The 110357-nt window shown below is 68.0% G+C and carries 105 protein-coding genes and 1 pseudogene (1 of these 106 running past the window's edge); 52 read left to right on the top strand and 54 right to left on the bottom strand.

Features of this window, described 5'->3' with window-relative positions; translation table 11 throughout:
• Positions 1 to 272 precede the first annotated feature (272 nt).
• The 12 genes from ACYJSS_RS19185 to ACYJSS_RS19240 form a co-directional block, all read right to left on the bottom strand.
• Positions 273 to 1232 carry an AraC family transcriptional regulator gene (locus ACYJSS_RS19185; RefSeq protein WP_111263926.1) on the bottom strand — a complete coding sequence of 320 codons (960 nt, stop codon included), beginning with the start codon at positions 1230 to 1232 and terminating at the stop codon, positions 273 to 275.
• 1177 nt (positions 1233 to 2409) lie between these two features.
• Positions 2410 to 3759: an MFS transporter gene (locus tag ACYJSS_RS19190; protein ID WP_111263927.1), complete on the bottom strand. Its 1350-nt coding sequence runs from the start codon at positions 3757 to 3759 to the stop codon at positions 2410 to 2412.
• 321 nt (positions 3760 to 4080) lie between these two features.
• Positions 4081 to 4923, bottom strand: a complete 843-nt coding sequence (locus ACYJSS_RS19195) for an IclR family transcriptional regulator domain-containing protein (RefSeq protein WP_111263928.1) — start codon at positions 4921 to 4923, stop codon at positions 4081 to 4083.
• A 127-nt stretch (positions 4924 to 5050) separates the two neighbouring features.
• Entirely contained in the window at positions 5051 to 6142 is a 1092-nt protein-coding gene (gene zapE, locus ACYJSS_RS19200; protein WP_031288310.1) for a cell division protein ZapE, read from the bottom strand.
• A complete protein-coding gene (gene pcaG, locus ACYJSS_RS19205; protein ID WP_236206607.1) occupies positions 6132 to 6737 on the bottom strand; it encodes a protocatechuate 3,4-dioxygenase subunit alpha in 606 nt (201 codons plus the stop codon). Before pcaG ends, zapE begins: the two co-directional genes overlap by 11 nt.
• Before the next feature lie 12 nt (positions 6738 to 6749).
• Positions 6750 to 7469, bottom strand: coding sequence for a protocatechuate 3,4-dioxygenase subunit beta (gene pcaH, locus ACYJSS_RS19210; RefSeq protein WP_111263930.1), 720 nt, complete (start codon positions 7467 to 7469; stop codon positions 6750 to 6752).
• A gap of 117 nt (positions 7470 to 7586) precedes the next feature.
• On the bottom strand, positions 7587 to 8516 hold the full coding sequence (pcaQ, locus tag ACYJSS_RS19215; RefSeq protein WP_111263931.1) for a pca operon transcription factor PcaQ: 930 nt from the start codon (positions 8514 to 8516) through the stop codon (positions 7587 to 7589).
• A 1365-nt stretch (positions 8517 to 9881) separates the two neighbouring features.
• Entirely contained in the window at positions 9882 to 11372 is a 1491-nt protein-coding gene (locus tag ACYJSS_RS19220) for an aldehyde dehydrogenase family protein (RefSeq protein WP_236206606.1), read from the bottom strand.
• A 34-nt stretch (positions 11373 to 11406) separates the two neighbouring features.
• Entirely contained in the window at positions 11407 to 11808 is a 402-nt protein-coding gene (locus ACYJSS_RS19225; protein WP_236206605.1) for a c-type cytochrome, read from the bottom strand.
• A gap of 214 nt (positions 11809 to 12022) precedes the next feature.
• Positions 12023 to 14089, bottom strand: a complete 2067-nt coding sequence (locus ACYJSS_RS19230; RefSeq protein ID WP_236206604.1) for an LTA synthase family protein — start codon at positions 14087 to 14089, stop codon at positions 12023 to 12025.
• A 130-nt stretch (positions 14090 to 14219) separates the two neighbouring features.
• Positions 14220 to 14798: a class I SAM-dependent methyltransferase gene (locus ACYJSS_RS19235; RefSeq protein WP_111263935.1), complete on the bottom strand. Its 579-nt coding sequence runs from the start codon at positions 14796 to 14798 to the stop codon at positions 14220 to 14222.
• The gene (locus tag ACYJSS_RS19240; RefSeq protein ID WP_111263936.1) at positions 14798 to 16414 is read right to left on the bottom strand and encodes a phosphoethanolamine transferase; all 1617 of its coding nucleotides are present in this window, start codon (positions 16412 to 16414) and stop codon (positions 14798 to 14800) included. The genes ACYJSS_RS19235 and ACYJSS_RS19240 overlap by 1 nt, the downstream gene beginning before the upstream one ends.
• Before the next feature lie 235 nt (positions 16415 to 16649).
• On the opposite strand from ACYJSS_RS19240, the gene ACYJSS_RS19245 reads away from it, so the two are divergent.
• The 4 genes from ACYJSS_RS19245 to ACYJSS_RS19260 all read left to right on the top strand — a co-directional run bounded on the left by ACYJSS_RS19245 (position 16650) and on the right by ACYJSS_RS19260 (position 21106).
• Positions 16650 to 17156, top strand: a complete 507-nt coding sequence (locus ACYJSS_RS19245) for a sigma-70 family RNA polymerase sigma factor (RefSeq protein ID WP_236206603.1) — start codon at positions 16650 to 16652, stop codon at positions 17154 to 17156.
• Entirely contained in the window at positions 17156 to 18121 is a 966-nt protein-coding gene (locus ACYJSS_RS19250; protein ID WP_111263938.1) for a FecR domain-containing protein, read from the top strand. The genes ACYJSS_RS19245 and ACYJSS_RS19250 overlap by 1 nt, the downstream gene beginning before the upstream one ends.
• A gap of 205 nt (positions 18122 to 18326) precedes the next feature.
• The gene (locus tag ACYJSS_RS19255; RefSeq protein ID WP_111263939.1) at positions 18327 to 20792 is read left to right on the top strand and encodes a TonB-dependent receptor; all 2466 of its coding nucleotides are present in this window, start codon (positions 18327 to 18329) and stop codon (positions 20790 to 20792) included.
• A gap of 80 nt (positions 20793 to 20872) precedes the next feature.
• On the top strand, positions 20873 to 21106 hold the full coding sequence (locus ACYJSS_RS19260; protein WP_111263940.1) for a zinc ribbon domain-containing protein: 234 nt from the start codon (positions 20873 to 20875) through the stop codon (positions 21104 to 21106).
• Positions 21107 to 21599: 493 nt separating this feature from the next.
• Here the strand turns inward: ACYJSS_RS19260 and ACYJSS_RS19265 are convergent, their stop codons facing one another.
• The gene (locus ACYJSS_RS19265) at positions 21600 to 22313 is read right to left on the bottom strand and encodes a lipoate--protein ligase family protein (RefSeq protein WP_111262944.1); all 714 of its coding nucleotides are present in this window, start codon (positions 22311 to 22313) and stop codon (positions 21600 to 21602) included.
• Positions 22314 to 22625: 312 nt separating this feature from the next.
• On the opposite strand from ACYJSS_RS19265, the gene ACYJSS_RS19270 reads away from it, so the two are divergent.
• Entirely contained in the window at positions 22626 to 23810 is a 1185-nt protein-coding gene (locus ACYJSS_RS19270) for an HPP family protein (RefSeq protein ID WP_111262943.1), read from the top strand.
• Positions 23811 to 24018: 208 nt separating this feature from the next.
• Here ACYJSS_RS19270 and ACYJSS_RS19275 read toward each other — a convergent pair whose 3' ends face one another.
• Positions 24019 to 24882, bottom strand: a complete 864-nt coding sequence (locus ACYJSS_RS19275) for a LysR family transcriptional regulator (protein WP_111262942.1) — start codon at positions 24880 to 24882, stop codon at positions 24019 to 24021.
• Positions 24883 to 25192: 310 nt separating this feature from the next.
• Between ACYJSS_RS19275 and ACYJSS_RS19280 the strand changes: the two genes are divergently transcribed.
• Entirely contained in the window at positions 25193 to 25720 is a 528-nt protein-coding gene (locus ACYJSS_RS19280) for a fimbrial protein (protein ID WP_111262941.1), read from the top strand.
• 101 nt (positions 25721 to 25821) lie between these two features.
• On the opposite strand, the gene ACYJSS_RS19285 is transcribed toward ACYJSS_RS19280, so the two are convergent.
• Positions 25822 to 26133: a hypothetical protein gene (locus tag ACYJSS_RS19285; RefSeq protein WP_111262940.1), complete on the bottom strand. Its 312-nt coding sequence runs from the start codon at positions 26131 to 26133 to the stop codon at positions 25822 to 25824.
• 84 nt (positions 26134 to 26217) lie between these two features.
• Between ACYJSS_RS19285 and soxR the strand changes: the two genes are divergently transcribed.
• From soxR to ACYJSS_RS19300, 3 genes are all read left to right on the top strand, one after another.
• The gene (gene soxR, locus ACYJSS_RS19290; protein ID WP_111262939.1) at positions 26218 to 26691 is read left to right on the top strand and encodes a redox-sensitive transcriptional activator SoxR; all 474 of its coding nucleotides are present in this window, start codon (positions 26218 to 26220) and stop codon (positions 26689 to 26691) included.
• A 141-nt stretch (positions 26692 to 26832) separates the two neighbouring features.
• Complete coding sequence (gene aroQ, locus ACYJSS_RS19295) at positions 26833 to 27273, top strand: type II 3-dehydroquinate dehydratase (RefSeq protein ID WP_111262948.1); 441 nt, start codon at positions 26833 to 26835, stop codon at positions 27271 to 27273.
• 4 nt (positions 27274 to 27277) lie between these two features.
• Positions 27278 to 28132, top strand: a complete 855-nt coding sequence (locus ACYJSS_RS19300; RefSeq protein WP_111262938.1) for a shikimate dehydrogenase — start codon at positions 27278 to 27280, stop codon at positions 28130 to 28132.
• Here the strand turns inward: ACYJSS_RS19300 and ACYJSS_RS19305 are convergent, their stop codons facing one another.
• From ACYJSS_RS19305 to ACYJSS_RS19325, 5 genes are all read right to left on the bottom strand, one after another.
• Complete coding sequence (locus ACYJSS_RS19305) at positions 28133 to 28570, bottom strand: YybH family protein (RefSeq protein WP_111262937.1); 438 nt, start codon at positions 28568 to 28570, stop codon at positions 28133 to 28135.
• Between the two features lie 68 nt (positions 28571 to 28638).
• Complete coding sequence (locus tag ACYJSS_RS19310) at positions 28639 to 29871, bottom strand: RNA polymerase sigma factor (protein ID WP_111262936.1); 1233 nt, start codon at positions 29869 to 29871, stop codon at positions 28639 to 28641.
• Entirely contained in the window at positions 29871 to 30620 is a 750-nt protein-coding gene (locus ACYJSS_RS19315) for a DUF899 domain-containing protein (protein ID WP_111262935.1), read from the bottom strand. The genes ACYJSS_RS19310 and ACYJSS_RS19315 overlap by 1 nt, the downstream gene beginning before the upstream one ends.
• Before the next feature lie 17 nt (positions 30621 to 30637).
• Positions 30638 to 30994 carry a YciI family protein gene (locus ACYJSS_RS19320; RefSeq protein ID WP_111262934.1) on the bottom strand — a complete coding sequence of 119 codons (357 nt, stop codon included), beginning with the start codon at positions 30992 to 30994 and terminating at the stop codon, positions 30638 to 30640.
• Positions 30995 to 31183: 189 nt separating this feature from the next.
• Complete coding sequence (locus ACYJSS_RS19325) at positions 31184 to 32194, bottom strand: AraC family transcriptional regulator (RefSeq protein ID WP_111262933.1); 1011 nt, start codon at positions 32192 to 32194, stop codon at positions 31184 to 31186.
• A 331-nt stretch (positions 32195 to 32525) separates the two neighbouring features.
• On the opposite strand from ACYJSS_RS19325, the gene antA reads away from it, so the two are divergent.
• From antA to antC, 3 genes are read left to right on the top strand one after another with little or no spacing between them, the layout of a single operon-like run.
• Complete coding sequence (gene antA, locus ACYJSS_RS19330) at positions 32526 to 33917, top strand: anthranilate 1,2-dioxygenase large subunit (protein WP_111262932.1); 1392 nt, start codon at positions 32526 to 32528, stop codon at positions 33915 to 33917.
• Complete coding sequence (antB, locus tag ACYJSS_RS19335) at positions 33914 to 34405, top strand: anthranilate 1,2-dioxygenase small subunit (protein ID WP_111262931.1); 492 nt, start codon at positions 33914 to 33916, stop codon at positions 34403 to 34405. The genes antA and antB overlap by 4 nt, the downstream gene beginning before the upstream one ends.
• 18 nt (positions 34406 to 34423) lie before the next feature.
• Positions 34424 to 35443 carry an anthranilate 1,2-dioxygenase electron transfer component AntC gene (gene antC / locus ACYJSS_RS19340; RefSeq protein ID WP_111262930.1) on the top strand — a complete coding sequence of 340 codons (1020 nt, stop codon included), beginning with the start codon at positions 34424 to 34426 and terminating at the stop codon, positions 35441 to 35443.
• 150 nt (positions 35444 to 35593) lie between these two features.
• On the opposite strand, the gene ACYJSS_RS19345 is transcribed toward antC, so the two are convergent.
• From ACYJSS_RS19345 to ACYJSS_RS19355, 3 genes are all read right to left on the bottom strand, one after another.
• A complete protein-coding gene (locus ACYJSS_RS19345; protein WP_111262929.1) occupies positions 35594 to 35950 on the bottom strand; it encodes a hypothetical protein in 357 nt (118 codons plus the stop codon).
• Positions 35951 to 36018: 68 nt separating this feature from the next.
• Positions 36019 to 36393: a DUF2388 domain-containing protein gene (locus ACYJSS_RS19350; RefSeq protein WP_236206248.1), complete on the bottom strand. Its 375-nt coding sequence runs from the start codon at positions 36391 to 36393 to the stop codon at positions 36019 to 36021.
• 84 nt (positions 36394 to 36477) lie between these two features.
• The gene (locus ACYJSS_RS19355) at positions 36478 to 37056 is read right to left on the bottom strand and encodes a cupin domain-containing protein (protein ID WP_111262928.1); all 579 of its coding nucleotides are present in this window, start codon (positions 37054 to 37056) and stop codon (positions 36478 to 36480) included.
• A gap of 368 nt (positions 37057 to 37424) precedes the next feature.
• On the opposite strand from ACYJSS_RS19355, the gene ACYJSS_RS19360 reads away from it, so the two are divergent.
• The 7 genes from ACYJSS_RS19360 to ACYJSS_RS19390 all read left to right on the top strand — a co-directional run bounded on the left by ACYJSS_RS19360 (position 37425) and on the right by ACYJSS_RS19390 (position 43499).
• Entirely contained in the window at positions 37425 to 38261 is an 837-nt protein-coding gene (locus ACYJSS_RS19360; RefSeq protein ID WP_111262927.1) for an STAS domain-containing protein, read from the top strand.
• Positions 38262 to 38274: 13 nt separating this feature from the next.
• Positions 38275 to 38700, top strand: a complete 426-nt coding sequence (locus ACYJSS_RS19365) for an STAS domain-containing protein (protein ID WP_111262926.1) — start codon at positions 38275 to 38277, stop codon at positions 38698 to 38700.
• A complete protein-coding gene (locus tag ACYJSS_RS19370) occupies positions 38660 to 39058 on the top strand; it encodes an anti-sigma regulatory factor (RefSeq protein ID WP_111262925.1) in 399 nt (132 codons plus the stop codon). Before ACYJSS_RS19365 ends, ACYJSS_RS19370 begins: the two co-directional genes overlap by 41 nt.
• Positions 39049 to 40038: an ATP-binding protein gene (locus ACYJSS_RS19375; protein WP_236206247.1), complete on the top strand. Its 990-nt coding sequence runs from the start codon at positions 39049 to 39051 to the stop codon at positions 40036 to 40038. The genes ACYJSS_RS19370 and ACYJSS_RS19375 overlap by 10 nt, the downstream gene beginning before the upstream one ends.
• Positions 40028 to 41782 (top strand): ATP-binding protein, encoded by a 1755-nt coding sequence (locus ACYJSS_RS19380; RefSeq protein WP_236206246.1) that lies wholly within the window; start codon positions 40028 to 40030, stop codon positions 41780 to 41782. The genes ACYJSS_RS19375 and ACYJSS_RS19380 overlap by 11 nt, the downstream gene beginning before the upstream one ends.
• Positions 41772 to 42887, top strand: a complete 1116-nt coding sequence (locus ACYJSS_RS19385) for an ATP-binding response regulator (protein ID WP_236206245.1) — start codon at positions 41772 to 41774, stop codon at positions 42885 to 42887. The genes ACYJSS_RS19380 and ACYJSS_RS19385 overlap by 11 nt, the downstream gene beginning before the upstream one ends.
• 156 nt (positions 42888 to 43043) lie before the next feature.
• Complete coding sequence (locus ACYJSS_RS19390) at positions 43044 to 43499, top strand: hypothetical protein (RefSeq protein ID WP_111262922.1); 456 nt, start codon at positions 43044 to 43046, stop codon at positions 43497 to 43499.
• 32 nt (positions 43500 to 43531) lie between these two features.
• Here ACYJSS_RS19390 and ACYJSS_RS19395 read toward each other — a convergent pair whose 3' ends face one another.
• From ACYJSS_RS19395 to ACYJSS_RS19420, 6 genes are all read right to left on the bottom strand, one after another.
• On the bottom strand, positions 43532 to 44659 hold the full coding sequence (locus tag ACYJSS_RS19395; RefSeq protein WP_236206244.1) for an acyl-CoA dehydrogenase family protein: 1128 nt from the start codon (positions 44657 to 44659) through the stop codon (positions 43532 to 43534).
• A gap of 11 nt (positions 44660 to 44670) precedes the next feature.
• The gene (locus ACYJSS_RS19400; RefSeq protein ID WP_111262920.1) at positions 44671 to 45864 is read right to left on the bottom strand and encodes an acetyl-CoA C-acyltransferase; all 1194 of its coding nucleotides are present in this window, start codon (positions 45862 to 45864) and stop codon (positions 44671 to 44673) included.
• Positions 45865 to 45874: 10 nt separating this feature from the next.
• Positions 45875 to 46642: a 3-hydroxyacyl-CoA dehydrogenase gene (locus tag ACYJSS_RS19405; protein WP_111262919.1), complete on the bottom strand. Its 768-nt coding sequence runs from the start codon at positions 46640 to 46642 to the stop codon at positions 45875 to 45877.
• Positions 46643 to 46658: 16 nt separating this feature from the next.
• Positions 46659 to 48299: an AMP-binding protein gene (locus ACYJSS_RS19410; protein WP_111262918.1), complete on the bottom strand. Its 1641-nt coding sequence runs from the start codon at positions 48297 to 48299 to the stop codon at positions 46659 to 46661.
• A 118-nt stretch (positions 48300 to 48417) separates the two neighbouring features.
• Positions 48418 to 49452 (bottom strand): AraC family transcriptional regulator, encoded by a 1035-nt coding sequence (locus ACYJSS_RS19415; RefSeq protein ID WP_236206243.1) that lies wholly within the window; start codon positions 49450 to 49452, stop codon positions 48418 to 48420.
• A gap of 135 nt (positions 49453 to 49587) precedes the next feature.
• On the bottom strand, positions 49588 to 49944 hold the full coding sequence (locus tag ACYJSS_RS19420) for a DUF6894 family protein (RefSeq protein ID WP_111262916.1): 357 nt from the start codon (positions 49942 to 49944) through the stop codon (positions 49588 to 49590).
• Between the two features lie 194 nt (positions 49945 to 50138).
• On the opposite strand from ACYJSS_RS19420, the gene ACYJSS_RS19425 reads away from it, so the two are divergent.
• A complete protein-coding gene (locus ACYJSS_RS19425; RefSeq protein ID WP_111262915.1) occupies positions 50139 to 51944 on the top strand; it encodes a monovalent cation:proton antiporter-2 (CPA2) family protein in 1806 nt (601 codons plus the stop codon).
• Between the two features lie 12 nt (positions 51945 to 51956).
• Here the strand turns inward: ACYJSS_RS19425 and ACYJSS_RS19430 are convergent, their stop codons facing one another.
• Positions 51957 to 52883 (bottom strand): pyridoxal-phosphate dependent enzyme, encoded by a 927-nt coding sequence (locus ACYJSS_RS19430; RefSeq protein WP_111262914.1) that lies wholly within the window; start codon positions 52881 to 52883, stop codon positions 51957 to 51959.
• 150 nt (positions 52884 to 53033) lie between these two features.
• Between ACYJSS_RS19430 and ACYJSS_RS19435 the strand changes: the two genes are divergently transcribed.
• Entirely contained in the window at positions 53034 to 53351 is a 318-nt protein-coding gene (locus tag ACYJSS_RS19435) for a hypothetical protein (RefSeq protein ID WP_111262913.1), read from the top strand.
• Between the two features lie 116 nt (positions 53352 to 53467).
• Positions 53468 to 55654: a putative bifunctional diguanylate cyclase/phosphodiesterase gene (locus ACYJSS_RS19440; RefSeq protein ID WP_111262912.1), complete on the top strand. Its 2187-nt coding sequence runs from the start codon at positions 53468 to 53470 to the stop codon at positions 55652 to 55654.
• A gap of 74 nt (positions 55655 to 55728) precedes the next feature.
• Here the strand turns inward: ACYJSS_RS19440 and ACYJSS_RS19445 are convergent, their stop codons facing one another.
• From ACYJSS_RS19445 to ACYJSS_RS19460, 4 genes are all read right to left on the bottom strand, one after another.
• Positions 55729 to 55932 carry a hypothetical protein gene (locus ACYJSS_RS19445; protein WP_111262911.1) on the bottom strand — a complete coding sequence of 68 codons (204 nt, stop codon included), beginning with the start codon at positions 55930 to 55932 and terminating at the stop codon, positions 55729 to 55731.
• Between the two features lie 880 nt (positions 55933 to 56812).
• Positions 56813 to 58021, bottom strand: coding sequence for an MFS transporter (locus ACYJSS_RS19450; RefSeq protein WP_111262910.1), 1209 nt, complete (start codon positions 58019 to 58021; stop codon positions 56813 to 56815).
• A gap of 114 nt (positions 58022 to 58135) precedes the next feature.
• Entirely contained in the window at positions 58136 to 59029 is an 894-nt protein-coding gene (locus ACYJSS_RS19455; RefSeq protein ID WP_111262909.1) for a LysR family transcriptional regulator, read from the bottom strand.
• Between the two features lie 179 nt (positions 59030 to 59208).
• Entirely contained in the window at positions 59209 to 60075 is an 867-nt protein-coding gene (locus tag ACYJSS_RS19460; protein WP_111262908.1) for a sterol desaturase family protein, read from the bottom strand.
• Between the two features lie 67 nt (positions 60076 to 60142).
• On the opposite strand from ACYJSS_RS19460, the gene ACYJSS_RS19465 reads away from it, so the two are divergent.
• The gene (locus ACYJSS_RS19465; RefSeq protein WP_111262907.1) at positions 60143 to 61105 is read left to right on the top strand and encodes an AraC family transcriptional regulator ligand-binding domain-containing protein; all 963 of its coding nucleotides are present in this window, start codon (positions 60143 to 60145) and stop codon (positions 61103 to 61105) included.
• A gap of 46 nt (positions 61106 to 61151) precedes the next feature.
• Here ACYJSS_RS19465 and ACYJSS_RS19470 read toward each other — a convergent pair whose 3' ends face one another.
• Positions 61152 to 61805: a helix-turn-helix transcriptional regulator gene (locus ACYJSS_RS19470; protein ID WP_111262906.1), complete on the bottom strand. Its 654-nt coding sequence runs from the start codon at positions 61803 to 61805 to the stop codon at positions 61152 to 61154.
• Positions 61806 to 62039: 234 nt separating this feature from the next.
• On the opposite strand from ACYJSS_RS19470, the gene ACYJSS_RS19475 reads away from it, so the two are divergent.
• Together ACYJSS_RS19475 and ACYJSS_RS19480 are read left to right on the top strand one after the other, a co-directional pair.
• A complete protein-coding gene (locus tag ACYJSS_RS19475; protein ID WP_111262905.1) occupies positions 62040 to 62510 on the top strand; it encodes a hypothetical protein in 471 nt (156 codons plus the stop codon).
• A gap of 110 nt (positions 62511 to 62620) precedes the next feature.
• A complete protein-coding gene (locus ACYJSS_RS19480) occupies positions 62621 to 63250 on the top strand; it encodes a LysE family translocator (protein ID WP_111262904.1) in 630 nt (209 codons plus the stop codon).
• Between the two features lie 258 nt (positions 63251 to 63508).
• Here ACYJSS_RS19480 and ACYJSS_RS19485 read toward each other — a convergent pair whose 3' ends face one another.
• Positions 63509 to 64711: an NAD(P)/FAD-dependent oxidoreductase gene (locus ACYJSS_RS19485; protein ID WP_111262903.1), complete on the bottom strand. Its 1203-nt coding sequence runs from the start codon at positions 64709 to 64711 to the stop codon at positions 63509 to 63511.
• A 360-nt stretch (positions 64712 to 65071) separates the two neighbouring features.
• Here ACYJSS_RS19485 and ACYJSS_RS19490 point away from each other — a divergent pair, with 360 nt between their 5' ends.
• Positions 65072 to 65620, top strand: coding sequence for an RrF2 family transcriptional regulator (locus tag ACYJSS_RS19490; RefSeq protein ID WP_111262902.1), 549 nt, complete (start codon positions 65072 to 65074; stop codon positions 65618 to 65620).
• 11 nt (positions 65621 to 65631) lie between these two features.
• Here ACYJSS_RS19490 and ACYJSS_RS19495 read toward each other — a convergent pair.
• The 4 genes and pseudogenes from ACYJSS_RS19495 to ACYJSS_RS19510 form a co-directional block, all read right to left on the bottom strand.
• Positions 65632 to 67995 (bottom strand): annotated as a pseudogene (locus ACYJSS_RS19495) (DNA polymerase II).
• A 71-nt stretch (positions 67996 to 68066) separates the two neighbouring features.
• A complete protein-coding gene (locus ACYJSS_RS19500) occupies positions 68067 to 68378 on the bottom strand; it encodes a DUF2845 domain-containing protein (RefSeq protein ID WP_236206242.1) in 312 nt (103 codons plus the stop codon).
• An 84-nt stretch (positions 68379 to 68462) separates the two neighbouring features.
• The gene (gene mltA, locus ACYJSS_RS19505; RefSeq protein WP_111262900.1) at positions 68463 to 69620 is read right to left on the bottom strand and encodes a murein transglycosylase A; all 1158 of its coding nucleotides are present in this window, start codon (positions 69618 to 69620) and stop codon (positions 68463 to 68465) included.
• Positions 69621 to 69859: 239 nt separating this feature from the next.
• On the bottom strand, positions 69860 to 71392 hold the full coding sequence (locus tag ACYJSS_RS19510) for a nucleobase:cation symporter-2 family protein (protein WP_111262899.1): 1533 nt from the start codon (positions 71390 to 71392) through the stop codon (positions 69860 to 69862).
• Positions 71393 to 71692: 300 nt separating this feature from the next.
• Here ACYJSS_RS19510 and ACYJSS_RS19515 point away from each other — a divergent pair, with 300 nt between their 5' ends.
• Positions 71693 to 71959: a hypothetical protein gene (locus tag ACYJSS_RS19515; protein WP_111262898.1), complete on the top strand. Its 267-nt coding sequence runs from the start codon at positions 71693 to 71695 to the stop codon at positions 71957 to 71959.
• 247 nt (positions 71960 to 72206) lie between these two features.
• The gene (locus tag ACYJSS_RS19520) at positions 72207 to 72437 is read left to right on the top strand and encodes a hypothetical protein (RefSeq protein ID WP_111262897.1); all 231 of its coding nucleotides are present in this window, start codon (positions 72207 to 72209) and stop codon (positions 72435 to 72437) included.
• 10 nt (positions 72438 to 72447) lie between these two features.
• On the opposite strand, the gene ACYJSS_RS19525 is transcribed toward ACYJSS_RS19520, so the two are convergent.
• Positions 72448 to 72870 carry a hypothetical protein gene (locus tag ACYJSS_RS19525; RefSeq protein WP_111262896.1) on the bottom strand — a complete coding sequence of 141 codons (423 nt, stop codon included), beginning with the start codon at positions 72868 to 72870 and terminating at the stop codon, positions 72448 to 72450.
• A gap of 230 nt (positions 72871 to 73100) precedes the next feature.
• Between ACYJSS_RS19525 and ACYJSS_RS19530 the strand changes: the two genes are divergently transcribed.
• The gene (locus tag ACYJSS_RS19530) at positions 73101 to 73373 is read left to right on the top strand and encodes a hypothetical protein (RefSeq protein WP_111262895.1); all 273 of its coding nucleotides are present in this window, start codon (positions 73101 to 73103) and stop codon (positions 73371 to 73373) included.
• 25 nt (positions 73374 to 73398) lie between these two features.
• Here ACYJSS_RS19530 and metC read toward each other — a convergent pair whose 3' ends face one another.
• Positions 73399 to 74580: a cystathionine beta-lyase gene (gene metC, locus ACYJSS_RS19535; RefSeq protein ID WP_111262894.1), complete on the bottom strand. Its 1182-nt coding sequence runs from the start codon at positions 74578 to 74580 to the stop codon at positions 73399 to 73401.
• Between the two features lie 595 nt (positions 74581 to 75175).
• Here metC and ACYJSS_RS19540 point away from each other — a divergent pair.
• Positions 75176 to 75367 carry a hypothetical protein gene (locus ACYJSS_RS19540; protein ID WP_111262893.1) on the top strand — a complete coding sequence of 64 codons (192 nt, stop codon included), beginning with the start codon at positions 75176 to 75178 and terminating at the stop codon, positions 75365 to 75367.
• Positions 75368 to 75391: 24 nt separating this feature from the next.
• Here ACYJSS_RS19540 and ACYJSS_RS19545 read toward each other — a convergent pair whose 3' ends face one another.
• Positions 75392 to 76336 (bottom strand): p-hydroxyphenylacetate 3-hydroxylase reductase component, encoded by a 945-nt coding sequence (locus tag ACYJSS_RS19545; protein ID WP_111262892.1) that lies wholly within the window; start codon positions 76334 to 76336, stop codon positions 75392 to 75394.
• 67 nt (positions 76337 to 76403) lie between these two features.
• Positions 76404 to 77576, bottom strand: a complete 1173-nt coding sequence (locus ACYJSS_RS19550) for a p-hydroxyphenylacetate 3-hydroxylase oxygenase component (protein WP_236206240.1) — start codon at positions 77574 to 77576, stop codon at positions 76404 to 76406.
• Positions 77577 to 77855: 279 nt separating this feature from the next.
• Here ACYJSS_RS19550 and ACYJSS_RS19555 point away from each other — a divergent pair, with 279 nt between their 5' ends.
• Positions 77856 to 79064 carry an MFS transporter gene (locus tag ACYJSS_RS19555; RefSeq protein WP_236206239.1) on the top strand — a complete coding sequence of 403 codons (1209 nt, stop codon included), beginning with the start codon at positions 77856 to 77858 and terminating at the stop codon, positions 79062 to 79064.
• A 9-nt stretch (positions 79065 to 79073) separates the two neighbouring features.
• On the opposite strand, the gene ACYJSS_RS19560 is transcribed toward ACYJSS_RS19555, so the two are convergent.
• From ACYJSS_RS19560 to ACYJSS_RS19575, 4 genes are all read right to left on the bottom strand, one after another.
• Positions 79074 to 80243, bottom strand: coding sequence for a Bcr/CflA family multidrug efflux MFS transporter (locus ACYJSS_RS19560; protein WP_236206238.1), 1170 nt, complete (start codon positions 80241 to 80243; stop codon positions 79074 to 79076).
• 86 nt (positions 80244 to 80329) lie between these two features.
• Positions 80330 to 81652 (bottom strand): TRAP transporter large permease, encoded by a 1323-nt coding sequence (locus ACYJSS_RS19565; protein ID WP_111264623.1) that lies wholly within the window; start codon positions 81650 to 81652, stop codon positions 80330 to 80332.
• The gene (locus ACYJSS_RS19570; RefSeq protein ID WP_236206237.1) at positions 81649 to 82182 is read right to left on the bottom strand and encodes a TRAP transporter small permease; all 534 of its coding nucleotides are present in this window, start codon (positions 82180 to 82182) and stop codon (positions 81649 to 81651) included. The genes ACYJSS_RS19565 and ACYJSS_RS19570 overlap by 4 nt, the downstream gene beginning before the upstream one ends.
• 4 nt (positions 82183 to 82186) lie before the next feature.
• Complete coding sequence (locus ACYJSS_RS19575; RefSeq protein ID WP_236206236.1) at positions 82187 to 83206, bottom strand: TRAP transporter substrate-binding protein; 1020 nt, start codon at positions 83204 to 83206, stop codon at positions 82187 to 82189.
• A 338-nt stretch (positions 83207 to 83544) separates the two neighbouring features.
• On the opposite strand from ACYJSS_RS19575, the gene ACYJSS_RS19580 reads away from it, so the two are divergent.
• Complete coding sequence (locus tag ACYJSS_RS19580) at positions 83545 to 84801, top strand: OprD family porin (protein WP_236206235.1); 1257 nt, start codon at positions 83545 to 83547, stop codon at positions 84799 to 84801.
• Between the two features lie 174 nt (positions 84802 to 84975).
• Here the strand turns inward: ACYJSS_RS19580 and hpaA are convergent, their stop codons facing one another.
• Complete coding sequence (gene hpaA, locus ACYJSS_RS19585; protein WP_111264627.1) at positions 84976 to 85869, bottom strand: 4-hydroxyphenylacetate catabolism regulatory protein HpaA; 894 nt, start codon at positions 85867 to 85869, stop codon at positions 84976 to 84978.
• A 25-nt stretch (positions 85870 to 85894) separates the two neighbouring features.
• The gene (gene hpaR, locus ACYJSS_RS19590; RefSeq protein ID WP_111264628.1) at positions 85895 to 86317 is read right to left on the bottom strand and encodes a homoprotocatechuate degradation operon regulator HpaR; all 423 of its coding nucleotides are present in this window, start codon (positions 86315 to 86317) and stop codon (positions 85895 to 85897) included.
• A gap of 305 nt (positions 86318 to 86622) precedes the next feature.
• On the opposite strand from hpaR (ACYJSS_RS19590), the gene ACYJSS_RS19595 reads away from it, so the two are divergent.
• The 9 genes from ACYJSS_RS19595 to ACYJSS_RS19635 all read left to right on the top strand — a co-directional run bounded on the left by ACYJSS_RS19595 (position 86623) and on the right by ACYJSS_RS19635 (position 95729).
• Entirely contained in the window at positions 86623 to 87282 is a 660-nt protein-coding gene (locus ACYJSS_RS19595; protein WP_111264629.1) for a fumarylacetoacetate hydrolase family protein, read from the top strand.
• A gap of 10 nt (positions 87283 to 87292) precedes the next feature.
• On the top strand, positions 87293 to 88066 hold the full coding sequence (locus tag ACYJSS_RS19600; RefSeq protein ID WP_236206234.1) for a fumarylacetoacetate hydrolase family protein: 774 nt from the start codon (positions 87293 to 87295) through the stop codon (positions 88064 to 88066).
• Between the two features lie 2 nt (positions 88067 to 88068).
• Entirely contained in the window at positions 88069 to 89529 is a 1461-nt protein-coding gene (gene hpaE / locus ACYJSS_RS19605) for a 5-carboxymethyl-2-hydroxymuconate semialdehyde dehydrogenase (protein WP_236206233.1), read from the top strand.
• A gap of 121 nt (positions 89530 to 89650) precedes the next feature.
• Positions 89651 to 90574, top strand: coding sequence for a 3,4-dihydroxyphenylacetate 2,3-dioxygenase (hpaD, locus tag ACYJSS_RS19610; protein ID WP_236206232.1), 924 nt, complete (start codon positions 89651 to 89653; stop codon positions 90572 to 90574).
• A 99-nt stretch (positions 90575 to 90673) separates the two neighbouring features.
• A complete protein-coding gene (locus ACYJSS_RS19615) occupies positions 90674 to 91066 on the top strand; it encodes a 5-carboxymethyl-2-hydroxymuconate Delta-isomerase (protein WP_236206231.1) in 393 nt (130 codons plus the stop codon).
• An 81-nt stretch (positions 91067 to 91147) separates the two neighbouring features.
• Positions 91148 to 92458 carry an MFS transporter gene (locus ACYJSS_RS19620; protein ID WP_236206230.1) on the top strand — a complete coding sequence of 437 codons (1311 nt, stop codon included), beginning with the start codon at positions 91148 to 91150 and terminating at the stop codon, positions 92456 to 92458.
• 13 nt (positions 92459 to 92471) lie between these two features.
• Entirely contained in the window at positions 92472 to 93275 is an 804-nt protein-coding gene (hpaH, locus tag ACYJSS_RS19625; RefSeq protein WP_236206229.1) for a 2-oxo-hept-4-ene-1,7-dioate hydratase, read from the top strand.
• A gap of 107 nt (positions 93276 to 93382) precedes the next feature.
• Positions 93383 to 94186, top strand: a complete 804-nt coding sequence (hpaI, locus tag ACYJSS_RS19630) for a 4-hydroxy-2-oxoheptanedioate aldolase (RefSeq protein WP_236206228.1) — start codon at positions 93383 to 93385, stop codon at positions 94184 to 94186.
• A gap of 88 nt (positions 94187 to 94274) precedes the next feature.
• A complete protein-coding gene (locus ACYJSS_RS19635) occupies positions 94275 to 95729 on the top strand; it encodes an NAD-dependent succinate-semialdehyde dehydrogenase (protein ID WP_236206227.1) in 1455 nt (484 codons plus the stop codon).
• Between the two features lie 303 nt (positions 95730 to 96032).
• Here ACYJSS_RS19635 and hpaR (ACYJSS_RS19640) read toward each other — a convergent pair whose 3' ends face one another.
• Both hpaR (ACYJSS_RS19640) and ACYJSS_RS19645 read right to left on the bottom strand, forming a co-directional pair.
• Positions 96033 to 96455, bottom strand: a complete 423-nt coding sequence (gene hpaR, locus ACYJSS_RS19640) for a homoprotocatechuate degradation operon regulator HpaR (RefSeq protein WP_236206226.1) — start codon at positions 96453 to 96455, stop codon at positions 96033 to 96035.
• A gap of 54 nt (positions 96456 to 96509) precedes the next feature.
• Positions 96510 to 97571, bottom strand: a complete 1062-nt coding sequence (locus tag ACYJSS_RS19645; protein WP_236206225.1) for an extracellular solute-binding protein — start codon at positions 97569 to 97571, stop codon at positions 96510 to 96512.
• A gap of 229 nt (positions 97572 to 97800) precedes the next feature.
• Here ACYJSS_RS19645 and ACYJSS_RS19650 point away from each other — a divergent pair, with 229 nt between their 5' ends.
• The 4 genes from ACYJSS_RS19650 (at position 97801) to ACYJSS_RS19665 (ending at position 101010) form a co-directional block, all read left to right on the top strand.
• Positions 97801 to 98244, top strand: a complete 444-nt coding sequence (locus tag ACYJSS_RS19650; RefSeq protein WP_111264612.1) for a GlcG/HbpS family heme-binding protein — start codon at positions 97801 to 97803, stop codon at positions 98242 to 98244.
• A gap of 120 nt (positions 98245 to 98364) precedes the next feature.
• Entirely contained in the window at positions 98365 to 99663 is a 1299-nt protein-coding gene (locus ACYJSS_RS19655) for an NAD(P)/FAD-dependent oxidoreductase (RefSeq protein WP_111264606.1), read from the top strand.
• Positions 99664 to 99886: 223 nt separating this feature from the next.
• The gene (locus ACYJSS_RS19660; protein WP_236206224.1) at positions 99887 to 100252 is read left to right on the top strand and encodes a cupin domain-containing protein; all 366 of its coding nucleotides are present in this window, start codon (positions 99887 to 99889) and stop codon (positions 100250 to 100252) included.
• Between the two features lie 98 nt (positions 100253 to 100350).
• A complete protein-coding gene (locus tag ACYJSS_RS19665; RefSeq protein ID WP_111264604.1) occupies positions 100351 to 101010 on the top strand; it encodes a helix-turn-helix transcriptional regulator in 660 nt (219 codons plus the stop codon).
• Between the two features lie 8 nt (positions 101011 to 101018).
• Here ACYJSS_RS19665 and ACYJSS_RS19670 read toward each other — a convergent pair whose 3' ends face one another.
• Together ACYJSS_RS19670 and ACYJSS_RS19675 are read right to left on the bottom strand one after the other, a co-directional pair.
• A complete protein-coding gene (locus ACYJSS_RS19670) occupies positions 101019 to 101927 on the bottom strand; it encodes a helix-turn-helix transcriptional regulator (protein ID WP_236206223.1) in 909 nt (302 codons plus the stop codon).
• Positions 101928 to 102723: 796 nt separating this feature from the next.
• Entirely contained in the window at positions 102724 to 103500 is a 777-nt protein-coding gene (locus tag ACYJSS_RS19675) for an SDR family NAD(P)-dependent oxidoreductase (protein ID WP_236205602.1), read from the bottom strand.
• Between the two features lie 467 nt (positions 103501 to 103967).
• Between ACYJSS_RS19675 and ACYJSS_RS19680 the strand changes: the two genes are divergently transcribed.
• The 7 genes from ACYJSS_RS19680 to ACYJSS_RS19710 form a co-directional block, all read left to right on the top strand.
• Complete coding sequence (locus tag ACYJSS_RS19680) at positions 103968 to 104789, top strand: molybdenum cofactor biosynthesis F family protein (protein WP_111264823.1); 822 nt, start codon at positions 103968 to 103970, stop codon at positions 104787 to 104789.
• The gene (locus ACYJSS_RS19685; RefSeq protein WP_236205601.1) at positions 104782 to 105576 is read left to right on the top strand and encodes an SDR family NAD(P)-dependent oxidoreductase; all 795 of its coding nucleotides are present in this window, start codon (positions 104782 to 104784) and stop codon (positions 105574 to 105576) included. Before ACYJSS_RS19680 ends, ACYJSS_RS19685 begins: the two co-directional genes overlap by 8 nt.
• Complete coding sequence (locus tag ACYJSS_RS19690) at positions 105573 to 106346, top strand: SDR family oxidoreductase (protein WP_236205600.1); 774 nt, start codon at positions 105573 to 105575, stop codon at positions 106344 to 106346. Before ACYJSS_RS19685 ends, ACYJSS_RS19690 begins: the two co-directional genes overlap by 4 nt.
• A gap of 186 nt (positions 106347 to 106532) precedes the next feature.
• Positions 106533 to 107516, top strand: coding sequence for a response regulator transcription factor (locus ACYJSS_RS19695; RefSeq protein WP_111264826.1), 984 nt, complete (start codon positions 106533 to 106535; stop codon positions 107514 to 107516).
• Positions 107517 to 107610: 94 nt separating this feature from the next.
• Positions 107611 to 108492 carry a transporter gene (locus tag ACYJSS_RS19700; protein WP_236205599.1) on the top strand — a complete coding sequence of 294 codons (882 nt, stop codon included), beginning with the start codon at positions 107611 to 107613 and terminating at the stop codon, positions 108490 to 108492.
• Positions 108482 to 109681: an MFS transporter gene (locus ACYJSS_RS19705; protein ID WP_236205598.1), complete on the top strand. Its 1200-nt coding sequence runs from the start codon at positions 108482 to 108484 to the stop codon at positions 109679 to 109681. The genes ACYJSS_RS19700 and ACYJSS_RS19705 overlap by 11 nt, the downstream gene beginning before the upstream one ends.
• Positions 109678 to 110357, top strand: partial view of a class II histone deacetylase gene (locus ACYJSS_RS19710; protein WP_236209822.1) — the 5' portion only. 430 nt of this gene lie beyond the right edge of the window; 680 of the gene's 1110 nt are visible here — the first part of the coding sequence; it begins with the start codon at positions 109678 to 109680; its stop codon lies off the right edge, out of view. The genes ACYJSS_RS19705 and ACYJSS_RS19710 overlap by 4 nt, the downstream gene beginning before the upstream one ends.

Below are 110357 nucleotides of genomic sequence, written 5' to 3' on the forward strand. Positions count from 1 at the left end.
TCTTTGGTTTCTTTCTTGTGGTTCGGCATCCCGACGACTGAAGAAAGAGACTCGCCCGGGGGCGAAACCAGAAACATCATCAGAGCTCGGCAATCAGCTGGACTCAAATCCTCTAGCAACACTTAACGCAGACATAGCCAATTCATTCGCCAACCAGGCCGTAGGAATGCCCCAACCCGGAGCCACATGAAGCACCGTCATGGTGGAGGTAAAAAGCGACCTCCACCCTACCCCGCGGATGGATCAGGAGCCCCCAGAGCCGGAGCTCTGGATTACAAACCGCGCCGCCTCAAGGTATCCGACGGCAACTCGCCGAACTGCGCTTTGTAGTTCTCGGCAAAGCGCCCGAGGTGCAGGAAACCGTAATCCAGGGCCAGCTCGGTGACATTGCGCACGCAGCAGTCCGGATCGCTGAGGCAGGCGTGGATGCGCTCGAGCTTCTTCTGGCGGATGTAGTGCCTGGGCGTGGTGCCGGCGTGGCGCTCGAACAGGGCGTAGAGCGAGCGCAGGCTCATCTGCGCCTGGGCGGCCAGCTCCTCGCTGGTGATGTCCTGCCTGAGGTTGCGCTCGATGTGATCGGCGATGCGCTCGAAGGACGCCGCCTGGGAACCGAGCTGCTCGCGGCTGACGTTGGTGCGCATCAGCGTGAGCATCTTGCTGGCGACGATCTGGGTGTAGTGGTCCTGGACACGCAGCAAGGGGTCGCGGCTTTCCGCCTCCTGGCAGACCATGGCCAGCAGGTTGATGAAGCCGTCCAGTTCCAGCAGGCGATAGCGGTTCTGCAGGAAGCGCACGCCGTCGCCCGGGCGCAGCCAGCGCTGCTCGTCGCAGACGGCCTCCATGAGCGCCACCGGCATCTTGAGGATGAACTTCTCGCAATCGTCGGAATAGGTCAGGTCGACCGGATCGTCCGGGTTGATCAGCAGCAGCTCGCCCGGCGCCAGGTAGTGCTCCTGGCGGTGCCCGCGCCACAGGCAGTTGCCGCGCAGCAGCACCTGCAGGTGGTAGATGGTCTCCAGGGCCGGAGAGGTGACCCGCACGCTGCCGCCATAGCTGATACGGCACAGGTCCAGGCTGGCGAACTTGCGGTGATTGAGGCTGGCCTCGGGCCGCCCCACGGTGGGCAGGCGGATATCGTGGGAGCCGACATGCTGGTTGACGTAACCCGACACCGCATAAGGGTCGGCACGCTCAAACACCATGCTGCGCTCGCTCAGCAGGCAATTTTCCATGTCCAACGCACTCTTGTTGTTATTTTACGGAGCCACAGTGACCGGCAAGGTATCCCCGGGCTCGCGAACCAAGCAATTCGTCGGCGGAATATCTGTTCGATTATCGGACACAGCAGTAGTTTAATGAGCCAGGCCAAAGGCTGGCGGGGCCAGCACTAGCCGCTACCATTCGCCCCTACCGGCAAACTCATAGCTGACGAGCGCTCATCCCATCAAGGAGGCACAATACAGGCAAAAGCGCTTGCAGATTCCTAAATCAGAGCCATTGACACCCTCGATGCCATAAACCCAAAAAGGAAACAAGAATGGACCCGAAAAGCTAGAAATTTTAATGAATAATTTTATCAACGAATCAGACACAAGCATCAGTGCTTCCAACAACCTTGAATCGCTATTGGACGACCATTTTCCAGACGATGAATTCGTGCAACAGACCGTTGAAATGCTGTCTTGCTATCGACCCGAAGGAGGAGACTTTCTCTTTAACAAGCAGCAAATACAAAAACGCCTCATCGAGACAAGAACCCATTTAGAGCAAACCCAGAGCACGCATAATTAGATTTAAATAAATCTCATAAAGATACATCCCAGCAATTCAAATTACTCAACCCCTTAGAAATCGACGAAAAACATCCAATGAAGAGAATAGTATTTGATGGCAGCGCAGCCCAAGTGAAATTAGTATTTGATGAATATGGAAGTGGAAATCTATCCGTGGTCTGCCCAAAATGTTTAGAAGAAGCAATAGTCATTACAACCAACGAGGATATAATAAAGCACCAAAGAGCCCCCGGAGTATACTGCCCTCACGATCATTTCATATTGGTCATGAACAGATCTTCACGCTTTCCAAAACCTAGCCAGTAAGCAATTACTAAGAGATTTTTCTCAACGCCCCTACGCACCGAATAGACTAGATGAGCCACCACTACAAGCAGTTCCAATCCCTGACAGAACGCCCCTTATATACACCCCATCATTCAAAGTACGGATAACATGTAGTTGGCCAACATTATTTCTCTCACGACTAATCGCATAGAGGCCGACCAGCTTTTTATCGATAAACTCTGAGGCGATCTCGGGGGAGGCAAGCCTTACATCACTTGCCCCTCAAGTTCCCCTACTTGCTGTCTAGGATCACGACTCCAAGCCAGAATCAAATCTCGCCGGTGCGTACTCACGTCGCATCCGCATGGCTCACCAGCCCCTTGATCACCACCGCCGCCGTGGCGATGGCAGCGGGGACCACCAGCGCGGTCAGCACCTGTTCGAAGTTCCAGCCCAGGCCCAGCAGCGTGGCGCCGATCCAGGCGCCGAGGATGGCGCCGAAGCGGCCGATGCCGAGCATCCAGGACACGCCCGTGGCGCGGCCCTGGGTGGGGTAGAAACGTGCGGCGAGGGACGGCATGGCCGATTGCGCGCCGTTGATGCACATGCCGGCGAGCAGCACCAGGGTCGCCAGCAGGGTGACCTGGCCCAGGCTCTGGCCGACGAAGTAGGCGAAGACGCCCGCCAGCAGGTAGAAGATGCCGATGACCTTGTGCGGGTTGAATCTGTCCATCGCCCAGCCTACGCCGACGGCGCTGAGCACACCGCCGAACTGGAACAGCGCCCCGATGAAGGCGGCCTGCTCCATGCTCGCACCGCTGTCGCGCATCAGGGTCGGCAGCCAGCTGGTGAGCAGGTAGACGATCACCAGGCCCATGAAATAGGTCAGCCACAGCAGCAGGGTGCCGGCGCTGTAGGTGCCGGCGAAGACCACCTTGAGCACGTTGCGGCTCTGCACCGTCTTCTGCTCCGGCACGCTGAAGTCCGTGGCCACGGCCACCTCCGCCGGGGCGATGGGGGCCAGCACCTGGCGCACCCTGTCGGCCCCCCGGTTGCGCACCACCAGGTAGCGGGCGGACTCCGGCAGCCAGAGCAGCAACACCACCGCCAGCAGCAGCGGCAGCACGCCGCCGAGCAGCAGCAGGCTGTGCCAGCCGAAGGCCGGGATCATCTTCGCGGAGACGAAGCCGCCGGACGCCATGCCCAGGTTGAAGCCGCAGAACATGCTGGTCACCAGCAGCGACTTGAGCCGCTCCGGCGTGTACTCGGAAAGCAGCGTGGTGGCGTTGGGCATCGCCGCGCCCAGGCCCAGGCCGGTGAGCAGGCGCAGCACCAGCAACTGGTCGATGTCGCTGCTGAAGGCCGACAGCAGGCTGAACAGGCCGAAGAGGAACACCGCCACCACCAGCACGATCTTGCGGCCGAAGCGGTCGGCCAGCGGGCCGGAACCGAGGGCGCCGAAGACCATGCCGATCAGCGCGGCGCTCATCACCGGGCCGAGGCTGGCGCGGTCGATGCCCCAGTCCTGGGTCAGGGCCGGGGCGATGAAGCCCATGGCGGCGGTGTCGAGGCCGTCGAGGAAGACGATGAGGAAGCACAGCAGCACGATCCGCCATTGGTAGCGGGAAAGCGGCTGGGCGTTGATGAAGGATTGGACGTCGAGGGTACCGGCGGCCGGTAGCGATGCAGGGCGGGTCATGTAGGAAGTTCCTGTGAAGGCGTCTTCGCGCGGCACGGGCCGATGATCTCGGCCTCCGTGGGGTAACGCACGAATGAGACAGGAATGAGCGTGCCCGGCAGGCGAACCCCTGCGGCGTGCGACGACGGAGCGCTTGCGCGCTGCGGATGGCTGCTGGCCATGGCTGACTCTCATTGTTTTTATGGGACCGCAGCGTCTCGTGCGGCCCGGCAAACACTACGGAGAGGCCTGGGGCAGTTCAATTCGATAATCGACTATGCGTGCGCTTATCGAACGCTTTGCAAGAGGTCGGCGGATGCCGGCCCCAAGGGGGAACGGCGCCTATTGGAACAGCCGTGCGCTGAGTTCCTTGCTCGCCTCCAGCAGCACCGGCAGGAAGCGCGTCTCCAGCTCCTGGCGGGTGACGCGACCGGCGTGGGTGCCGACGTTGAGGGCGGCGAGCACCTGGCCGGCGGAGTCCTTCAGCGGCACCGCCACCGAGCGCAGGCCGACTTCCAGCTCCTGGTCGATGATCACCCAGCCCTGGGTGCGGATCTGCGCGATGCTCGCGCGCAGCCCTTGCGCCGTATGCACGGTGCGGCTGGTCTTGATCTGCAGGTCGGCGTGCTCGATGTACTCCTCCAGCGCCGCGTCATCCAGCGCGGCGAGGAGAATGCGGCCCATGGAGGTGCAGTAGGCCGGCAGCCGGCTGCCGACGCTGAGGTCCACCGAGATCAGCCGCTGCGGCGTGGCCGAGCGGGCGATGTAGAGGATCTCGTCGCCCTCCAGGGTGGCCATGGAGCAGGCCTCGTGCAACTGCTCGCTGAGACGGTCGAGGATCGGTTGCGCGGTGACCGCGAGCGGCGTCGAGGACAGGTAGGCGTGGCCGAGGGTGAGCACCTTGGGCAGCAGCGAGTAGGTGCGGCCGTCGGTGGTCACGTAGCCGAGGCTCATCAGCGTGTGCAGGCAGCGGCGCACGGCGGCGCGGGGAATCTCGGTGCGGTGGCTGATCTGGGCGATGGTCAGGTGGCGCTTGCGCTCCTGGAAGGCGTGGATCACTGCCAGGCCACGGGCCAGGGAGGTCATGAAATTGGGGTCGCCGGTGAAGGCTTCGATGCGCTTGGCTGGCGAGGCGATGATGGGCGGCGCCAGGGGCGGCAGGGGGACTCGTTGTTCGTCGCTCATTGTTGTTGTCCTTGGCTATCGCACCGGGCTGATGGGCGATTATCGAAGCGGTGGGCGGTTATCGCAATTGGCGGCTGTTCAGTGGGTGCCCGCGCTCGCGGGGATGACGGTGCTCCCGGCAGATTCTCTAGGGGGCGGTATCCAGCTTCACGCTGCGCAGCTGCTTCATCCGGCTCAGGGTGCGGGCGAAATCCACGGCATTGCCGCCCTCGGCCAGTTGCTCCAGCGCCACGGCGGAGAACAGCCGCAGGTGCAGCCCCCGGTCGTAGGCGATGTCGATGAAATTCAGGAAGCGCTGGCTGACGTCCTGGGGGTGGTCGCCGAGGCGGTCCAGGCCGCTCACCGCCATGTGCGGGAAGTGCTCGATCAGCCACAGGTAGTCACTGGCCGAGCGCGGCGTGGCGAACAGCTCGTGGAAGTCCAGCCAGGCCCGGTCGCCTTCCAGTGCATGCACCCGCAGCGGGTGGTGGTTGACCTCCAGCACCTGGTCCAGCAAGGCGCCCTCCCCCAATCCCAGGGAACGGCGGATCGACGCGCCGCCATCCTCCGGCTCGGGCCAGCAGTAATCGCCCCAGGCTTCCAGCTCGGTGCTGTGCTGGCGGTAGTCCTGGCCGGCGTCGAGGGAGAACACGTCGAAGCGCTTCTCGATCAGCTGGATGGCCGGGCGGAAGCGCTCGCGGTACAGCGGGTTCGGGCACAGCCTGTCGGGGCTGTAGTTGGAGGTGCAGACCAGGCCCACGCCCTCCTCCACCAGCACCTTGAGCAGGCGCCCGAGCAGCATGGCGTCGCCGATGTCGTGCACGTGGAACTCGTCGAAGCACAGCAGCCGCGTCTGCTGGGCGATCTCCCGGGCGACACGGGCCAAGGGATCGGGCTGGCCGCTGAAGGCGAGCATGCGCACCTGCAACTCCTGCAGGAAGGCGTGGAAGTGCACGCGGCGCTTGGCCTGCACCGGCGCGGCGGCGAAGAAGGCGTCCATCACGAAGCTCTTGCCCCGGCCGACGCCGCCCCACAGGTAGACACCCGCCACCGGCCGGCGGAACCAGCCCCGACGCGCGTTCAGGTGTTTGTCCAGCCAGCTGCCGAGGTGCTCGACGGCCGCCTGCTGTGCGCTGTCGGCGCGGTAGCCCCGCGCCTCCAGCACCGCGTTGAAGTGCCGCCGGATGCGCTCGAGGACCGTTTCGGCGGGCTGATCGGACTGCAGCGTTCTAGAAGTCAAAGAAGACCGTTTCCCCTTCCCCCTGGATGCGGATATCAAAGCGGTAGGCGAGCTTGCCGTCCACCTCGCAGCGCTGGGCGACCAGGGTTTCCCGGCGCTGCGGCTGCTCGATCAGGGTGAGCACCGGGCAGCGGGCGTTGGCCTCGGCCTCGTCGTCGAAGTACAGGCGCGTCTGCAGGTGGATGTTGATGCCCCGGGCGAACAGCGAGACGTTGATGTGCGGCGCCATGGGCACCCCGGCGGCGTTGTGCACCACGCCGGGCTTGATGGTCTTCAGCGTCCATTCGCCGGCATCGAAGGTGGTGGCGGTGCGGCCGAAGCCGTTGAAGGGCTTCTCCGGGTCGAAGGCGCTGTCGTAGCGGCCTTCATGGTCGGCCTGCCAGAACTCCAGGAAGGAATCGCACACCAGGTGGCCGTTGCCGTCGTAGACGTGGCCGATGAGCAGGATGTGCTCGCCCGGCGCACCGGGCTTGGCCATCTCGCTCCAGATCTCCTGGTCGCGGACCGGGTTGCCGGCGGCGGCGAGCGCCAGGCCGATGTGCACGTAGGGGCCGGCGGTTTGCGACGGGGTTTCCGGCAGCAATTGGATGGGCATGCGCGCAGCTCCTCAGCGGTTTTCGAAGTGGGTGCGGCGCTGGCCGCGCAGGACGATGTCGAAGCGGTAGGCCAGGCAATCCATGGGGTTGGCCGCGCTCATGTCGAGCCTGGCGATCAGGCTCTGCACCGCCTCGGGGTTGGCGATGGACTTGACGATGGGGCACATGGGGATCAGCGGGTCACCCTCGAAGTACAGCTGGGTGATCAGCCGGGTGGCGATCGACGGGCCGCTGATGGAGAAGTGGATATGCGCCGGGCGCCAGTCGTTGGGGCCGTTGCGCCACGGATAGGGGCCGGGCTTGATGGTGCGGAAGCTGTAGTAGCCCTCGCTGTCGGTCAGCGCGCGGCCGACGCCGCCGAAGTTCGGGTCCAGCGGCGCCAGGTAGCGGTCGTTCTTGTGGCGGTAGCGGCCGCCGGCGTTGGCCTGCCACATCTCCACCAGGGTGTGGGGGATCGGCTTGCCGTATTGGTCGCAGACGCGCCCGGCGACGATGATGCGCTCGCCGATGGGCAGGCCGCCGTGGTCGAAGTTGAGCAGGAGGTCGTTGTCGAAGCGCCCCAGCTTCAGGTGCGAGAAATCCGGACCGCTGGTCTCGGAGACCGATTGCGGGATGCTCACCAGCGCCTGGCGCGGGGAACGGGGAATGGAGGTCTTGTAGTCGGGCGTCAGGGCCTTGGGGTGCCAGTTGCGATCACGAATGACGAAGCGGCTCTGTTGCGCATCGGGCATGTCGATCTCCTCGTTATTGGATTTGTGGAGGCTGCGGGGCAGCAGGCTGTGGCGAAGTGTCACGCCTCGCCGGAGCCCGGAAAACTGAAATAACGCGCCCCATCCATAACCATTTGATTAAGGATACTGCCCCTCCCGATAGGCCTGGCCCAGCTCGCGCAATACCTCGACGCACCAGTGCGCCGCCAGGGGCAGCGGCAGCGCGGCGTTGCTGCAGATGCCCACCGAGCCCCCGGGCTCCCGGATGCCCAGTTGCAGCTCCACCAGCTCGCCCCGGCGCAGGTCCAGCCGCACCGCGTCGGTGGGGGCGATCCAGATCGCCTCGCTGGTCTGCACGTAGCGACGGCTCAGGGCCACGGAGAGGGTCTCCAGGCGCTGGCGCGGCTGGCTGATGCCGCATTGCACGAAGAAGGCGTCGGCGTACTTGCGGATGGTGGTGCCGGCCAGCGGCAGCACCAGGGGGTGGTCCTGCAAGCGCTCGCGCTGCAGTGGCCCCTCCAGCAGCGGGTGGCCGGGACGTACCACCAGGGTCATCGATTCGCTGTACAGGTGTTCGAACAGCAGGCCCTGGATCTGCGGGCTGTCGGTCATGCGCCCCACCACCAGGTCCAGTTCGCCCAGGTGCAGTTGCGACAGCAGGAAGGCGCTGGGGCCGGTCACCACGCTGGCCACCAGGGTCGGGTGGCGCGCGTGCAGGCGGCGCACCACCTCGGGCACCAGCAGGCTCTCCACCGTGGAGAGCACGCCCAGGCGCAGGCTGGCGGATTCGTGCTCGCCACTGCGCAGGCTGTCCACGCCATCGCGCAGCGCCTGCACGCAGGGGCCCGCGTAGCGCATGAAGGCCACGCCCGCCTCGGTGAGGGTCACGCCGCTCTTGCTGCGCGCGAAGAGGCTGGCGCCGAGCAGCTCCTCCAGCTCCTTGAGGGTCTTGGAAATGGCCGGCTGGCTCACCGCCAGCTTGTCCGCCGCCCGCGCCAGGGTGCCCTGGCGCGCCACTTCGAGGAAGCACACCAGGTGGCGGAATTTGATGCGGGTATCGATATTCACGGCAGCTGCCCGATGAGGGAAATGGCCGAAGCCTAGCCTCGAATGCCGATCAGGCCAACAGGTTTGGTTATGACCCGGCGATGGGAGGCCAGGTGCATGGCCCTCGAGTGGATCCCCGCATTCGCGAGGATGACGGTGCGGCACGCACCATCCCCACACACCGTCACCCCCGCGCACGCCGGGGCCCACTGAACAGCCTTCCGCCCGTGGGAGCGAATTCATTCGCGATGCGGAGCCCCAGGCAACGCCGTGCCCGCAGGCTTGAGTGGATCCCCGCATTCGCGAGGATGACGAGGTGGCACATACCATCCCCATACACCGTCACCCCCGCGCACGCGGGGGCCCACTGAACAGACTCCCGCCCCACCCCGTGGGAGCGAATTCATTCGCGATGCGAAGCCCCAGGCAACGCCGTGCCCGCCGGCTTGAGTGGATCCCCGCATTCGCGAGGATGACGAGGTGGCACAAACCATCCCCATACACCGTCACCCCCGCGCACGCGGGGGCCCACTGAACAGCCTCCCGCCCGTGGGAGCGAATTCATTCGCGATGCGGCGCCCCAGGCAACGCCCTGCTCGCCGGCTTGAGTGGATCCCCGCGTTCGCGAGGATGACGAGGTGGCACAAACCATCCCCATACACCGTCACCCCCGCGCACGCGGGGGCCCACTGAACAGCCTCCCGCCCCGTGGGAGCGATTTCATTCGCGATGCGAAGCCCCAGGCAACGCCGTGCCCGCCGGCTTGAGTGGATCCCCGCGTTCGCGAGGATGACGGTGCGGCACGCACCATCCCCACACACCGTCACCCCCGCGTACGCGGGGGCCCACTGAACAGCCTCCCGCCCGTGGGAGCGATTTCATTCGCGATGCGAAGCCCCAGGCAACGCCGTGCCCGCCGGCTTGAGTGGATCCCCGCATTCGCGAGGATGACGAGGTGGCACACACCACCCCACACACCGTCACCCCCGCGCACGCGGGGGCCCACTGAACAGCCTCCCGCCCCGTGGGAGCGATTTCATTCGCGATGCGGCGCAACAGGCAACGCCGTGCCCGCCGGCTTGAGTGGATCCCCGCATTCGCGAGGATGACGAGGTGGCACAAACCATCCCCATACGCCGTCACCCCCGCGTACGCGGGGGCCCACTGAACAGCCTCCCGCCCGTGGGAGCGATTTCATTCGCGATGCGAAGCCCCAGGCAACGCCGTGCCCGCCGGCTTGAGGTGGATCCCCGCGTTCGCGAGGATGACGGTGCGGCACGCACCATCCCCACACACCGTCACCCCCGCGCACGCGGGGGCCCACTGAAAGACACCCATAAAAAAACAGGCCCGAAGGCCTGTGAATTAGGAGGGTGTCGCACTTGCTCAGTGGGCGATGCACACCGATTTCAGCTCGGTGTAGGCCTCGATGACGGTGCGGCCGAACTCGCGGCCCATGCCCGATTGCTTGACGCCGCCGAACGGCATGTTGGGGTCCAGCAGCACGTGGGCGTTGACCCACACGGTGCCGGCCTCGATGCGCGGGACCAGGTTCATCGCCTTGGTCAGGTCGTTGGTCCAGAGGCTGGCGGCCAGGCCGTATTCGCTGTCGTTGGCCATGGCGATGGCGCTCTCCTCGTCGTCGAAGGGGATCACCGACAGCACCGGGCCGAACACTTCCTCGCGGGCGACCGTCATGGAGTGATCGACATCGGCCAGCACCGTGGGGCGCACGTAGAAGCCTTCGCTGTCCACCGGCGTGCCTCCGGTGACGACGCGGGCGCCCTCGCGGCGGGCCAGTTCGATGTGGCGCAGCACGCCCTGCTGCTGCTTGCGCGAGACCAGCGGGTTGATCGCCGCATCGCAGTCCATGCCCGCACCGATGGACAGGCCGGAAACGGCGCCGGCCAGCTTCTCGACGAACTCGTCGTAGCGCGAGCGCTGCACATAGAAGCGCGACGCCGCGGCGCAGACCTGACCCTGGTTGAGCAGGCCGCCGAGCAGCGCCCCACCGATGGCTTTGTCGATGTCCGCGTCGGCGAGGATGATCATCGGGTTCTTGCCGCCCAGCTCCAGGGCGAAGCGGGTCATGTTGCGCACCGCCACCGCGCCGACGCTCTTGCCCACGGCGGTGGAGCCGGTGAAGGACACCTTGTTGATCAGCGGGTGCGAGGCCAGGGCGTTGCCCACGGTGGCACCACCGCCGGTGACCAGGTTGAACACGCCCGGCGGGATGCCCGCCTCCAGCGCCAGCTCGGCCAGGCGCAGCGCGGTCAGCGGCGTCTCGGTGGCCGGCTTGATCACCACCGTGCAGCCACAGGCCAGCGCCGGCATCAGCTTCCAGGTGGTGATCATCAGCGGGAAGTTCCAGGGCACGATGCCGGCCACCACGCCCACCGGCTCGCGGCGGGCGAAGGCGGTGAAGCGCGCGCCTTCGGGCAGCGGGATGGAGACGTCCAGGGTCTGGCCCTCGATCTTGGTCGCCCAGCCGGCCATGTAGCGCATGAACTCCACCGTGGCGCCGACGTCGAGCATCCGCGCCATGTTGATGGACTTGCCCTGGCTCAGGGTTTCCAGTTGCGCCAGCTCCTCGCCGTGCTCCTCCACCAGCGCGGTGAAGCGCAGCAGGATGCGTTCGCGATCGGCCGGACGCAGGCCCGACCAGACGCCGGCCTTGAAGGCGCGGTGGGCCGATTGCACGGCGCGGTCCAGCAGCGCGTCATCGGCTTCCGCCACATCGGCGATCACCTCGCCGGTGGCCGGATTCAGCACCGGGGTGGAAGCGCCTTCGGGCACCACCCACTGGCCGTCGATGAAGCAGCCGTGGCGGCGTTGCAGGAAGGCCGCGACCTGCGGCAGTACGTCAACCTTGCTCATGTTCTTTCCTCGTTCATGGGAGTTCCGGAGCGCCTCAGTGCGGCTGGGCGAGGAAGCAGGCGATGGCCTGGCGATCCGTCGCGTCGGCCAGGCCGGCATAGGGCATGTAGGTGCCGGGCACCTCGGCCTGGGGCTGGGCGATGAAGGCCTGCAGGCCGTCCTGTTCCCAGGCCCGGGCGCGGGCCTTCATCGCTTGCGAGTAGGCGAAGCCAGGCTGGCTGCCGGCGTTGCGGCCGATCACCCCGCCCAGGTTCGGGCCCATGCCCGGGGCCGCGTCCTTGCTCGTGGCATGGCACACCGAGCACTCGGCGGCGAAGGCGCTGGCGCCCCGCCCAACCACGGCCTGGCTGCAATCGGCGAGCGCGGGCAGGACCGGAAGCAGGAACAGCAGCGCGAAGACGGCGAGGAACGAAGGTGTCTTGTTGTTGGGCGGCATGCAGCGGACCTTGATGGGCGAATGTCACCCTGGGGCTCGCCCGTGTAGAGCGCAGCCAGTTGGGCGACGGTCAGCCGATTCTTACCGCTTGGAGCCAGGCAGGTTTTTCCCTGCATGCCAGATGTGTTGGCGACTCTGCCAGGGCCACGCCCCGAAGAAGCGCGGCACCGTGGTGGGGAGGAACGCGCCCCGGAATGGCTCCGGGGCGGCGGGGTCAGGGCTTGGCGTCGACGACGCCGGTGGTGTTGCCCAGCAGGCTCTTGGTGGCCACCTGGATGAACGCTTCGAGGCGACGGCTCATGGCCTGCACCGCTTGCGGGTCCTCGACGCGGGTCGCGCCCTGCTCGCTGTTGAGGCGGTAGTCGTAGAGCAGCGGATCGGCGCCGCGCGGCTGCACCAGGATGCGCCCGTCGGCCACCATGGCCACGGTCTGGTCGCTGCCCGAGGGCTTGATCACGCCGAAGCCCTTGTCTTCCGGCGCCAGGCTCAGCAGGTCGCGGCCCCAGCACTGGTGGCGGGTCTCGCCGCCGAGGCGGCCCATGATGGTGGGCACCACATCGACCTGCGTGCCGACGACGTCGGTGCGCGCGCCGAACTTCTCCTGGATGCCGGGGGCGATCAGCAGCAACGGCACGTTGAAGCGGTACAGGTCGATATCGGTGAGCTGCTCGGGCGTGCCGAAGCCATGGTCGCCGACGATCACGAACAGCGTGTCCTTGTAGTACGGCGACTGCTTGGCCTTCTCGAAGAACTGCCCCAGGGCCCAGTCGGAATAGCGCATGGCGGTGAGGTGCTGGTCCAGCGAGCCGAAGCCCGTGACCGGCTCCACCGGCAGCTGCGCCGGCAGGGCGTAGGGCGTGTGGTTGGAGAGGGTCTGCAGCAGCGCATAGAAGGGCTTGCTGCCGTAGTTGTCCCTAAGCTCCTGGGCGGCGCGGTCGAACATGTCCTGGTCGGAGACGCCCCAGGTCGGGTCGGAGACCACCGGGTTGACGAAGTCATTGCGCCCCACGAAGTTGCGCATGCCCTGGTTGCCGAAGAAGCCCAGCTGGTTGTCCCAGCCGAAATCGCCGTTGTAGACGTACAGGTCGTCGTACTGGCGGGCGCTGAGCAGTTGCGGCAGGCCGGAGAACTTGTGGGTGCCCTCCTGCTGCTCCATCAGGTACTCGAAGCCCGGCAGGTTGGGGAAGCACGCCATGGTGGCGAACATGCCCTGGTGGGTGTGGGTGCCATTGGAGAAGAAGCGGGTGAACAGCAGCCCCTCCTTGCTCAGGCGATCGAAGTTGGGGGTGATGTCGCCCTTGCCGCCGAGCGCGCCGACGTAGTGCCCGGCCAGGCTCTCCATGAGGATCACCACCACGTTGCGCACCGGCAGGCTGCCATTGGCATCGGGCGTGAGCAGGCGGCGCACGGCGGCGCTGCCCTCGTCCACCAGCTGGTCGTGCGGGGTCAGCAGCATCTCGCGGACCACGTCCTGGGCCTCGCCTTCGGGCAGGCTGGCCTTCCACTGGTTGTCACGGGTCTCGGAGAAGCGCGCCTGGGCGGCGTTCATCAGCATCAGCGTGCCGTTGAGGCCGAGCTGGTTGGCGAAGGCGGAGTCGGTGGTATTGGCATCCCCCCAGCGCAGCGGCGGGCCCTGGCGCAGGGTGCCCCGGGCGGCGACCACGGCGAGTACAAGGACCAGGGCGAAGACCCCGGCGCGCAGGTACCAGGGTGCGAGGGCGGCGCGGCGGCTTCCGCCCGCAACGGGCTCGCTGCGTGGGCGGCTGCGGCGATCGATCCACTGGAACAGCTTGAACAGCAGCCAGGTGGCGACGGCCCAGGCCAGCAGGTAGCGCACCACCGGGAAGCCGTACCAGAGCATGCTCAGCACGGTCTTCGGGTCCTGGCTCATGTACTGGAACACCAGGCTGTTCAGGCGTTGGTGGAATTCGCGGTAGAAGTCCAGCTCCAGCAGGCCGAAGAACAGGGTGATGCTGGCGAAACCGGTGAGCCACACGCGGTGCAGGCGGCGCGCGGCCATGGCGCCGGCGAAGGGGATGGACAACAGCAGCGGCGCCAGGGCGTAGATGGTCAGGCGCAGGTCGAAACGCAGGCCGTTGAAGAAGGCCTCGACGAAGGTGGCGGCCGGCGTGGCGCCGATCAGCTCACGGTTGTAGACCAGCAATGCGCCGCGCAACAGGGTGTACATCGCCAGGAAAACCAGGCCGCAGGACAGGGTGAAGGCCAGGTGGCTGCCCAGGGTCGGGCGGTAGGCACCTGAAGGGCTGCGGGTTCTGCTCATGTCTCGGAGTCCATCCAGTGGGAAGAGGAAATGCGAACGGCCGGGCGTCCGAAGCGGGATGCCGGAGAGGCGCGATGATAGTGCTTAGGTAAGCCAAATGGGAAAGGTTCAGCGGTAACAGTTTTTTCCATCAGCCGTCCTTGCGCAGGACGTAGGTGCGGACCATCGCCCAGCCGGGCAGGAAGTCCTGATGCGAGAGCACCTGCAGGCCGAGCTGGCGGAATTCGTCCTCCAGCACGTCGCGGCGCAGGGGCGGCACGGTGTCGCCCTCCTCGCCCCTATGCCGCCGCCAGTGCCAGGCCTCCAGGTTGCCGTCCACCGGCAGCGAGAGGATCAGCGTGTCGCGGGTCACCCGGCGCAGCTCGCGCAGGGCCAGCAGCCGCTGCTCGGGGCTCAGGCGGCTCAGCGACTGCAGGCAGAGGATGCTGTCCACCGCGTTTTCCGGCAGCTGGATGGCCAGCACCGAAGCCTGGAAGCCACGCACCCTCTCCACCAGCGGACCGCTGCGGGTGGCGAGCGCGCGATCGAGCACTTCCCGCGAGGGGTCGGCCGCGAGGATGAAGCGGTTCGGGTGCTCGGCCAGCAGCGCCCAGGAACGCCCCAGGCCGCACGGCAGGTCGAGCACCAGGTTGGGCTCGCCGGCGGCCTTGAGGGCGCGTCGGGCGATCTGCCGCTGGCGCCAGCGCCCGAACCAGGGGGAGAGAGGCATCAGGACGCCGACCTCCGGCAGGGGGCGAAGAGGTCGAGGCCGCGCTGGTATTCGCCGGTCTCGATCTGCAGCAGGCCGAGCATGGAGTGGAACAGGTTGTCCTGGCTCACCGGCTCGTCGCGGCGGGTCGCCAGGCAGGCGTTGTCCAGGCCGAAGTCCTTCTGGTAGCCCTCGGAGAACCAAGTCAGCAGGCCGACGTGCTTCTGCTCGTCCGGCGCCATCGCATAGGGCGTGCCGTGCAGATAGAGGTTGTATTCGCCAAGGGATTCGCCGTGGTCGGAGAGGTAGATCATCGCCGTGTCGACGCGGTCCTGATTCTTGCGCAGCAGGTCGATCAGGCTGGACAGCACGTAGTCGGTGTAGACCAGGGTGTTGTCGTAGGCGTTGACGATGCTCTCCCGCGAGCAATCGCTCAGGGTGGCGCTGCGGCACACCGGGGTGAAGCGTTCGAAGGCCGCGGGGTAGCGCTTGTAGTAGGCCGGGCCATGGCTGCCCATCTGGTGCAGCACCAGCACGCTGTCGTCCTTGAGGGTGTCGATGTAGCCCTGCAGGCCCTGCAGGAGGATGGCGTCCTGGCATTCGCCGTCGGCGCAGAGGACCGGGTCCCTGGCGTTGCTCAGATCTTCGAAGGCCACGCGGTCACAGGTGCCCTTGCAGCCGGACTGGTTGTCGCGCCAGCGCACGGCGAGGCCGGCGTGCTTGAGCACATCCAGCAGGCCTTCCTGGGATGCGGCGCGGTCATGGCTGTAACCGCTACGAGTGAGGTTGGAGAACATGCAGGGCACCGACACGGCGGTCTCGGTGCCGCAGGAGCGCATCTGGGTGAAGGCGGTCAGGCCCGCCTGGCGGGCCAGCAGCGGGGTGGTGTCGCGGCCGTAGCCGAGTAGGCCGAGGTTGGCGGCACGGGCGCTCTCCCCCAGCACCAGCACCGTCAGCGATTTGCGTGCGTGACCCTGCCAGGCCGCGGCGCGATGGGCATCGGTGCCGATGGCGCGCATCGGCTCGGCCGGCCGGGCGAACTGGCCACGCAGGTAGCTGAACGAGGCGCCCAGGTAGTTGCTCGGCACCACCATCAGGCGCAGCTCGTGGTGGTTGCGGAACAGGGAGGCCAGCGCCTGGTAGTTGCTCAGGGCGATCGCGCCAAGGGCCACCAGGCACGCCGCCATTACCAGCAGCTTGCTCAGCAGCTCGCGCAGCAGCGGCCGGTGGCCGATCTGCAGGCGCCACAGCAGCCAGGCGGGCAGCACGCCGAATGCCAGCAGGAAGCCGGCGAACCTCAGGGTCAGCAGGTCGCCCACTTCGCTGACGTTGGTCTCGGCGACGTTGCGCAGCATCTCGACGTCCACCACCACGCCGTACTGGGTCATGAAGTAGAGCACCCCGGCACTGCCCAGCAGCACGAGCGTCAGCAAGGGTTTGAACACCCAGCGGAAGGAGAACAGCGTCAACACCAGGTTGAAGATCAGCACCACCAGCAGGCCGAAGACCACGCGCAGCCAGGGGTCGGGAACGATCTGAGTGACGTGCCGCCACAGCGGCAGGTTGTAGAACAGCAGCAGCGCGACGCTGACCAGCAGGGTCAGGGCTTCGGGACGCAACCGGAGGTTTTTCAGCATGGACGACGCTCGACGGCCCTGCAGGAGTTGCAGGAGACGGCTCGCAGCCTAGGTAGCGGTCGGTCAAGAATTCGTGAAAAAAACCTCGTGGAAACGTCGACGGCAAACGCATCGGTCCTCCGGGGGCGACCGCCGGCCCGCCACGGCGATTGCCAGCTTTCCGGGCGCGAATATAGAATGAGATCAATTCTTATCTACATCCAGGCGCGGGCCGCCCGGACGGACGCAGTAGCCCATGCCGGCAGCCGAACAGACCCTCCACCGTCAGATCCACACTCTCTATAGCGACCATCACGGCTGGCTCCACGCCTGGCTCAGCCGGCGTCTGGGCAACGCCTGGGATGCCGCCGACCTGGCCCATGACACCTTCCTGCGCCTGCTCGGCCGCCAGGCGGGCCGGGACTTCGGCAGCGAACCGCGCGCCCTGCTCACCCACATCGCCAAGGGCCTGGTGATCGACCGCTGGCGGCGGCAGGACATCGAGCAGGCCTACCTGGAAAGCATCGCCCACCTGCCCGAGCCCGAGGTGCCCTCCCCGGAGACCCGGTTGCTGATCCTGGAAAGCCTGTGCCGCATCGAGGCGCTGCTGGCCGGTATGCCCGGGAAGACCCGCCAGGCCTTCCTCCTGTCCCAGCTCGAAGGCCTGGGCTATGCCGAGATCGCCACGCGCCTGGGCGTGTCGCTGGCCAGCGTCAAGCGCTACATGCGCGATGCCTTCCTCGCCTGCCTGAGCGTGGCCTGATGAACCGCATCGACCCGCAGATCCTCGGCGAGGCCGCCGACTGGCTGGTGCAGCTGCATTCCGGCAGCGCCACCGAGGACGACCACCGCGCCATCCAGCAATGGCGCAACCGCAGCCCGCAACATGCCCAGGCCTGGACCCGCGCCGAAAGCATCCTCGGCGACTTCCGCAACCTGCCCGGCAACCTGGCGCTGCAGACCCTGGACCGCGCCGCGCGCAAAGGGCTCGGTCGCCGCCAGGCCATCGCCCGCCTGGGCATGCTGCTGCTCGCCGCGCCGGTCGCCTGGACGGCCTGGCGCCAGCTGCCCTGGCAGGACTGGAGCGCCGACCTGCGCACCGCCACCGGCGAACAGAAAGACCTGCACCTGCCCGATGGCAGCCGCCTGCTGCTCAACACCGCCAGCGCCCTGGACGTGGCCTTCACCGCGACGAGCCGGCGCCTGCGCCTGTTCAGCGGCGAAGTGCTGATCACCACCGCCAGGGACCCGTCCCCCACGCCACGGCCGTTCCTGGTGGAAACGCCCCAGGGCGTCGCCCAGGCGCTGGGCACCCGCTTCGCCCTGCGCCTCGATGGCGCGCGCTGCCGCGTGGCGGTGATGGAAGGCGCGGTACGGATCAGCAACGCCGGGCGTGGCGACTCGCAGGTGATCGAGGCCGGCCGGCAGTCCGCCTTCGAGCGCGACCTCCTGCTGCCCAGCGCGCCCCTCGACCCGGCGGCCAGCGCCTGGGAAACCGGCATGCTGCTGGCCCAGGACATGCGCCTGGCCGAGCTGGTGGGCGAACTGGGGCGCTACCGCCCCGGCGTGCTGCGCTGCCACCCGGGTATCGCCGACCTGCGTGTCTCCGGCGCCTTCCCGCTGCGCGACACCGATGCCAGCCTGCGCCTGCTGCAGGACACCCTGCCCGTCACCCTCACCCGCCTGACCCGCTACTGGGTGACCCTGGAGCCGACGACACCCGCCTGACCGCGCGTCCAGTCAGGCGCCAACCCCCACGGACGCAACGCCCTGCAGGAGGACCGCAGGCCGCTTCACCTCACGGATCGAACCCCCAGGTAGCCGGGGCCCCACGGCCTCTCGGAATTATTTTCAGGCTCCCCTGACACCTTTTTCGATCTCGTCCGGTGTGTTGGATGAACCCCTTTCATCCAAGCGTCGACAGGAAAGCAGCATGACTTCGTGGTCGCCCCAGCAGCGTCGCTCCGCCACCCCACCGGCTCCGCCCCGTCTTCCGTTGCACGCGCTGAGCCTGGCCATCGGCCTCGCTCTTTGCGCGGCACCGTTCGCCCAGCCGGCCCAGGCCGAGGCACTCGCGCAGCAGACCGCCACGCACCAGTACGCCATCGGCCCCGGGCCGCTGGGCCATGTGCTCGCCCAGTTCGCCGCCCAGGCCGGCGTGCCGCTGTCGTTCCAGCAGGGCCTGCTCGATGGCCAGCGAAGCCCCGGCCTGCAAGGCAGCTACGGCGTACAGGACGGCTTCGCGGCGCTGCTCGCCGGCAGCGGCTACCAGCTCGCCAGCAGCGGCAGCGGCTACACCCTGGTGCCGGTGACCAATGACGGAGGCCTGGAGCTGGGCGCGACCACCATCAGCGACAGCGCGCTGCGCGGCGACGGCCTGCCGGAAAGCTACGCCGGCGGCCAGGTGGCACGGGGCGCGCGCATCGGCATGCTGGGCAACCAGGACATGCAGGACGTGCCCTTCAGCTTTTCCAGCTACACCCGCGAGCTGATCGAGAACCGCCAGGCGCAGAACATCGGCGACGTGCTGCGCAGCGACCCGACGGTGCGCCAGTCCTACGGCTTCGGCAACTTCTCCCAGGTGTTCGTGATCCGCGGCTTCGCCCTGTTCAGCGACGACATCTCCTTCAACGGCCTGTACGGCGTGCTGCCCCGGCAGATCATCGCCACCGAGTCGGTGGAGCGCGTCGAGGTGTTCAAAGGCCCCAGCGCCTTCCTCAACGGCGTGTCCCCGGGTGGCAGCGGCATCGGCGGCAATATCAACGTGGTGCCCAAGCGCGCCGAGGACGCGCCCACCCGCAGCCTGACCCTGGATTACGCCAGTGACGACCGCGTCGGCGGCCACGTCGACTTCGGCCAGCGCTTCGGCGAGGACAACCGCTTCGGCGTGCGGGTCAACATGGCCAAGCGTGATGGCGAGACCGCGGTGGACGACGAGCACCAGCACTTCAGCCTGTTCAGCGTCGGCCTCGACTACCGGGGCGACCGCCTGCGCCTGTCCGGCGACTTCGGCTACCAGAAGCAGCGCATCAACGACGGCCGCTCGGTGGTCTACCTGGTCCCCGGCGCCAGCCTGTACAAGACCCCCAAGGTGCCAGATGCCAACCACAGCTACTCCCAGCCCTGGGCCTGGTCGCAGCTGGAAGACACCTACGGCATGCTCAACGCCGAGTACGACCTCAACGACAGCTGGAGCAGCTACCTGACGGTCGGCAGCAAGTACACCCGCGAGAACGGCGTCTACTCCTCCCTCTATGTCAGCGACCCGAGCGGCACCGCCCGTGTCGGCCGCCTATACGCTCCGCGTGATGAGGAAAGCAACAGCGTCAGCAGCGGGCTGCGCGGGCACTTCTATACCGGCGCGGTGAGCCACCAGGTGAACCTCGGGCTGTCCGGCAACTGGCGGGAATACCGCAGCGCCAACCAGTCCACCAGCCTCACCAATCGCCTGCCGGGCAACCTCTACGACCCCTTCCCCAGCCCCGAACCGACGGCAACGCCCAACGGCGACCTGCACCACCCGCGCAAGACGGGTTCCAGCAAAGCGCGCAGCGTGGCGGTCTCCGACACCCTGGGCTTCTTCGATGATCGTGCCCTGCTGACCCTGGGCATTCGTCGCCAGTCCATCGCCACCGATGGCTGGTCCACCGCAGGCGTCCGCACGTCCAACTACGACGACTCGATCACCACCCCCGTCTACGGCCTGGTGGTCAAGGCCACCGACTCGATCTCTCTCTACGCCAACCGTATCGAGGGCCTGGCCCCGGGTCCGATTGCGCCGGCGGCGTCCCTGAATCCCGCCGGCCAGATGTTCGCGCCCTACCGCACCAAGCAGATCGAAGCCGGCATCAAGCTCGACCAGGGCTCCTTCGGCGCACAGTTCAGCATCTATCGAATCGAACAGCCCCAGGGGCTCATCGGCGGCGACGGTTACTACCGGGTGGACGCCCAGCAACGTAACCGGGGCATCGAGTTCAGCGTCTTCGGCGAGCCGCTCACGGGCCTGCGCCTGCTGGCTGGCGGCACGCTGATGGACACCGAACTATCGGGAACCACCAACGGCGCCAACGACGGCAACCGCGCCGTGGGCGTGCCGGAGTTCCAGTACAACCTCAGCGCCGATTGGGATGTGCCCGGTGTGAATGGGCTGGCAGTCAACGCCCTGCTGCAACGCACCGGCGGCCAGTACTACGACACGGGCAATGCCCTGAGCATCCCCGCCTGGACCCGTGTCGACCTGGGCGCGCGCTACACCTTCAGGCTGGACGAGCACGACATCACCCTGCGCGCCGGGCTGGAGAACCTGGCCAACGAGGACTACTGGGAATCCGCCTACGGCGGCTACCTGACCCAGGGCGCGCCGCGCACCCTCAAGGTCTCGGCCACCCTCGACTTCTAGGTGGATGCGACAGGCTGCTGAACCGGGCCACCCACACCTTGTCAGTAGGTCTGCACGATCACTGACAAGGCGTTCCCGACGTGGCCCTCATCGACTGCCCCGAATGCAAACACTCCATCTCCGACCAGGCCCCGAGCTGCCCGCAATGCGGCTACCCGATCAAGGGTGGTGCCAATCCGCGCCTGCTCTCGGAGAGGAGCATCGGCCAGGTGGCCGGCGTGGCGGGCGTCTGGCTCGCCGCGCCCTGGGTGGCCCGTACCCTGGTCGCCGTGGTGCTCATCATCGCCGGCACCCTCGCCTACATCTATCGCTGAACGCCCGATGCCCACCGTAAACGCGACTTTATTGGCGGTGTGTTGCTAGAGGACTTGAGCCCAGCTGATTGCCGAGCTTTGCTGGCGCTTCTGGTTTCGCCCCCCCCCCCCCCGGGCGAGTCCCTTTTCCAATCGTTGAAAAGGAACCAAAAAACTTGCCCCTCCATACGGGTCTGGCTTCGCCAGACTCCCCTCGCTCCATCATCGTTCCAGGGGCACGCCGCGAAGGGCCGTCCCTGGCCCATCGCGGCTCTCGCGACATCCATGTCGCTCACCCCCCTACACGACGATTCACTCGGCCTCCTGGGAAGGGGCGTTTGGCGGCTGCTCCAACGTTCTTCGCTCGACTCCTCACATTGATGTGCGCACCAACTCGCGCGCACGTAGCAGCGGCTCTCGTAGGATGGCGTAGAGCGAAGCGAAACCCATGCGGTGGGTGCACAAGGACGTCCATCAATGTCATTCGCCCACTCTCCCCCGGCTGAAGCCCGGGCTACAGGTCGGTATCGATTCCAGCGGCATCCAGCATCCGCCGGTAGTACCCGGCAAGCTGCCTGCTGGCATCCCAGGCATCGGCGCGGCATTCCTCCAGGGCGATGTGGCTGCCAGCGCGGCAGCGGGTGCCCAGGCCGCACTCGCGATAGAAGGTGTTGACCACCTCCACCATGGCTTCGCGCTGGTTGCCCATGAGGATGGCGCCGTGGGCCAGCACCACGTGGCGACCATCGCTTTGCCGCCGACGCCAGCGCTGGGCGGTGCCCACCAGCTTGCGGCCCTGCAGGTTGACGTTGAAGCGGCCATCGCAGAAGGCGCCCTCCACCTCGCCCAGCCCCGGCTCCAGGCCCAGTTCGGCCAGCCAGTCGCACAGGGGCTGGCACAACCGCAGGTAGGCGGTCTCGATGCGCGTCAGCTCGTTCTCCTCGCGCGGCACCGCATAGGCGAGGGCGACGTTGAGCACCGCCGATGATTGCGGCACCGGCTCGCCCCCGGTGTCGCGCAGGGCGATGGGCCAGCCCTGCTCGAGGCAGGCATGCTGCGCCGTATCGAAAGCCGGCAGGCGGCTCATGCGCCGGGGCATGACCAGCGCCGCGTGCAGCGGTCGCCACAGCAGCAGGCCGCTGTCGTGCTGCCCGTCGTGGATCTTGTCCAGCAGCAGCCGCTCCGCGTCCAACCCTGCGCCCACCGTATGTCGCTGCATAGTCGCCATCGCCTCGAATGCCTGGAGGGAGCCGATGCTACGCCGGCCCCGGGCCCTTGCCCAGGCGAAAGCAGGCGCCTTTGATGCAAATAAATTGCATCGAACGAGCAATATTATTCATTGGCGGCATGCTTGGTGCCGCCCGTAGCATGCGCACCATCTCGCCGCCCGGCTCCGCCCCGTGCGGCAACGATCGCACCACCCTGCTCCTGTTCCATGCCCAGGGATGGCGACCTTCCCGCGCACGCAGTGGGACTCCTCCAGGGCCCCCAAGGGCCCTTTTTTATCGCTCCGAACGGCTCAGGCAACGAAGAGATCACCATGCACGACACCCCGGATGCCCTCTGGCAGCGCTGGCGCAAACGCCTGGCCCCCGCACCGCGCACCGCACAACCCGGTGAGTGGCTGCGCGCGGCGCTGGGCGCCTGCATGGGCCTGGCCCTGTGCTGCATGGCCTGTGGCCATGTCTTCGGCAGCGAGGTCGCACTGCGCCTCGCCGGCCCGCTCGGTGCCAGCTCGCTGCTGGTGTTCGCCGTCGCCTCCAGCCCCCTGGCACAACCCTGGTCGGTGGTGATGGGCAATCTGGTGGCGGCCCTGGTGGGCACGGCCGCCGGACTGTGGATCGACCACTCCGTGCTGGCCGCGACCCTGGGCCTGGCGCTTACCGTATTGACCATGTACGCCCTGCGTTGCCTGCACCCACCGGGCACCGCACTGGCCGTTGCGGTGGCCCTGGGCGGCCCGGCGTTCGAAGCCCAGGGTTTCGCCGTGGTCTGGCCGGTGCTGCTGGGGTCGTGCCTGCTGGTGGCCATGGCCCTGGCGTACAACCGCCTGACCCGCAGTGCCCTGAGCACCGCGACGAGCCAGGCCCGTGTCGGCCAGCACCTGACCGCCGACCCATTGCCCAGCGAGCGCGGCGTGTTTTCCGATGAAGACCTGGACCAGGCGCTGGAGGAGTTCGGCGAGTTCGTCGACATCACCCGCGACGACCTGGAGCGCCTGCTACGCCAGACCGAACGCAACGCATTGCGACGCAGCGTGGGCCAGGTGACGGCCGAGCAGATCATGTCCCGCGACCTGCTCACCGCGACCCCGCAAACCACCCGCGAACAGGCCTGGAAGCTGTTCGAGAAGCACCACATCAAGGCCCTGCCGGTGCTCGACGAGCAGAACCAACTGGTGGGCATCGTCACCCCCGGCGACCTGTTCCGCCACGCCCAGGACGAAACGCCCGGCTCGCTGTTCGGCCGCCTGCGCCACCGGCCCGCCCCGCGCCTGGGCGAGCTCATGACCCGCTCGGTGCGCTGCGTGAGGCGCGGGACCGATATCGGCGTGCTGGTGTCGTTGCTCTCCGACCAGGGCCTGCACTGCCTGCCGGTGCTGGGTGATGACGAGAAGCTGGTGGGCCTGGTGAGCCAGAGCGACCTGATCGGCGGGCTCTACCGCTACTGGCTCAAGGACCTCACTGCCCAGGCTCCGGCCCCCACGCTGAAGGTGGCGAGCTGAGGCTCACGCGGCGCAATCCATGGGATGGGCTTAAGCCCACCGTCCCGTCTGCTCTCGCCGCTTCAGCTTCCTTCGCCCGGTTCTGAGTCGATGTGCGCGGGGTGTGCCTGATGCACGGGGTTCGCTTCGCTCCAACCATCTACGAATTGAAGGTCACCAGCTGACGCCACGTAGCTCGGGCTTCAGCCCGGGAAGGTCCATGCCGGCCTCAGAGCGTGGCTTCCCAGCGCTGCGACCAGTCGATGTCCTCGCTCACCACCTCGCGCAGCACGGCGATGGCCTGCTGCAGCAGCGGCGTGTCCTTGTCGCGTGAATAGACCAGATAGGTCGGGTAGGTGAATTCCGGGGCGCGCTCCACGCGTTCCAGCTGGCCGCCGTCCAGATAGCTCTGCACCACGCGGGTACGGAAATACCCCGAACCGCCGTGGTGGAGGATGAACTGCAGTGCCAGCGGGCCCAGGTTCACCGTCACTGCGGCGCGGGCCTTGTCCGGCAGCGCGGCGTCGTGCTGCTGGCGGAAGGTCGGGCCCCAGTCCACCTGCACGTAGGGCTCGGGGTTGCTGGTGGAGCGGATCAGGATCAACTTCTCCTCCAGCAATTGCTCCACCTGCATGCCCGGCCAGTACTCGGGCTGGTAGACCAGCGCGGCATCCAGCAGGCCCAGCTCCAGCTGCTTCTGCAATTGCTGTCCGGGCGCGACCTCGACGCGTACCGCGTGGGAGGGAATACGTTCGCGCAGGCGGCTCATCCAGCCCAGCAGCAAGGGGTTGCTCAGGCTCTGTTCACCGCCGATGGCGAGCAGGTCGCGGTAGCCCTTGGGCAGCGGCAGGTCGCGCCGTGCGGCCTCCCAGGTCTGCACCAGTTGCGTGGCATGACCGACGAACACCTCGCCTTCGGCCGTCAGCCGCGCTCCGGCACGGTTGCGCACGAAGAGCTTGCAGCCCAGCTGGTTCTCCAGGTTCTGCACCCGCGCGGTGATCGCCGTCTGGGTCACGTGCAGGCGTTCGGCGGCGGCGACGAAGCTGCCGCTGCGGACGATTTCGAGGAAGGTGCGCGCCAGGTCGATGTCCAAGGTACTGACTCGTTGAGAAAGTTTGAGATTTTAGCAAGGGCCAGCCAACGATTCTCAGGTCGGAACCTGCTGAATAGCCACGAAGGCAAACTCCTCGGAACAAGCTTGCTGACGGGGCGACTATTCCTACAACCCACATGGATTGCGGACTCCATTCGACCTGGAAAGCCCTCGTTATCATTGCGCTCGCTCTGCTGAATGCGATCCAGCTCTCATTATCGAGACTGCAGCGCGATTCGGTTCTGGTTCCGACTCTCGAGGTCAACCTTTAATCCGGCGCGTGGAGCCAGGCGCCATCAAGGAGAGATAAATGAAGAAGTTCCTCACCACCAGCGCGGCCCTGGTCGGTTTTGGCCTGAGCAATCTGGCGCTCGCATTCGACGGCACCATCACCATCAAGGGCGAGGTTTCCAGCAGGACCTGTGATATCTCCACCCCTTCCCTCAACCAGACCGTGCAACTGCCGATCGTCTCCCAGAGCTCCCTCTTGGCAGGCCAGAATGCCGGCCTCACCCCGTTCGTGATCGCACTCTCCAACTGCACCCAGGGTTCCAAGGTGAAGGCGCACTTCGAGATAGGCCCGAACGTCGACCCCGCCACCGGTACCCTGAAGAACGAGCTCAGCGGCGCTGACGCCTCCAACGTCGCGGTGCAGCTGTTCAACAAGGAACAGGAGCCCATCAACCTCGCCACCGGCCAGAACAACCTCGAAGAGCTCAGCGGCGCAGGCGGCAACGCCTTCATTGGCCTTTTCGCGGCATACCACGCGCCGCGCGGCGCAGATGCCCTGCCTGGCCAGGTCAGCACCAGCATCACCTACACCATGAGCTACGAGTAAGCCCCTCGGCTCGCCCGGGACTCCCGGGCGAGTCACTCAGGCGACACCCCGCCACGACCTTTCACGCCACTCCACCTTCCCCACACCTTGCGACCGAGCTCTTACGCTCCTTCCTGCGCTTCGAAGCGCACCGCCTTGGCGCCATAGCGCCAGATCGCCTCGCCCAGCAGACGTGCGCTGCAGGAGTCACCCTCCAATGCGGCCTGCGCCGCATCGGCTGAGACCCACCGGCTGCGCTGGATCAACCAGCGGCCATCGGCGCTGGTTTCCAGGCTGGTGGAAAGCAGCCCCACCTGGGACTTGAGACAGGCCGCCAGGCGCACGCCCAGGTTCTCCACCAGAGCTGGCAGGCAGGCCGGGTCGGCCGAGAAATGAATGGATGAAACGACGCCCTGCAATTGCTCGTTGGTCATGCCGAGACTCCTTCTACCGTTGTGCAATGCTGGCGGCGAGGGTAAAACCTCAACTTAACTTGAGGTCAATAGCGGAGGACGAGCATGCCAAAGGTGACGGCGAGCAACATCGGCAAGGCGCTGACAGTGGGCCAAGTGGCCGAGCGCAGCGGCGTGGCGGTGTCCACCCTGCACTTCTACGAAACCAAGGGGCTGATCACCAGCACCCGCAACGCCGGCAACCAGCGCCGCTACCCGCGCGAGGTGCTGCGCCGGGTGGCGGTGATCAAGGTAGCCCAGCGCCTGGGTATCCCGCTGGCCTCCATCCACGCCGCACTGATGACGCTGCCGGAAGGCCGCACGCCCACTGCCGCCGACTGGCATGCGCTGTCGGCGCGCTGGCAGGCCGAGCTGGACGAACGCATTCGCCGCCTCACCCAGTTGCGCGACCAGCTCGACGGCTGCATCGGTTGCGGCTGCCTGACCATGGAGGTCTGCCCCCTGCGCAACCCGGGTGACGAGCTCTCGGATCTCGGCAGCGGCCCGTTGCTGCTGGAGACCGATGACGCATCCGAGTGACCGATTATCGAACGGAATAACCGTTACCCGATTGCCCGCCCGATAGCCTCCGATTGATTAAAGTAACCAGTTAGTACATTTTTCCATTCCAGCCCCGCCCGCGTTCCCGGCTGGGCTCATGACAATGGAGAAATGCCCCTGATGTCCCCCACCCTGCTGGTCCTCAACGGCCCCAACCTGAACCTGCTCGGCACCCGCGAGCCCGCGACCTACGGTCACGAAACCCTCGCCGACATCGATCGGCTATGCCGCGAGACCGGTGCCGCGCTGGGCCTGGAAATCGAGTGCCGCCAGACCAACCACGAAGGCCAGCTGATCGACTGGATCCACCAGGCACGTGGCCGTTGCGCCGGTATCCTGATCAACCCCGGCGCCTGGACCCACACCTCCGTGGCCATCCGCGACGCCCTGGTCGCCAGCGAGCTGCCGGTGATCGAAGTGCACCTCTCCAACGTCCACAAGCGCGAAGCATTCCGCCAGCACTCTTTCGTCTCCGCCATCGCCGTCGGGGTGATCTGCGGCCTGGGCAGCGACGGCTACCGGGCCGGCGTGCAGCATTTCGGCAAGCTGTTGAAGGGTTGACGCCATGACCGCACACGCAAGCGTACTCGCCGGCCTGATCGGCTCCGGCATCCAGGCCTCGCGCACCCCCGCCCTGCACGAGCATGAAGGCGACGCCCAGGGCCTGCGCTACCTCTATCGGCTGATCGACCTCGACCCGCTCCGGCTCGACGTCAGCGCCCTGCCCCAGTTGCTGGAGGCCGCCGAGCGCACCGGCTTCACTGGGCTCAACATCACCTTTCCCTGCAAGCAGGCGGTCATCCCGCTGCTCGACGAGCTTTCCCCCGAGGCCGAGGGCATCGGGGCGGTGAACACCGTGGTGCTGCGCGACGGCCGTCGTGTCGGCCACAACACCGACTGCCTGGGTTTTGCCGAAGGCTTCCGCCGTGGGCTGGGCGATGTCGAACGCCGCCAGGTGGTGCAGATGGGGGCCGGGGGGGCCGGCGCTGCAGTGGCCCATGCCCTGCTCGCCGAGGGCGTCGGCCAGTTGCAGGTATTCGACGTCGACGCCGAGCGCGCCCAGGCCCTGGCGAGCAGCCTGGAGCGACGCTTCGGCGCCGGCCGCGCCCGCGCCGGTGACGACCTGCCCGGCGCGCTCGCGGATGCGGACGGCCTGGTCAACACCACGCCCATGGGCATGGCCAAGCTGCCGGGCACGCCGGTGCCCGCCGCACTGCTGCGCCCTGCGCTGTGGGTCGCCGAAATCGTCTACTTCCCGCTGGAGACCCAGCTGCTCAGGGACGCCCGGGCCCTCGGCTGTCGCACATTGGATGGCGGCACCATGGCGGTGTTCCAGGCTGTCAAGGCCTTCGAACTGTTCAGTGGCGCCAAGGCCGATGCCCAGCGCATGCTCGACCACTTCCGCAGCCTGGGTGCCTGATCAGGGTTCCAGGTCGAACAGCGCCTGGCCGCTTTCCATGTCGAAGGGCGCGGAAAAGTGGTCATGGACGATGCGCCACTGCCCGCCGATGCGCTGGTAGCCGCAGGTGACGCGCATCCAGCTGCGCTGTTCGACCCCGTCGGCGTTGGTGCCGCCACACAGGCAGAGGAAATGGGCGAAGCCGACATCACCGCCGGCGCGTATCGTCACGTGCTGCGGATCGAAGATCGAAGCGCCCTGGCACATCTCCATGCAATAGGCCCAATGCGCGCCATAGGCCTCACGGCCGACGAACTGCAGCCGCAGGATGGCGTCATAGGCCACCACCTCCTGGGCGTAGAAGCCGAGAATGCGCGCGACGTCCTTGCTGCGTACCGCCTCGGCCCAGTCGCCCAGCAGGGCATGCAGTTGCTCGACGGCCTGTTCGTTGCTGCTCATGGTGCTTCTCCTGTGCTCGTAGCCCGGGCCTCAGCCCCGGTTCCCGTGCCTGCCACGGGTGATTCCCGTCACGGCGCCAACTCCGCCAGGCGCCGTTCGATGAAGCGCCGCTCGGTGTCCTGGCGGGTCAGTCCCAGCGCCACCTGGTAGGCGGCCCGTGCCTCGGCGCGGCGCCCCAGGCGACGGTAGAGATCGGCGCGGGCCGAGTGCGCCAGCTGGTAATCACGCAGCTCCCCGCGTTCGAGAATGGCCTCGATCAGCGCCAGCCCGGCTTCCGGCCCCTGGTGCATGGCCACCGCCACCGCGCGGTTGAGTTCGATCACCGGTGAGCCGATGCCGCGCTGCAGCACGCCGTAGAGCGCGACGATCTGCGCCCAGTCGGTGGCCTCGGGCGTGGCGGCGCTGGCGTGCACGGCGGAAATGGCCGCCTGCAAGGTGTACATGCCGATACGCCGCGAGGCCAGGGCGCGCTCCACCAGGGCGCAACCCTCGTCGATCTGCTGGCGGTTCCACAGCGCACGGTCCTGGTCCTCCAGCAACACCAGCTCGCCATCGGCGCCGGTGCGGGCCTGGCGCCGCGAATCGTGCAGCAGCATCAGCGCCAGCAGCCCCATGACCTCCGAATCCGGCAGCAGCTCCAGCAGCAGGCGCCCCAGGCGGATGGCCTCGGCCGACAGGTCGGCGCGGGTCAGCGAATCCCCGGAGGTGGCCGAGTAACCCTCGTTGAACACCAGGTAGATGACTCGCAGCACGTTATCCAGCCGCTCCGGCAGCTCGGCCATGGCCGGCACCTGGTAGGGAATCCGCGCGTCGCGGATCTTCGCCTTGGCGCGGACGATGCGCTGGGCGATGGTCGAGGGCGTGGCGAGAAAGGCCCGGGCGATCTCCTCGGTCTTCAGGTCGCAGACCTCGCGCAGGGTCAGCGGCACCTGGGCGTCCGCCGGCAGCGCCGGGTGGCAGCAGGTGAAGATCAGGCGCAGGCGGTCGTCTTCCACGTCCTCGATCTCCCCGGGCTCGTCGCGCTCCAGCTCGATGATCAACTGCGCCTGGCGTGCATCGAAACGGGCACGCCGACGCAGCGCGTCGATGGCCTTGAAACGCCCGGCAGACACCAGCCAGGCGCGCGGGTTGGCCGGCACGCCGTCGACCGGCCACTGCTCCACGGCGGCGATGAAGGCGTCGTGCAACGCCTCCTCGGCCAGCTCGAAATCACCCAGCAGGCGGATCAACGTCGCCAGCACCCGGCGTGACTCCTCGCGGTAGACCGCCTCCACCCGCTGGCGGGCCTGCAACGCCGCCATCAGTCGCCCCCGGCCTTGGCTGAGCAGCAGTCATGCCGTGGCCCGGCGCCTTCATAGCGGTCATGGTGGCGCACCCAGTCCATGATCTCGTCCTCGTCACGGCCCTTAGGCAGCAAGTCGAGCACGTTGTAGGTGCCCACCAGCATGTCCAGCCCGCGCGCATAGGTGGAATAGGTGTGGAACACCTCCCCCGACGGCAGGCGGAAGAACACGCTGAGGCCGGGCATTTCCTCCCCGGGGTCGCGGCTGGTGTCGTAGTTGTAGCGCGCGGTGCCGGCGGCGATCGCCTCGGGCGTGGCGGCGACGCCGAAGTCGGCGTTGAAATCACAGCCGTGGGAAGACACCCACTTGAACTGCCAGCCCATGCGCCGCTTGAAGCCCTGGAACTCCTGCCAGGGCGCGCGGGAAACGGCCACCAGGCTGACGTCGTGATGGGCCAGGTGCAGGTTGGCGCCGTCGAAATGATCGGCGAGGAAGGAACAGCCATCGCACCCCTCCTTCCACCCCGGGCCGAACATGAAGTGGTAGACCACCAGGGTGCTGCGGCCGGCGAACAGTTGATCGAGCGTCTCCTGTCCCGTGGGGCCTTCGAAGCGGTAGGCGTCGCTCACCCGCTCCCAGGGCAGCTCGCGGCGCGCGGCGCTGAGCTCGTCACGCAGGCGGGTGAAGGCCTTCTCCTTGCGCAGCAGTTCCTTGCGGGCCACCAGCCACTGCTCGTGGTCGACGACGGGATGCGATTCGATCTTCATCGGGGGTTCCTCCTGGTTCAGAGCCTGGGCAGTTCCTTGATCGGGCGGATCTCGATGCAGCCCAGGCGGGCCGGCGGGATCTTCGCGGCGATCTGGATGGCCTCGTTGAGGTCCTTGGCATCGATCAGGTAGAAGCCGCCCAGTTGCTCGCGGGTCTCGGCGAAGGGGCCGTCGGTGATCGACAGCTTGTCGCCCTGCAGGCGCAACGTGGTGGCGGTCTGAGTGGACTGCAGCGCCTCGGCGGCGATGTACTGGCCGCTGCGTTGCAGGCGCTGCTCGTAGTCCATGCAGTGGCCGACGATGGATTCGAACTGCTCGGCGGGCATGGAATCGAGCACGGCCTCGTCGAAATAGATCAGGCACAGGTACTTCATCGTTCGCTCCTTGTTGATGGGCTTGCATCCCTAGTCGAACGGGGGACGACCGGATCGACAGGCCGGAAGAAAAAAGTCGTCCAAGCATAGACAGGGATGATCCACCCACCCTCGCCCGCGCCTTCGAACGATTGGTGCTAAGCCGCACACGCCCTATAACGCCCCGCCTGCGCGGGCCGGCCGGGCAGGCTATGCGAAGGGTTCGCGACGACGCGACTCGGCCCGCTGCAGCGTGGCGCTCGGCGTCTCGCCGAACAGCTTGCGGTACTCCACCGAGAACCGCCCGAGGTGGCCGAAGCCCCACCCCATGGCGATCACCGAGATGTTGCGGGCGGAGCGGTCTTCCAGGATCTCCTGGCGCACCGCGCCGAGGCGGTGCTTCTTCAGGTAGGCCATGGGCGATGCGCCGTAGTACTTGCGAAAGGCTTCGAACAGCTTGAAACGCGACACACCGGCGGCGCTTTCCACATCCTCCAGGCGCAACGCCTCGCGGGCGTGGCTGTGGATGTAATCGCGTGCTCGCACCAGGTAGTGCGGGACCTTGAGCCCCAGCACCTGGCGCAGCTCCTCGGAGTAGTTGCTCGGCTGGGCCAGGATCAGCCCCTTGAGCAACGCGCTCTCCAGGTCACGGCTGAACAGCGGCTGGCCGTAGAGCCCGCCATGCTCCATCTCGTCGAGGATATGCCGGGCCATGCGCCACCAGGAGGCGGCGGCACCCTCCACCGCATCCATCAGCGGCTCGAAACGCAACGGCTCCTCCACCGGCCGTTGCAGCATGCCCTCCAGCACTTCGCGCATCGCGGCACGGGTGATCACCACCTGCAGCTTGCGGCAGTCGCCGGTGATGCTCAGCTCCTGGCTGCGATTGGGCGCGACGATCACCGCCTGGTCGCGGTCCGAGCGCAGCAGCGCCCCGTCGCAGCGCAACTCCTGCTCACCGCACAGGGGCAGGCTCAGGCTGTAGCTGTTGAAGCCCTCGACATCGGCCACGGCCACCGTCACGTCGGTGCCGTATTCGATGATGCCGAGGGTGGTGGACATCGACCGCAGCACGTTGCCGCTGTGGTGGAAGCGGATCCGGTTGGGGCGGCTGGCATCGAGCTGGTGCGGCCCGCAGATGCCCGCCATCCAGGAGCGGGCACCAGCCAGGTCGAAACGATCGGCACGGAGATCACGGAAATGCGATTCGGGCGGGTTCATCACGGGCACTCTCAAGGCTGTTGTTCCGCGCGCTCTGCCGGCGCGTCGTCGTCCGGGGACGCAAGCACCATGCCACGCATGCCCGGCAAAGCCCACCCGCTCGCTATCCGGACAGCATTCGCCAACTTTGCGGACAGCCACCGGCACGCGCAGCTGCCCGCCACGCCCCGCGCGATCCGGAGGCCGCCCCACGCTGGGTAGCGACTACCCAACGGGTGTTACGCCACCCGGAATAAACGGATCGCCTTCCTCGACAAAGCGGATAGACCGGCCGGCGCGGCGCTCCGTTAAATGAGCCGACCGATTCGCCCGATGTGACAGGTACAGGTGCATGAACAACGACAAGAGCGTCACGCAGTGGAAAGACTTCATCAGCGGCTGCCTGGACTTCCGTCCGGCCGAGGGCGTGTTCCGCATCGCCCGGGAGATGTTCACCGAGCCGCAGCTCTTCGACCTGGAGATGGAACTGATCTTCGAGAAGAACTGGATCTACGCCTGCCACGAGAGCGAGATCGCCAACCCCAACGACTTCATCACCCTGCGCGCCGGCCGCCAGCCGATGATCGTCACCCGTGACGCCAGCGGCCAGTTGCATGCGCTGATCAACGCCTGCCAGCACCGGGGCGCCACCCTCACCCGCGTCGGCCGGGGCAACCAGTCCACCTTCACCTGCCCCTTCCATGCCTGGTGCTACAAGAACGACGGCCGCCTTGTGAAGGTGAAGGCGCCGGGCGAATACCCCGAGGATTTCGACAAGGCCACGCGCGGCCTGAAGAAGGCGCGCATCGCCAGCTACAAGGGTTTCGTCTTCATCAGCCTGGATGTCGGGGCCAGCGATTCCCTGGAGGACTTCCTCGGCGACGCCCGGGTGTTCCTCGACATGATGGTCGCGCAGTCCCCCACCGGGGAGCTGGAGGTGCTGCCGGGCCGTTCCACCTACAGCTACGACGGCAACTGGAAGCTGCAGAACGAGAACGGCCTGGACGGCTATCACGTCAGCACCGTGCACTACAACTACGTGGCCACGGTGCAGCACCGCCAGCAGGTCAACGCCGACCGCGGTGATACCGGCGGCACCCTCGACTACAGCAAGCTGGGCGCTGGCGACGCCGCCACCGACGATGGCTGGTTCTCCTTCGAGAACGGCCACAGCGTGCTGTTCAGCGACATGCCCAACCCGACGGTGCGCCCCGGCTACGCCACGGTGATGCCGCGCCTGGTGGCGGAGTACGGCCAGGCCCGCGCGGAGTGGATGATGCACCGCCTGCGCAACCTGAACCTCTACCCCAGCCTGTTCTTCATGGACCAGATCAGCTCGCAGCTGCGCATCGTGCGCCCGGTAGCCTGGAACCGCACCGAGGTCATCAGCCAGTGCATCGGCGTGAAGGGCGAGTCCGACGCCGACCGCGAAAGCCGCATCCGCCAGTTCGAGGACTTCTTCAACGTCTCGGGCATGGGCACGCCGGACGACCTGGTGGAATTCCGCGAGGCCCAGCGCGGCTTCGAGGCCCGCCTGGAGCGCTGGAGCGACATCTCCCGGGGCCATGATCGCTGGGTCCGCGGCGCCACACCGCACAGCGAGACCCTCGGCATCGCCCCGGTGCTCACCGGCACCGAATTCACCCATGAAGGCCTCTACGTCAACCAGCACGGCAACTGGCAGCGCTTCCTGCTCCAGGGGCTGGAGCGCAAGGCCCTGGCACTCAAGGAGGTGCAGGCATGAGCCCGCAGCTGCAGTACCGCATCGAGCAGTTCCTCTATCGCAAGTGCGAGCTGTGCGACGCCCAGGACTGGGACGCCTACCTCGACCTGTTCAGCGAGGACAGCGAATTCCACCTGCCGCAATGGGACAGCGAGCACAGCTACACCACCGATCCCCGCCGGGGCATGTCGCTGATCTACTACGCCAGCCGCGCGGGGCTGGAAGACCGGGTGTTCCGCATCCGCACCGGCAAGGCGGCCTCCACCATCCCCATGCCGCGCACCCTGCACGGCATCGGCAACCTGCGCATCGCCGAACGCGAGGACGGGCAGCTGGAAGTCAGGGCCAACTGGCACACGCTGTTCCACCGCCTGGGCCGGAGCGAGCAGTTCTTCGGCCACGCCACCTACCACCTGCGGGCCGAGGGCGACAGCTGGAAGATCACCCGCAAGCACGTGGTGCTGCTCAACGACACCATCAATTCGGTGCTGGATTTCTATCACCTCTGAGCCAACGGAAGCCGCAGCATGAACCACAAGGTCGCCATCAGCTTCGCCGACGGCAAAACCCATTTCTTCCCCATCAAGGGCGGCGAACTGCTCCTCGACGCCGCCCTGCGCAACGGCATCAACATCCCGCTGGACTGCCGCGAAGGCGTCTGCGGCACCTGCATGGGCCGCTGCGAATCCGGCCAATACAGCCTCGACTACGTCGACGAGGAAGCGCTCTCGCCCAGCGACCTGCAACAGCGCAAGGTGCTCGCCTGCCAGACCCGCGTGCGCTCCGACGCCGCCTTCTACTTCGATTTCGACTCCACGCTGTGCAGCGCCAGCGGCACCCGCGCGGTGCAGGCCTGGGTCAGCGAGGTGGAGTTGCTTTCCGCCAGCACCGCCCTGCTCCACCTGGAGGCTGGCGGCGACAGCCCGCTGGATTTCCTTCCCGGCCAGTACGCCCGGCTGCAGGTACCGGGCACCGAGGCGCATCGCGCCTATTCGTTCGCCAACCGGCCGAATGCGCAGAACCGCCTGCTGTTCCTCATCCGCCTGCTGCCCGGCGGTGTGATGAGCGACTACCTGAGGGAGCGCTGCCAGGCCGGGGATGAAATCCGCCTCGAGGCGCCGCTGGGCGCCTTCTACCTGCGCCAGGTCGAACGGCCCCTGGTGCTGGTGGCCGGCGGCACCGGGCTCTCCGCCTTCCTCGGCATGCTCGACGAGCTCGCCGAACGCGGCTGCGACCAGCCGGTGCGGCTCTATCACGGTGTGCGCCAGCCGGCCGACCTCTGCGAGCTGGCACGCATCAGGGGCTACGCCGAACGCATCCCGGGCTTCACCTTCATCCCGGTGGTCAGCGACGCCGCGCCGGGCTGGGACGGCAAGCGCGGCTACGTGAGCGAGCACCTGGACCCTGAACACCTGCGCGCGGCCCCGTTCGACATGTACCTGTGCGGCCCGCCGCCCATGATCGAGTCGATGAAGGCCTGGCTCCAGGAAAACGCCCTCGATGGCAACCCGCTGTACCTGGAGAAATTCACCGAAAGCGGCACCTGATTGATCCCGCCATCGGCGGCAGAGCCATCGAGTGGCCCCTCCTTCGCTGGGGGTGACGGTGCAAACGCGAACCTCCACCCCACCCCGTCATCCCCGCACGCGCGCGGGCCCACTAAAAATGAAGCCCCGCATCAGCGGGGCTTCCTTGCTCTACCAGCGGCGCGGGCCACCCCCGTGCCAGTGGCGCGGCGGGCCGTAATAGGGGCCGGGACCGTAGTAGACGGGCTGGGCGACCACCGGCGGGTAGTACACGGGCTGCGCCGGGTAGTAGTACACCGGCGGCGGAGGGGGCGGCGGTGCGTAGACCACCGGGGGTGGCGCCACGTACACGGGCGCGGGTTGTACATACACCGGGGCCGGGCGGGACGCGACGATGGCACCGCCGACGACGGCCCCGACCACCGCCCCGATCACTGCGGGGCCGGCATCATGCCCGTGGGCCGAAGCCTGGCCGGCCAGGGCGGCGGCTCCCAGCAGCAGGGCAACCTGGGGCAAACGACGAAACATGACTCCTCCTGCGCCCGGCTAGGGAATGGACCGGGACGCAAGATCAGACAACGGCGCGAAATCACGGATCACCGCCGCTGGGTAAAGGTTGTGTAAGGACGACGAATGGCAGGCTCAGGGCCCGCCGCAAGCGCCTGCGCCCACGCCATGTCGCCCGTGGCCGAGCCCTCGCGCAGCGACCCGAGCGCCTGCTCCAGGTGCGCCCCCCGGATCGCCCCGGCGGAGGCGACGAAGGCCAGGGCGTCCTCGCGGGCACGCCCCAGCTGCAACTGCTTCTCGTCGCTGCTGAGGTCGGTGGAGGCGATGACGCTGATCATCGGCGAGACCATCGTCATGGAGAACGCGGCCTCGAAGGCATTGGGCGGCTCCTTGCCGGTGGACGGCGGCTCGGCCGCGCAGACGGTCGAGACCAGCAACGCCGGCAGCAGGGTCCTGGGCGACATGGGCTTCCCTCCTCGGCCCCTCTGGCGGGGCGATGGCCGAGCCTGCACCGGCGGCCGCTGTCGCGTAAAGAGCCCGCGCGCCGCTCAGGCCGAGCGCCAGGCACGGGTCAGCGCGCCGTCGCGTCCGGTCAGCGGATCGGCCACCGGCGTCGGCACCTGGGCGATGCGCCGTACCGATGCCAGGTAGCGATCGGTGCCCGCTCGCTGGATGTCATAGGCCTCCTGCCCACGCGGATAGGCCCCCACCACCAGGAAGTCCTCGCTGGCCTCCAGGCAGCAGTGCCCGGTGCCTGCCGGCAACACCAGCACGTCACCGGCGCGCACCCTGACCTCCCGGCCGTTTTCGCCACCGAGCATCAGCCGCGCGCTGCCGGCGGCGACACCCAAGGCTTCATGGGCACTGGCGTGGTAGTGGTGGTAGTCGAACACCCCGTCGCGCCACAGAGGTGCCCAGCGATGGGCGGCGAAGCGCTTCTCGAAGGCTTCGGCACGGTCCACTTGCCCCGGCAGGGCGGCACGATAGAGCAGGACGGGGAAGCGGCTGTTGGGCGTGCGTCCATCGCCCTCGAAGAACAGCAGCTCGGGCTCGGCGTGTCCCACCCGGGCGGCGACGTAGGCGCGCCGTGCAGGCTCGGTGGCGAAGCGGGTCAGGCTGGCTGGCATCTCTCGGTCCTCCGACTCGGTGTATCTGAGCGTTGGAAAAACCGTCGGCGCCGGTGGTTCCCTCGAACCGACCGGGCGGTCACGCCCGAGGGGGGCGTCACGGCACGCGCGCGAGGGTGGCCCGCACCGGTGAGCCGTCCGCAATCGTGGGCTGCAGCACGCTTCATCCATCTTCTTGTCGCACCAAATGGCGCCGCTGCGTTCCTATTGCCGGAGCGGGTTTCCGCTGGCCGCGACGGATGCCCGAAACGCCAGTAGACTCCGCCGCTTCGTGCTCCGTTTACCCGTGCGCCTTGCTAGTGTTGGGCACTTTTTCGTGGTCGAAAACCGAACCGCTCGTCAACGAGCCATCCGACAGGGAGATACCAATGTCCACCGCCGTTCTAGCCGATCTGCTCAAGCAAAACGAAAAGACCATCCTCGACGACTGGATGGCTGCCCAACGCGCCGCCGGTATCCGCAGCGACCTGATCGACGACCGCACCGTGCAGGAGAACTCCCGTGAGCTGCTCCGCGCCCTGCTAGCGGGCATCACCGAAGGCGGCGAGGACTTCACGGCGCCGGCCTGGAAGAACGCCCGCACCCTGCTCGAGCGCCTGTCCGTGGCGCAGAGCCGCCAGGGCTTCACCCCGATCGAGACGGCCACCTTCGTGCTGTCCCTCAAGGAGCCGCTGTTCCAGCTGATCCAGCGTGGCAACGACAACGCCATCGAGCTGGTCTGGTCGGCCAGCCGCCTGATCGACAAACTCGGCCTCTACAGCATGCAGGCCTACGTGGCCGGCCGCGAGACGGTGATCCGCGAGCAGCAGGAAAGCATGCTGGAGCTGTCCACCCCGGTGGTGCAGCTGTGGAAGGGCGTGCTGGCCATCCCGCTGATCGGCTCGCTGGACAGCAACCGCACCCAGATCGTGATGGAGGCGCTGCTGCAGAAGATCGTCGAGACCGAGTCCGACATCGCCATCATCGACATCACCGGCGTCCCCACCGTGGACACCATGGTCGCCCAGCACCTGCTCAAGACCATCACCGCCGCCAAGCTGATGGGCGCCAAGTGCATCATCAGCGGCATCCGCCCGCAGATCGCCGCCACCATCGTGCACCTGGGCGTGGAGCTGGGCGACGTGCTGACCAAGGCATCCCTGGCCGACGCCTTCCAGCTCGCGCTCAAGGAGCTGAACGTCCGCCTGGTCAGCGGCGCACGCTGAGGAGATCGCACAGATGGTGGACAGAATCCCGATCCTGAAGATGGGCAAGTACCTGCTGCTGACCATCCAGGTGGACATGCACGACCAGCTCGCCCTGGACCTCCAGGAAGACCTCACCGAGCAGATCGTGCGGCACAAGGCCAAGGGCGTGCTGATCGACATCTCCTCCCTGGAGATCGTCGACTCCTTCATCGGCCGCATGCTTTCCCACATCGCCAACGTCTCCCGCATCCTCGACGCCAAGGTCATAGTCGTCGGCATGCAGCCTGCCGTGGCCATTACCCTGGTGGAACTGGGGCTCTCGCTGGAGGGCATCGCGACCGCCCTCAACGTCGAGAAAGGCATGCGCTGGCTGGAAAGCACAGTCGCCGACGATGACCTGACCCTGGAGCACGAGCGTGACGAAGACAGAGACGCTTCCGCTGAAGCAGGAGACTGACATCGTCGTCATTCGCCAGCGCGTGCGCAAAGCGGCCGAGGAAGCCAGGCTCGGCCTGGTCTCGCAGACCAAGGTGGTGACGGCGGCCAGCGAGATCGCCCGTAACGCCCTGATCTACGGCGGCGGCGGTGAATGCGTGATCGAGAGCTGCCTGCGCGATGGCCGCGCGGCGGTGCGCCTGTGCATCAGCGACCAGGGGCCCGGCATCGCCGACCTGGAACGCGCCATGGTGGACGGCTACACCTCGGGCGGCGGTCTCGGTCTGGGCCTCAGCGGCGCACGCCGCCTGGTCGACCAGTTCGCGATCGACAGCCAGCCAGGCCAGGGCACCCGGGTGGAGCTGTGGAAATGGAAGTGAACGTCGAACACTGCCACCTGGTGCTGCCCGTCACCGACCTGGCCCATGTGGACGCGGCCAGGCGCAGCATCATCCGCCATGCCAGCCAGCGCAGCGCGGACGAGAACCTGCTCGGCCGCCTCACGGTGGTGGTGCAGGAGATGGGCCGCAACCTGGTGATCCATGGCGGAGGCGGCGAGCTGCTGCTCAGTTGCGACGACCAGCGCCTGGACGTCATCGCGGTGGACCGTGGGCCGGGCATGGGCAACGTCGCCCAGTGCCTGAGCGACCACTACTCCACCACCGGCACCATGGGCGCCGGGCTCGGCGCCATCCAGCGCATGTCCGACGGCTTCGACCTGTTCTCCCAGCCCGGGCAGGGCAGCGTGGTACAGGCGCGCTTCCACCTCGCCCCGCCCCCGCCCGGCAACGGTATGGTGGCGGGCGCCGTGTGCACGCCCTACCCCGGCGAGCAGATCGGCGGGGACGCCTGGGCGATCCGCGGCAACCGCGTGCTGGTCTGCGACGGCCTCGGCCATGGCCACGCCGCCAACGTGGCCAGCCAGAAGGCCCGCCAGGTCTTCCTCGAACACAACCTGCAACTGCCCCTGCAGACGCTGATGGAGCAGCTGCACCGCGCCCTGATGTCGACGCGCGGCGGCGCGGCGGCCATCGCCGAAGTACAGCCGGAACAGCGCCAGGTGCAGTTCTGCGGCATCGGCAACGTCGCCGGCACCCTGCTGACCGACAAGGGCCGCAGCATGGTGTCGAGCAATGGAACGGTCGGATACCGCATCGGTCGTATCCATACATTCAGTTATCCCTGGGACGACAGTTCAATCATGATCCTGGCCTCGGACGGCATCAGCACGAAGATCGACTACAACGCCTATCCAGGACTGCGCGCACGCCACCCTGGCGTGATCGCCGCGCTCATCCACCGTGACCACCGGCGGCTCAACGACGATGCAACCGTGGTGGTGGTCAAGCGTGAGCACTAAGCGCCGCATCACCAGCATCAGCATCCTCGAGGAAGTCGACGTGGTCAGCTGCCGCCAGGGCGCCAAGCAGATCGCCGCCTGGCTCGGCCTCTCGGCCCTGGAGCAGATCCGCCTGGCCACCTCGGTCTCGGAGCTCGCCCGCAACGTCTACCAGTACGCCGGCAGCGGCGTCTTCCACTTCGACCTGCGCTGCGACGCGCGCGGCCTGGTCACCGGCATCTGCTTCGATGCCGTTGACCAGGGCAACGGCATCGCCGAGATCGCGCAGATCCTCGATGGCAGCTACATCTCGCCCACCGGCATGGGTGTCGGCCTGCGCGGCGCACAGCGGCTGATGGACGAGTTCGATATCGACACCGGCTCCCAGGGCACGCGCATCAGCGCCTGCAAGGCGGTCTATCCGCCGCGCCCGCTGCCCAGCGAACAGTCGATCCAGCAGATCCGCCGCCAGCTGCAGAGCGAAGGGGCGGCCGACCCCTACGTGGAACTGCAGGTGCGTGGCTCCGAACTGCTGCTCACCAGCGCCGAGCTGCAGAGCAAGCAGAAGGAACTCGAAGCCACCAACCAGGAACTGGAGAACACCAACAAGGGCGTGGTGGCGCTCTACTCGGAGCTGGAGAAGGCGTCCTCCGAACTGAAGGACGCCAGCGAGGCGCGCAGCCGCTTCTTCTCCAACATGACCCACGAGTTCCGCACCCCGATCAACATCATCGAGAACATCTCCAAGCTGCTGCTCAGCGGCGTCGACGGGGCGCTCAACACCGAGCAGAACAAGCAGGTGCGCTTCATCGCCGATGCGGCGTCCGATCTCTCCGGGCTGGTCAACGAACTGCTCGACCTCGCGGAGGCCGAGTCCGGGCGCATGGAAGTGCTTGCCGAACGCTTCGAGCTCAGCGGGTTCCTCGAGCAGTTGCGCCAGTTCACCGGGGCCCTGGCCATGCGCTACCCGCAGCTGGGCTGGACGATCCACGAACCGGCCTTCGACCTGCCCCTGGAGACGGACCGCAACCGCCTGTTCCAGATCATGCGCAACCTGATCACCAACGCCTTCAAGTACACCCGCGAAGGCAGCGTCAGCGTGCGCTGCTTCCAGCCGGACGAGCACACCCTGGAGTTCGTCGTCGAGGACACCGGCGTCGGCATCTCCGTGGAGAACCAGGCGCGCATCTTCGAGGAGTTCGCCCGCATCCGCGCGCCCGGCTTGCAGGTCCACGGCAACGGCCTGGGCCTGCCGCTGGCGTTGCGCCTGGCCAACCTGCTCAAGGGCGATATCAGCCTCAGCAGCGAACCCGGGCGCGGCAGCCGCTTCCATGTCCAGGTGGCGCGCGAGTACAACCAGCGGCAACCGGCGCTGATCAGCCTCGCCGGCACCACCATCCTGGTGATCGACGACAGCGCGGCCGACCGCTACCTGATCAACCACCTGCTGCAACCCTTCGAGCCGGTGATCATCGAGGCGGACTGCGCCAGCGCCAGCATCGACAAGCTGCACGCGGTGCGCCCGGACATCATCATCCTCGACCTCGACCTGCCCGACATCTCCGGCGAGGACCTGCTGGAAAGCATGGACTGGAGCATGCATGCCCGGGTGCTGGTCAACACCGCCAAGCAGATGGCCGACGGCGAACGCGCGCGCCTCGGCAGCCGGTGCCAGGCGATCCTCGACAAGTCCCAACCCAACCATGCCGAAACCCTGCTGCATCACGTGCAGCGCCTGGCGGGGAGATACCACGATGCGAAATAGACGGATCCTGATCATCGACGACATGGATGCCAACCGTTACGTCTTGCGCAAGATCCTCGCCAGCGAACCCGGCTACGAAGTGCTGGAGGCCGCCAATGGCAGCGACGGCCTGACGAGCCTGGAAAGCGGCGTGGACCTGGTGATACTCGACATCAACCTGCCGGACATGAGCGGCTTCGAGCTGATCCAGAAGGCCGAGCAGCGGCTCGGCCACGACAAGCTGCCGGCGATCATCAACATCTCCGCCACCTTCATGAGCGGCAAGGACAAGGCGATGGGGCTGAACACCGGTGCCCGCGCCTACCTCACCCACCCGATCAACCCCGACGAGATGCTGGCGACCATCTCCAGCCTGATGAGATCGGACAGCAAGCTCGAAGACGTCGAGAAGCAGCGCGAGGTGGCCCAGGCGCAAAGCGAGAACCTGCGTGCCGAGAAGATCATGCTCGAACGCTTCATGCGCTCCTTCAGCCATGACCTGCGTTCGCCCCTGGCCGCCGCCGTCATGGTCGCGGGGCTGATGCAGAAGAACCCGGCACGACGCACCGAGGAGATGATCACCCTGCTGGAGGAAAACCTGCGACGCATCGACAAGATGGTCGCCAACATCCTCGACATCTCCCACGTCAGCATGGGCGGCGGCATCCGCCTGATCGGCGAGCAGATGCCCCTGGCCCCCTTGCTGGAGGAAGCCGTGGCCAACCTGCGCCTGCAGGTGGAGAACCCGCTCGACCTCCAGGCAGAGGGCGCGGACCAGATGGTGTCCTGGGACAAGCTGGCCTTCCTGCGCATCTTCGACAACCTGGTGCTCAATGCCGCCAAACACGGCGAGGCGGGCACCACCATCGAGGTGTCACAGCGCATGGAGAACGACAGGGTCATGTTCTGCGTCAGCAACCGCGGCGCCTTCCCCGAGGAGGTGCTGGTCAACCTCGCCACGCCCTACTTCATCTCCACCCGGAGCGACACCAAGAGCTGGGGCCTGGGCCTGCCCATCGTCAAGGCGCTCTGCGAAAGCTACGGCGGCAGCGTGGCGTTCACCAACCAGGAGGGACGCGCCGAAGTCCACCTGAGTCTGCCGGCCGCCCTGGTGGCCACGCCCTGACGCGCACGGGCCCGTGCAAGGTGGGCCTGCCAGCTTTCACACAGGTGATGGGGACCGCTCCTACTTCCCATCATTCTTGAGCCCTTACAAAACCGCTCGCTAGAGTCCAGACGGCATGCCCCGCCGGGGCAGCACAACCGCCGCGAGGACCTTGCCATGCCTGATGCCCGCCATTTCCCCCGACCGCACTTCGACGTGCTCATGCGCGATGCCCGCGCGCCAGAGCTGCCCGACAGCCACCTTCGGCGCCTGGACCAGGCGCGCCCCCAGGAGATCCCACCCATGGAAGATTCGCTGAAGTTCCCCACGCTCGAGGACTTCCCCGAGGAGATCCTCGACATCCGCCCCGACTCACCGGCGCAGGCCTGCCAAGCCCTGGGCGACTACCGCCTGGTACAGGCCACCCACCTGGTCCAGCGCATCCGCGAAACGCTCGACGAGCATGACCCCGACACCAGCGGCGAACGGGCGCAGTACCAGGAACAACTGCTGTCCGGCCTCGAAGCGCTGCTGCTGGATGCCTACCTGATGTTCAGCCGCGCCCGGCAGGGCGACGAGCCGCCGCGCAAGACGCCACTCGGCAGCGCCGAGACCCGCGCCACCTACCGCTGACCTCCGGGAGGCCGCACGGCCTCCCCCCTTCCCTACAGGCTCCGCGCGATGACCAGGCGCTGCACGTCGCTGGTGCCTTCGTAGATCTGGCACACGCGCACGTCGCGGTAGATGCGCTCCACCGGGAAGTCCTTCAGGTAGCCATAGCCGCCCAGCGTCTGGATCGCCGCCGAGCAGACCTTCTCCGCCATTTCCGAGGCGAACAGCTTGGCCATCGAGGCCTCGGTCAGGCAGGGCAGCCCCGCCTCCCGCAGGGCAGCGGCGTGATGCACCATCTGCCGCGCCACGGCGATCTGCGTCGCCATGTCCGCCAGGCGGAAGGCCACCGCCTGGTGCTCGATGATCGGCTTGCCGAAGGTCCTGCGCTCATGGCTGTAGTCCCGCGCCGCCTCGAAGGCCGCACGGGCCATGCCCACCGATTGCGCGGCAATGCCGATGCGCCCGCCTTCCAGGTTGGCCAGGGCGATGCGGTAGCCCTCGCCCTCCGCGCCCAGGCGCAGCCCGACGGGGATGCGCACCCCGTCGAGCTGGATCTGGCAGGTGTCGGAGGCGTGCTGGCCGAGCTTCTCCTCCACCCGCAGCACCTGGTAGCCCGGGGTGTCGGTGGGCACGATGAACGCGCTGATGCCCTTCTTGCCGGCGGCCGGGTCGGTCACCGCGAAGACGATCACCATCCCCGCGTGGCTGCCCGAGGTGATGAACTGCTTGGCACCGTCCAGCACGTAGTGGTCGCCCTCGCGGCGCGCGCGGGTGCGCAGGTCGCTGGCGTCCGAGCCGGCCTGCGGCTCGGTGAGGGCGAAGGCGCCGATCATCGAGCCTTCCGCCAGCGGCCGCAGGAAGCGGCGCTTCTGCTCCTCGTCGCCGAACTTGAGGATCGGCATGCAGCCCACCGAATTGTGCACGCTCATGATCGTGGAACAGGCACCATCGCCGGCGGCGATCTCCTCCAGGGCCATGGCGTAGGCGAGGTGCCCGGTGGCTGCGCCGCCCCACGCCTCCGGCACCAGCATGCCGAGAAAGCCCAGCTGGGCCATCTCGCGCAATGCCTCGGCCGGGAAGCGGTGCTCGCGGTCCCAGTCGGCGGCGAAGGGTTTCAGCCGCTCCTGGGCGAACTGGCGGGCGACATCGCGTATCTGCAGGTCTTGTTCGGACGGGATCATCGTTCTCTCCTTCAGTCCATGCGCTCGATGGCCACGGCCGTGGCTTCGCCGCCGCCGATGCACACCGAGGCGATGCCGCGCTTCAGGCCGTACTGGCCGAGGGCGCCGAGCAGGGTCACCAGCACCCGCGCACCGGACGCGCCGATGGGATGGCCGAGCGCGCAGGCGCCACCGTGCACATTGAGCCGTTCGTGGGCGATGCCCAGGTCGCGCATGGCCACCATCGGCACCACGGCGAAGGCTTCGTTGATCTCGAACAGATCCACCTGTTCCAGGTTCCAGCCGGTGCGAGCCAGCAGGCGCTGGATCGAGCCCACCGGCGCGGTGGTGAACAGCCCGGGCGCCTGGGCGAAGGAGGCGTGCCCGGCGATGCGCGCCAGGGGCGTCAGGCCGCGTTTCTCCGCCTCCGACAGGCGCATCAGCAGCAGTGCCGCGGCGCCATCGGAAATGGAGCTGGAGTTGGCGGCGGTGACGCTGCCGCCCTCGCGGAATGCCGGCTTCAAGGTGGGAATCTTGTCCAGCCGCGCCTTCGGCGGCTGCTCGTCGCCGACGACCTCGCGCACCTCGCGGCCCGAGCGGGCCTGCACCGCCACCGTCTCGACGCTAAAACGGCCTTCGGCCAGGGCCTTCTGCGCACGGGTCAGGGATTCGATGGCGAAGGCGTCCTGCTGCTCGCGGGTGAAGCCGTAGGCCTGGGCGCAATCCTCGGCGAAGGTGCCCATCAGGCGGCCCTTGTCGTAGGCATCCTCCAGGCCGTCGAGGAACATGTGGTCGAGCACCTTGCCATGGCCCATGCGGTAGCCGGTGCGTGCGCGCTCCAGCAGGTAGGGCGCGTTGGACATGCTCTCCATGCCGCCCGCGACCACCACAGCGGCACTGCCGGCCGCCAGCAGGTCGTGGCCGAGCATCGCCGCCTTCATGCCCGAGCCGCACATCTTGTTCACCGTCGAGCACACCACGCCCTGGGGCAGCCCGGCGCCGAGCGCCGCCTGGCGCGCCGGTGCCTGGCCCTGGCCGGCCTGCAGCACGCAGCCCATCAGCACCTCGTCCACGGCCTCGGCGGCCACGCCGGCACGCGCCAGGGTGGCGGCGATGGCGGCGGCGCCCAGTTCGGCGGCGGTCATCTCGCGCAGGTCGCCGAGGAAGCCGCCCATGGGGGTACGAGCGGCACCGACGATGACGATGGGGTCGATCTTCGCGTTCATGACGTTCTCCTCATTTCGCGGCCATGCGCAGCGCGCCATCCAGGCGGATGACCTCGCCGTTGAGCATGGTGTTGCCGATGATGTGGGCCACCAGCGCGGCGTATTCGCCCGGGCGCCCGAGGCGCGGCGGGAACGGTACGTCGGCGGCCAGGGAATCGCGCACCTCCTGGGGCATGCCGGCCATCATCGGCGTCTCGAAGATGCCGGGGGCGATGCACATCACGCGGATGCCCGAGCGCGCCAGGTCCCGCGCTAGCGGCAGGGTCATGGCGGCGACGCCGCCCTTGGAGGCGGCATAGGCGGCCTGGCCCATCTGCCCGTCGAAGGCCGCCACCGAGGCGGTATTGATCAGCACGCCGCGCTCGCCCTGCTCGTCCGGCTCGTTGCCGGCCATGGCCTCGGCCACCAGGCGCAGCATGTTGAAGCTGCCGATCAGGTTGACTTCCACCACCCGGCGGAAGCTGTCCAGGCCATGCACGCCCTTGCGCCCCAGCACCTTCTCGGCGGGGGCGATGCCGGCGCAGTTGATGAGCCCGTGCACCGCGCCGAAGGCCTCGACGGCAGCAGCGACGGCAGCACGGGCCTCGTCCTCGCGGGTGATGTCGGCGCGCAGGAAGCGGGCGTTGTCGCCCAGCTCGGCCGCGCGGGCGGCGCCGGCCTCGGCATTGATGTCCACCAGCACCACCCGGGCGCCTTGCGCCAGCAGGGCCTGGGCGGTGGCGAGGCCAAGGCCGGAGCCGCCGCCGGTGATCAGGAAGGTTCTGTTTTCTATGTGCACGTCGGTCGCTCCTGGGTCATGGGTGGGCGGCACGCGCCTGGGCGCTGGCGATCTCCTGGTTGCGCAGGAGAAAACGCTGGATCTTGCCGCTGGGTGTCTTGGGCAGTTCCGCGACGAATTCGATCTCGCGCGGGTAGGCATGGGCGGACAGCCGCTTGCGCACGTGTTGTTGCAGCGCATCGGCCAGGGAAGCGTCCCCGGCGTGGCCGGGCTTGAGCACCACGAAGGCCTTGACCAGCTCGGTGCGCTCCGGGCACGGCTTGCCGATCACCGCGGCCTCGACCACCGCCGGGTGCTCGATCAGCGCGCTTTCCACGTCGAAGGGGCCGACCCGGTAGCCGGAGGTGGTGATCACATCGTCCGAGCGGCCGACGAAGGCGATGCTGCCATCGGCGCTCAGCTCCACGGTGTCGCCACTCAGGTAGTAGTCGCCGACGAAGGCCCTGGTAGTACCGCCCAGGTAACCGGGGAACCAGAACAGCGGCGAGCGGGCGCGGTCGATGGCGAGGATGCCCGGCTGCCCCGCCGGCAGTTCGCGCTGGGCGTCGTCCAGCACCACCACGCGGTGCCCGGGCACGGCGAAGCCGGCGGCGCCGATGCGCACCGGGTGCGCCAGCTCGTGGTGATTGCACAGCACCATGCCCAGCTCGGTCTGGCCGTAATGGTCGTGGATGGGGGCGCCCAGGCCCTCGGCGAACCAGCGGATCACCTCCGGGGTCAGGGGCTCGCCGGCACTGCTCACCGCGCGCAGCCGGCCCTTGAGCTCCGGCTCCACCTCCTCCTTCGCCGCCAGCAGCAGGCGGAAGGCGGTGGGCGAGCCGGCCAGGTTGGTGATGCCCAGCTCGCGGATGATCCGGCAGGTGCTCTCGACGCTGAAGCCGCCCTCGAAGAAGGTGGTGGCGTGGCCCATGGCCAACGGCCCGGTCACGGCGTAGTAGAGGCCATAGGCCCAGCCGGGGTCGGCCAGGTTCCAGAAACGGTCGTCCTCGCGCAGGCCCACCGCGTCGCGCATGTAGCCGACGAAGGCGAGGATGGCCCGCAGCGGCACCTGCAGGGCCTTGGGCAGCCCGGTGGTGCCGGAGGTGCACATCAGCAGGAAGGGGTCTTCGGCGCGGCGCATGACCGGCTCGAAGTCAGTGTCCTGGCGTTCGAGGGCCTTCCAGAAGGCGCAACCGCCCTCCTCCACGGCACCGACGGTGAGGATCGCCGGCACCTGCGCCACTTCGTCCAGCTTGGCGCGGTTGGCGGTGTCCACCACCACCAGGCGCGACTGGCCGCATTGCAGGCGGTGCTCGATGGCCTTGGGCCCGAAGGCGGTGAACAGCGGCTGGTAGACGGCGCCGACGCGCCAGGTGCCGAGGATGGTGACCAGCAGCTCCGGGGTACGCGGCAGCAGGCCGGAGACGCAATCCCCCGGGCCGATGCCCCGTTCGCGCAGGTGGTGGGCGAAGCGGGCGCTGGCTTCCTTCAGGCGGGCGAAGGTCCAGTCCTCGCGACGGCCGTCACGGCCTTCCCAGACCAGTGCCACGCGCCCCGGTTCGGCGTGGCGGTCACAGCATTCGATACAGGCGTTGAGGGCCTCCGGCGTGCCCGCCAGGGTGGCGGCGAACGCCTCGGCCAGGTCGAACCGGCGTGCAGCCTCGTGGTAGTCGCGCATGGACGGTGACTCCGCTTCGTTCTTGTAGTGGGCGGAATCTTCGGACCGGCCTTGCCCGCCGGCAATGTCGAATGGCGCCAACCTGGGCGAGCGATTTTGACAACGGCCACTGGCCAGCTCAGGTCGGCGGCGGGCCCGGGTGCATCAGCTCGCGGTACTGCCCCGGCGTGGTGCCGGTCCATTTGCGGAAGGCCTTGTAGAAGGCGCTGGCGTCGGCGAAGCCCAGCTCGAAGGCCAGTTCGGCGAAGTTGCCCTCGCCGCTGTCCAGCCTGGCGATGGCCAGGTCACGGCGGACCTGGTCCTTGAGCGCCTGGTAGGACTGGTCCTCCAGCGCCAGCTTGCGGCGCAGGGTCGAAGGCGCCATGTAGAAGTGGCTGGACAGCGCCTCCAGGTCCGGCCAGCGCTCGGGGCGCAGGCTGCGCAGGTAGGCGCGGATGCGCGCCGCCAGGCTCTGCGGGTCGCGGTAGCGCACCAGGATGTTGGCCGGCGCGCCACCGAGGAAGCGCTTGAGCTCGCGCTCGCTGCGGCGCACAGGCAGCTCCAGGCAATCGGCATTGAACAGCAGGCGCGTGCGCGGCCGGGCGAAGCGCAGGTTGTCGCTGAACATCACCCGGTAGTCCTCGATGTACTCGGGCGCCGGGCAACGCAGGTCGATGGCGAGGATGGCAATGCGCCGCCCGGCCAGCCAGCAGGCCAGGCCGTGGACGATCATCCACAGGGTGAAGTAGGCGAAGGCGCGCTGGGCCTCGCCCGGCCCCTCCTCCAGCACGATCTCCGCCATCCCGCCCTGGCGCACCAGGCGCGGCGAGAGGCCGTCGAACACCAGGCCGAGGAAGCCGAGAATGCCTTCCAGCGCATCCCCCAGGCAGGCCTCCTTCAAGGCCGCGCGGGCCATGAAGGCGAAGCTGCCGGACTTCATGCGCCTCGGGTTCATGCCGAAGAATTCATCGTCCATGCATTCGGCCAGGCGCAGCCAGAGACGCGCGTACTGCTGCGTGGAGACCCGCCCATAAGGCCGCTCCAGCGCCTCGGCGGCGATCCCGGCGTGCAGCAGCAGCGGCTGCGCGTCGAGGCCACGGGCACGCAGCTCCTGCAAAGCCTCGCGGACCAGCTGGACGGAAATGGTGCCTTTCTCGACGACGGTGCCTGTCATGGTTGCCTGGCGCGTGCAGTGGGGGGCCGATTGTAGAGCGATCACGCCGGGACGCGCAGCCCGGATGTAGCACAGCTGCAGCCCGGGAGCACTGCCCCCACCCGAGCCCCCGCATCCGTGCAAACGCGGTTCCCGCTACAGGTGCTCCAGCACATTCAGCACCCGCCCCGCCGGGTCGCGCACGAAGAAGCGTCGCACGCCCCAGGGCTCGTCGGTCAGCGGGTGGACGATCTCAGCCGCCAACGCCAGGGCACGTCGATGAGCCTCTGCCACGTCGTCCACCTCGACGGACAGGTCCGGCACCGGCGTACCCGAGCCGCCTTCGCTGGCCAGGCTCAATTGCGGGCGCATGCGCACCGCCTCCGGGGACGCCAGGGTGAGGATCCAGCCATGGTCCATCACCAGGTCGAGGCCCAGCAGGCGGCGATAGAAGTCCGCCAGCGCGGCGGGATCGGGGGTGGCGAAGTTGGCCACCAGGCGTAGCACGTTCATGGCAGTGGGCTCCTTGTCCGGGACCGCAGCAGGATAGCCGCCCGCCGGGCGGGGGCCAGGATTTTCGCGCCCCGCGCAGGCACCGCGCCAACCGGACACAGGGCCGCTCCGTGACAGCGGCGGCCCGCACCCCCTATCCTTGCGCCCTCTGCCGCTCCGTCGGATCTTTCGCAAGTCAGCCCAAGGAAACTCCCATGCCCCATGAAGGCAGCTCGTTGCAGGTCGCCGTGGTCTTCCTGCTCGCCGCCGTCCTTGCCGTGCCTCTGGCCAAGCGCCTGCAACTGGGTGCCGTGCTCGGCTACCTGCTGGCCGGCGTGCTGATCGGCCCCTCCGTCCTGCGCCTGGTCAGCGACCCGCAGAGCGTCAGCCACCTGTCCGAGCTGGGCGTGGTGCTGCTGCTGTTCATCATCGGCCTGGAGCTCTCGCCCCGGCGCCTCTGGGTCATGCGCCGCTCGGTGTTCGGCGTCGGCCTGGCCCAGGTGCTGCTCACCGGCGCGCTGATCGCCGGCATCGCCTACCTGGCCGTCGCCAGCACCTGGCAGAGCGCCGTGGTGCTCGGCCTGGGCCTGGCGCTGTCCTCCACCGCCTTCGGCCTGCAGATCCTCGCCGAACGCAAGGAGCTGACCAGCCCCCACGGCCGCCTGGCCTTCGCCATCCTGCTGTTCCAGGACATCGCGGCCATCCCGCTGATCGCCCTGATCCCGCTGCTCAGCGGTGCCACTGCCGCCCGCGACGACGACGGCCAGCTGGCCCACCTCGCCGAAGTGGTCGGCAGCATCGGCCTGGTGGTCATCGGTGGCCGCTTCCTGCTGCGCCCGGTGTTCCGCGTGGTGGCGCGCACCGGCTTGCAGGAGGTGTCCACCGCCACTGCGCTGCTGGTGGTGATCGGCACCGCCTGGCTGATGGAGCTGGCCGGCGTATCCATGGCCCTCGGTGCCTTCCTCGCCGGCCTGCTGCTGGCGGACTCGGAATACCGCCACGAGCTGGAAGCCCAGATCGAGCCGTTCAAGGGCCTGCTGCTGGGGCTGTTCTTCATCAGCGTGGGCATGAGTGCCGACCTCAGCCTGCTGCTGGGCCAGCCGCTGCTGGTGCTGGGCCTCACGGCGCTGCTGATCGCCCTCAAGTTCCCGGTGCTCTACCTGCTCGGCCGCAGCGCCGGCGGGCTCACCCGGCATAGCGCGCTGCGCCTGGGTGTGGTCCTGGCCGCCGGGGGTGAATTCGCCTTCGTGGTGTTCAAGATGGCCCGCGACCAGGGCCTGTTCGAGGCCCGCCTGCACGGTTTCCTGGTGCTGGCCATCACCCTGTCCATGGCGCTGACGCCGCTGCTGATCCTGGCCATCAACCGCCTGGCCAGGGCCCGGCCAGCGCCGGTGAACGTACCGCCGGAGTACGAGCGGATCGACAGCGACTCGCCTCGGGTGGTGATCGCCGGCACCGGCCGCATGGGCCAGATCGTCGCCCGTGTGCTGCGCGCCCAGCGCGTGCCGTTCCTGGCCCTGGACACCTCGGTGGAGACCATCGAGCTGTCCCGCAGCCTGGGCCGCATGCCGATCTTCTATGGCGATCCGCTGCGCCCGGAGATCCTCCGCGCGGCCAAGGTCGACAAGGCCGAGTTCTTCATCATCGCCACCGACGACCCGGTGACCAACCTGAAGACCACCGAGCTGGTGCGCCGCCTCTATCCGCACCTCAAGGTCATCTCCCGCGCCCGTGACCGCCAGCACGTGCACCAGTTGCTCGACCTCGGCGCCCAGCCGGTGCGCGAAACCTTCCACTCCAGCCTGGAGATGAGCCGCCAGGTGCTGCTCGGCATGGGCCTGGACGAGGAACAGGCCAACGCGCGCATCCGCCGCTTCCAGCGCCACGACGAGGAGGTGCTGGCCGCCCAGCACAAGGTGCATGGCGATGCCGCCGCCATGATGCAGACCGCCCGCGAGGCACGCGCCGAGCTGGAAACCCTGTTCGACACCGACCGCATCGAGGACCAGGGCGTCAAGTGAGCGCCCGGCCGCTCAGTCTTCCGGCTGGGCGGCCTTCCAGGCGCTGATCTGCTCCAGGCTGGCGGTCACCCCGCCGCACACCACCACCATCACCCGCTCGAAGCCCCGCAACGCCTCGTCCCCCGCATAGGCCAGGGCCAGCGCCGCGCCACAGGCCGGCTCGACGAGAAGGCGCTGGTCCTCGAGGAAGCGCTCGCAGGCCTGCAGCGCTGCGCGGTCGCTGACCACCCGGGCCCGCACCGGGTGGCTGCGCCCCAGTTCGAAGGCACGCTCGCACACCTGCCTGGCGCCGAGGGAAGTGGCCACGCTGTCGATGCGCTCCAGCTCGATACGCCGGCCGGCCTCCAGCGCCCCGGCGAAGGACGCCGCGCCCGCGGTTTCGGCGGTGATCACCGGCACCGTGCCCCAGCCGTTGCGCTGCAAGCCTTCCACCACGCCGCTGAACAGCCCGCCGCCGCCCACCGAGAGCAGCACCGCGTCGGGGCGCCAGCCGCTGGCGGCCACCTCGTCCACCAGGGTCGCGTGGCCTTGCCACAGCAGCGGGTCATCGAAGGGGTGGATGAAGGCGTCCGCCTCGCCCAGCATCGATTGCGCCAGGGCATTGGCCTCGTGCCAGGCCTTGCCGTGGACGATCACCTCGGCGCCCTCCTGGCGGATCAGCGCCCTGGCCCGTCCGGTGGTGGTTTCCGGCACCACCACCGTCACCGGGATCGACAGGCAACGGCCGGCGAACGCCACGGCGATGCCCGCGTTGCCGCCGGAGGACGAGATGAAGCGCCGCGTGCCCCGACGCGCATGGAACTCGCAGGCGGCGCCGATGCCACGCAGCTTGAACGAGCCCGCCGGCTGCAGGGCCTCCAGCTTCAGCCACACCTCGGTGCCGGCGGCCAGGCTCAGGGGGCGGGAATGGATCAGCGGGGTCTGGATATGCAGGGGCATGGGAGGCTCGCGCGGCGTGTGTGGGGGCGACAGCCTCGCCCGCCGGCGACCGGGGCGTCTTGTACGTTCTTGCAGCGCGCCGGCACGTCAAATTCCTTGAGCAACCCATCCGCGTAACGGTCTACCTTCCTGACCCCCTAAGGAAGCGCCATGCAGAAGACGCCCGATCACACCCACCTCGCCGGCCTGAAGATGGCCAGAGCCCTCATCGACACGGCTGCGCCGCAAGACCTCGCCCAGCGGCTCGACGAGGCCATCGCCCGGGCCCGCGAGGCCGGTCCGGGCGAAGGCGACGGCATCTTCGAACTGGAGCGCATCGCACGGCAACTGGAAGCCGGCGGTGCCATCGACCCGCCGCCGATGTTCTCCGGCCGCCTGGACGCACCGCTGCGCCAGGGCACTTCCCTCGCGCTGATGCTGATCCATCGGCGCCTGGCCAAGCTGCGCGAACCCCCGCCCGGGGCCTGAAGCCGGCGGCGCTCGCAGCCGTCCGTCCGCTCGCGGCCACCCGGGGCTGGCGCAAGGCACCGCCCATCTATCCTTAGGGCGTTGCGACAGGGAGTGATCATCGACAGGAGGTTGCCATGCGCTGTCCCTCGCAGTTGCCGAACGAAGCCGAACGCCTGCGTGCCCTCGCCGACTACGGCCTCGACGACGAACGCGTGGTCTCCAGCCTCGACCCGGTGGTGCGTATCGCCGCACGGATGTTCGACATGCCGCTGGCCGCGGTGAACATGATCGGCAGCGACCACGTGTTCTTCGCCGCCAGCACCGGTGTCGGCAAGGTCGACATGCGCCGCGACGTGTCCTTCTGCGCCCACGCCATCACCCAGGACCAGGTGATGGTGGTGCCCGACGCCAGCCACGACGAGCGCTTCCACGACAACCCGCTGGTGGTCGGCCCCACCCACCTGCGTTTCTACGCCGGGGTGCCGCTGCTCTCCGCCGAGGGCCTGCCGCTGGGCGCGCTGTGCGTCATCGACGACCAGCCCCACCCGGACTTCTCGGACGACGACCGCGAGCGTCTGCGAGAGCTCGCGCGCATGGCCACCGACCGCCTGGAGCTGCACCGCATCGAGGTGAGTGCCGGTCGCAAGCGCCCGGCCTTCGACACCTACGCGGGGCAATCGCAGACCCCGGTGCTCTGGTTCGACCACCGCGGCCACGTCCTCGCCTGGAACCCCGCCGCCGCCAGCCTGCTGGGCTACGCCGTCGAGGAAGGCGTCGGGTTGCCGGTGGAAGCCCTGCTGGCGGTGGCCGAGCGCCCGCCCTTCCTGGCGCTGATCCGCCGCGCCGTGACCGCCGGCTACCTGGCCGACCCGAACACGCCGACCACGCTCAAGGGCCTGCACAAGGACGGCAGCGAATTCGACCTGGGCATGTCGTTGTCCTCCTGGAGCGAGAAAGGCTATCCGCGCTTCGAGGCGGTGCTCACCGACGACAGCCAGCGCCAGCAGGAAGAGGCCGAGCTGCGGCGCCTGGCCACCTTCGACGCCCTCACCGGGCTGGCCAATCGCGGCTGCTTCTACCGCCGCGCGGAACAGGCGCTGCTGGCGGCACGACCGGTGACGGTACTGATGATCGACCTGGACGGCTTCAAGGACGTGAACGACACCCTGGGCCACCTGATCGGCGATGGCATCCTGCGGGAGGTCGCGCTCCGCCTGGCCGCCCTGGCGGGCCCCGACGACCTGGTGGCGCGCATCGGCGGCGACGAGTTCGCCCTGCTGCTCACCGGCATCACCGAGCCCGAGACCGCGCTGCGGGCGGCCCAGGAGGCCATCGGCACCATCGCCCGCCCGATCCAGGTGGACGGCCACGAAGTGCGCGTGGCCGCCAGTTGCGGCCTGGCCCTGGCACCGCTGCACGCCCTGGAAGCCCTGGAGCTGGTGGGCGACGCCGACCTCGCGCTGTTCAAGGCCAAGGGCAACGGCCGCAGCCAGGTCGCCGCCTTCACCCCCGAACTGCGCCTGGAGGCGGTGAGCCGCCACCTGCACGCCATGGAGCTGCACAGGGCGGTGGAGAACGGCGAGTTCGTGCTGTTCTACCAGCCCCAGGTGCGGCTCGGCGATGGCTCCCTGCGGGGTGCCGAGGCACTGATCCGCTGGCAGCACCCCGAGCGCGGGCTGCTGGCGCCCGAGGACTTTCTCCCGGCCCTGGAGCGCGGCACCCTGGCCGCCCGGGTGGGCAACTGGGTCCTGGACGAGGCCTGCGCGCAGCTGGCCTTCTGGCGCAACAACGGCGCCGAGGACATGCGCATGGGGGTGAACCTGTTCAGCGCCCAGTTCCGCGTCGGCGACCTGGTGACCGAGGTGCTGGAGACCCTGGCCCGCTATGGCCTGCCACCCGAGGCGCTGGAGCTGGAGGTCACCGAGAACATCGTGCTGGACAACGACGACATCGTGCTGGAGACCCTGCAGCGCCTGCGTGCCCATGGCGTGGGCATCGCCTTCGACGACTTCGGCACGGGCTACGCCTCGCTGATCCTGCTCAAGACCTACCCGCTGAGCCGGATCAAGATCGATCGTTCCTTCGTCCAGGGCATGCTGGAGTCCCGCCGCGACGCCTCGGTGGTCCGCGCCATCCTCGACATGGCCCGCAGCTTCGATCTGGAAACCATCGCCGAGGGCATCGAAACCGATGCCCAGCGGGCCCGGCTCAAGCTGGAACGCTGCGGCGAGGGCCAGGGCTTCCTGTTCTCCCGCCCCATCTCCGCCCAGGCCTTCACCGAGGCGTACCACATCCGCCCGGCGGTGCGCACCGCCAGCTGAAGCCGGCAGCGAACCGCGGAAACGACAAAGGGCGCCTCAGGGCGCCCTTTCACATCGGTGCGAACCGGCCGGGGTCAGTGCCACCAGCGCGGCAGGCCCTTGCGTTGCTCTTCGCTGCTGTTGCCACGGTCGACCTGGGCTTGGGCGGCGGAGGCACGGTCGCTGGCGGCATCCTTGAAGGCGCGCTCGATCGCGCCGTGGTGGTCGGCGGCGCTGACGCTGAAAGCGCTGCTGGCAACGACGGCGGCAAGCAGGGTGGCGGTGAAGTAGCGGCTCATGATGGGTTCTCCTGGGGGATGGGTGAGTGATTCGACGGGGCCAGTTTCGCGTCGCCGCCGCGCCCCGGGAAACGCAATCGGTCACTAGTGGATATCAGCGAAATCGATTGCACCCACTCCCGGCCCGGTGCCGGCGGCGGGCCTTTCGCGGCTGAAGCCGCTCCTGCAAGGGCGCTATCCGCAACCACGTAGCCGACCGGTGCGTAGGGTGGATGGCGCTTTTCTCATCCACCAGGCGGCGCTACCGGGGGCACCGAGCCATGGCAGCCCTGCGGCCTGCCGGGCGAATGAATCGGCTCTGTCTGCGTTAGCTGTTGTGGTTTAAGGCGAGCTCTCAAGCACAGTGCGTTCCGGGCGCCCAGGGGTTTCTGCCACCTCCACCGCATGGGTTTCGCTTCGCTCTACGCCATCCTACGAAAGCCGCCGCTAGCTGCTCGCTGGGTTGGTGCGCATATCGATGTGAGGATCCGAGTGGGGAAAGTCGGGGCAGCCGCCAACGCCCCTTCCCAGGAGGCCGAGCGAATCGTCGTTTCAGGGGTTGAGCGACATGGATGTCGCGAGAGCCGCGATGGGCCAGGGATGGCCCTTCGCGGCGGGCCCCTGGACGCCGCTTGCGGTGAACGCACTTCAGTGCGGCCCGAAGGGCGAGCGTAGCGAGTAACGACGATGGAGCGAGGGAGGTCTGGCTTTAGCCAGACCAGTATGGAGGGGCGAGTTTTCTGGTTCCTTTTCACCGGGCTGGCGTTCCAGCGATTGGAAAAGGGGCTCGCCCGGGTGGGCGAAACGAAAAGCCTCAACAAAGCTCGGCAATCAGCTGGGCTCAAGTCCTCTAACAACACTTAACGCAGACAGAGCCAATAGAATTCGCCCCTACACCCCGTTACCCCACCTGGGCTTCACCCCGTGCGCCCTGGCGGGCATGCAGGCCGAAGGCGACCAGGGCCAGCAGCGGCAGCGCGGCGCCCACCAGGGCGACGGCCTGCCAGCCAGCCTGCTCGAACAGCAGGCTGGCGATGGAGGAGCCGACGGCGCCGCCGATGAAGATGCTGGTCATGTACAGCGCGTTGAGGCGGCCACGGCTGGCGGCATCCAGGGCGTAGACCTCGCGCTGGCCGAGGACCATGTTCATCTGCACCGCGAAGTCCAGCAGCACGCCGGTCAGTGCCAGCCCCACCACGCCCCACGGCAGGCCGAACAGCGCGGGCAGGAAGCTGAGGATGGCCAGCAGCATGGCGAGACGCGACATGCTGCGGGTATGGCCCGCATCCGCCAGGCGCCCGGCGATGGGCGCGGCGATGGCCCCGATGGCGCCGACCAGGGCGAACAGCGCGATCTGCGACTGGGACAGCCCGTGGTTGCGTGACAGCTCCAGCGGCACCGCGGTCCAGAACAGGCTGAAGGTGCCGAACATCAGCGCCTGGTACAGCGAACGCTGGCGCAGCACCGGCTCGCGACGGAACAGGTGCCAGAGCGAGGCCAGCAGTTGCCCGTAGCTGGCGCGGTGATCGGGTTGCCGGCTGGGCAGCGCCACGGCCACCACCCCGGCGATCACCAGCATCAGCCCGGCGGCGCCGAAGAATACCGCACGCCAGCCGAAGTGGTCGGCCACGACGCTCGACAGCGGCCGTGCCAGGAGGATGCCCAGCAGCAGCCCGCCCATGATCCCGCCGACCACTCGGCCCCGGGACTCCTCCGGCGCCAGGTGCGCGGCCAGGGGGATCAGCATCTGCACCGAGACCGAGCTGAAGCCGATCAGCGCCGACACCAGCAGCAGCGGGCCGGGGGCATGGGTCAGCGCCATGCCCACGAGGCTGGCGAAGGTGACGCCGATGGTGGCGATCATCAGCCGGCGGTTCTCCAAAAGGTCCGCCAGGGGCACCAGGAAGAACAGGCCGAGGGCGTAGCCGACCTGGGTCAGGGAGACGATCAGGCTGGCGCCGTGGGTGGAGATGCCGACATCGGGCGCGATCAGCTCGATGATCGGCTGGGCGTAGTAGATGTTCGCGACGATGGCGCCGCAGCAGATGGCGAAGAGCAGCACCAGGCCACGGCTGATCGCCTGGGGCGCGGAATGGCTGGAAGGGGTCATCGGAGGGTCCTCGGGGTGGAACGGTTCGTGGCGCCTATCCTGGGCAACAGCACCGCCCGGGGGAATCCGTTCGCTGCGCAAAGCGGCTTTGCCTTTTGCGCAATGCCAGGTGCCTCAGAGCAGGCCGCCGACGAACGCAATGAAGGCCGCGACCCGCCGCGAGGCACGGTGGCTCGGCAGGTAGAGCGCGGTGATCAGCGAGCGGGTGTCGTCCGCGTTGATCCGCTGCCCCGGGAACAGCGACAGCAGGCGGCCCGCGGCGATGTCGTCGTCCACCAGCCAGTCCGGCAGCAGTGCCACCGCCGACCCGGCCAGCGCCACCTCGCGCAGCACCTCGATGTTGTTGCTGCGCAGCCGCCCACGCACCGGCACGCGGACTTCGCCCTCGGGCCCCTGGAAGGTCCAGACCTGACGCGCGGCGCCGTAGTTGAAGCGCAGGCAGTCGTGCTCGGCCAGTTCCAGCGGCTGCGCCGGGGTGCCCCGCTCTGCGAGGTAGGCGGGGCTTGCCACCACATGGCGACGGAACTCGCCGAGGGTCCTGGCCACCACGCCGTCCATGGGCGCGGCCGCCCCGAGGCGGATCGACAGGTCGACCCGTTCGCCAAGCAGATCGACGATTTCGTCGGTGAGGGTGATGTCCAGCTCCAGGCGCGGGTGACGCGCCAGGAGCCCGCCGATGTGCGGCGAGATCATGCGCCGGCCGAAGGCGGTGGGCACAGAGACCCGCAGCGGCCCGCTGGGCTCCTCGCCGCCGTCCATCACCGAGGCGTCGGCCTCGGCCAGGTATTCCAGCACCTGGCGCGCGCTCTGGTAGTAGGCGGCGCCGGCCTCGGTGACCGTCACCTGGCGGGTCGAGCGATTCAGCAGCACCGTGCCCAGCTCCTGCTCCAGTGCATCGACCATGCGTGTCACCGAGGAGGTGGCCAGCCCGAGGCCTCGCGCGGCCGCCGAGAAGCCCTTGGCGTCCACGGCGGCGACGAACATCTTCAGGGCCAGCAGCTTGTCCATGTGGGCTCCGGGGCATTGGCAGAACCGGCAGGGGGCCGGGCTCGGGATCGGCGGATGATACGCGGGGCAGGCCCGCGAAGCATCCGCTCGCATGCGCCTGGCACCCCGCCGACATCTACCTGGTGAGCTGAAGCTCCGGCGGGAGCTCGCGCTGTCCTGGGCGACGCCCCGCAGGGCAGTCAACCGGCGACCTTGTCCGCGTCCTCGACGGTTTCCCGCACTTGCGGCACCGGCGCCCGTTCGCGCACCAGCGGCCAGAACAGCTCGTGCTGCCAGCTGACAGGTCGCAGGTGCTCGATGCCATAGCGCTCCGGACGGCGACGGGTGATCTTCGCGGTGCCGAACAGCACGTCCCAGAAGAACAGCAGGTTGCCGTAGTTGCCCTTGTAGTGGGTCACGCCGTCTTCGGCGCTCAGGCCGTGATGGGCCGAATGGGTGGACGGCGTGGAAACGGTGCGTTCCAGCAGCCACATCAGCGGGCGCAACGTGCGGATGCGGTACAGCCGGTCGTCCCAGGGCACGCTGCTATGGGCCCCGAAGATCACGCACATCTTGAGGATCAGGTAGAGGTAGTAGACCTGCGCCAGCCCCATGTGGATCAGCATGCCGCTCAACCACAGGCCCGGCATCAGCAGGTAGTAGAAGCTGTTGTTGCGGTAGACGATGCGGATGCTCATGTAGGGCGCCGAATGATGCGCACGGTGCAGCGCGTAGAGCAGCGGTACGCGGTGTGCCAGGCGGTGCCACGCGTACTGGGTGAGATCGTCGAACACCAGGAACAGCGCGAACCCGGCGAGCCAGGGCAGGCCGGCGAGGCTGCCCTTCGCCTCCGGCGCGACCTGGTCCAGCAGCCAGGCGCTGGCGGTCATCACCAGGGGGAAGGTGAAGCCCAGCAGCAGGCTGGAGCCGATGATCTCGATCAAGGCGTCACGGCGCCGGCCCTGGGGTTGGCGGAAGCAGGCACAGGCCACCTCCAGCAGGATGAATCCGAGGAAGATGGCAGCGACGATCAGCGTGGGGTTGTTGGCGAGCGTTGTTGTATTCATGGCAATCTCGTTCCGGCCCGACAGGGGCATTGCACCGCCATCAGAAACCAGGACACGACCGCGCCCTATGCGAGAAGAGGACAGAAATACCCGAATCGGGGCCAAGTCGCCGGTCCGCCGCTTCCATCGCGGAGCCATGGGCCAGGTGCTGGAGCGCTACCTCGATGCGAGGACCCCTGGTGCCCGACGTGACTATCAGCTCGCGGAGCTGGAACAGCTATGGGCGGCGGCGGCCCGCCATGATCCGGCCATCGGCCTGCACCTGTTCGCCCAGTTCACGCCCCGTGACCTGCATGTGCTCACCCAGCTGTGCCTGTACTGCGTGGATGTCGCCCAGGCCGTGTCCTGCTGGGCGCGCTACGCGCCCCTGGCCTCGGACATGGAGAGCCTGGCGCTGGTGGAGGACAGCGAGGGCCTGGCGGTGGAGCTGCGCATCGACGCGCCCGAGCGCCTGGCCCGCCATGTGATCGAACATTACGACGTGATGGCCCTGACCCAGCTGCGCCGGGGCACCGGCATCGAAGTGCGGCCGGCCCGTGCCTGCTTCAGCTTCCCGCGGCCCGCCTACCATGCCCAGTACCGCACCTGGTTCGGCGACGACATCCGCTTCGGCTGCGAGCACAACCGCCTGTATCTCGACCCGCCCACCCTGGCCTTGCCCATGCTCGGGCACAACCCGGGCATGTTCGACCTGCTCACCAGCGAACTGGACCGCCGGCTGGCCCGCCAGCGCCAGTTCAGCGGCTGGGCCGCCAAGGTCGCCGATGGCGTGCGCCACTGCCTGGCGCGGGGCCAGACGCCGAGCCTGGAGAACCAGGCCGAGGCCCTGCACCAGAGCCCGCGCACCCTGCGCCGGCGCCTGGAGGAACAAGGGCTGACCTTCCGCCAATTGCTCGATCTGGTGCGTGCCGAGCTGGAGCAGCACCTGGAGTTGCAGGGCCTGGGCCGTGGGGAAATCGCCGAACGGCTCGGCTATGCCGACCTGGCCGCCTACCAGTACGCGCGCAAACGCTGGCGCACCGTGGACTGAGCCCGCAAGGCGGGGCCCGGTGCGCACATGCCGATCCGGGTGGTGATCAGCGCGGGCTGATGCGGTACACGCAGCGCGATGCATTGGCCAGCAGGTGCTGCTCGCGGACCACCCGGGCCTCGTCGCCGATGATTTCCTGGAACAGCTGCAGCTCGGAGCGGCAGAAGCCCTGGCAGGCCTGTGCCGCCACGCAGATCGGGCAGTGGTCCTCGATCAGCAGCCAGTCGTCGCCATCGCGCTCGACCCGCGCCATGTAGCCCTCGGCCGAGCGCACCTCGGCCAGTCGTTCCAGGCGTTGCGGCAGGTCGCGGTCGCCACAGGCCTGGCGATAGACCGCACGCGATTCGGCCTCGCGCTGGCAGATCAGCCGGTCGAGCCCCTCCTCGCCGAACAGCTGGCGCACCGAAGCGATCAGCTGCACCGTGAGCTGCGCATGGGTATCGGGGAAACGGGCATAGCCGGCGTCGGTGAGCACCCAGGCCTGCCGTGGCCGCCCCGCACCGGAAACCGGCTCCTGGCGCCCGGCCAGCAGCCCGGCCGCCACCAGCTTCTGCACCTGCTGGCGCGCTGCCTCGGGCGTCATTTCCAGCACCTGGGCCAGGGTGGCGGTGGACAGCGGGCCGCGGGTCTTCACCAGCAGCAGGATTCGGTCGGCCGTCGAGGCGGTGGAACCGGCGGCGGGGTCGTGGGCAGGGGTCAAGGCGAGGTCCGGATATCCAAGCGAATGGTTGCATATTAGAGAGGTGACCGGGGCGCGTCGAGCGGCCATGCAGGGTGCACGCTGGGTAGCTTCTTCCCACGGCGCCGCTGCTGCCTTTTCCACGCCATCCTTTGGCTGGCTGGGGCGGGCGAGCCATGGCGTCTAGCCTGCCCCTACCGCCCCGCGCCAAGGACAGCCACCGGGCGACCGCACTCCGAAGCAAGGAACGACACGATGAATCCCTACGGAACCGCCCTGAAGATACTGGCCCTGCTCGGCCTGGGCATCTGGTCCCTGGCCTCCTCCGCCTTCACCCCCTGGGGGCTCTTCACCGCCACCGGGCCGCTGACCGTCAAGTACAACCCGGCGCTGCCCGCCGCGACCTGCACCCTCACGGTCCATGGCCTGGCCAACGGCGGTGTGGCGCAGCTGAACGCCGCCACCATCGGCGGCGCCAACCCGATCTGCTCGACCGTCGCCGTGCAGGGCCTGCCCTGGGGCTGGCAGCCGACCAGCGCAACGGCCGTGAACTTCTCCGGCATGAGCATCAGGATCGGCACCATCACCTGTGGCACCGGTGCCACGGTGCTGGCCACGAGCTGGAGCAACGCCGGCAACAGCCTCTCGGCATCCAGCCAGCCCTTGGGCGGCTGTACGCTGCAGAGCCTGACGCTGACCACCTCGCCGGCGCTCACCCTCCCCTGAGGCCGTGTGTTCCACGAAAAAACAGTGCAGCTGTAGCGGGTGACGAGGGCGACGGCCGGGTAGTGTTCCGCTACCGACCGCGCCCTGCGGCATCGCCCTGGACCGCTGCCATGCCCGACCTCGACACCTTCGTGCTCTTCACCTGCGCCGTCGCGCTGCTGCTGGTTTCGCCAGGGCCGAACATGGCGTTCGTCATCAGCCACGGGGTTTCACATGGGTGGCGTGGTGGTGTCGCCGCGGCGCTGGGGATCAGCCTGGCGGATGCGATCCTGACCCTGCTCACCGCCGCCGGCATCACCGGCCTGGTGGCGGCCTGGCCGCCCTCCTTCGACATCATCCGCTTCGCCGGTGCGCTCTACCTCGCCTGGATGGCCTGGAAGATCCTGTGCAGCAGCGCTGCTGCCGGTGGCTCCGCCGTGGAGTGGGTGGCACTGCGGACGGTGCTGGTACGCGCCACCCTCAACAGCCTGCTCAACCCCAAGGCGCTGCTGTTCTTCATCGTCTTCCTGCCGCAGTTCGTGGTGCCGGAGCGCGGCCCGATCAGCGCCCAGCTCCTGCTGCTGGGCGCCCTGCTCACCCTGCTGGCCTTCCTCTTCCACGTGGGCCTCGGGCTGTTCGGCGGCTCCCTGGGTCGGCGCCTCGGCGGGCGCGGGCGCTTCGCCAACCTGCAGAAGTGGGGTCTGGCCAGCCTGTTCGGCGCCCTCGCCCTGCGCCTGGTGGTGATGCAGCGGCCGGCCTGATGCGGGGCGCATCGCCAGTAGAGCCCGCTCCTCGGGCAGTGCCTGGGGGTGGCCCTGCCGTGGGCGCGGATTCATCCGCGAAGCGTCGCCTGTTTGCACGGTGCGGGCATGCAACCGCATGGGGTTCGCTTCGCTCTACCCATCCTGCGGGTGTGCATACGGATGGGTCGGGCGGTGTTTCGTGAGCCTCGCGCAACCCACCCATGCAAAAAACCCCGCCGGTCCTGCGACCGGCGGGGCCTGGGGTGACGTCCCGGTTTACGCGACGACCGGGATCAGCGGGTCCGCAGCGGCCAGCGCTTCGACACGGTCGGCCGCCGGCGGGTAGATCCACACGCTGTTGATCTGGGTCTTGAGCTGCTTGCCTTCCTCGCGCTCCAGCTTGACCTGGCGATCCCAGCCTTCGGTGTACACGGCGCCCCAGGCACCGAGGTCCAGGCAGGTGACGTACTTGGGCTGGCTGTAGGGAATGGGCTCGACGCCGAGCAGGTCGGCAGCGACGTTGTTGCCGGCCGAGCGCCCCAGGGCAATGGCGTGCTGGCAGGACATCAGGGCGAAGTGGCCCAGGTCATCGCAGGCGGCGTAGGCAACGTCGCCCGTGGCGTAGACCGCGTCCTGGCCGATCACCTTGAGGCTGCGGTCCACGTGCAGGCGCCCCTGCGCATCGCGCTCGGCGGGGATCTGTTCGGTCAGCGAGCTGGCGCGCACGCCCACGGTCCAGACCACGGTGTCGGCGTCGATGCGGCGGCCATCGGCGAGGGTCACGCCGCCGGCATCCACCGAGGCGACGCTGGCATCCAGGCACCATTGGATGCCCAGCGCTTCCGAGGCTTCGATGATCTGCGCACGCGGCCCATCGCCCAGGGCAGCGCCGATCCGGCTGCCACGGTCGACCACGATGACCTGCACCTCGGCGTCGTCGCCCAGGGCCTCGCGCAGGCGGGCCGGCATTTCGGTGGCGGTCTCGATGCCGGTGAAGCCGCCGCCGGCGACCACCACGGTGTTCCGGGCCCGGGTGGCCGGACGCGAGCCGAGCGCGCGGATGTGTTCTTCCAGACGCATGGCTTCTTCGATCTGGTCGACATCGAAGGCGTGCTCGACACCGGCCATCTTCGGCCGGACCACGCTGCTGCCGGTGGCCAGGACCAGGCGGTCGTAGGCCAGCTCGGAGGCCTCCCCCTGCTCGTCGCGGTAGGCCACGCGCTTGCCTGCCACATCGATGCGCTCCACCAGCCCCTTGACGAAGCGCACGCCGACGGCTGCGAACAGCTCGCCCAGGGGCGCCTTCATGCGGTGCACGCCGGCTTCGTAGAAGCGCGGGCGGACACGCAGCTCGGCCTGGGGCGCGAGGACGGCGACCTCGACATCGGTGCGGCCATGGATGTCCAGCAGGCGGGTGGCGCTGAGTGCGCTCCACAGGCCACCGAAGCCTGCACCGACGATCAGGATGCGCTGTTTCATGCTCGTTTCTCCAACAGGTAAGGGTCGTGTTCGGTTCGAATGGGGTCGGGCTCTCGACGGCGCCAGTTGCATGCCGGGGTACGGCTGCGCTAGATGGCGACATCGACCGTCGATATCTACGACTATATTGATCGTTGTTTTTTTCGGCAAGCATTTTTTCTTTGCCCTCACCGGCCCGCGCTCGCCATGCTGCTGTCTGCACCGCTCAAGGACGCGCCCCGATCCCACCCTCGCCGCCTTGTGCCACGGGCGTGGCCGGCGACGGACGGCATTCCCATTCATCGCCGGACAGGGCGCCTCCCTTGAGGCAAATGAATGCAGCTCGCACTATATATGCGACTATAAAAGTCGGAGTTATGAATGTCTCTCTACAGCGCAGGGGTCGAGTACGGCATCCACTGCCTGCTCTTTCTCGTGGACGAGCGCGGCGACAGCCGTGAAGCCAGCGTGCGTGACATGGCCGAGCTCCAGGGCGTGCCCCAGGAGTACCTGGCCAAGGTCTTCACCAAGCTGGCCAAGGCCGGGCTGGTGGCGGCCACCGAAGGCGTGCGCGGCGGCTTCCGCCTGGCCCGCCCTTCGGACGAGATCACGGTGCTGGACATCGTCCGTGCCATCGATGGCAACAAGTCGATCTTCGAATGCCGCGACATCCGTGGGCGTTGCGCGCTGTTCGAGGGATCGCCGCCGGACTGGGCGCTGGAAGGCACCTGTTCGGTCCACGCGGTGATGCTGACGGCGCAGAAGCGCATGGAAGAAGCGCTGGCCCAGCAGACCATCCTCGACATCGCCCGCCGCGTGGGCCGCAAGGTGCCTGCCGAGTTCGGCGCACGGGTCGCCGAGTGGATGGAGGAACGCCAGCAGAACCGCACGGGCGGTGATTCGATCCCCCTGGTCAATCTCCCCGACTGACCGGGCGAGGCTCAGAACAGGTCGAGCTGGCCGTCGATCAGGCGGCTGAAGTCGCCCTGGACGAAGGGCAGGATGGCGTCCGCCACCGGCTGCAGCTGGCGCGTGACGTAATGGTCGTAGTCGATGGCGGCACGACGGTTCTCCAGCGGCTCGGGCCCGGCCACGGTGATCAGGTAGCTGATCCAGCCGCCGTTCTGGTACTGCCGGGGTCGACCCTGGCTGTCGTTGTACTCATCGGCCAGGCGCGCAGCGCGCACATGGGGCGGGACGTTGCGCTCGTAGTCGTCCAGGCGACGGCGCAGGCGCTTGCGGTAGACCAGCAGCTCGTCCAGCTCGCCGGCCAGGGTGCGGCGCACGTACTCGCGCACGTAGTCCTGGTAGGGCTCGCGGTTGAAGATGCGCAGGTACAGCTCCTGCTGGAAGCGCTGGGCCAGCGGCGACCAGTCCGTGCGCACCGTCTCCAGCCCCTTGAAGACCATTTCCTCGCTGCCGTCCGCGCGCATCACCAGCCCGGCGTAGCGCTTCTTGCTGCCCTCCTCCGCGCCCCTCACCGTGGGCATCAGGAAGCGCCTGTAGTGGGTCTCGTACTACAGCTCCAGCGCGCTCTCCAGGCCGTACTCGGCCAGCAGGTGCTCGCGCCACCACAGGTTGACCCGCTGCACCAGCGCACGCCCGATGGCCGCGGCCTCCTCTTCGCCATGGGCAGCGCCCAGCCAGACGAAGGTGGAGTCGGTATCGCCATAGATCACCTGGTGCCCCTGCGCCTCGATCAGCGCGCGGGTGCGGCGCATGATCTCGTGGCCGCGCAGGGTGATGGACGAGGCCAGGCGCGGATCGAAGAAGCGGCAGCCGCTGGAGCCGAGCACCCCGTAGAAGGCGTTCATGATGATCTTCAGCGCCTGGGACAGCGGCTGGTTGCGCTCGCGCTTGGCCGTCTCCCGCCCCTGCCAGACCCGCTCGACGATCGACGGCAGGCAATGCCGCGTGCGCGAGAAGCGTGCCTCGCGGAACCCCGGCACCGAGTGCGCGTCATCGGGCTGGCGCAGGCCCTCCACCAGCCCCACCGGATCGATGAGGAAGGTGCGGATGATCGAGGGGTACAGGCTCTTGTAGTCCAGGACCAGCACCGACTCGTACAGCCCGGGGCGCGAATCCATGACGAAGCCGCCCGGGCTGGCCTCGGGCATGCGCTCGCCCTGGTTGGGCGCGACGAAGCCCTGGCGGTGCATCAGCGGCATGTACAGATGGCAGAAGGCGGCGACCGAGCCACCGCTGCGATCGGCAGGCAGGCCGGTGACCGTGGCGCGTTCGAGAAGGAAGGTGAGCAGTTCGGTCTTCTCGAAGATGCGCGTCACCAGCTCGCAGTCCTTGAGGTTGTAGCGCGCCAGGGCGGGCTTGTCCTCGGCGAACATGCGGTTGATCTCGTCCATGCGCTGGTAGGGGGTGTCGATGGCCTTGCCTTCGCCGAGCAGGGTCTGGGCGACGTTCTCCAGACTGAACGAGGGGAAGCTCCAGGTGGCCGAGCGCAGCGCCTCGATGCCGTCGATGATCAGCCGCCCCGGCGCCTCGGCGAAGTAGTGGTTGTTGCGGCTGCCGTGCTCGCGCCAGCCCATGGCCTCGCCGCCGCGCCCCAGGCGCAGCGGCACCTTGAGGCGCCTGGCGTGCTCGTTGAGCACGCGCAGGTCGAACTGCACCAGGTTCCAGCCGATGATGGCGTCCGGGTCGTGCTCCACCAGCCACTGGTTGAGGCGTTCGAGCAGTTGCGCGCGGTCGTCGCAGTACTCCAGGGCGAAGTCCACCTCGCCGGCATCGCCGTTGGCCGGGCCGAGCATGTAGACCTGGCGCTGGCCGCAGCCTTCCAGGGCGATGGAATAGAGCTCGCCGTGGAGGGTGGTCTCGATGTCCAGGGACACCAGGCGCAGACGCGGGCGGTAGCCGGGGGCGGGCTTCATCTGCCCGTCCACCAGCGCGCCCTCGGCATCGGGCGTGCCGCCGAACAGCACCGGCGCGGTGATGAAGCGCTCCATCAGGTAGCGCTCCGGCGGGCGGATATCGGCTTCGAATACGTCGACGCCGGCCTGGCGCAGGGCCTTGTCCAGGCCGATCAGCTGGCGGTGCTGCTGGCAGTACAGGCCGAGCACCGGGCGATGGCGGAAGTCGCAGAGCCCCAGCGGCCGCAGCTCGACGCCGCGTTCGTCACGCAGCAGTGCTTCGGCACGTTCGCGCTGCTGGGCGGGGATGAAGGCGACGGACGTCTGCGGCGCCAGGCGCAGGTAGCGGGGGCCATCGTCGGTGGCCAGCCAGAACGCCACTTCCGTGCCCGCGGGCGTATCGCGCCAGTGCCGGGTCAGGACGAAGCCCTGCTGTAGTTCCACCTTGCGACCTCGAAGAAAGATTCAGGGGCGCGATTCTACGTGGCGCGGCCGGCTCGCGCCTGCCCGATCGCCTAGTCGCGCGAACTCCTGACTTCCTTCAGCTTGCCTTCGATGAAGTGCAACTCGCGGGTCATGCCGTTGCGCGGGCCGTAGGTCCAGATGTCCACGGTCACCGCGTTGAGCTTGGGCACCCCGTTGTTGCGCAGGGCCGGCAGCGTGCGCACGCGCTTGTCCGGCTCACCGCACTTGCGCAGCACGTCCTCCAGGCTGTCCTCCTGCAGCACCAGGCCCTTGCTGCAACGCAGGGTCAGGGCCTGGGCCGGGGCGATCCACGCGGCTGCAAGCACCAGGGCCAGCAGGGCATGGGGAATGATGCGGTTCACGGAGTTCCTCCTTCGCGGTCAGCGCTTGGTCGCCTGCTACCTATAGACCAAAGGGAGGCGCCGGAGTGCTTCGCATGCAAGGGCTCAGGGCGTCTCCGGCAGCGGCATGCCCTTGGGCCAGAGCATCCAGATACGCCCTTCCTGCTTCATGTTGCCGGCCAGTTCGCCGGCCTCCTTTCCGGTGCCCCAGAACAGGTCCGCTCGCACTTCGCCGACGATGGCGCCACCGGTGTCCTGGGCGGCGACCGGGCGCACCACGGGGGCGCCGTCCGGGCGGGTGGTGGAAAGCCAGAGCAGGCTGCCGAGCGGAATCACCTTGCGGTCGATGGCCACGCTGTAGCCGGCGGTGAGCGGCACGTTGAGGGAGCCGCGCGGGCCTTCGTTGCTGTCCGGGCGGGCACTGAAGAACACGTAGCTGGGGTTGCTGGCCAGCAGCTCGTCGACCCGGCCGGGGTTGGCGACGGCCCAGTCGCGGATGCGGCCCATGCTCACCTCCTCCTTCTGCAGCAGCCCCTGTTCCACCAGCCAGCGACCGACGGGACGATAGGGGTGGCCGTTCTGGTCGGCGTAACCGATACGCAACTGGCGGCCGTCGTCGAGCTGGATGCGCCCGGAACCCTGGATCTGCAGGAACTGCAGGTCCATCGGGTCATTGAGCCAGGCCAGCACCGGCGCCTTCACGCCCTGGCCACGGATGGTGGCGGCATCGTCGTAGGGCTTGAGCACGCGGCCTTCGAGGCGGCCTCGCAGGCGCTTGCCCTTGAGTTCGGGGTAGATCTCGTCCAGGGCGACGACGATGAGGTCGTCCGGCACGCCGTAGACCGGCACCTGGCCCTGCTCGGTGCGCTGCAGGTGGCCGGGGTAGACGGGCTCGTAGTAGCCGGTGATCAGGCCGTGCTCGCCCTTCTCCGCCGAGCGCAGGCTGTAGGGCTGGAGGTTGGCGCCGATGAACGCGCGGACGGCGCCAGCCTCCATCGGCACCGGCGCGGCGGCGGCGCACGTGGCGGACCAGACCGGGTCCTTGGCCAGCCGCGTGCAGGCCGAACGCCAGGCGGCGAAGCCATTGAGCAGTTCCTCATCGGCCGTGGCCGGCACCTGGCTCCAGTCGACGGCGAGGTAGGTGGTGGCCTTGGCCGGCGGCGTCGGCTTCTCGGGTTCGCCCTGGTCGCAGCCGGCCAGCAGCGCAGCGAGGGGAAGGAGGCAGCAGAGGGTTCGGCGCCAGTGGCGCAAAGCTTGGGTCACGCGGGCAATCCTGGGCGGTTGGGACGAAGCGCGTAGCTTGGTGAAGGTGCCGGCCCAGGTCAAACGCAATGGCCCGGGCAGCGGTTACAAGGCGTTATCAGAGATTGCAGGAAGGCCCCCGGGGTTCCCTGCGCCCTTCTTCCGTCGCCCATTCGCAGGGCCACACGCAGGGGCGTGGCCAGTGGGCCCCGAACGAAAGACCCGGCCACTGGGGCCGGGTCTTTCGTTCGGGAGGCGCGTCAGTGCACCGCGTCGGCCTGGCTGCGCGTCGGCCTTGGCGCGTGGCTTCCATGATCGTCGTCATCGGCCAGCGGGACTTCGTTGCCGGCGGCGTCGTACAGCTTGCCGTTCTGGAAGTAGTCACCGTCGTTCAGCGCGGCGATGTCGGTGTAGCGCAGGCTGCGTTCGTGGCCGGCGGAAATCACCGAAGGCTGGTCGGGGTTGCCGGCGGTGAAGCGGTTGAACACCAGGTTCAGCAGGATGGCCATGATCGCCGCCGAGCTGATGCCGGAGTGGAAGATGGTCTCGAACCAGGCCGGGAAGTGCTCGTAGAAGCTCGGCGCGGCGATCGGGATCATGCCGAAGCCGAGGGAGGTGGAGACGATGATCAGGTTCATGTTGTTGCGGTAGTCGACCTTGGCCAGGGTGCGGATGCCACTGGCGGCAACGGTGCCGAAGAGCACGATGCCGGCACCACCGAGCACCGAGGTCGGCACGGCGGCGACCACCCGGCCCATGACCGGCAGCAGGCCCAGGGTGACCAGGATCAGGCCGCCGGTGGCGACCACGTAGCGGCTCTTCACCCCGGTGACGGCGACCAGGCCGACGTTCTGGGCGAAGGCGCTCTGGGTGAAGGAGCCGAACAGGGGCGCCAGGACGCTGGACAGCATGTCGGCGCGCAGGCCGTTGCCGAGGCGCTTGGAGTCCACCTTGGTGCCGATGATCTCGCCGACGGCGAGGATGTCGGCCGAGGTTTCCACCAGGGTCACCAGGATCACGATGCACATCGACAGGATCGCGGCGAAATGGAAGGTCGGCATGCCGAAGTGCAGCAGCGACGGCAGGGCGAAGATCGGCCCCTCGCCGACCTTGGAGAAGTCGGTCAGGCCCAGCGCCATGGCGATCAGGGTGCCGATCACCATCGCCAGCAGGATCGACAGGCGCGAGATGGTGGAGCTGCCGATCTTGCTCAGCAGCAGCACGATGGCCAGGGTCATGCCGGCCAGGCCGATGTTGGTCATGCTGCCGAACTCGGGCGACTGGCTGTTGCCGCCCATGGCCCAGCGCGCGGCGACAGGCATGAGCGTCAGGCCGATGGTGGTGATCACCACCCCCGTGACCAGCGGCGGGAAGAACTTGGTGACGCGGGAGAAGACGGGCGTGATCAGCAGGCCGATCAGCGATGCGGCCATCACCGCCCCGAGGACGGACTGGATGCCGCCCTCGCCGTTGTTGCTGCCGAGGATGGCGATCATGGTGGCGACGCCGGCGAAGGAAACGCCCTGGACGAGGGGCAGCTGGCAACCGAAGAACGGCAGGCCGAGGGTCTGGAGCAGGGTCGCGAGGCCGCCGGCGAACAGCGAGGCGGCGATCAGCAGGCCGATTTCGGAGGGGCTGAGCCCTGCCGCCTGGCCGAGGATCAGGGGGACGGCAACGATACCGCCGTACATGGTGAGAACGTGCTGCAATCCATAAGCGAGGTTGGCGCCGATGCCAAGGTTCTCGTCTTCCGGACGTGGTGCGACGGACGTAGCTTGGGAGAGCTTGTTCATGAGGAGGTGCACTCACTTCTTGTCGTTGTTGTGGGCGCAATGTAAACAAAAGTGTCCCCATATGGCTAGCGCGTTGTATACAAAAAATGCGCATATGAAAAAGACAATTCCTGACCGATTGGTCATAACCCCGTATCCGCGCGGGCTGCGGCCTGCACGGGGAAATTGGCCGAGCGGGCGAATACCCTTTTCAACGACGTGACCCGGCTCACGCTGACGGCATTTACAGCTGCGGGATTTGGCCTACGCTGAGCCGTGACCCGATGGTCAGCTTGCATCCACTTCAAGGAGGAATCGGATATGACGCTGGGTATGGCCGATATCGGCAAGCTCTTCACCCTCTACATGCCCGCCTACATGTGCGAGGCGACCCGCCTCGACAGCGGCACCCTCTCCCTGCAGTTCACCGGCCGCGCCGACCTGGACGTCATCACCCTCCACGGCATGACCCTGGCCGAACTCTCCTCCCCGCTGGCCATCAGGCAACTGAGCAAGGTGCTCAACGAGGAGTTCGCCATCGCCATCGCCAACCGGCGCAGCTTCCGCCCCCGCACCTGCGGTGCCTGAACCGCAGCAGGCCGGAACCGACGACCACCCTCGGCAGCCCTCATGCGTGCCGCCCTGCACGGAGCCGGAACCTGGAGGGCCACTCGCCGCTCCAACCCCTTGGTCGCAGGCGAGCCTGCCTGCATCCCCGCGTGCGGGCACGACCCGAGGCGACGAAAAATACCGGTTCGGACTGGCGCAGCCCTCGGTTCTCGCGGCACTATCGCTGCGTGAGTGAAAGCCGGGTTCGCCAACAAGGAAGGCTGCAATGCATTACTTCGACATCCAGTACAAGCTCAGGGGCGTGCCGAGGAGTCTGCGCGTACGTCATACCGAGAAGGAAATGGGGCTGGAGCTGGCCCTGGCGCACATCATCGCCGAGCACCGTGGGCAGCTCGAGGTCGACCGCAACCTGGGCGGCTCGTCCTTCGAGAACAAGGTGCTCGCCTCCCAGGAGATCGGCGTGTCAGGGGTCACCACGCACCTGGTCGAGAACTGACCCGAGGCCCTCAGGCCGCAATCAGCGGCCAGCGATCCTGGATGAACTCGCAGCCCGGTGGCGGCTGCCCGATCACCACATAGACCCGGCGCTCCCGCTCCGCTTCCAGCAACACCCCCTGCAGGCACTGGCTGGCCACGAGGTCGAACCAGTGCGGCTGCTGTGCCCTGTCCCTTTCCATATAGCGCTGCACGGCGATCTTCACCGCCTGGGGCCGATACCGCTCCCAGGCCTCCAGCGTCATGCAGTTCTCCCGCGCCCAGCCGCTGGCGGGCAAGGCGCCGGGCTGCCGTGGCCGGCGCCCCCAGGGAATCCATTGGATGGAACCGTCGGGCTGCACCACGGGCAGCTCCGCCCCGGGGCTCTGGAAATAGATCCGCCTGGCCCTGCCGTTCCCGGTGAAGCGACCCGCCACCTCGACGCCTCCGCACATGACAACCCCCTGAAGGTGGATACCGACAGGTGATTGACCGCAAAAAGGCCCATCCGCTGCATGCCGCCACGCGCCCTTCGTCGCCGTGTCGCGAGGATGCTCAAGCCCGGGGGTTGCAGCAGATGGCTAGCATTGCCTGACTCGCTGGTTCTGCTAGTTTTGCGCTCTTGATATCAAGGGGTCATCGGCGTGCCGGTGCAGGACGGAATGGGGCGGGGCCGCAGGCGCTTATGGAATGGTTGATCAGCTACAGCTTCAAGGGCGAAGCCCGCCACATGAAGATGAACACGCGGGACATACCCAACATCAAGGCCATCGGCTTTTCCATCTACACGCTCGAATTCCCCGGCAAGGCCCGTCCCTCGCGCTCCAGCGAAGCCATCCAGGACTGGCTGACCGACTGCGGGATCGAGGTCACCGACGTGCGCCTGCTACGCCGCTCCGCTGGCCCCGGCCCGGAAGCCCCCTATAGCCAGTTGCTGCCAGGGCGCAACGGCACCTGAGCCGCCCACCCCGTCCTGATCCAGGTCAGCCAGCCGTGCGCAGACGCTCGAAGCCGCGCGCCAGGTCGTCCTTCAGGTCGTCCATGTCCTCCAGGCCGACCTGCAGCCGCAAGGCGAAACCTTCCGCCTGCCAGTGCGTCGCGGTGCGGTAGGTGCGGCAATCGAAGGGGATCACCAGGCTCTCGTAGCCCCCCCAGGAGAAGCCCATGCTGAAGATCGACAGGTTGTCGAGCATCGCCGCCAGCCCGTCGCGGCTGTAGCCGGGCGCCAGCACGATGGAGAACAGCCCGGACGAGCCCTTGAAATCGCGCTTCCAGTGGGCGTGCCCCGGGCAGCTCTCGAAGGCCGGGTGCAGCACGCGGGAGACCTCGGGGCGCTCGCTCAGCCAGCGGGCCAGCTCCAGGCCACGGCGTTCCGCTTCCTTGAGCCGCAGGAACAGCGTGCGCATGCCACGCAGCGCCTGCACGCAGTCCTCAGCACCGGGCAGCATCGACATGGAGTCGTAGGTGGCGCGCAACGCCGGCCAGCAGGCCTGGTTGGCCGTCACCAGGCCGAGCAGGATGTCGGAATGGCCACCCAGGTACTTGGTGCCGGCCTCCACGGTCAGGTCGATGCCGTGGTCGTGGCCACGGAAGAAGATCGGCGTGGCCCAGGTGTTGTCGAGGATGGTCTTCACCCCGTGACGGCGGGCGATCGCGACCATCGCCGGGATGTCCTGCACCTCGAAGGTCTGGGAACCCGGCGCCTCGAGGAACAGGGTGCTGGTGTTCGGCCCGATCAGGCGTTCGATATCGGCGCCGATCATCGGGTCGTAGTAGGTGGTGGTCACGCCGTAGCGGGCCAGCATCTGGTTGCAGAAATTGCGCGTGGGCCGGTAGACGCTGTCGGGCACCAGGATGTGATCGCCCGCCTTGGTGGTGCTGAACAGCGCCAGGGCCACGGCCCCCAGGCCCGAGGACGACAGCACGGTGCCCTCGGCGCCGGTCAGCTGGGTCCAGGCATCCTCCAGGTGGGCGATGGTCGGCGACCCGGCCGTGCCGTAGGAGAAGCGGCTGCGCCGGGCCTCGATGTCGTCCAGCGTCTTGTAGATGATGGTCGAGCCCTTGTAGAGCGGCGCGTTGACGAAGCCGAACTGCTCCGCCGGGTCGCGGCCGAGCATGGTGAGCTGGGTGCTGATGTCGAATTTCGAAATATCGTCTTTGTTCATTGCGAAGCGGGCCAGGGTCGTCGAAGCCGCCGATGCTACCTGAAGCCTGCCCGTGGTTCACGAAGGCGTCCCATCACCGACGGGCTTTACCCTCAGGACCGATACCACGTTAGAGCGTGGCTTTGCTTTTGCTCCCCTGGCGGAGGGCGCAATCAGACCTCGGAGCATGCAGCCGCCGCTCACTTCGCGCGTAGGGTGTGCTGCGCGCACCTGGAACTCGCCGGAAGCACCGTGCGGCGGTGCGCACGGCACACCCTACGATCCTGTCGGGTCCTCCGCTTTAATCCTCACAGGCAGAGCCGATGACTCATGACCACGTCCTGAGGACATGGCTTCCCACGCTCGAATGAAAACGTCACACGCGTGACATGAAATCGTCATCCAATCCCACGATCATGGCCTTGCATCCAACGGCAGATGGATGCATGCAGAATGCTTCTGATTGGCAGGCCCATATGGGCAGTACCGACCTCTTGCAGGTCGGTTTTTTTTGCGCCGGAGAATCTGTTGCAGGCCCTTGCCAGGCTGGCTCGCTGCAACTTCACGGCAACATTCCTCCGCTAGGCTGCGCACAGTTTTCCCCGAGGCCCTACCCGTGACACGCGCCACACGAGACTTTCGCAAGAACCTGGAAAGAGTCGCCATCCACAACGAGGACGCCGCCGTCGCCGTGATGCGCGCCGCCGACCGAATCGGCGACGAGTCCCTGCGCCAGCAACTGTTCAACGTCATCCAGCGCATGAACCAGGACGCCCTGGACCTGCGCGCCATGCGCGACGCCGTCTGACGCGCGCCTGGCCGCCCCGCCTGCTCAGCCCTCGCCGAGGCAGGCGATGGCCCGCAGCACGTCCCTGAAAGCCTCGATCTGCTGCTCGCTGAAGCGCGAGAACACCCGGTCCTGCTGCTGCTCGGCGATCTCCCAGAGGGTTTCCGCCTGGTCCATGCCCACCGGGGTCAGGCTGCAGCCGCTGGCATCGCCGCAGAGCATGCCCTTGCGGGTCAGCGTATCCACCGCCGCCTCGATCTCCCGCGTCGGCATCGCCACCAGTTGCTGCAGCGCGGCCATGTCCAGGCTGGCATCCTTTTCCAGCACCATCAGCATGCGTGCCTCGCTGGTGCGCAGGCCGGTGGCGAGCTGCCGCGGCTGGTAGTCCTCCTGGTAGCTGCGCACCGCCTGGGTCATCAGGTAGTAGAGGTTGTGGCTGAGGCGCCCCTGGAAGGCGGTACGGGTGGCCGCCTCGTTCTTCTTCAGCAGACGCGGATGGGGCAGCACCGCCGAATAGGCACCCTGGTGATAGAGCAGCGGCGCGCGACCGAAATCGTCGAAGGCGACGACCTTGCCGATCAGGATCCAGTGATCACCGCCGTCCAGCTCCTGGTACTTCTCGCACTCAAAGCGCGCGGCACACTCCTCCAGCAGCGGAGCACCCCCGGCGCCCTCCTCCACCCGCAGCCCGGCGAAGCGGTCCTCGCTGGGGCGGGCGAACTGGTTGGAGATGTCGATCTGGTCGGCGGCCAGCACGTTCACCGCGAAGTGCCCGGCACGGGAAAACACCTCGTGGCTGGTGGCGCGCTTGTCGATGCTCCAGAGCACCAGCGGCGGGTCCAGCGACACCGAGTTGAAGCTGTTGGCGGTCATGCCCACGCGGCGCCCGTCGGCGGCAGCGGTCATGACGGTCACTCCGGTGGCGAAATTGCCCAGGGCACGGCGGAAGGCACGCGGGTCGAAGCCCGCTTCATTGTTCTGTTGGGTCATGGCGAATCCTCGCAACCGGGCTCGCGCCCGGCTGGCAGGTGGACGATCGGGGTGGAGGCGGAGCTGGTCAGACCATGCTCGGGTCGGGTTCGAGGCCCATCAGTTCGCGTCCGAGGATCTGCGCGCAGACGTCGTAGTCGGTGTAGGCGTGGGCGCCGGTCATGTGCGCGTCGCGGAACAGGCGCTGCATCTCGTTGGACTCGAACCAGGCGGTGCCGCCGGCGGCCTCGAACAGGCGATCCACCGCCTGGATGCACATCTTCACCGCATAGGCCTGGTTGGTGCGCCAGAAGGCCAGGGTCTGGCGGTCCGGGTACTGATGGCGCTCACCGTGCTCGGCGTGCTCCTGCCAGGTCTTCTCCAGGAAGGCGCGGGCAGCGGCGACCTGGTGGGTGGACTCGGCCAGGCGCATCAGCGCCGGGGTCGCGGTACCGACGCTGACGCCGGTGTAGGCGCGCACGCGGTTCTTCGTCTTCTCGGCGAAGGCCACCAGCATGCGCTCGGCGACGCCCAGGCTGATGGCCGCGAAGCCGCTGGCGAAGTACGGGCGATAGGGGGCGTAGAAGATCTTGCTGTCCGGGTACAGGTCGAAGCCAGCAGAGCGGCCTTCCATCATGTCCTTGGCCGCTTCGATACGGTGGTCGGGGATGAACACGTCCTTGAGGATCAGCGTCTTGGTGCCACTGCTGCGCATGCCGGCGACGAACCAGTCGTCACGGATCTCGTAGTCGGCGCGGGGCACCACGCCGAAGCAGTAGACCGGCGGCTCGCCCTCGCCCACCGGCCGGCGGAAGCCGACGATGGCCCACTCGGCATGGTCGCAACCGCTGCTCCAGCCCAGCTCGCCGTTGAGGATGATGCCGCCCTCGACGTTCTCGGCCTTGCCGAACGGCGCGATGCTGCTGCTCGCGGTGGCGTCCGGGTTCTCGCCCCAGATCTCGTCCTGCAGGCGCTTGGAGAACATCGCCAGCTGGTGGCTGTGGGTGCACAGCAGGCTGAAGGCCCAGGCAGTGCCCCCGCAGGCGCCGGCCAGGGCGACCACGCAGTCGGCGAATTCCGGCAGGGAGATCTCCAGGCCGCCATAGGCCTTGGGCTGGAGGGCACGGTGCATGCCGATGCCCTTGAGCAGGGCGATGTTCTCGGCGGGCACCATGCGCTCCTGCTCCGCGCGGGCGGCGTTGGCAGCGATGGCGGGCAGGATGGCACGGAGGTCGGCGAGCAGAGGATTTGGCTTTTTCATGCGGGATACCCAGTCTATTTATTGTTAGTCGCCACCGTTCGGGAGAAGCCCTGGCGCCCCTTGGCGAAAGGGCCCATGGCGGTGGCCTGGGGGTCATTATGAAGAGCTGGGGCCGGGCGAAAAATGCACGTTCCGGATACTCGATTGCACTTTCCATGGCGAATCACCGGTATCCGGCAAAAGCACCGCCGACGAACACTTAATGTATTAACGATCCATCTTTTGCTTTAGCATTCACCGGCGAGAACCCAGCCCCCAAGCCCAGCCCGAACGCCCTCGATGATCCAGCTGCCCAACGCCCTGCGTGCCCTGCGCCATCGCAACTTCCGCCTCTACTTCACCGGCCATTGCATTTCCACCCTCGGCACCTGGATCCAGCAGGTGGCGCTGGCCTGGCTGGTCTATCGCCTCACCGGCTCCGCCGCGCTGCTCGGCGTCACCACCTGCGCCGCCCTGCTGCCGCAATTGCTGGTCGGCCCCTTCGCCGGCGCCTGGATCGACCGCCACGACAAGCGCCGCCTGCTGATCGTCGTCGAAGGCCTGCTCGGCCTGCAGGCCCTGGGCCTGGCGGCGCTCACCGCGAGCGGGACGATCGGCCCGACCCTGCTGGTGGCCATGGCCGCCCTGCTCGGCGTGCTCAACGCGGTGGACACGCCGCTGCGCCAGTCGCTGCTCAGCCAGTTCGTCGACGACCGAGCGGACCTGCCCAACGCCCTGGCACTGAACGCCATGCTCTTCACCCTCTCGCGCTTCATCGGCCCGCCGCTGGCCGGGCTGCTGCTCGGCTTCGTCAGCGAGGCGGTGTGCTTCGCCCTCAACGCGGTGTCCTACCTGGCCTTGATGACCGGGCTGCTGTGGGTGCGCATGGCGCCGACGCCAAGGGCGGCGGGCTCGTTCCGCAACGTCTTCGGCGAGGGGCTGGACTACGCGCGGGGTGACCCGAAGATCCGCCTGATGATCCTCAGCGTGCTGGCCCTGAACCTCACCGCATCGAGCTACGTGGTGCTGCTGCCGGTGTTCGCCAAGGACATCTTCGGCGGCGATGCCACCACCCTCGGCTGGCTCTGGGGCGCGGCCGGGGCCGGCTCGCTGCTGTCGAGCATCGTGCTCGCCAGCCATGTCGGCGGCAGCGCCCTGTCGCGGCTGATCCTGCTCTCCTCCACCGCCTGCGGCCTGGCCATGCTGGTCTTCGCCTGGAGCAGCCACCTGCCGCTGTCGCTGGCGGCCATGGCGGTGCTCGGCTTCGGCATCTCCTGCAGCAACGTCGGCACCAACATCATCCTGCAGAGCAGCGCCCCGGAAGCCTTGCGCGGCCGCATCGTGGCGCTCTACACCTCCACCCGCTTCGGCTTCGACGCCCTGGGCGGCCTCGCGGCCGGCCTGCTCGCCTCGCACCTCGGCGCCCCGCCGGTGCTGGCCCTGGGGGGCACGCTGCTGCTCGGCTACTGCCTGTGGCTGGCACGCCACCCGAGCAGGAGCCCGACCTAGCCGGCGGGCTCAGCGACGGGCGAACGTGGCCGCCACCAGGCAACCGGCTCCGCAGCCGCCCATCACCAGCGCCATCGGCAGCGGCGTACCGTCGTAGAAGCTGCCCACCAGCGCGCTGGCCGCCGTGCCCAGGCCGAACTGGGTCGCCACCGCCAGTCCCGCCGCCGCGCCAGCCCGCTGGGGGAACTCGGCGAGCAGCGAGGCCAGGCAGTTGGCGCCGAGCATCCCGGTGACGCTGACGTAGAGCACCACGCAAACGACGATCGCCGGCAGCCCGCCCAGGCCGAGCGTGACCAGCAACGCCAGCGCGCTCCCCGCCGTCGCCGCCACCAGCGCACCGAGGAACAGCAACCGGCGCGGCCCCAGCCGCCCCACCAGGCGCGCATTGGCGGCGGTGGCGACGATGATCCCGGCGATGTTCAGGCCGAACAGCCAGCCATACCCCTGGGGCGAGACGCCGAAGTGGCCGATGTAGACGAAGGGCGAGGCCGTGATGAAGGCGAACATCCCGGCGAAGCACGACCCCATGCAGAGGATGTAGCCCAGCGCCCGTGGCCGCAGCGCCAGGTGCCCATAGGCGATGAAGGCCGCCGCGAGGGAATGGCTGCGCGCCTGGGGCGGGTGGGTCTCGGGAATCTTCAGCGCCACCGCCGCCAGGCACAGCCCGGCGAAGGCCATCAACAGCAGGAACAGCGAACGCCAGCCGGCGAGCAGCATCAGATAGCCGCCCAGCAGCGGCGCCACCAGGGTGGCGAACATGGTCACCAGGTGCATCAGCGACAGCACCCGCGCCGCATCGCCCACCGGGAACAGGTCACGCACGATGGCCCGCGCCAGCACCGATGCCGCCGCACCACCCAGGGCCTGCAGCAGGCGCCAGGCCAGCAGGTGCTCGACCTCGACCGCCAGCGCGCACCCCAGGCTGGCCGCCAGGTAGAGCGCGATGCCGCCCAGCAGCAGGCGCCGCCGGCCGAAGCGGTCCGACAGCGGCCCGTAGGCCAGCATCCCGAGGCACAGCCCGGCGAGGAACACGCCGATGGTCAACTGCACCCGCGCCTCCGGCGCCCCCAGGTCACGGGCGATCAGCGGCAGGCTGGGCAGGTACATGTCGATGGACAGCGGCCCGAAGGCCACCAGGGCGGCGAGCAGCAGGATCAGGCGCTTGGGGTGGGCGGTCATGGGCAGGTTCCAGGGCGTTCGAGGGAGCGTGGGGATGGCGGACGAAAAAAGGCCGCCCGCAGGCGGCCAGGTGCAGCGAGGGACGATCAGAGGCTCAGCAGCCACAGGCTCAGGCCCGGGAAGGCCACCAGCAGCGCGATGCGGGCGAGGTCCGAGCAGAGGAACGGCACGATGCCCCTGGCGGTCTCGCCGTAGGGCACGTCGCCGGCGGCGCGCTGGACGATGAACAGGTTCATGCCCAGGGGCGGATGGATCAGGCCGATCTCCACCACCATCAGCGCGAGGATGCCGAACCAGATGGACTTGTCGGACTCGCTCAGGCCGAAGAAATCCAGGCCCATGATCATCGGGTAGAAGATCGGGATGGTCAGCAGGATCATCGCCAGCGAATCCATCACGCAGCCCAGCGCCAGGTAAAGGCCGAGGATGACCAGCAGCACCAGCATCGGTGCCAGGCCGCTGCCGATCACCCAGGCCGCCAGCTCGCCCGGCATCTGGGTCAGCGCCAGGCCGGAGTTGAGCAGGTCCGCGCCCAGCAGCACGAGGAAGATCATCGCCGAGGTTTCCGCCGTGCCCAGGAGGCTGGCGCGCATGCCCTTCCAGCGCATGCCGCCCTGGGTGAAGGCGAGGATGCCGCAGGCCGCCGCGCCGATGGAGGCCGCCTCGGTGGGGTTGGCCCAGCCGCCGTAGATGCCGACGATCACCACCAGGAACACGCCGATCACCGGCAGCACGCTGACCAGCGCGCGGCCGCGCTCGGCCAGTGATGCCCTGGGCGAGACGGTGGCCTGGGACTCGTCCCGTGCCACCATGATCCGCAGCACCAGCACGTAGCCGATGATGGCGATCACCCCCGGTACCACGGCGGCGACGAAGAGCTTGGCGATGGACTCCTGGGTCAGCACCGCATAGATGATCAGCGGCACCGACGGCGGTATGAGGATGCCCAGGGTGCCGCCGGCCGCCACGGTGGCGGTGGCCAGGCGCCCGGAATAGTTGTGCCGGCGCAGCTCGGGCAGCGCCACGTGGCTCATGGTCGCCGCGGTGGCCAGGGAGGAGCCGCAGATGGCGCCGAAGCCCGCGCAGGCGCCGATGGCGGACATGCCCATGCCGCCCTTCCAGTGGCCGATGAAGGCCGAGGCGCAGCGGAAGATCGAGCGCGACAGGCCACCGTGGGTGGCGAACTGGCCCATCATCACGAACAGCGGGATCACCGCCAGGTCGTAGTTGGACAGGCGCGAATAGGCCAGGTCGTTGAGGGTGAACAGCAGGCTCGACAGGTCGCCGTCGTTGACCGCCCAGAAGCAGGCCGCGCCGCCCACCAGCATGGTCAGGCCGATGTGCACGCGCAGCAGCAACAGGGTCATGGTGATCGCCAGCGCGATCAGCCCCAGGGCCAGGCCGCTCATGCCTCACCTCCCGCGCCGCCCAGCACCCGCGCCACCCGGGCCAGGGCGCAGAGCCCCAGGAGCACCAGGCTCGGCACGATCAGCGCCAGGGGAATCCACAACGGGATCGACAGCAGCGTGGTGACGTCGCCGAACTCGCGGTTGTCGAGCATCTGCAGGCTGGTGCGCCAGGCCAGCAGCCAGGCCACCGCGCAGCACAGCAGATGGGCGAACGCGTCCAGCGCCCGGCGCACCCCGGCGGGCAGCCAGTGGGTCAGCGCGTCCACGCGGATGTGCGTGCCGCGCAGCTCGCACAACGGCAGGAAGGCGGCGATGGCCACCGCAGCCCCCACCTCCACCAGTTCCATGTCGCCACGGATCGGCGCGGAGAACAGCTTGCGGCCGACGATGGACACCACCGACATGCCCACCAGGGCCAGGATGATGCCGCCACCAGCCAGGGCGAAACCATGGGTGAGGCGCAGCAGGGCCCGGCGTACCAGGCCCTCTTGATCGCACGCGTCGAGATCGAAATGCAGCGATTCCTTCATGGCCTCAGTGCCCCGAGCCGGCCAGCGTGCGCACGGCTTCCACCAGCGCCTTGCCGTCCAGGCCCTTGGCATCCGCCTCGTCGATCCAGCCCTGCACCGCGCCATCGGATGCCTTGCGCATCTCGCCGTAGGCGGCGTCGTCCAGCACCACCAGGCCGTCGGCCGGCGTCGCGTCGTGGGCCTTGGCGGTGGCCGCGTCCCAGGCGGTGGCGAAACGCTCGGACAGCACCTTGCCGCTGTTGCGCTCGATGATCGCCTGCAGGTCGGCCGGCAGGCTGTCGAAGCGGCGCTGGTTCATCAGCAGGGTCAGCACCGTGTAGCCGAAGGCCGGCTGCCCGGCCGGCACATCGCTGTGGTAGCGGGTCACCTCGTCCAGCTTGGTCGCCGGCACCACCTCCCACGCGGCCAGTGCGCCGTCGACCACGCCCTTGGAGATCGCCTCGGTCATCTGCGCCGGCGGCATGCTCACCGGGGTCGCGCCCAGGCTTTCCACGGTCTTCGCCGCCGTGCGGCTGGAGGCACGCAGCTTGAGGCCGGCGAGATCGGCCAGGGTGCGCACCGGCTTGCCGCGGGTGTGCAGGCTCATGCCGCCGTCACCGTGCACCACCAGCACCTTGTAGCCCTTGAAGTCGTCGCGGGCGTAGCGCTCGTAGAAGTCCCAGATGATCGCGTTGCCGGCCTGGCCGCCCATGGGCAGGACGAAGGGCAGCTCCAGCGCCTCGACCCGGGGGAACTTGCCGGCGGAATAGGCCGGGGCCGTCCAGACGATATCCGCCACACCGTTGCGTGCCATGTCCGCCAGCTTGGCCGGCGTGCCACCCAATTGCATCGAGGGGTAGAGCTGGCACTTCAGGCGTTCGCCCGACTCCTGGCGCAGTTGCTCGCACCAGGGCTCGATGATGTTGGCCTGGGCGTTGGAGGTGGAGGGCAGGAAGTGGGCGACCTTGAGGGTGATGGTTTCGGCATGGGCCGAGGCGGCACCGAACAGCACCGCGCAGAGGGCGGGAATTGCGAGGGATTTCATGGCGATAGCTCCGTCTTGTTGTTGTAGCCATGCGTGTGGGCGCTGGCGGCATGGGAAGCGAATACTGTTAATACATTAATTTTTATCGCCTGCCTGTCAACAGAAAGAAGCGGACCTGGCGGGTATACGAAAAGCTAAAGTGATTTATCAAGAATATTTATTCTCTATTTTTCAGTTACTTAAAAATCATTAGTGATGTTGTTTATCAGGTTACGTCTCTGCACGGACCAGTCATGGATATTGTTAATATTTTAATTAATGACTAGATTGCCCGGGCCATCGCAGCGGCCAGCCCGTGGCGAAGGCCCTCCGACACACCTTTCCTAGAGACAAGAACAATGACCAGGAAAATACGCTCCGCCCCCGTACTCACCTGCTTGCTGGCGAGCCTCGCCGGCAGCGCCCACGCGGACCTCGTCAAGGACAGCAAGGCCAGCATCGAGGCCCGCAACATGTACATGAACCGCGACTTCCGCCAGGGCGGCGCGCCCCAGGCCAAGGCCGAGGAATGGGCCCAGGGCTTCACTGCGCGCTTCGAGTCCGGCTTCACCGAAGGCACCATCGGTGTGGGCCTCGACGCCATCGGCCAGGTGGCGATCAAGCTCGACTCCAGCCGCGACCGTCGCGGCACCGGCCTGCTGGCCTATGGCGCCCAGAGCCTGGAGCCCGAGGACAACTACAGCGAACTGGGCCTGACCGCCAAGCTGCGCGCCTCCAAGAGCGTGCTGCGCATCGGCACCCTGCAGCCGCAGTTGCCGGTGGCGGCCTACAACGACGTGCGCCTGCTCTCCTCCACCTACGCCGGCGGCCTGCTCACCTCGCAGGAGCTCGACGGCCTGACGCTCAACCTGGGGCGGCTGGAGAAGATCAACCTGCGGGATTCGTCGAGCAACGACGAGATGAACTACGGCGGCGTGGAAAGTGCGCACCTGGACCTGCTCGGCGGCAGCTACGCGCTCAGCCCGGCACTGACGCTGAGCTACTACCACGCACAGATGCAGGACATCTATCGCCAGCACTACCTCGGCCTGGTGCACAACGCCACCCTCGGCGAGGGCATCACCCTCAAGACCGACCTGCGCTACTTCGACACCGGCGAGGACGGCGAGCACCGCTACCGCAGCACCGCGCGGGTGGACGGCGGACGCATCGACAACCGCTTCTTCAACGGCATGGTCACCCTCGGCATGGGCGCCCACAAGGTCGGCGTCGGTTACCAGAACCTCTCCGGCGACGGTGACTTCGCCTACCCGGGGCTGGACCCCTACTCGGTGAACCTGGTGACCTTCAACGTCTTCACCAAGGCCGAGACCGATGCCTGGCAGGCGCGCTACGACTTCGACTTCGTCGCCCTCGGCGTGCCCGGCCTGAGCTTCATGACCCGTTACGTCAGCGGCAGGAACGTGCAGACCGCCACCGTGCAGGACGGCCGCGAATGGGAGCGCGACACCGACCTCGTCTACACCTTCCAGGATGGCTCGCTCAAGGGCCTGAACATCCGCCTGCGCAACGCCACCTTCCGCTCCGGCGACGGCCTGCGCACCGATGTCGACGAAAACCGCCTGATCATCGGCTACACCCTGCCGCTGTTCTGATTGCCCCACGGGGGATTGCGGCACAGCGCCGGCGTAGGGTGGACCGCGCTTCATCGGTCCACCTTTCGTGTTAGGGGCCGTGCCGTAGGTTGGCGCCGAGCACAGCGAGGCCCAACGCACGATGTTCGGCCTGGCAACGTTGGGCTTCGGCCCGGGAACGGAGCCGGCACGAACCTACCCGCCGTTGCGCGCCCGGTACTCGCCGGGCGTGATGCCGGCATGGCGGGAGAAGAAGCGGCTGAAGTAGGCCGGGTCCTTGAAGCCCAGCTGGTAGCAGATCTCGTTCACCGAGCGGCCGGTGAACAGCAACAGCCGGCGCGCCTCCTGCATCAGGCGCTCATGCACCAGGCGCTTGGACGGCAGGCCCGCGACCCGACGGCAGATGTCGTTGAGGCGCGCCTCGGTCACGCCGATCTGCCGCGCGTACTCGGCCAGTGCCCAGTGCTGGGGGTAGTGCTCCTCGATCAGCGCGTTGAAACGGTGGAAGAACTGCAAGTCGTCACGCCGCGCCGGCTGCGCCTTGAGCGAGCGGGTGGAGAGGCGCAGCAGGCTGATGAAGATCAGCCGGGTCAGCGCCTCCAGGCTTTCCGCGCGGCCGGAGTGCTGGCTGCGGAACTCGTCGCCGAGGTAGTCGAACAGTTGGTCGAGGCGCCGCACCTCGGCGGCAAAGCCCTCGTCCAGTTCGTCGAAGGCCACGCAGACGGCACCGATCTGCGGCCCGGCGGCCAGGCCACGCCCGGCCTCCAGCAGCGGCCACACCAGTTGCTGGCGCACCGTCAGTACATGGCCGTCGGCGTCCGCCTCGGTGACGAAGGAATGGGGGATGGTCGGCGGGGTGAGGAAGAACAGCGGCCCCTGGCGGTGATATTGCAGCTCGTCGAGGTAGACGCGCACCGAGCCGCTCTTCACGTAGTGCACCTGGAAGAAGCGGTCGTGACGGTGCACCGGCATGTTGCGGCCGAAGAAGTCGGCCAGCCGGCCCAGTTGCTCGTAGTGCACGTCGGCATCGGCGTAGCGCTGGTCGTAGACCTGGCCGATGTCGATGTTGGGGATCGGGGAAGACGCCATGGTCCGCAGCCTCACCCGATCGCTATCAAGGCTTGATCTGCTTGAGTTCGTTGAGCAGGCCCAGCAGCTGCTGCAGCTTCTCCTCGCCGAACTGCTCCTGGATGCGCTGGTAGTTGCTCTCCATGCCATCGCTCATGGACACGAAGCACTGCTGCCCCTGCTCGGTCAGCCCGACATAGACGCGGCGCTGGTCCTGGGGTGACTTCCAGCGGCGGACGATGCCGTCGCGCTCCATGCGTACCAGCACGCCGGTCATGCTCGGCTTGAGGATGCAGGCCTGGTGCGCCAGTTGGTGGCTCTCCATCTCGCCGTTCTGCCGCAGGATGCGGATCACCCGCCATTGCTGCTCGGTCAGCCCGTGCTGATTGAGCAGCGGGCGGAAGAACCCCATCGCCGCCTCGCGTGCCTGCAGGAGGGTCAGGGTCAGGGAAGGTCTGGGCGTTGCCATGTGTGCTCCGGATTAACGCGATGGCGGATTTAAGCAACAACCGGCGACGCGAAGCAAACCCCATGCGCCCTCCCGACCGCCTTGTCACGGAAGGTCAAGCGCCTGGCAGGAATGGACAATCCGCCGGCCGCGCCGGGGTTTCTAATGGCTCAACGATCGAATCGTCCTTTGGTAGGGCTTGATCATCGTTAATATATTAATTATAAAGTTAGCATGTTAACGAAATGACTTCGGGTGCCGCTTCCCACCGTCAGCGCGCACCTTCTTTTATCCGGGGATGACCCCACTGCTTCAGGAGTGAACCCATGCGTCGCGCAACCAGCGAAGTCGCTACCGGCACCCTGTTCGGCGTCGCGCTGAACTACCAGGGCCTGCTCGAAAGCCGACTGGCCGAGTTCGACCAACCGCCTTACCAGAAGCCGCCGGTCAAGCCGGTGCTGTTCATCAAGACCTCCAACACCCGCAATGGCGACGGCCAGCCGGTGCCCTACCCGCGTGACGTCGAGCGCCTGCAGCCGGGCCCGGCCCTGGGCGTGGTGATCGGCCGCAACGCCAGCCGCGTCAGCGCCGAGAACGCCATGGCGCATGTCGCCGGCTACCTGGTGGTGAACGAGTTCAGCCTGCCGGAGGACAGCTACTACCGCCCGGCGGTCAAGGCCAAGTGCCGTGACGGCTTCTGCCCCCTGGCCAGCGAAGTGGTGCCGGCCAGCGAGATCGCCGATCCGCATGCCCTGCCCCTGCGCCTCTTCGTCAACGGCGAACTGCGCCAGGAAAACACCACCGCCAACCTGGTGCGCAGCATTCCCCAACTGATCGCCGAGATCAGCGAGTTCATGACCCTGCACGAAGGCGACGTGCTGATCACCGGCACCCCCGAGGGCCGCGTCGACGTGCGCCCCGGCGATGAAGTGGTGGTGGAGATCGAAGGCCTGGGCCGGCTCACCAGCACCCTGGTCGCGGAATAAGGAGACGCAGATGAAACACGCACGCATCCGATACCAGGGCGACATCCACGCCGTGACCGTCGAAGACGGCAACGCCGTCCGCCTCGCCGATGGCCGCCTGCTGGCCGAAGACCAGGTCGAATGGCTGCCCCCGGCCACCGGCAGCATGTTCGCCCTCGGCCTGAACTACGCCGATCACGCCGCCGAACTGGCCTTCAAGGCGCCCACCGAGCCGCTGGCCTTCATCAAGTCCCCCGGCACCTACACCGGCCACAACCAAGTCACCTGGCGCCCGGACAACGTCGCCTACATGCACTACGAGTGCGAGCTGGTGGCGGTGATCGGCAAGCCCGCGCGCAACGTCAAGCGCGAGGACGCCCTGCAGTACCTGGCCGGCTACACCGTCTGCAACGACTACGCCATCCGCGACTTTCTCGAGAACTACTACCGCCCCAACCTGCGGGTGAAGAACCGCGACTGCACCACCCCGGTCGGCCCCTGGATCGTCGACGCCGCCGACGTGCCGGCCCCGTCGAAGCTCAGGCTGCGCACCTGGATCAACGGCGAGTTGAAGCAGGAAGGCACCACCGCCGACATGATCTTCGACATCCCCTACCTGATCGAATACTTCTCCAGCTTCATGACCCTGCAGCCGGGCGACATGATCGCCACCGGCACGCCGGAGGGCCTGGCCAACGTGGTGCCGGGCGATGAAGTGGTGGTGGAAGTGGAAGGCGTCGGCCGCCTGGTCAACCGCATCGTCAGCGAAGCCGAGTTCTTCGCGTCCCGTAACAACGAGGTCTGAACATGATCAAGCACTGGATCGATGGCCGCGAGGTCGAAAGCAAAGACGTCTTCACCAACTACAACCCCGCCACTGGCGAGGCCATCGGTGAGGTCGCCAGCGGCGGCGCCGAGGAGATCGCCGCGGCCGTCGCCGCCGCCAAGGAGGCCTTCCCCAAGTGGGCCAACACCCCGGCATCGGCCCGCGCCAAGCTGATGCGCAAGCTGGGTGAACTGATCGACCAGAACGTGCCCAAGCTGGCCGAGCTGGAGACCCTGGACACCGGCCTGCCGATCCACCAGACCAGGAACGTGCTGATCCCCCGCGCCTCGCACAACTTCGAGTTCTTCGCCGAGGTCTGCACCCGCATGGACGGCCACAGCTACCCGGTGGACGACCAGATGCTCAACTACACCCTCTACCAGCCGGTGGGCGTGTGTGGCCTGGTCTCCCCGTGGAACGTGCCGTTCATGACCGCCACCTGGAAGACCGCGCCCTGCCTGGCCCTGGGCAACACCGCCGTGCTGAAGATGAGCGAACTGTCGCCGCTGACCGCCAACGAACTGGGTCGCCTGGCGCTGGAAGCCGGCATCCCCAAGGGCGTGCTCAACGTGGTGCAGGGCTACGGCGCCACCGCCGGCGACGCCCTGGTCCGCCACCCGGACGTGCGCGCCATCTCCTTCACCGGCGGCACCGCCACAGGCCGCAAGATCATGCAGACCGCCGGCCTGAAGAAGTACTCCATGGAACTGGGCGGCAAGAGCCCGGTGTTGATCTTCGATGACGCCGACCTCGATCGCGCCCTCGACGCCGCGCTGTTCACCATCTTCTCGCTCAACGGCGAGCGCTGCACCGCCGGCAGCCGCATCTTCATCCAGGAAACCGTCTACGACCGCTTCGTCGCCGAGTTCGCCGCCCGCGCCAAACGCCTGATCGTCGGCGACCCGCAGGACCCGAAGACCCAGGTCGGCTCGATGATCACCCAGGCCCACTACGACAAGGTCACCGGCTACATCCGCATCGGCATGGAAGAAGGCGCCACCCTGCTGGCCGGCGGCCTCGATCGCCCGGCGGGCCTGCCGGCGCACCTGGCCAAGGGGCAGTTCATCCAGCCCACGGTGTTCGCCGACGTCGACAACCGCATGCGCATCGCCCAGGAAGAGATCTTCGGTCCGGTGGTCTGCCTGATCCGCTTCAAGGACGAGGCCGAAGCGCTGCAACTGGCCAACGACACCGAATACGGCCTGGCCTCCTACGTCTGGACCCAGGACATCGGCAAGGCCCACCGCCTGGCCCGTGGCATCGAGGCCGGCATGGTCTTCATCAACAGCCAGAACGTGCGTGACCTGCGCCAGCCGTTCGGCGGCGTGAAGGGCTCCGGCACCGGCCGCGAAGGCGGCCAGTACAGCTTCGAAGTGTTCGCGGAGATCAAGAACGTGTGCATTTCCATGGGCAGCCACCACATCCCGCGCTGGGGCCTGTGAGGCACCGCGCCCCTTCTCGCCTTCGAGGAAGGGGCGCAGGATAACGATTACCGAGCGTGCACCGACAATCACAATGAACCCTGAAGGCCCGGCGGCGGGCCTTCCACTCGGAGTAACGACCATGGGCAAACTCGCTCTGGCTGCCAAGATCACCCACGTACCCTCCATGTACATCAGCGAGCTCGAAGGCCCGCGCAAGGGCTTCCGCAAGGCGGCCATCGACGGCCATATCGAGATCGGCCGGCGCTGCCGCGAGCTGGGCGTGGACACCCTGGTGGTGTTCGACACCCACTGGCTGGTCAACGCCAACTACCACATCAACTGCGGCAAGCACTTCCAGGGGCTGTACACCAGCAACGAGCTGCCGCACTTCATCGCCAACATGGAGTACGAATTCCCCGGCAACCCCGAGCTGGGCCACCTGCTGGCGGCGGAATGCAACCGCTACGGCGTGGAGACCATGGCCCACGACGCCACCACCCTGGCGCCCGAGTACGGCACCCTGGTGCCCATGCGCTACATGAACACCGACCAGCACTTCAAGGTGATCTCGGTCTCCGCGCTGTGCACCTCCCACTACCTCAACGACAGCGCCCGCCTCGGCTGGGCCATGCGCAAGGCGGTGGAAGAGCACTACGACGGCACCGTGGCCTTCCTCGCCAGCGGGTCGCTGTCCCACCGTTTCGCCCAGAACGGCCAGGCCCCGGAGTTCGCCACCAAGATCTGGAGCCCCTTCCTCGAAACCCTCGACCAGCGCGTGATCCAGATGTGGGAAGGCGCCGAGTGGGAGGAGTTCTGCGGCATGCTCCCCGAGTACGCGGCCAAGGGCCACGGCGAAGGCTTCATGCACGACACCGCGATGCTGCTCGGCGCCCTCGGCTGGTCGAAGTACGACGGCCACGCTGAAGTCATCACCCCCTACTTCGCCGCCTCCGGCACCGGCCAGCTCAACGCCGTGTTCCCGGTCACCCCGCAGGACGGCTCGACCATCCCGCAACCGCAAGCCTCCAACCCGGCCGGCGTCGCTTCCGCCAGCCGCCTGTAGCACCCGTGGCGGCAGGCCCAGACCCGCCGCCACACACCCTGAACGCCACGCCAGCCGGTGGCGGATGCGCAGCCGTCATCCGCACCAGAGGAGGTCTGCATGCCCCACTTCATCGCCGAATACACCCACAACATCGAAGCCGAGGCCGACCTGCCCGGCCTGTTCGAGAAGGTCCACGCCAGCCTGGGCGCTTCCGGGGTCTTCCCCCTCGGCGGCATCCGCAGCCGTGCCGTGCGCCTGGACACCTGGCGCATGGCCGACGGCCAGCACGACTACGCCTTCGTCCACATGACCCTGAAGGTGGGCGCCGGCCGCGACCTGGCCACCCGCCGCCAGGTGGCCGATGCGCTGTTCGAGGTGATCAGCGGCCACTTCGCCGCACTCCAGGCCCGGCGCCTGCTGGCCCTCTCCTTCGAGATGACCGAGCTGGACGCCGAGCTCAACTACAAGCTCAACAACGTCCACGCCTTCCTCAAGGGCCAGGCCGGCTGACCCCCGGCCCACCGCCGGCGCGGGGTGGCAACGCCCCGCGCCGCGCACCCCGACGCGACTCCCAACAAGAAGTACAAGACCATGAGCACCGCCCACACTGCCTGCCCCAACGGCGCTGACCACGCCACCCGCGACACCACCCACCGCACCGTCACCTGGCGGCTCATGCCGCTGCTGCTGGTGTGCTACCTGTTCGCCCACCTGGACCGCATCAACATCGGCTTCGCCAAGATGCAGATGAGCGCCGACCTGCAGTTCAGCGACACCGTCTACGGCTTCGGCGCCGGCCTGTTCTTCATCGCCTACGCCCTGTTCGGCGTGCCCAGCAACCTCGCCCTCGACCGCGTCGGCCCGCGCCGCTGGATCGCCACCCTGATGGTGGTCTGGGGCGTGCTCTCCACCAGCATGTTCCTGGTGCAGGGCGCCACCGGCTTCTACGTCCTGCGCTTTTTGCTGGGGGTCGCCGAGGCCGGTTTCTTCCCCGGCATCCTCGTCTACCTCAACCGCTGGTACCCGGCCCGCCGCCGCGCGCAGATCACCGCCCTGTTCGCCATCGCCGTGCCCATGGCCGGGGTGATCGGCGGGCCGCTGTCCGGCGCCATCCTCGAAGGCTTCCACGACGCCCTCGGCCTGCGCGGCTGGCAGTGGATGTTCCTCCTCGAAGGCGCCCCCGTGGTGCTGCTCGGCCTGCTGGTCTGGGCTCGCCTGCCGGAGCGCTTCGATGACGTCGCCTGGCTCGACGACGCCCAGAAGCGCCAGCTGCGCGAAGACATGGCCCAGGAGGAACAGCGCAAGCCGATCACCTCCTTCGCCGGCATCCTGCGCGACCGCCACGTCTGGCTGCTGGTGGCCATCTACTTCGCCGTGATGCTCGCGGTGAACACCCTGGCCTTCTGGATGCCCACCCTGATCCACGGCGCCGGCGTCGCCCGCGACAGCCAGGTCGGCCTGCTCAGCGCCGTGCCCTACCTCGCCGGGGTGTTCTTCATGCTCGCCTGCGGCCGCTCCTCGGACCGCCACTGCGAACGCCGCTGGCACCTCTGCGTGCCGCTGCTGATGTGCGCCGTGGGCATCGCCAGCAGCGGCCTCGCGCCCACCAGCGCGATCCCCGTGCTGGCCGGCCTGATCATCGCCGGCATGGGCGCCAGCGCCGCCCTGCCGATGTTCTGGCAACTGCCGCCGGCCTTCCTCTCCGACAAGGCCCAGGCCGCGGGCATCGGCCTCATCAGCTCGTTCGGCAGCATCGCCTCGTTCCTCGCGCCCTACCTCATCGGCTGGATGCGCGACACCACCCAAAGCGCCAGCCTCGCGCTGTTCGTCCTGGCCTTCTTCATCGCCCTCGGCGCCGGACTGGTGCTGCGCACCCCGGCCGCCCTGGTCAATCCACGCTAAGAGAGACCCCACCATGCTCGACGCCACCCTGATCCAGCAGGCCGCCGCCCGACTCGACGCCGCCGAACGCTCGCGGCAGCAGATCCGCCAGTTCTCCCTGGACCACCCCGGCATCACCATCGAAGACGCCTACGCCATCCAGCGCGCCTGGGTGGCGCAGAAGATCAGCGACGGGCGCAAGCTGGTGGGCCACAAGATCGGCCTCACCTCCCGCGCCATGCAGGTGTCCTCCAACATCACCGAGCCGGACTACGGCGCGCTGCTGGATGACATGTTCTTCGACGAAGGCAGCGACATCCCCTTCGAGCGCTTCATCGTCCCCCGCGTGGAAGTGGAGCTGGCCTTCGTCCTCGGCAAGCCGCTGCGCGGGCCGAACGTCACCCTGTTCGACGTGCTCGACGCCACCGAGTGGGTCATCCCCGCCCTGGAGATCATCGACGCCCGCATCCAGCAGGTGGACCCGCAGACCCAGGTCACCCGCAAGGTCTTCGACACCATCTCCGACAACGCCGCCAACGCCGGCGTGGTGATGGGCGGACGCGCCGTGCGCCCCACCGAGATCGACCTGCGCCGCGTGCCCGCCGTGCTCTACCGCAACGGCGTGATCGAGGAATCCGGCGTCTCCGCCGCCGTGCTCAACCACCCGGCCAAGGGCGTCGCCTGGCTGGCCAACAAGCTGGCGCCCTACGACGTCACCCTGGAAGCCGGGCAGATCATCCTCGGCGGCTCCTTCACCCGCCCGGTGGCCGCCCGCCCCGGCGACACCTTCCATGTCGACTACGACCAGCTGGGCTCGATTGCCTGTCGGTTTGTTTGAATTTGAGCTGGAAGCCTAGAGCTTGAAGCTGGAAGAAAAGGCGGTTCGTGCGCGCTTCCAGCTTCCGGCTTCCAGCTTCCAGCTTCCAGCTTCCCAAGGAGCGTCCCATGCCCACCCTCATCAACACCTTCAAACACCGCCTCCTGGCCGGCGACGCACAGATCGGCCTGTGGCTCGGCCTGGCTGATCCTTATTGCGCGGAGCTGGCCGCCAATGCCGGCTTCGACTGGCTGCTGATCGACGGCGAGCACGCGCCCAACGACCTGCGCAGCCTGCTCGGCCAGTTGCAGGCGGTGGCGCCCTACCCGTCGCAGCCGATCATCCGCCCGCCCATCGGCGACCCGGTGCTGATCAAGCAGCTGCTGGACATCGGCGCGCAGACCCTGCTGGTGCCCATGGTGGATTCCGCCGCCCAGGCCGCCGAGCTGGTGCGCGCCATGCGCTACCCGCCGTCCGGCATCCGTGGCGTCGGCAGCGCCCTGGCCCGCGCCTCGCGCTGGAATAGCGTGCCCGGCTACCTGGACCAGGCCGACGAGCAGATGTGCCTGCTGGTACAGATCGAAAACCTCGACGGCCTCGCCGCGCTCGATGCCATCGCTGCCACCGAGGGCGTCGACGGCGTGTTCATCGGCCCGGCCGACCTTTCCGCCGCCATGGGCCATCGCGGCAATCCCGGGCATCCCGAGGTGCAGGCCGCCATCGAGGACGCCATCGCCCGCATCCGCCGTGCCGGCAAGGCCGCCGGCATCCTCAGCGCCGACGAGACCCTGGCCCGCCGCTACCTGGAACTGGGCTGCGCCTTCGTCGCCGTCGGCGTCGACACCAGCCTGCTGATGAAGTCCCTGCAGGCCCTCGCCGGCCGCTTCAAGGGCACGCCCGCCCCGCAATCCAGCGCCGGCAGCGTCTACTGAGCCGAACACCCTCAACCTCTTACAGCCCGACCCGGCCCTGCTCGCAGGCCCGGGAACGGGCATGGACCGTCCGAAACAAGGCAGACTGATGAAACTCAACGACCTCAACCTGCTGCGCGAACAGGCCTACGTGAACGGCCAATGGATCGAAGCCGACGACGAAGGCCGCTTCGCCGTGACCAACCCCGCCAACGGCGAACTGATCGCCGAAGTCGCCTCCCTCGGCCGCGCCGAAACCGCCCGCGCCATCGACGCCGCCCAGGCCGCTCTGCCCGCCTGGCGCGCCCGCACCGCCAAGGAGCGCAGCACCATCCTGCGTCGCTGGTACGAGCTGATCATGGCCAACCAGGAAGACCTGGCCCGCCTGCTCAGCTGGGAACAGGGCAAGCCCCTGGCCGAGAGCCGGGGCGAGATCGCCTACGGCGCCAGCTTCATCGAGTGGTTCGCCGAAGAGGCCAAGCGCGTCTACGGCGACGTCATCCCCCACGACAAGCCCGGCCGCCGCCTGGTGGTGATCAAGCAGGCCATAGGCGTGGTCGCCGCCATCACTCCCTGGAACTTCCCCAACGCCATGATCACCCGCAAGGTCGGCCCGGCCCTGGCCGCCGGCTGCACCGTGGTGCTCAAGCCCGCCTCGGAGACGCCGCTGTCCGCCCTCGCCCTGGCCGCGCTCGGCGAGCGCGCCGGGATCCCCGCCGGGGTGCTGAACATCGTCCCCGGCACCCGCTCGCGGGAAATCGGCGCCGAACTGACCGGCAACCCGCTGGTGCAGAAGCTCTCCTTCACCGGCTCCACCGGCATCGGCAAGCTGCTGATGGCCCAGTGCGCCGAGACCATCAAGAAGGTCAGCCTGGAACTGGGCGGCAACGCGCCCTTCATCGTCTTCGACGACGCCGACCTCGACGCCGCCGTGCAGGGCGCCCTCGGCTCCAAGTTCCGCAACACCGGGCAGACCTGCGTGTGCACCAACCGCCTGCTGGTGCAGAACGGCGTCTACGACGAATTCGCCCGGCGCCTGGTGGCGGCGGTCAACGCCCTCAAGGTGGCCCCGGCCGACGACGACGGCGCCCAGCAGGGCCCGTTGATCAACGCCAAGGCCGTGGCCAAGGTGGAGGAACACATCGCCGACGCCGTCGCCAAGGGCGCCCGCGTCCTGGCCGGCGGCAAGCCCCATGCCCTGGGCGGCAACTTCTTCGAGCCCACCGTGCTCGGCGAGGTGACCCCGGAGATGCTGGTGGCCCGCGACGAGACCTTCGGCCCGCTGGCACCGATCTTCCGCTTCGACACCGAAGAGCAGGCCATCGCCATGGCCAACGACACCGAATTCGGCCTCGCCTCCTACCTCTACACCCGCGACCTCGGCCGCGCCTGGCGGGTCAGCGAAGCACTCGAATACGGCATGGTCGGCGTCAACGAAGGCCTCATCTCCACCGAAGTCGCCCCCTTCGGCGGCATCAAGCAATCCGGCCTCGGCCGCGAAGGCTCGAAGTACGGCATCGACGATTACATCGAACAGAAATACCTGTGCCTCGGCATCGCCTGAAGCCCATTGGTGGGCTGAAGCCCACCCTACGGGAATGCCCCACCCCACCGGGCAGCACCCAGTGGGAGCGAATTCATTCGCGATGCTTTTCGCGGTTGAAACCGCTCCCACAATCCCCCCCCAACGCCACGCAACTCTGTAGGGGCGAATTCATTCGCCAAGCGGCGCGCAGCGCCGCCGTAGGTTGGCGCCAAGCGCAGCGCGGCCCAACGGTGCAAGGCCCGCCCTCGCTGCGCAACCCTGTGGGAGCGAATTCATTCGCGATGCTCTTCGCGGTTGAAACCGCTCCCACCGCTCATTGCCTCAGGGCTTGATGCCCTTCAGCTCCTGCAGCAGGTCCAGCAGCTCGTGCAGCTTCTGCTCGCCCAGCTGCTGCTGGATGGACTGGTAGCCGCGCTCCATCTCCTGGCTCATGGACTGGAAGCAGGCTTCGCCCTGTTCGGTGAGGGCGAGGAGGATACGGCGCTGGTCCTCGGCGACCTTGCGCCGGCGGACCATGCCGTCGCGCTCCAGGCGGGCGAGCACGCCGCTCATGCTGGGCTTGAGGATGCAGGCCAGGCGCGCCAGCTTGTGGCTTTCCATCTCGCCCTGCTGGCGGAGAATGCGGATCACCCGCCACTGCTGCTCGGTGAGGTCGTGGCGGTTGAGCTGGGGGCGGAAGAAGCGCATGGCCGCTTCGCGGGCCTGCAACAGGGTGAGGGTCAGGGAGGCACGGGTATCGGGCATGGGTCGGCAACGCTTGAAAATTAGTTCACAGTTTAACGAATCGAGTGCTACGCGTCATGGCGCGCGGCTCGCCTTGACCTTCGCCCAGAAGGCATCCAGCGCCGCCTTCTGCTCCACGGAAAGCCGCTCCAGCACATAGAGGCGCCGACGCTCGTCGCTCTTGAGCACCTGCATCGGCCGCTCCCTGGCCAGTTCCGCCAGCTCCGGGCTGTCGGCCGCCAGGGGCGAGTAGAACTGGCTGGCGCGGGCATCGGCCAGGGCGTTGCGCGGCTCCAGCAGGTAGTCGATGAAGCGGTAGGCGAGGTCCGGGCGCTCGGCGTTGGACGGGATCGCCAGGCTGTCGATGAAGACCATCGCGCCCTCGTCGGGAATGCGGTAGCTGAGCGCCGGGTTGCGCGCGGAGGCGGTCAGCGCGTGGCCGATCCAGGCCATGGCCACGCACAGGCGGCCCTCGGCGAGGGCGTCGATATAGGCGTCGTTGTCCAGGTGGCGCACGGTGCGGGCGATGCCCAGCAGCGGCTGCAGGTTGCGCTCGATCTGCCGCGCGCCGTACAGCGACAGGCTGCGGCCCCGGTAGTTGAACCACAGCGAGGCGGTTTCCTCCGGGGCATCCAGCAGGCCCACGCCGCAGGCGGCCAGGCGCGAGGCCTGGCGCTCGTCGAACAGCAGGCCCCAGCTGTTGGGCAAGGGCGCGCCATAGGCGGCCTCGGCGAGGCCCGGGTTGACCACCAACCCCACCGAGCCCCAGAGGTAGGGCACCGCATAGCGGTTGGCCGAATCGATGCCGGCGAGCATCGCCAGCAGGCCGCTGTCGACGCTGCGGTAGTGGCTCAGCCGCCCCGTATCCAGCGCTGCCAGCTGGCCTGCGCGGATCAGCCGCGACAGCTGGAAATGCGAAGGCACGACGATATCCAGGGGTTGCCCACGCCCCAGGGCAGCGTCCAGTTCCTCGGCGGCGGTCATGGTCTGGTACTCGACCCGGATGCCGGTCTGCTTCTGGAAGTCGGCCAGCACCTGCGGCTCGATGTAGTTCTTCCAGTTGAGGACCCGCAACACCTCCTCGGCCCGGGCTTCCAGGGCCAGCAACAGCATCGCCAGACAGGCCAGCAGTCTCATCGCGCAACTCCTTGCAGGAAATGGGGCCGGCAGCGCCGGATCGCCCATTAGGAGCGAGGTGTGGAGCCTGCGTCATGTTCGAGCCTGCCAGCTTCTTGCTTGCCCGTGCCGGATTGGCCAGGGCGTGACGCGGGCCACGCAAAGACGGTGCAAGAACCGCTGCCCGGGCCATTGCAGACGATCATTAACCTGTTCATGATCGAGCAGAAATTCCCCCCAGGTGCCCCCCATGAACGCCCTCCTGCGCCAACAGCCCCACCTCGGCCTCGCCCTCGCCATGCAGGCGCTGCAGGCCGCCCTGGATGCCGCCGCCGAGCATGGCGTCCGGGTCAGCGTCCAAGTGGTGGACGCCGCCGGCCTGCCGATCCACAGCGCGCACATGGACGGCGCCCCCGGCCCCAGTCGCGCCATCGCCCTGAACAAGGCCGTCACCGCCGCCGGCTTCGGCATCGCCACCCATGCCTGGCAGGAGCGCCTCGACGGCTGCTCCGCCGCCGTGCGCCAGGGCCTGCCGCTGCAACCGGGGCTGGCCCTGTTCGGCGGTGGCGAACCCTTCCGCCACCTGGGCCAGGTGATCGGCGCCATCGGTATCTCCGGTGCTTCCGAGCAGCTCGACGGGCTCTGCGCCCGCGCGGCCGTGGAGCGCGTCGCAGAGCTGCTGGCGCCAGGTTGACCCGGCGCCTGTCACCCCGGGTCAAGGTGACGGGCAGTGAGGGACAAGACCGCAAGGGTCCGCACGCCCCTTAATAGTCGCCAGCAGAACGCATTCCACCCACCGTTTCAGGCTGCAGTCATGATCAATATCGAGACACCCACCTACTACACGGCCACCAAGAAGTACGACCTCTCCTTCCCCTCCCTGGAAGCGGACCTGGAAGCGGATGTCGTCGTGATCGGCGGAGGGTTCTCCGGGATCAACACCGCGCTGGAACTGGCGGAGAAAGGCATCACCAATATCGTGGTGCTGGAGGCGCGCTACCTGGGCTTCGGCGGCACCGGGCGCAACGGCGGGCAGATCATGGCCGGCATCGGCCACGACCTGGAGAAGATCCGCAACGACGTGGGCGAGGACGGCCTGCGGCAGATCTTCGAGATCAGCGACCTGGGCGCCGACATCATCAAGGGCCGCATCGCCAAGTACGGCATCGACGCCGACTTCTGCCACGGCTACGGCTACATGGGCTTCAACGCTCGCCAGGAAAAGACCCTGCGCGCCTGGGAGAAGGAGTTCAAATCCCTCGGCTCGCCCCACGAGATCCGCTTCCTCGGCGGCTCCGAGGTCAAGCAGATCATCGGCTCCGACGCCTACAGCAGCGCCCTGCTGCACATGGGCGGCGGCCATGTGCACTCCCTCAACCTGCTGCTGGGCGAAGCCAAGGCCCTGGCCAGCCACGGGGTGAAGATCTTCGAATACAGCCCGGCGCTGGAGGTGACCTACGGCGAGCGCATCACCGTGCGCACCGGCAAGGGCTCGGTGAAGGCCAGCAAGCTGCTCTGGGCCTGCGACAGCTTCCTCAACAAGCTGGAGCCGGAGCTGCACAAGACCACCATCAACACCTACGCCTTCCAGATGATGACCGAGCCCCTATCGGACGAGCTGATCCAGCGCATCAGCCCGATTCGCGGGGCCTACAGCGACATCCGCCCGGTCATCGACTACTACCGCGTGACCAACGAGAACCGCCTGCTGTTCGGTGCCGCGACGCCCTTCGTCGAACACATCCCGGGCGACCTCAAGGCCTGGAACCGCAACCTGATGCTGAAGATCTTCCCCTACCTCAAGGACGTGAAGATCGACCTCGCCTGGGGCGGCCCCATGGCCTGCAGCGCCAACCTGTTCCCGCAGATCGGCACCCTGCCCGGCCGCCCCAACGCCTATTTCGTGCAGGGCTACTCCGGCTTCGGCGTCACCCCCAGCCACATCATCTGCAAGGTGCTGGCCGAGGGTATGAGCGAAGGCTCGGCGCGCTACGACCTGATCAGCTCGGTGCGGCGCATCGAGGTGGTCGGCAAGGACCATATCCGCCCGCTGCTGCTGACCGCCGGCAAGACCTGGCACCAGGTTTCCGGCTACTGGAACGGCCGCCGTTGAATCCGATCGGCGCGGCTGCGCGTCGGCGGTACGGCGTAGGGATCGGCCTTGGAATGCTCATTCACGGGCGTGAACTCCGCTTCCGCGGCCGCTCCCGCTTGGTACCGCTCCAGCTCGCTCCCGTCGGAAACGGTGCAGCGGAAAAGCATGTACCGTCATTCCCGCGAACGCGGGAACCCACTGAACGACCAACACCTTTTCCATCACTCGCAGGAGAACTGCCATGTCCCTCACCCCCATCAAGACCGGTATCACCCTCGCTGAACTGGATGCCTGGGGCACCGTCGCCGACCTGGGTTCGGAAATCCTCGAAGGCGAGGTCAAGGCCTTCGGCAAGATGACCGCCGGCGCCCCCACCGACCCGGTCAGTGCCGCCTATTTCGGCACCACCGGCGGCAAGTTCCGCATGGTCTACCCGTTCAACGAGCAGGCCACGGTGGTCACCGGCGAGGTGGTCCTCACCGACGAGTCCACCGGCCAGACCACCCGCTTCAAGGCCGGCGACAGCTGGTATGTCGCCAAGGGCACCCCGGTGCTCTGGGAAGTCCCCGGCGAGAGCTTCGTCAAGCACTACTACGCGGTGGCCTGACCTCTTCAGGTGCCTGCCCCCCGGGGCAGGTTCGCGCCACTGGCAACCTCTGCGGCGATGGTCTGCACTGCCCTCACCGCCCACGCGAGGGTTCCTCCATGACGCCATCCCCGGTCGAATTCGCCAGGCATTGCCTGAGCACCTTCACCCACTTCGTCCCCGCCTCCCTCGGTGCCTTCTACCTGATCGACGATCAGTTGCAGGCCCGCGACTTCCAGCTGCTGGGCATGCACCTGCAGATGCACGACGCCTACCTGCGCCACTACCGCCACCTCGACCCGCTGCAACCCGGCGCCTGCCTGGCCACCGGCCTGCCGGTGGTGCCCCTGCAAGCCGGCCAGGCACGCCAGGGCGAGGCGCAGAACCGTGAATACCAGGGGTTCCTGCGCGCCCACGAGGTGATAGACGTGGTGGAGGTCATCGCCCAGGCCGGCGAGCGCCCCGTGGCCGGGCTGTCCCTGTTGCGTTGCAGCGGCATGCCGGCGTTCTCGGAGGAGGAACTGGCCAGCCTGGCGGCCCTGCAGGGGATGATGGAAGCCGGTGTACAGGCCCTGGTGCCCACTGCCGAGCCGAAGCTGCAGGGCCTCACCCCGCGTGAACGGGAAATCGCCCTGCTGCTGCGCGAAGGCATCAGCAACAAGCAACTCGCCCGCCACCTGGGCGTCGGCCTGCCGACGGTGAAGACCCATCTGCTCAACCTGTTCCGCAAGGTCGGCGCCAGCAGCCGCACCGAACTGGTGGCGATGCTGTTCCTCTGAAGCGTGACTCAGCGCTCCAAGTGCTGTGCCCGCGCAGCGGGCGCGACGCCCGTCGGCAACTGACCCAGCCCGGTGCCCAGCAGGTGGTTGACGAAAAGGTGGAACAGCTCCGACTGGCTGGAGATGCCGAGCTTGCTGTAGAGGTGCTTGCGGTGGTTCTTCACCGTACCCTCGGCGATCTCCAGGTGCAGCGCGATGGAGATGCTCGAATGCCCCCGCAGGATCAGCCCCGCTATGGCCTGCTCGCGCGCGGTCAGGCGGTCGGTGGCGAAGCCGGAGAAGGCCGCCGCCAGATGCTCGGCGATGCTGCGTGCCGGCCGCGCGCCCATCGATGCCACCGCCACGCTGGCGTAATGGCGCTGCAGGAAGGCCTCCAGCGCCGGCTGGCACAGGCGCAGGGCGGCAATCTCCTCCTCCGCGAACACCGGCGAGCCGTTGCAGCGCATCAGCGAGTAGGCCGCATAGGTGCCTCCCGGCAGCGGCGAGAGGAAGACGATCTCCTCGGCCAGGCTGCCCGAGGCCAGCGAGATGCACGGGTGCACATCCGGCGAGTTGAAGTATTCCCCTTCGAAGAAGGCGTCCGGCGCCAGCTCCTCCATGCGGTAGAGCCCGGCGGGCCGACCATGGGCGCAGGCGGTGTAGACCGGGTCCAGCAGGTAGGTGCCGTTGACGTAGCGCTGCATCGCGCCGGGCTCGGGGATGCCGTGCAGGTTGTCGTGCAGCAGCGCGGGGCTGCCGCCCGCCGGGTAGAGGAAGATGCAGCTCTGGTCGAACGGTGCCAGGGCCTGCAACGCCTCGTCCAGGCGCTCGGCGAAGGCCGTCGTCTCCACGCTGGCGATCAGCTCGGGGCTGTGTGCGTGCCAGGCTTCCAGCACCTGCCAGCCCTGGGAGTGGGAGAGTCCTGCTTCGTGCGCCATGCTTCACCTTCTTGTTGTCCGGCCGCCCCGTCCAGGTGCAGAAATGGGCCTTGGGCGCGCGTTTCAGGGGTTTTTTCAAGAAAGCACTTTGCTTGCCACAACGCCCTCCACGCCAGCGCTTTTCAGCGCGACCGTAGGGGCGAATTCATTGGCTATGTCTGCGTTAAGTGTTGCTAGAGGATTTGAGCCCAGCTGATTGCCGAGTTCTGGTGATGTTTCTGGTTTCGCCCCCCCGGGCGAGTCCCTTTTCCAGTCGTTGAAAAGGAACCAAAAAACTTGCCCCATCATCCGGCCCCGGCTTCGCCGGGGTTCCCTCACTCCATCGTCGCTCTGGGGGCCGGCGCGATGGGCCATCCATGGCCTGGCGCGCCTCTCGCGGCATCCATGCCGCTCGTCCCCCGGCGCAACGACTGCGTTCGGCCTCCTGGAGGGGCGTTGGCGGCTGCTCCAACTTTCTTCGTCAAGCGCATCGCCACGTGGTGCGCACAGGCTTTCGTAGGATGGGTCGGGCGGCGTTCCGCGAGCGAAGCGAAACCCATGCGGTGGAGGTGGTACGAACTCTTGGACGCCCGGAAATGGCCGTGCTTGAGCGCTTGCTTTAAAACCACAACAGCTAACGCAGACAGAGCCAATTCATTCGCCCAGCGGTGCGCAGCACCGCCGTAGGGTGGACCACGCTCCACCGGTCCACCAACCGGAGCCATGCCGGGCGCCCCCTGATACCCCCGCCGCTTGCGCCCCAATGAAAAAGCCCGACACAGTCACCTGCATCGGGCCCGTCCGGCTGCGTTCCCTGCTACACGGACGAAAAGCCGTTATCGACGAACAGGTGCGCGCCGCTGACGAAGGAGGCCTCGTCGGAGGCGAGGAACAACGCCGCTCGCGCCACCTCCTCCGGCTCGCACAGGCGGCCCTGCTGGGCGGCGATGTCGGCCTCGCTGGCGTTGACACCCATGGCCTGCAGTTCCTGCAGCTCGCGCATGCCGTGGGCGGTGCGGATGAAGCCGGGCGCCACCGCGTTGCAACGGATGCCACGGTCGCGGAACTCCACGGCGATGGCCCGGGCGAACATCTGGCAGGCGCCCTTGGTGGCGTTGTAGACCACCTCCCCAGGCGTCGCGTACTGGGCGGAGATGGACGAGGTGCAGACGATGCTGCCCTTGCCCCTGGCCAGCATCTGCGGCAGCACGGCGCGGGTCATCAGGAACATGCTCTTGACGTTGACCGCCATCAGCCAGTCCCACTCCTCTTCCTGCACCTCCAGGAAGGGCTTCACGATCAGCGTGCCGGCGTGGTTGAACAGCACGTCCGCCGGGCCCAGCGCGGCGAGGCTGGCCGCCACCGCGGCGTCCACCTGGTCGGCGCGGGACACGTCGGCCCCCAGGCCGATGGCGCGCCCGCCCTCGGCCTCGATCTGCGCCGCCAGGTCACGGGCCGCCTCGGCGTTGCGATCGATGATGGCGACCGCCGCGCCCTCGCGGGCGAACAGCCGGCTGGCCGCCTCGCCGCAGCCACCGGCACCCCCGCTGATGATCGCGACCTTGCCGTGCAGGCGTGGTTGGTTGGAAAGCATGGCACCTCCTGTTTCAAGGGTTCAGCAAGGGTGGCGGGCAGGAGACGGCTCCTGCCCACGGCCGGCGGGGGTGATCCCTGGGCAGGCCTCGGCGCGGGAACCCGCCTGCGCCGGTGAAGCGTCCTCCGGCGAGGGCACCAGGCGATGGCGACACCGGAAGGCGAGGCAGGCCATGCCGATCAGGCGCCACGCGGCGGCGACCAAGCCCCCCGGTTGAAGAGCGGGTCATGGACAGGGGCGATGGTCGGGGCAAATGCTGGGGATGGGTATGTCCCTAAAGGGACAGCTTGAAAGACGGCTGGAAGCTTGAAGCTTGAAGCCAGAGCGATCCTGCGGACCTGGCGCCGCTCTTGTCTTCCAGCTTTCGGCTTCCAGCTTCCAGCTGCTCCTCATCCGTCCGGTTGATACCCCCACCCGCCCCAACTGGCGACCATTGAGTCCTCATCGACAACAACGAGGACCGTTCCATGACCACCCAATCCGACTGGATCACCGTAGGCGCGCTGGCCGAAGGCTTTGCGCCCGAGGCGTTCATCCTGCCCAACCTGGCCGATCTCGACGGCAGGCGCTTCGACCTGCGGTTCGACAACGGCTGGAGCATCGAGCACCTGTTCGCCGATGGGCACCTGGACTGGGCGCTGGCCGACGGGTCTTCCAGTGGTCGTTCGCCCTATCGCGCCACCTCGGTGCGCCCGGGCATCTACCTGGTGGATTTCATCAAGGAGGAGTTCGGCCAGCAGTGGTCGGTGAGCCTGGTGCTGGATACCGGTGCCGCCGCCTTCACTGCCGTGCTCGGCCGCCTGCCCGATGCCGCCGCCACCCGCGAGGGCCTGTATGGCCGCGCGCTGGCCGGCAAGAGCCTGACCGGCGTCGAGGTGCAGTTCTTCCACGGCACCCTCGACCGCCCCTTCCAGCCAGGTGCCTGCCCCCATGCGCCGAGCGCCGAGCTGGTGGGGCTACGCAACCGCTATCGCTACAGCCCCACCGAGGTCTACGAGCACATCTACCTCAACGAGAACTACTACAGCTGGCAGTGCCTGGCGGGCGTCGAGAAGGGCCTGTGCGACACCGACCGCTGCCACTACGTCAAGATCGCCGATGAGCTCTACCTGTTCGTCTGGCGCGAGAAGATCGTGCCGACCCTCGGCGTGGTGATGATCGACCTCAAGGCCCACCGCAGCGACGGCAAGATCTTCGGCTACGCCGACGGCGATTTCGGCGCCCTCTCCAACTTCCCCGTCGCCTCCCATTGCGACGTGCTCAACCGCACGGTGCATGGCGATGCATGAGCGCACGGTGGTGATCACCGGGGCCGGCACCGGCATCGGTGAGGCCTGCGCCCGCCGCCTCGCGGTGGAAGGCGCCAACCTGGTGCTGGTCGGCCGCCGGCGCGAGCCATTGGCGAGGGTCGCCGCCGAGACGGGCGGCCTGGTACTGGTGGGCGATGCCGCCAGCAGCGCCGACTGGGCCGGCTTCGTCGCCGCCATCCACGCACGCTTCGGCGGCATCGACGCCCTGCTCGCCTGCGCCGGCGGCCACGGCCTGGGCAGTGCCACCGACACCAGCGACGACGCCTGGCAGGCGGCCATGCGCGGCAACCTCGACACCGCCTTCCACAGCGCCCGCGCCTGCCTGCCGGCGCTGCTGGAACGGCGCGGCAGCATCGTCCTGCTCGGTTCCATCGCCTCCCTGGCGGCGGGGCCGCAGGTGTGCGGCTACACCACCGCCAAGCATGCGCTGCTGGGCCTCACCCGCTCCCTGGCACGGGACTACGGGCCGCAAGGCGTGCGGGTCAACTGCGTATGCCCCGGCTGGGTGCGCACGCCCATGGCCGACGAGGAGATGCAGCCGCTGATGCGGCACTACGGCGAGAGCCTCGACGCCGCCTACGCCCGGGTCACGGCCGAGGTGCCGCTGCGCCGCCCGGCGCAGGCGGAGGAAATCGCCGCGCTGTGCCGCTTCCTGATCAGCGACGAGGCCGCCATCCTCACCGGCGCCACCCTGGTGGCCGACGGCGGCTCCAGCATCGTCGACCTGCCCACCCTCGCCTACGAACGCCTGGGGGACGCGCCATGAAGAACGCCTTCGATTTCACCGGGCGCAGCGTGCTGGTCACCGGCGGCGCACAGGGCATCGGCCGCGCCATCGTCGAAGGCTTCGCCGCCTGCGGGGCGCGGGTGCTGATCGCCGACCTGCAGCAGGTGCCGGCCGAAGCCCTGGCGCGATCGCTGCGCGATGGCGGCCGCGACGTGAGCGCCGTCACCCTCGACCTCGCCGACCGCGACGCCACCCTGCAGTTGCTCACCGGCCTGCCCCGGCTCGATGTGCTGGTGCATAACGCCGGCTACTTCCCGCTGACGCCGCTGGTGGAGATCGGCCCGACATTGCTGGAGCGCACCCTGGCGGTGAACCTCGGCGCGCTGTTCTGGCTCACCCAGGGCGCCCTGCCCCTGTTCCGGCGCCAGGGCGGGGGCTGCATGCTGGTCACCTCCTCGGTGACCGGGCCCCGGGTGGCCTACCCGGGGCTGACCCACTACGCGGCGTCCAAGGCCGGGGTCAATGGCTTCATCCGCAATGCGGCGCTGGAGCTGGCCCCCGAGGGCGTCCGGGTCAACGGTGTGGAACCGGGGATGATCCGCACCCCGGCCATGGGCAACCTGGGCGATGCCGGGCACGCCGCCGCCATCGCCCGGGGGGTGCCCCTGGGGCGCCTCGGGGAGCCTGGCGACATCGCCGCCGCCATGCTGTTCCTCGCCTCGGACCAGGCGTCCTACATCACCGGCCAGACCCTGGTGGTGGACGGCGGCGCGACGCTCCCGGAGACCCTCGCGGCCACCCCCGGCTGAACGCCCAAGGCCAGGGCCGGTGGGGGTCGCCGGCCTATCCTGCATCTGTAGGATGGTGACCTCCGCACGCCTTGGCGATACTCGCTCCAGGCCCTGCCCCGTCACCCCGACACCGGCCACCCACTGATGACTGAGAGCCGCTTCCCGGCTCCGACAAGAACAACAAAGTCGCAGAGAGGTATCCCCATGAGCCAGATCGACGAACACCTCATCACCCCCCGTCGTTTCGCCGCCTTCAACGGCTGCGTGCTGGACCTGCAACGCCTGGCCCAGGAACAGCCTCTCGCCCGTTTCCATCGTCATGCCCTGCAGCGCCTGCAGGCGTTGCTGGCTTTCGACAAGGCCTGGTGGGGACACGCGGCGATGGTCGCCGACCTGCCCGAAGAACGCAGTTCCCAGGTATTCGGCCTGCCGTCGAGCTATGTCGAGGACTGGCAGTCGATCCGCGAGCAGGACATCACCATCGGCCTGGTGCAGTCCCGGCCGGGCCGCGCGGTGATCGTCGACAGCCAGGCCGATGGCACCCCTGCCGGGCTGCGCTGGCTGGGCCGCAAGCACGGCTTCGGCGAATTCCTCTGCGTGATCCACATCGACCCGCAGACCCAGCTCAGCGTGCACCTGACGCTCTACCGCCGCCCGGACGCGCCGCGCTTCGAGGAAGAGGAACGCTTCCTCCTCGACCAGGTGATGCCGCACCTGTCAGCCGCCGAGGGCGCCAACCAGATCCGCGCCCTGGTGGCCCTGCGCGAGGCTCTCGATGGGCCGAACACCCTGGCGCTCGCCGTGTGCGATCGCCAGGGCACGCTGCACTATGCCGAGCACGGTTTCGTCGAGCGCCTGCTGCTGGAATGGCCACGCTGGAGCGGCCCGCACCTGCCCGAGGCGGTCGGCGCCGCCGGCTATCGCGGCCAGCACCTGCAGCTGGACGCCACCGAAGTGGGCCACCTGCTCCTGCTCAGCGCCCGCCCGCGCACCGCCCTGGCGCAGCTCAGCGCCCGCGAGGCCGACGTCGCCGAGCGCTTCGGCGGCGGCAGCACCTACAAGGAGATCGCCCGCGACCTGGGCCTGGCGCCGAACACCGTGCGCCATCACATCCGCAGCATCTACGACAAGCTCGGCGTCAACGGCAAGGCGGGCATCGCCCACCTGCTGCACCACGCCTCGGGCTGACCCCACCCGCTCCCCGCGCCCCTCCACCCGCCCTGAAGAAGGCGGGACGGGGAGCCTTTGCCTGCACTCATCACCCGCCAGAGGAAACCTGCACATGCACAGCCGCCATTCGCCCCTGCTCCCTCAGATCGTCGCCCTCGCCGTTGCGCTCGCCGCAACCGGTGCCCAGGCCGCCGACCTCAACGCCCGCGACTTCGTCTCCGCACCGGTGGGCACGGTGCTCGGCGTCGGCTACCTGCCGCTGACCCGCGCCAACGACTACCACGGCGCGGGCGACACCACCGGCAAGGCCGACCTCGCGACCAACGCCTTCGCCTGGCGCCAGCTGATCTTCACCGACATCTGCGGCACCCTGTGCACCCCGCAGTTCATCGTGCCCTACGTGGACGTCGACATCCGCGCGCCCGGTGCCGCCAGCCGCAGCAGCGAACGCGGCCTGGGCGACCCACAGGTGGGCGGCACGCTGTTCTTCATCAACGACCCGCAATCGCGCACCTACAGCGGCCTGCTGACCCTGCTCACGGTGCCGGTGGGCGAGTACCACGGGCGCAACCCGGACGCCTCCCCGGGAGCCAACCGCTGGGCCCTGCACCTCAACTACAACTACACCCAGGGCGTGGGCGAGAAGTGGATGCTGGAAGCCAACCTCGAAGCCCAGCTCTACGGCAAGAACGACGACTACTTCGGCCAGGACCTGGAGCAGAAGCCGCTCTACCGCCTGCAAGCCTTCGCCTCCTACGACTTCACCCCCAGCACCTACGGCGCCCTGCGCCTGATCCACGCCGATGGCGGCGAGCTGGAATTCAATGGCCGCACCCTTGACGACACCCACCAGCGCTACACCCAGCTCGGCTTCGAGGTCGGCCACTGGCTGGACCCGCGCAACCAGGTGCTGCTGGGCCTGACGCGCAACGTCGCCACCGAGAACGCCTTCGAGCAGAACAACCTGCTGCTGCGCTTCGTCCATGTCTTCTGAGGGCCCTGCCATGACCACCGCCACTCCTGCGGGGCTGCCCCGCTCCCGCCTGCTGGCCATCGTGCTGTTCGCCGCCATCGTCCCCTGCGTGCTGATGGCGGCACCGGCCATCGCCACCCAGTACGCCCTCCAGCTCGGCCTCGGCCCGGCGCAGATCGGCCAGTTGTTCTCCGCCGAACTGGCCGCCATGAGCCTGGCCACCCTGCCCGCCTACCTCTGGCAGCCACGCCTGGACTGGCGCCTGGTGGCGCGGGGCGCGGCCCTGCTGTTCATCGTCGCCAACCTGGCCTCGGCCTGGGTGAGTGCCTTCCACCCGCTGATGGCCCTGCGCGTGGTCAGCGCCCTGGCCGGCGGCACGCTGATGGTGCTGTGCATCGCCAGCGCGGCGCAGAGCCAGGACCGGGACCGCGTCTATGGCCTGTGGGTCATGGGCCAGCTGGTGCTCGGCGCCATCGGCCTGTGGCTGCTGCCACCGCTGTTCGCGCGTTTCGGCCTGCAGGCGCTGTACCTCGGCCTGGCCCTGCTGATGCTGTTGTGCCTGCCGCTGGCCGGCAGCTTCCAGGCCATGGCCGCGTCCACCCGGGCGCCGGTGAGGGAGCGCGGCGGCCTGGGCTGGCGCGCGCTGCTGGCGCTGTTCGCGGTGCTGGCGTTCTACGTCGGGCTCAGCGGCGTGTGGACCTTCATCGGCAGCATCGCCAGCGCCGCGGCCATCGACCCGGCCAGCAGCGGGCGCATCCTCGCCATCGCCACCCTGCTGGGCATCGCCGGTGCCGCCTGTGCCGCACTGATCGGCAGGCGCTGGCCGCGCGGGGCGATGCTGCTGCTCGGCTACGGCCTGATGGCCGGCGCCGTGCTGCTCCTGCTGGACCAGCCCGGCCTCGCGCGCTTCGCCACCGCCGCCCTGGTGTTCAAGTACACCTGGACCTTCGCCCTGCCGTTCATCCTCGCCTGCCTGGCCGACCTGGACCGTGACGGCCGCCTGATGAACACCACCAACCTGCTGATCGGCGGCGGCCTCGCCCTGGGCCCGGCCATCGCCGGCCCGCTGCTGGAAAGCAGCGCCGGCATGCGCGGCGTCCTGCTCCTCAGCGCCACCTGCCTGCTGCTGTCCTTCGCCGCCCTGAGCGTCAGCCGCCTGCGCGCCGGCGAACCCACCCCCTCCCTCGACGACAACGGAGTCCAACCATGAGCCGCCGTACCGCCTTCTTTTCCGATGAACTCTGCTTCTGGCACAGCGCCGGCATGCACGCCCTGACCCTGCCGGTGGGCGGTTGGGTGCAGCCGCCGGCCGCCACGGGCTTCGCCGAATCCCCCGAGACCAAGCGCCGGCTGAAGAGCCTGCTGGATGTTTCCGGCCTCTCCCGCCAACTGCTGCAACGCGGCGCGGAGCCAGCCACGCACGAGGACCTGCTGCGCGTCCACCCGGCGCACTATCTGGAGCGCTTCAAGGCCCTGAGCGATGCCGGTGGCGGCGAGCTGGGCAGCGAGGCGCCCATAGGCCCGGGCAGCTACGAGATCGCCAGGCTCTCCGCCGGCCTGGCCATCGCCGCCGTCGACTGCGTGCTGCGTGGCGAGGCGGACAACGCCTACTCGCTGTCGCGCCCGCCGGGCCACCACTGCCTCGCCGACCAGGCCATGGGGTTCTGTTTCCTCGCCAATATCCCCATCGCCATCGAGGCCGCCCGGGTGCAACACGGCCTGCGCCGGGTCGCTGTGATCGACTGGGACGTGCACCACGGCAACGGCACCCAGTCGATCTACGAGGAAGACGGCGAGGTGCTGACCCTCTCGCTGCACCAGGAGAACTGCTACCCGCCGGGCTACAGCGGTGTGGAGGATCGCGGGCGCGGCGCGGGCCTGGGCAG

This window comes from Pseudomonas sp. No.21, assembly GCF_054558415.1.

What these genes read in the sequence shown, in the direction of transcription:
- ACYJSS_RS19185 (WP_111263926.1), bottom strand. Translation starts at nt 1,232, where the DNA reads ATGGAAAATTGCCTGCTGAGCGAGCGCAGCATGGTGTTTGAGCGTGCC.
- ACYJSS_RS19190 (WP_111263927.1), bottom strand. Translation starts at nt 3,759, where the DNA reads ATGACCCGCCCTGCATCGCTACCGGCCGCCGGTACCCTCGACGTCCAA.
- ACYJSS_RS19195 (WP_111263928.1), bottom strand. Translation starts at nt 4,923, where the DNA reads ATGAGCGACGAACAACGAGTCCCCCTGCCGCCCCTGGCGCCGCCCATC.
- pcaG (WP_236206607.1), bottom strand. Translation starts at nt 6,737, where the DNA reads ATGCCCATCCAATTGCTGCCGGAAACCCCGTCGCAAACCGCCGGCCCC.
- pcaH (WP_111263930.1), bottom strand. Translation starts at nt 7,469, where the DNA reads ATGCCCGATGCGCAACAGAGCCGCTTCGTCATTCGTGATCGCAACTGG.
- ACYJSS_RS19220 (WP_236206606.1), bottom strand. Translation starts at nt 11,372, where the DNA reads ATGAGCAAGGTTGACGTACTGCCGCAGGTCGCGGCCTTCCTGCAACGC.
- ACYJSS_RS19225 (WP_236206605.1), bottom strand. Translation starts at nt 11,808, where the DNA reads ATGCCGCCCAACAACAAGACACCTTCGTTCCTCGCCGTCTTCGCGCTG.
- ACYJSS_RS19230 (WP_236206604.1), bottom strand. Translation starts at nt 14,089, where the DNA reads ATGAGCAGAACCCGCAGCCCTTCAGGTGCCTACCGCCCGACCCTGGGC.
- ACYJSS_RS19235 (WP_111263935.1), bottom strand. Translation starts at nt 14,798, where the DNA reads ATGCCTCTCTCCCCCTGGTTCGGGCGCTGGCGCCAGCGGCAGATCGCC.
- ACYJSS_RS19240 (WP_111263936.1), bottom strand. Translation starts at nt 16,414, where the DNA reads ATGCTGAAAAACCTCCGGTTGCGTCCCGAAGCCCTGACCCTGCTGGTC.
- ACYJSS_RS19245 (WP_236206603.1), top strand. Translation starts at nt 16,650, where the DNA reads ATGCCGGCAGCCGAACAGACCCTCCACCGTCAGATCCACACTCTCTAT.
- ACYJSS_RS19250 (WP_111263938.1), top strand. Translation starts at nt 17,156, where the DNA reads ATGAACCGCATCGACCCGCAGATCCTCGGCGAGGCCGCCGACTGGCTG.
- ACYJSS_RS19255 (WP_111263939.1), top strand. Translation starts at nt 18,327, where the DNA reads ATGACTTCGTGGTCGCCCCAGCAGCGTCGCTCCGCCACCCCACCGGCT.
- ACYJSS_RS19265 (WP_111262944.1), bottom strand. Translation starts at nt 22,313, where the DNA reads ATGGCGACTATGCAGCGACATACGGTGGGCGCAGGGTTGGACGCGGAG.
- ACYJSS_RS19270 (WP_111262943.1), top strand. Translation starts at nt 22,626, where the DNA reads ATGCACGACACCCCGGATGCCCTCTGGCAGCGCTGGCGCAAACGCCTG.
- ACYJSS_RS19280 (WP_111262941.1), top strand. Translation starts at nt 25,193, where the DNA reads ATGAAGAAGTTCCTCACCACCAGCGCGGCCCTGGTCGGTTTTGGCCTG.
- ACYJSS_RS19285 (WP_111262940.1), bottom strand. Translation starts at nt 26,133, where the DNA reads ATGACCAACGAGCAATTGCAGGGCGTCGTTTCATCCATTCATTTCTCG.
- soxR (WP_111262939.1), top strand. Translation starts at nt 26,218, where the DNA reads ATGCCAAAGGTGACGGCGAGCAACATCGGCAAGGCGCTGACAGTGGGC.
- aroQ (WP_111262948.1), top strand. Translation starts at nt 26,833, where the DNA reads ATGTCCCCCACCCTGCTGGTCCTCAACGGCCCCAACCTGAACCTGCTC.
- ACYJSS_RS19300 (WP_111262938.1), top strand. Translation starts at nt 27,278, where the DNA reads ATGACCGCACACGCAAGCGTACTCGCCGGCCTGATCGGCTCCGGCATC.
- ACYJSS_RS19305 (WP_111262937.1), bottom strand. Translation starts at nt 28,570, where the DNA reads ATGAGCAGCAACGAACAGGCCGTCGAGCAACTGCATGCCCTGCTGGGC.
- ACYJSS_RS19310 (WP_111262936.1), bottom strand. Translation starts at nt 29,871, where the DNA reads ATGGCGGCGTTGCAGGCCCGCCAGCGGGTGGAGGCGGTCTACCGCGAG.
- ACYJSS_RS19315 (WP_111262935.1), bottom strand. Translation starts at nt 30,620, where the DNA reads ATGAAGATCGAATCGCATCCCGTCGTCGACCACGAGCAGTGGCTGGTG.
- ACYJSS_RS19320 (WP_111262934.1), bottom strand. Translation starts at nt 30,994, where the DNA reads ATGAAGTACCTGTGCCTGATCTATTTCGACGAGGCCGTGCTCGATTCC.
- ACYJSS_RS19325 (WP_111262933.1), bottom strand. Translation starts at nt 32,194, where the DNA reads ATGAACCCGCCCGAATCGCATTTCCGTGATCTCCGTGCCGATCGTTTC.
- antA (WP_111262932.1), top strand. Translation starts at nt 32,526, where the DNA reads ATGAACAACGACAAGAGCGTCACGCAGTGGAAAGACTTCATCAGCGGC.
- antB (WP_111262931.1), top strand. Translation starts at nt 33,914, where the DNA reads ATGAGCCCGCAGCTGCAGTACCGCATCGAGCAGTTCCTCTATCGCAAG.
- antC (WP_111262930.1), top strand. Translation starts at nt 34,424, where the DNA reads ATGAACCACAAGGTCGCCATCAGCTTCGCCGACGGCAAAACCCATTTC.
- ACYJSS_RS19345 (WP_111262929.1), bottom strand. Translation starts at nt 35,950, where the DNA reads ATGTTTCGTCGTTTGCCCCAGGTTGCCCTGCTGCTGGGAGCCGCCGCC.
- ACYJSS_RS19350 (WP_236206248.1), bottom strand. Translation starts at nt 36,393, where the DNA reads ATGTCGCCCAGGACCCTGCTGCCGGCGTTGCTGGTCTCGACCGTCTGC.
- ACYJSS_RS19355 (WP_111262928.1), bottom strand. Translation starts at nt 37,056, where the DNA reads ATGCCAGCCAGCCTGACCCGCTTCGCCACCGAGCCTGCACGGCGCGCC.
- ACYJSS_RS19360 (WP_111262927.1), top strand. Translation starts at nt 37,425, where the DNA reads ATGTCCACCGCCGTTCTAGCCGATCTGCTCAAGCAAAACGAAAAGACC.
- ACYJSS_RS19365 (WP_111262926.1), top strand. Translation starts at nt 38,275, where the DNA reads ATGGTGGACAGAATCCCGATCCTGAAGATGGGCAAGTACCTGCTGCTG.
- ACYJSS_RS19375 (WP_236206247.1), top strand. Translation starts at nt 39,049, where the DNA reads ATGGAAGTGAACGTCGAACACTGCCACCTGGTGCTGCCCGTCACCGAC.
- ACYJSS_RS19385 (WP_236206245.1), top strand. Translation starts at nt 41,772, where the DNA reads ATGCGAAATAGACGGATCCTGATCATCGACGACATGGATGCCAACCGT.
- ACYJSS_RS19390 (WP_111262922.1), top strand. Translation starts at nt 43,044, where the DNA reads ATGCCTGATGCCCGCCATTTCCCCCGACCGCACTTCGACGTGCTCATG.
- ACYJSS_RS19395 (WP_236206244.1), bottom strand. Translation starts at nt 44,659, where the DNA reads ATGATCCCGTCCGAACAAGACCTGCAGATACGCGATGTCGCCCGCCAG.
- ACYJSS_RS19400 (WP_111262920.1), bottom strand. Translation starts at nt 45,864, where the DNA reads ATGAACGCGAAGATCGACCCCATCGTCATCGTCGGTGCCGCTCGTACC.
- ACYJSS_RS19410 (WP_111262918.1), bottom strand. Translation starts at nt 48,299, where the DNA reads ATGCGCGACTACCACGAGGCTGCACGCCGGTTCGACCTGGCCGAGGCG.
- ACYJSS_RS19415 (WP_236206243.1), bottom strand. Translation starts at nt 49,452, where the DNA reads ATGACAGGCACCGTCGTCGAGAAAGGCACCATTTCCGTCCAGCTGGTC.
- ACYJSS_RS19420 (WP_111262916.1), bottom strand. Translation starts at nt 49,944, where the DNA reads ATGAACGTGCTACGCCTGGTGGCCAACTTCGCCACCCCCGATCCCGCC.
- ACYJSS_RS19425 (WP_111262915.1), top strand. Translation starts at nt 50,139, where the DNA reads ATGCCCCATGAAGGCAGCTCGTTGCAGGTCGCCGTGGTCTTCCTGCTC.
- ACYJSS_RS19430 (WP_111262914.1), bottom strand. Translation starts at nt 52,883, where the DNA reads ATGCCCCTGCATATCCAGACCCCGCTGATCCATTCCCGCCCCCTGAGC.
- ACYJSS_RS19435 (WP_111262913.1), top strand. Translation starts at nt 53,034, where the DNA reads ATGCAGAAGACGCCCGATCACACCCACCTCGCCGGCCTGAAGATGGCC.
- ACYJSS_RS19440 (WP_111262912.1), top strand. Translation starts at nt 53,468, where the DNA reads ATGCGCTGTCCCTCGCAGTTGCCGAACGAAGCCGAACGCCTGCGTGCC.
- ACYJSS_RS19445 (WP_111262911.1), bottom strand. Translation starts at nt 55,932, where the DNA reads ATGAGCCGCTACTTCACCGCCACCCTGCTTGCCGCCGTCGTTGCCAGC.
- ACYJSS_RS19450 (WP_111262910.1), bottom strand. Translation starts at nt 58,021, where the DNA reads ATGACCCCTTCCAGCCATTCCGCGCCCCAGGCGATCAGCCGTGGCCTG.
- ACYJSS_RS19455 (WP_111262909.1), bottom strand. Translation starts at nt 59,029, where the DNA reads ATGGACAAGCTGCTGGCCCTGAAGATGTTCGTCGCCGCCGTGGACGCC.
- ACYJSS_RS19460 (WP_111262908.1), bottom strand. Translation starts at nt 60,075, where the DNA reads ATGAATACAACAACGCTCGCCAACAACCCCACGCTGATCGTCGCTGCC.
- ACYJSS_RS19465 (WP_111262907.1), top strand. Translation starts at nt 60,143, where the DNA reads ATGCGAGAAGAGGACAGAAATACCCGAATCGGGGCCAAGTCGCCGGTC.
- ACYJSS_RS19475 (WP_111262905.1), top strand. Translation starts at nt 62,040, where the DNA reads ATGAATCCCTACGGAACCGCCCTGAAGATACTGGCCCTGCTCGGCCTG.
- ACYJSS_RS19480 (WP_111262904.1), top strand. Translation starts at nt 62,621, where the DNA reads ATGCCCGACCTCGACACCTTCGTGCTCTTCACCTGCGCCGTCGCGCTG.
- ACYJSS_RS19485 (WP_111262903.1), bottom strand. Translation starts at nt 64,711, where the DNA reads ATGAAACAGCGCATCCTGATCGTCGGTGCAGGCTTCGGTGGCCTGTGG.
- ACYJSS_RS19490 (WP_111262902.1), top strand. Translation starts at nt 65,072, where the DNA reads ATGTCTCTCTACAGCGCAGGGGTCGAGTACGGCATCCACTGCCTGCTC.
- ACYJSS_RS19510 (WP_111262899.1), bottom strand. Translation starts at nt 71,392, where the DNA reads ATGAACAAGCTCTCCCAAGCTACGTCCGTCGCACCACGTCCGGAAGAC.
- ACYJSS_RS19515 (WP_111262898.1), top strand. Translation starts at nt 71,693, where the DNA reads ATGACGCTGGGTATGGCCGATATCGGCAAGCTCTTCACCCTCTACATG.
- ACYJSS_RS19520 (WP_111262897.1), top strand. Translation starts at nt 72,207, where the DNA reads ATGCATTACTTCGACATCCAGTACAAGCTCAGGGGCGTGCCGAGGAGT.
- ACYJSS_RS19525 (WP_111262896.1), bottom strand. Translation starts at nt 72,870, where the DNA reads ATGTGCGGAGGCGTCGAGGTGGCGGGTCGCTTCACCGGGAACGGCAGG.
- ACYJSS_RS19530 (WP_111262895.1), top strand. Translation starts at nt 73,101, where the DNA reads ATGGAATGGTTGATCAGCTACAGCTTCAAGGGCGAAGCCCGCCACATG.
- metC (WP_111262894.1), bottom strand. Translation starts at nt 74,580, where the DNA reads ATGAACAAAGACGATATTTCGAAATTCGACATCAGCACCCAGCTCACC.
- ACYJSS_RS19545 (WP_111262892.1), bottom strand. Translation starts at nt 76,336, where the DNA reads ATGACCCAACAGAACAATGAAGCGGGCTTCGACCCGCGTGCCTTCCGC.
- ACYJSS_RS19550 (WP_236206240.1), bottom strand. Translation starts at nt 77,576, where the DNA reads ATGAAAAAGCCAAATCCTCTGCTCGCCGACCTCCGTGCCATCCTGCCC.
- ACYJSS_RS19555 (WP_236206239.1), top strand. Translation starts at nt 77,856, where the DNA reads ATGATCCAGCTGCCCAACGCCCTGCGTGCCCTGCGCCATCGCAACTTC.
- ACYJSS_RS19560 (WP_236206238.1), bottom strand. Translation starts at nt 80,243, where the DNA reads ATGACCGCCCACCCCAAGCGCCTGATCCTGCTGCTCGCCGCCCTGGTG.
- ACYJSS_RS19565 (WP_111264623.1), bottom strand. Translation starts at nt 81,652, where the DNA reads ATGAGCGGCCTGGCCCTGGGGCTGATCGCGCTGGCGATCACCATGACC.
- ACYJSS_RS19570 (WP_236206237.1), bottom strand. Translation starts at nt 82,182, where the DNA reads ATGAAGGAATCGCTGCATTTCGATCTCGACGCGTGCGATCAAGAGGGC.
- ACYJSS_RS19575 (WP_236206236.1), bottom strand. Translation starts at nt 83,206, where the DNA reads ATGAAATCCCTCGCAATTCCCGCCCTCTGCGCGGTGCTGTTCGGTGCC.
- ACYJSS_RS19580 (WP_236206235.1), top strand. Translation starts at nt 83,545, where the DNA reads ATGACCAGGAAAATACGCTCCGCCCCCGTACTCACCTGCTTGCTGGCG.
- hpaA (WP_111264627.1), bottom strand. Translation starts at nt 85,869, where the DNA reads ATGGCGTCTTCCCCGATCCCCAACATCGACATCGGCCAGGTCTACGAC.
- hpaR (WP_111264628.1), bottom strand. Translation starts at nt 86,317, where the DNA reads ATGGCAACGCCCAGACCTTCCCTGACCCTGACCCTCCTGCAGGCACGC.
- ACYJSS_RS19595 (WP_111264629.1), top strand. Translation starts at nt 86,623, where the DNA reads ATGCGTCGCGCAACCAGCGAAGTCGCTACCGGCACCCTGTTCGGCGTC.
- ACYJSS_RS19600 (WP_236206234.1), top strand. Translation starts at nt 87,293, where the DNA reads ATGAAACACGCACGCATCCGATACCAGGGCGACATCCACGCCGTGACC.
- hpaE (WP_236206233.1), top strand. Translation starts at nt 88,069, where the DNA reads ATGATCAAGCACTGGATCGATGGCCGCGAGGTCGAAAGCAAAGACGTC.
- hpaD (WP_236206232.1), top strand. Translation starts at nt 89,651, where the DNA reads ATGGGCAAACTCGCTCTGGCTGCCAAGATCACCCACGTACCCTCCATG.
- ACYJSS_RS19615 (WP_236206231.1), top strand. Translation starts at nt 90,674, where the DNA reads ATGCCCCACTTCATCGCCGAATACACCCACAACATCGAAGCCGAGGCC.
- ACYJSS_RS19620 (WP_236206230.1), top strand. Translation starts at nt 91,148, where the DNA reads ATGAGCACCGCCCACACTGCCTGCCCCAACGGCGCTGACCACGCCACC.
- hpaH (WP_236206229.1), top strand. Translation starts at nt 92,472, where the DNA reads ATGCTCGACGCCACCCTGATCCAGCAGGCCGCCGCCCGACTCGACGCC.
- hpaI (WP_236206228.1), top strand. Translation starts at nt 93,383, where the DNA reads ATGCCCACCCTCATCAACACCTTCAAACACCGCCTCCTGGCCGGCGAC.
- ACYJSS_RS19635 (WP_236206227.1), top strand. Translation starts at nt 94,275, where the DNA reads ATGAAACTCAACGACCTCAACCTGCTGCGCGAACAGGCCTACGTGAAC.
- hpaR (WP_236206226.1), bottom strand. Translation starts at nt 96,455, where the DNA reads ATGCCCGATACCCGTGCCTCCCTGACCCTCACCCTGTTGCAGGCCCGC.
- ACYJSS_RS19645 (WP_236206225.1), bottom strand. Translation starts at nt 97,571, where the DNA reads ATGAGACTGCTGGCCTGTCTGGCGATGCTGTTGCTGGCCCTGGAAGCC.
- ACYJSS_RS19650 (WP_111264612.1), top strand. Translation starts at nt 97,801, where the DNA reads ATGAACGCCCTCCTGCGCCAACAGCCCCACCTCGGCCTCGCCCTCGCC.
- ACYJSS_RS19655 (WP_111264606.1), top strand. Translation starts at nt 98,365, where the DNA reads ATGATCAATATCGAGACACCCACCTACTACACGGCCACCAAGAAGTAC.
- ACYJSS_RS19660 (WP_236206224.1), top strand. Translation starts at nt 99,887, where the DNA reads ATGTCCCTCACCCCCATCAAGACCGGTATCACCCTCGCTGAACTGGAT.
- ACYJSS_RS19665 (WP_111264604.1), top strand. Translation starts at nt 100,351, where the DNA reads ATGACGCCATCCCCGGTCGAATTCGCCAGGCATTGCCTGAGCACCTTC.
- ACYJSS_RS19670 (WP_236206223.1), bottom strand. Translation starts at nt 101,927, where the DNA reads ATGGCGCACGAAGCAGGACTCTCCCACTCCCAGGGCTGGCAGGTGCTG.
- ACYJSS_RS19675 (WP_236205602.1), bottom strand. Translation starts at nt 103,500, where the DNA reads ATGCTTTCCAACCAACCACGCCTGCACGGCAAGGTCGCGATCATCAGC.
- ACYJSS_RS19680 (WP_111264823.1), top strand. Translation starts at nt 103,968, where the DNA reads ATGACCACCCAATCCGACTGGATCACCGTAGGCGCGCTGGCCGAAGGC.
- ACYJSS_RS19685 (WP_236205601.1), top strand. Translation starts at nt 104,782, where the DNA reads ATGCATGAGCGCACGGTGGTGATCACCGGGGCCGGCACCGGCATCGGT.
- ACYJSS_RS19690 (WP_236205600.1), top strand. Translation starts at nt 105,573, where the DNA reads ATGAAGAACGCCTTCGATTTCACCGGGCGCAGCGTGCTGGTCACCGGC.
- ACYJSS_RS19695 (WP_111264826.1), top strand. Translation starts at nt 106,533, where the DNA reads ATGAGCCAGATCGACGAACACCTCATCACCCCCCGTCGTTTCGCCGCC.
- ACYJSS_RS19700 (WP_236205599.1), top strand. Translation starts at nt 107,611, where the DNA reads ATGCACAGCCGCCATTCGCCCCTGCTCCCTCAGATCGTCGCCCTCGCC.
- ACYJSS_RS19705 (WP_236205598.1), top strand. Translation starts at nt 108,482, where the DNA reads ATGTCTTCTGAGGGCCCTGCCATGACCACCGCCACTCCTGCGGGGCTG.